The 115,343-nt window shown below is 59.0% G+C and carries 94 protein-coding genes and 1 riboswitch (1 of these 95 cut by a window edge); of the genes, 37 read left to right on the top strand and 57 right to left on the bottom strand.

Going from position 1 to position 115,343, the window contains the following annotated elements:
* The 4 genes in view from ACZ0A4_RS06785 to ACZ0A4_RS06800 are tightly spaced (at most 36 nt apart) and all read right to left on the bottom strand, a layout consistent with a single transcriptional unit that may run on beyond the window.
* On the bottom strand, nucleotides 1-870 hold the 5' portion of the coding sequence (locus ACZ0A4_RS06785; RefSeq protein ID WP_463573715.1) for an IucA/IucC family protein. The gene continues 981 nt to the left of window position 1, outside the view; 870 of the gene's 1,851 nt are visible here — the first part of the coding sequence; it begins with the start codon at nucleotides 868-870; its stop codon lies beyond the left edge, outside the window.
* Between the two features lie 36 nt (nucleotides 871-906).
* A complete protein-coding gene (locus ACZ0A4_RS06790; RefSeq protein ID WP_463573716.1) occupies nucleotides 907-2,067 on the bottom strand; it encodes an NAD/NADP octopine/nopaline dehydrogenase family protein in 1,161 nt (386 codons plus the stop codon).
* Between the two features lie 28 nt (nucleotides 2,068-2,095).
* Complete coding sequence (locus tag ACZ0A4_RS06795; protein WP_463557783.1) at nucleotides 2,096-3,139, bottom strand: PLP-dependent cysteine synthase family protein; 1,044 nt, start codon at nucleotides 3,137-3,139, stop codon at nucleotides 2,096-2,098.
* Nucleotides 3,140-3,153: 14 nt separating this feature from the next.
* Nucleotides 3,154-4,548, bottom strand: coding sequence for a Y4yA family PLP-dependent enzyme (locus ACZ0A4_RS06800; RefSeq protein WP_463573718.1), 1,395 nt, complete (start codon nucleotides 4,546-4,548; stop codon nucleotides 3,154-3,156).
* A 613-nt stretch (nucleotides 4,549-5,161) separates the two neighbouring features.
* Between ACZ0A4_RS06800 and ACZ0A4_RS06805 the strand changes: the two genes are divergently transcribed.
* The 4 genes from ACZ0A4_RS06805 (at nucleotide 5,162) to ACZ0A4_RS06820 (ending at nucleotide 9,371) form a co-directional block, all read left to right on the top strand.
* A complete protein-coding gene (locus ACZ0A4_RS06805; RefSeq protein WP_463557785.1) occupies nucleotides 5,162-6,052 on the top strand; it encodes an HpcH/HpaI aldolase/citrate lyase family protein in 891 nt (296 codons plus the stop codon).
* Entirely contained in the window at nucleotides 6,042-6,479 is a 438-nt protein-coding gene (locus tag ACZ0A4_RS06810) for a transcriptional regulator (RefSeq protein ID WP_463557786.1), read from the top strand. The genes ACZ0A4_RS06805 and ACZ0A4_RS06810 overlap by 11 nt, the downstream gene beginning before the upstream one ends.
* Nucleotides 6,480-6,589: 110 nt before the next feature.
* Nucleotides 6,590-8,806, top strand: a complete 2,217-nt coding sequence (locus tag ACZ0A4_RS06815; protein WP_463573720.1) for a TonB-dependent receptor — start codon at nucleotides 6,590-6,592, stop codon at nucleotides 8,804-8,806.
* A 127-nt stretch (nucleotides 8,807-8,933) separates the two neighbouring features.
* Nucleotides 8,934-9,371 (top strand): fe2+ zn2+ uptake regulation protein, encoded by a 438-nt coding sequence (locus ACZ0A4_RS06820; protein ID WP_463573721.1) that lies wholly within the window; start codon nucleotides 8,934-8,936, stop codon nucleotides 9,369-9,371.
* Here ACZ0A4_RS06820 and ACZ0A4_RS06825 read toward each other — a convergent pair.
* On the bottom strand, nucleotides 9,309-9,914 hold the full coding sequence (locus ACZ0A4_RS06825; RefSeq protein ID WP_463573723.1) for a LuxR C-terminal-related transcriptional regulator: 606 nt from the start codon (nucleotides 9,912-9,914) through the stop codon (nucleotides 9,309-9,311). The genes ACZ0A4_RS06820 and ACZ0A4_RS06825 overlap by 63 nt on opposite strands.
* A gap of 114 nt (nucleotides 9,915-10,028) precedes the next feature.
* Between ACZ0A4_RS06825 and ACZ0A4_RS06830 the strand changes: the two genes are divergently transcribed.
* The gene (locus tag ACZ0A4_RS06830) at nucleotides 10,029-11,645 is read left to right on the top strand and encodes an ATP-binding response regulator (RefSeq protein ID WP_463557790.1); all 1,617 of its coding nucleotides are present in this window, start codon (nucleotides 10,029-10,031) and stop codon (nucleotides 11,643-11,645) included.
* A 99-nt stretch (nucleotides 11,646-11,744) separates the two neighbouring features.
* Here ACZ0A4_RS06830 and yecR read toward each other — a convergent pair whose 3' ends face one another.
* From yecR to ACZ0A4_RS06850, 4 genes are all read right to left on the bottom strand, one after another.
* A complete protein-coding gene (gene yecR / locus ACZ0A4_RS06835; protein WP_242206137.1) occupies nucleotides 11,745-12,053 on the bottom strand; it encodes a YecR family lipoprotein in 309 nt (102 codons plus the stop codon).
* 193 nt (nucleotides 12,054-12,246) lie between these two features.
* Complete coding sequence (locus tag ACZ0A4_RS06840; RefSeq protein WP_463573724.1) at nucleotides 12,247-12,972, bottom strand: hypothetical protein; 726 nt, start codon at nucleotides 12,970-12,972, stop codon at nucleotides 12,247-12,249.
* A gap of 555 nt (nucleotides 12,973-13,527) precedes the next feature.
* Entirely contained in the window at nucleotides 13,528-14,700 is a 1,173-nt protein-coding gene (locus tag ACZ0A4_RS06845) for a cystathionine gamma-synthase (protein WP_463573725.1), read from the bottom strand.
* Nucleotides 14,697-16,073 (bottom strand): pyridoxal-phosphate dependent enzyme, encoded by a 1,377-nt coding sequence (locus ACZ0A4_RS06850; RefSeq protein ID WP_008085127.1) that lies wholly within the window; start codon nucleotides 16,071-16,073, stop codon nucleotides 14,697-14,699. Before ACZ0A4_RS06850 ends, ACZ0A4_RS06845 begins: the two co-directional genes overlap by 4 nt.
* A gap of 413 nt (nucleotides 16,074-16,486) precedes the next feature.
* Between ACZ0A4_RS06850 and metE the strand changes: the two genes are divergently transcribed.
* Complete coding sequence (metE, locus tag ACZ0A4_RS06855; protein ID WP_463573726.1) at nucleotides 16,487-18,775, top strand: 5-methyltetrahydropteroyltriglutamate--homocysteine S-methyltransferase; 2,289 nt, start codon at nucleotides 16,487-16,489, stop codon at nucleotides 18,773-18,775.
* Nucleotides 18,776-18,982: 207 nt separating this feature from the next.
* A complete protein-coding gene (locus ACZ0A4_RS06860; RefSeq protein WP_463573727.1) occupies nucleotides 18,983-19,534 on the top strand; it encodes a GNAT family N-acetyltransferase in 552 nt (183 codons plus the stop codon).
* Here the strand turns inward: ACZ0A4_RS06860 and ACZ0A4_RS06865 are convergent.
* The 11 genes from ACZ0A4_RS06865 to phnD all read right to left on the bottom strand — a co-directional run bounded on the left by ACZ0A4_RS06865 (nucleotide 19,473) and on the right by phnD (nucleotide 30,726).
* Nucleotides 19,473-20,237, bottom strand: coding sequence for an ABC transporter ATP-binding protein (locus ACZ0A4_RS06865; protein ID WP_463573729.1), 765 nt, complete (start codon nucleotides 20,235-20,237; stop codon nucleotides 19,473-19,475). The genes ACZ0A4_RS06860 and ACZ0A4_RS06865 overlap by 62 nt on opposite strands.
* Entirely contained in the window at nucleotides 20,234-21,250 is a 1,017-nt protein-coding gene (locus ACZ0A4_RS06870) for a FecCD family ABC transporter permease (RefSeq protein ID WP_463573730.1), read from the bottom strand. Before ACZ0A4_RS06870 ends, ACZ0A4_RS06865 begins: the two co-directional genes overlap by 4 nt.
* Nucleotides 21,247-22,260: an ABC transporter substrate-binding protein gene (locus ACZ0A4_RS06875; RefSeq protein ID WP_463573731.1), complete on the bottom strand. Its 1,014-nt coding sequence runs from the start codon at nucleotides 22,258-22,260 to the stop codon at nucleotides 21,247-21,249. The genes ACZ0A4_RS06870 and ACZ0A4_RS06875 overlap by 4 nt, the downstream gene beginning before the upstream one ends.
* 144 nt (nucleotides 22,261-22,404) lie before the next feature.
* A riboswitch (cobalamin riboswitch) is annotated at nucleotides 22,405-22,598 on the bottom strand.
* Between the two features lie 42 nt (nucleotides 22,599-22,640).
* Nucleotides 22,641-23,576 (bottom strand): Ppx/GppA phosphatase family protein, encoded by a 936-nt coding sequence (locus ACZ0A4_RS06880; RefSeq protein WP_463573732.1) that lies wholly within the window; start codon nucleotides 23,574-23,576, stop codon nucleotides 22,641-22,643.
* 265 nt (nucleotides 23,577-23,841) lie between these two features.
* Nucleotides 23,842-24,669 (bottom strand): phosphonoacetaldehyde hydrolase, encoded by an 828-nt coding sequence (gene phnX / locus ACZ0A4_RS06885; protein ID WP_463573734.1) that lies wholly within the window; start codon nucleotides 24,667-24,669, stop codon nucleotides 23,842-23,844.
* Nucleotides 24,670-24,743: 74 nt separating this feature from the next.
* Entirely contained in the window at nucleotides 24,744-25,613 is an 870-nt protein-coding gene (locus tag ACZ0A4_RS06890) for a LysR substrate-binding domain-containing protein (protein WP_463573735.1), read from the bottom strand.
* Nucleotides 25,614-25,623: 10 nt separating this feature from the next.
* The gene (locus ACZ0A4_RS06895; RefSeq protein ID WP_463573736.1) at nucleotides 25,624-26,919 is read right to left on the bottom strand and encodes an MFS transporter; all 1,296 of its coding nucleotides are present in this window, start codon (nucleotides 26,917-26,919) and stop codon (nucleotides 25,624-25,626) included.
* Nucleotides 26,920-27,048: 129 nt separating this feature from the next.
* Complete coding sequence (gene psrA, locus ACZ0A4_RS06900; RefSeq protein WP_463573738.1) at nucleotides 27,049-28,140, bottom strand: iron-containing alcohol dehydrogenase PsrA; 1,092 nt, start codon at nucleotides 28,138-28,140, stop codon at nucleotides 27,049-27,051.
* Between the two features lie 110 nt (nucleotides 28,141-28,250).
* On the bottom strand, nucleotides 28,251-29,069 hold the full coding sequence (gene phnE, locus ACZ0A4_RS06905) for a phosphonate ABC transporter, permease protein PhnE (RefSeq protein ID WP_463573740.1): 819 nt from the start codon (nucleotides 29,067-29,069) through the stop codon (nucleotides 28,251-28,253).
* Between the two features lie 2 nt (nucleotides 29,070-29,071).
* Entirely contained in the window at nucleotides 29,072-29,863 is a 792-nt protein-coding gene (phnC, locus tag ACZ0A4_RS06910) for a phosphonate ABC transporter ATP-binding protein (protein WP_397481775.1), read from the bottom strand.
* Nucleotides 29,860-30,726, bottom strand: coding sequence for a phosphonate ABC transporter substrate-binding protein (gene phnD, locus ACZ0A4_RS06915; RefSeq protein ID WP_463573742.1), 867 nt, complete (start codon nucleotides 30,724-30,726; stop codon nucleotides 29,860-29,862). The genes phnC and phnD overlap by 4 nt, the downstream gene beginning before the upstream one ends.
* Nucleotides 30,727-30,835: 109 nt before the next feature.
* Between phnD and ACZ0A4_RS06920 the strand changes: the two genes are divergently transcribed.
* The 3 genes from ACZ0A4_RS06920 (at nucleotide 30,836) to map (ending at nucleotide 32,773) form a co-directional block, all read left to right on the top strand.
* The gene (locus ACZ0A4_RS06920) at nucleotides 30,836-31,693 is read left to right on the top strand and encodes a LysR substrate-binding domain-containing protein (protein WP_463573744.1); all 858 of its coding nucleotides are present in this window, start codon (nucleotides 30,836-30,838) and stop codon (nucleotides 31,691-31,693) included.
* Nucleotides 31,694-31,757: 64 nt separating this feature from the next.
* Entirely contained in the window at nucleotides 31,758-31,985 is a 228-nt protein-coding gene (locus ACZ0A4_RS06925; protein ID WP_007918027.1) for a ParD-like family protein, read from the top strand.
* On the top strand, nucleotides 31,982-32,773 hold the full coding sequence (map, locus tag ACZ0A4_RS06930; protein ID WP_463573745.1) for a type I methionyl aminopeptidase: 792 nt from the start codon (nucleotides 31,982-31,984) through the stop codon (nucleotides 32,771-32,773). The genes ACZ0A4_RS06925 and map overlap by 4 nt, the downstream gene beginning before the upstream one ends.
* A 316-nt stretch (nucleotides 32,774-33,089) precedes the next feature.
* On the opposite strand, the gene ACZ0A4_RS06935 is transcribed toward map, so the two are convergent.
* From ACZ0A4_RS06935 to ribBA, 5 genes are all read right to left on the bottom strand, one after another.
* Nucleotides 33,090-34,244: an ABC transporter ATP-binding protein gene (locus tag ACZ0A4_RS06935; protein WP_463573747.1), complete on the bottom strand. Its 1,155-nt coding sequence runs from the start codon at nucleotides 34,242-34,244 to the stop codon at nucleotides 33,090-33,092.
* A 16-nt stretch (nucleotides 34,245-34,260) separates the two neighbouring features.
* Nucleotides 34,261-35,070, bottom strand: coding sequence for an ABC transporter permease (locus ACZ0A4_RS06940; protein WP_122594265.1), 810 nt, complete (start codon nucleotides 35,068-35,070; stop codon nucleotides 34,261-34,263).
* Between the two features lie 6 nt (nucleotides 35,071-35,076).
* Nucleotides 35,077-36,024, bottom strand: coding sequence for an ABC transporter permease (locus ACZ0A4_RS06945; RefSeq protein ID WP_463577500.1), 948 nt, complete (start codon nucleotides 36,022-36,024; stop codon nucleotides 35,077-35,079).
* Nucleotides 36,021-37,046, bottom strand: coding sequence for an ABC transporter substrate-binding protein (locus ACZ0A4_RS06950; protein WP_463573749.1), 1,026 nt, complete (start codon nucleotides 37,044-37,046; stop codon nucleotides 36,021-36,023). Before ACZ0A4_RS06950 ends, ACZ0A4_RS06945 begins: the two co-directional genes overlap by 4 nt.
* Before the next feature lie 368 nt (nucleotides 37,047-37,414).
* Nucleotides 37,415-38,524, bottom strand: coding sequence for a bifunctional 3,4-dihydroxy-2-butanone-4-phosphate synthase/GTP cyclohydrolase II (gene ribBA, locus ACZ0A4_RS06955; RefSeq protein ID WP_095050094.1), 1,110 nt, complete (start codon nucleotides 38,522-38,524; stop codon nucleotides 37,415-37,417).
* 68 nt (nucleotides 38,525-38,592) lie between these two features.
* Between ribBA and ACZ0A4_RS06960 the strand changes: the two genes are divergently transcribed.
* Complete coding sequence (locus tag ACZ0A4_RS06960; protein ID WP_463573750.1) at nucleotides 38,593-38,889, top strand: DUF1330 domain-containing protein; 297 nt, start codon at nucleotides 38,593-38,595, stop codon at nucleotides 38,887-38,889.
* A gap of 269 nt (nucleotides 38,890-39,158) precedes the next feature.
* Here ACZ0A4_RS06960 and ACZ0A4_RS06965 read toward each other — a convergent pair whose 3' ends face one another.
* From ACZ0A4_RS06965 to ACZ0A4_RS07000, 8 genes are all read right to left on the bottom strand, one after another.
* Entirely contained in the window at nucleotides 39,159-40,187 is a 1,029-nt protein-coding gene (locus ACZ0A4_RS06965) for an IS110 family RNA-guided transposase (RefSeq protein ID WP_463573752.1), read from the bottom strand.
* Between the two features lie 90 nt (nucleotides 40,188-40,277).
* Entirely contained in the window at nucleotides 40,278-40,841 is a 564-nt protein-coding gene (locus tag ACZ0A4_RS06970) for an NUDIX hydrolase (RefSeq protein ID WP_463573753.1), read from the bottom strand.
* Between the two features lies 1 nt (nucleotide 40,842).
* A complete protein-coding gene (locus tag ACZ0A4_RS06975) occupies nucleotides 40,843-41,595 on the bottom strand; it encodes a GntR family transcriptional regulator (RefSeq protein ID WP_007918001.1) in 753 nt (250 codons plus the stop codon).
* Nucleotides 41,596-41,653: 58 nt separating this feature from the next.
* Nucleotides 41,654-42,043, bottom strand: a complete 390-nt coding sequence (locus ACZ0A4_RS06980) for a carboxymuconolactone decarboxylase family protein (RefSeq protein WP_007968634.1) — start codon at nucleotides 42,041-42,043, stop codon at nucleotides 41,654-41,656.
* Between the two features lie 133 nt (nucleotides 42,044-42,176).
* Nucleotides 42,177-42,662: a flavin reductase family protein gene (locus ACZ0A4_RS06985; RefSeq protein WP_463573754.1), complete on the bottom strand. Its 486-nt coding sequence runs from the start codon at nucleotides 42,660-42,662 to the stop codon at nucleotides 42,177-42,179.
* Between the two features lie 12 nt (nucleotides 42,663-42,674).
* Nucleotides 42,675-44,156 carry an aldehyde dehydrogenase gene (locus ACZ0A4_RS06990; RefSeq protein WP_463573756.1) on the bottom strand — a complete coding sequence of 494 codons (1,482 nt, stop codon included), beginning with the start codon at nucleotides 44,154-44,156 and terminating at the stop codon, nucleotides 42,675-42,677.
* The gene (locus tag ACZ0A4_RS06995) at nucleotides 44,153-44,986 is read right to left on the bottom strand and encodes an alpha/beta fold hydrolase (RefSeq protein WP_460372449.1); all 834 of its coding nucleotides are present in this window, start codon (nucleotides 44,984-44,986) and stop codon (nucleotides 44,153-44,155) included. The genes ACZ0A4_RS06990 and ACZ0A4_RS06995 overlap by 4 nt, the downstream gene beginning before the upstream one ends.
* A gap of 31 nt (nucleotides 44,987-45,017) precedes the next feature.
* A complete protein-coding gene (locus tag ACZ0A4_RS07000; protein ID WP_007917992.1) occupies nucleotides 45,018-45,608 on the bottom strand; it encodes an amino acid synthesis family protein in 591 nt (196 codons plus the stop codon).
* A gap of 437 nt (nucleotides 45,609-46,045) precedes the next feature.
* On the opposite strand from ACZ0A4_RS07000, the gene ACZ0A4_RS07005 reads away from it, so the two are divergent.
* Both ACZ0A4_RS07005 and ACZ0A4_RS07010 read left to right on the top strand, forming a co-directional pair.
* Complete coding sequence (locus ACZ0A4_RS07005; RefSeq protein WP_463573757.1) at nucleotides 46,046-47,089, top strand: WD40/YVTN/BNR-like repeat-containing protein; 1,044 nt, start codon at nucleotides 46,046-46,048, stop codon at nucleotides 47,087-47,089.
* Entirely contained in the window at nucleotides 47,086-49,470 is a 2,385-nt protein-coding gene (locus ACZ0A4_RS07010; RefSeq protein WP_463557807.1) for an efflux RND transporter permease subunit, read from the top strand. Before ACZ0A4_RS07005 ends, ACZ0A4_RS07010 begins: the two co-directional genes overlap by 4 nt.
* 263 nt (nucleotides 49,471-49,733) lie before the next feature.
* On the opposite strand, the gene ACZ0A4_RS07015 is transcribed toward ACZ0A4_RS07010, so the two are convergent.
* Nucleotides 49,734-50,453: a FadR/GntR family transcriptional regulator gene (locus ACZ0A4_RS07015; RefSeq protein WP_463573759.1), complete on the bottom strand. Its 720-nt coding sequence runs from the start codon at nucleotides 50,451-50,453 to the stop codon at nucleotides 49,734-49,736.
* A 185-nt stretch (nucleotides 50,454-50,638) separates the two neighbouring features.
* Nucleotides 50,639-52,375: an IlvD/Edd family dehydratase gene (locus tag ACZ0A4_RS07020; RefSeq protein WP_038368108.1), complete on the bottom strand. Its 1,737-nt coding sequence runs from the start codon at nucleotides 52,373-52,375 to the stop codon at nucleotides 50,639-50,641.
* A gap of 193 nt (nucleotides 52,376-52,568) precedes the next feature.
* Here ACZ0A4_RS07020 and ACZ0A4_RS07025 point away from each other — a divergent pair, with 193 nt between their 5' ends.
* The 8 genes from ACZ0A4_RS07025 to ACZ0A4_RS07060 all read left to right on the top strand — a co-directional run bounded on the left by ACZ0A4_RS07025 (nucleotide 52,569) and on the right by ACZ0A4_RS07060 (nucleotide 59,342).
* Nucleotides 52,569-53,891 (top strand): MFS transporter, encoded by a 1,323-nt coding sequence (locus ACZ0A4_RS07025; protein ID WP_008088041.1) that lies wholly within the window; start codon nucleotides 52,569-52,571, stop codon nucleotides 53,889-53,891.
* Between the two features lie 159 nt (nucleotides 53,892-54,050).
* A complete protein-coding gene (gene araD1 / locus ACZ0A4_RS07030; protein ID WP_463573761.1) occupies nucleotides 54,051-55,043 on the top strand; it encodes an AraD1 family protein in 993 nt (330 codons plus the stop codon).
* 9 nt (nucleotides 55,044-55,052) lie between these two features.
* Nucleotides 55,053-56,633, top strand: coding sequence for an aldehyde dehydrogenase (NADP(+)) (locus ACZ0A4_RS07035; protein WP_463573763.1), 1,581 nt, complete (start codon nucleotides 55,053-55,055; stop codon nucleotides 56,631-56,633).
* A 178-nt stretch (nucleotides 56,634-56,811) separates the two neighbouring features.
* Nucleotides 56,812-57,123 carry a DUF5629 family protein gene (locus ACZ0A4_RS07040; protein WP_008088034.1) on the top strand — a complete coding sequence of 104 codons (312 nt, stop codon included), beginning with the start codon at nucleotides 56,812-56,814 and terminating at the stop codon, nucleotides 57,121-57,123.
* Nucleotides 57,110-58,285 (top strand): lactonase family protein, encoded by a 1,176-nt coding sequence (locus tag ACZ0A4_RS07045; protein ID WP_463573765.1) that lies wholly within the window; start codon nucleotides 57,110-57,112, stop codon nucleotides 58,283-58,285. The genes ACZ0A4_RS07040 and ACZ0A4_RS07045 overlap by 14 nt, the downstream gene beginning before the upstream one ends.
* Nucleotides 58,286-58,441: 156 nt before the next feature.
* Nucleotides 58,442-58,621: a hypothetical protein gene (locus ACZ0A4_RS07050; protein WP_007917967.1), complete on the top strand. Its 180-nt coding sequence runs from the start codon at nucleotides 58,442-58,444 to the stop codon at nucleotides 58,619-58,621.
* Nucleotides 58,622-58,875: 254 nt separating this feature from the next.
* Entirely contained in the window at nucleotides 58,876-59,088 is a 213-nt protein-coding gene (locus tag ACZ0A4_RS07055) for a hypothetical protein (protein WP_463573767.1), read from the top strand.
* Nucleotides 59,085-59,342 carry a hypothetical protein gene (locus ACZ0A4_RS07060; RefSeq protein WP_463573769.1) on the top strand — a complete coding sequence of 86 codons (258 nt, stop codon included), beginning with the start codon at nucleotides 59,085-59,087 and terminating at the stop codon, nucleotides 59,340-59,342. Before ACZ0A4_RS07055 ends, ACZ0A4_RS07060 begins: the two co-directional genes overlap by 4 nt.
* Before the next feature lie 7 nt (nucleotides 59,343-59,349).
* Here ACZ0A4_RS07060 and ACZ0A4_RS07065 read toward each other — a convergent pair whose 3' ends face one another.
* Genes ACZ0A4_RS07065 through ACZ0A4_RS07075 form a run of 3 tightly spaced genes read right to left on the bottom strand, consistent with a single transcriptional unit; the run spans nucleotide 59,350 to nucleotide 64,813 of the window.
* On the bottom strand, nucleotides 59,350-59,934 hold the full coding sequence (locus ACZ0A4_RS07065; protein WP_463573770.1) for a glutathione S-transferase: 585 nt from the start codon (nucleotides 59,932-59,934) through the stop codon (nucleotides 59,350-59,352).
* On the bottom strand, nucleotides 59,931-63,572 hold the full coding sequence (locus ACZ0A4_RS07070) for an AAA family ATPase (RefSeq protein ID WP_463573772.1): 3,642 nt from the start codon (nucleotides 63,570-63,572) through the stop codon (nucleotides 59,931-59,933). The genes ACZ0A4_RS07065 and ACZ0A4_RS07070 overlap by 4 nt, the downstream gene beginning before the upstream one ends.
* Nucleotides 63,569-64,813 carry an exonuclease SbcCD subunit D C-terminal domain-containing protein gene (locus ACZ0A4_RS07075; RefSeq protein WP_463573774.1) on the bottom strand — a complete coding sequence of 415 codons (1,245 nt, stop codon included), beginning with the start codon at nucleotides 64,811-64,813 and terminating at the stop codon, nucleotides 63,569-63,571. Before ACZ0A4_RS07075 ends, ACZ0A4_RS07070 begins: the two co-directional genes overlap by 4 nt.
* Before the next feature lie 408 nt (nucleotides 64,814-65,221).
* Here ACZ0A4_RS07075 and ACZ0A4_RS07080 point away from each other — a divergent pair, with 408 nt between their 5' ends.
* Entirely contained in the window at nucleotides 65,222-75,868 is a 10,647-nt protein-coding gene (locus ACZ0A4_RS07080; protein WP_463573776.1) for a hemagglutinin repeat-containing protein, read from the top strand.
* 2 nt (nucleotides 75,869-75,870) lie between these two features.
* Nucleotides 75,871-76,263: a hypothetical protein gene (locus tag ACZ0A4_RS07085; protein ID WP_141128592.1), complete on the top strand. Its 393-nt coding sequence runs from the start codon at nucleotides 75,871-75,873 to the stop codon at nucleotides 76,261-76,263.
* 499 nt (nucleotides 76,264-76,762) lie between these two features.
* Here the strand turns inward: ACZ0A4_RS07085 and ACZ0A4_RS07090 are convergent, their stop codons facing one another.
* From ACZ0A4_RS07090 to ACZ0A4_RS07120, 7 genes are all read right to left on the bottom strand, one after another.
* The gene (locus tag ACZ0A4_RS07090; RefSeq protein ID WP_463573778.1) at nucleotides 76,763-78,400 is read right to left on the bottom strand and encodes a BatD family protein; all 1,638 of its coding nucleotides are present in this window, start codon (nucleotides 78,398-78,400) and stop codon (nucleotides 76,763-76,765) included.
* On the bottom strand, nucleotides 78,397-80,133 hold the full coding sequence (locus ACZ0A4_RS07095; protein ID WP_463573780.1) for a vWA domain-containing protein: 1,737 nt from the start codon (nucleotides 80,131-80,133) through the stop codon (nucleotides 78,397-78,399). Before ACZ0A4_RS07095 ends, ACZ0A4_RS07090 begins: the two co-directional genes overlap by 4 nt.
* Nucleotides 80,130-81,209 (bottom strand): vWA domain-containing protein, encoded by a 1,080-nt coding sequence (locus tag ACZ0A4_RS07100; protein WP_007950106.1) that lies wholly within the window; start codon nucleotides 81,207-81,209, stop codon nucleotides 80,130-80,132. Before ACZ0A4_RS07100 ends, ACZ0A4_RS07095 begins: the two co-directional genes overlap by 4 nt.
* Complete coding sequence (locus ACZ0A4_RS07105; protein ID WP_064119837.1) at nucleotides 81,202-81,699, bottom strand: DUF4381 domain-containing protein; 498 nt, start codon at nucleotides 81,697-81,699, stop codon at nucleotides 81,202-81,204. The genes ACZ0A4_RS07100 and ACZ0A4_RS07105 overlap by 8 nt, the downstream gene beginning before the upstream one ends.
* Nucleotides 81,696-82,640, bottom strand: a complete 945-nt coding sequence (locus ACZ0A4_RS07110) for a DUF58 domain-containing protein (RefSeq protein ID WP_103305775.1) — start codon at nucleotides 82,638-82,640, stop codon at nucleotides 81,696-81,698. The genes ACZ0A4_RS07105 and ACZ0A4_RS07110 overlap by 4 nt, the downstream gene beginning before the upstream one ends.
* A gap of 5 nt (nucleotides 82,641-82,645) precedes the next feature.
* Nucleotides 82,646-83,605: an AAA family ATPase gene (locus ACZ0A4_RS07115; RefSeq protein ID WP_007913915.1), complete on the bottom strand. Its 960-nt coding sequence runs from the start codon at nucleotides 83,603-83,605 to the stop codon at nucleotides 82,646-82,648.
* 291 nt (nucleotides 83,606-83,896) lie between these two features.
* Nucleotides 83,897-84,250, bottom strand: coding sequence for a hypothetical protein (locus ACZ0A4_RS07120; RefSeq protein WP_064392953.1), 354 nt, complete (start codon nucleotides 84,248-84,250; stop codon nucleotides 83,897-83,899).
* Nucleotides 84,251-84,535: 285 nt separating this feature from the next.
* On the opposite strand from ACZ0A4_RS07120, the gene ACZ0A4_RS07125 reads away from it, so the two are divergent.
* Both ACZ0A4_RS07125 and ACZ0A4_RS07130 read left to right on the top strand, forming a co-directional pair.
* Nucleotides 84,536-85,930: a hypothetical protein gene (locus ACZ0A4_RS07125; RefSeq protein WP_463573783.1), complete on the top strand. Its 1,395-nt coding sequence runs from the start codon at nucleotides 84,536-84,538 to the stop codon at nucleotides 85,928-85,930.
* A 480-nt stretch (nucleotides 85,931-86,410) separates the two neighbouring features.
* Nucleotides 86,411-91,306, top strand: coding sequence for an NAD-glutamate dehydrogenase (locus tag ACZ0A4_RS07130; protein WP_463573785.1), 4,896 nt, complete (start codon nucleotides 86,411-86,413; stop codon nucleotides 91,304-91,306).
* Nucleotides 91,307-91,475: 169 nt separating this feature from the next.
* On the opposite strand, the gene ACZ0A4_RS07135 is transcribed toward ACZ0A4_RS07130, so the two are convergent.
* The 4 genes from ACZ0A4_RS07135 to pdxR all read right to left on the bottom strand — a co-directional run bounded on the left by ACZ0A4_RS07135 (nucleotide 91,476) and on the right by pdxR (nucleotide 94,900).
* Entirely contained in the window at nucleotides 91,476-92,189 is a 714-nt protein-coding gene (locus tag ACZ0A4_RS07135) for an ATPase (RefSeq protein WP_463573787.1), read from the bottom strand.
* Between the two features lie 217 nt (nucleotides 92,190-92,406).
* The gene (locus tag ACZ0A4_RS07140; RefSeq protein ID WP_463573788.1) at nucleotides 92,407-92,811 is read right to left on the bottom strand and encodes a cupin domain-containing protein; all 405 of its coding nucleotides are present in this window, start codon (nucleotides 92,809-92,811) and stop codon (nucleotides 92,407-92,409) included.
* A gap of 238 nt (nucleotides 92,812-93,049) precedes the next feature.
* On the bottom strand, nucleotides 93,050-93,343 hold the full coding sequence (locus ACZ0A4_RS07145) for a putative quinol monooxygenase (protein WP_016984406.1): 294 nt from the start codon (nucleotides 93,341-93,343) through the stop codon (nucleotides 93,050-93,052).
* 123 nt (nucleotides 93,344-93,466) lie between these two features.
* Nucleotides 93,467-94,900: a MocR-like pyridoxine biosynthesis transcription factor PdxR gene (gene pdxR / locus ACZ0A4_RS07150; RefSeq protein ID WP_463573790.1), complete on the bottom strand. Its 1,434-nt coding sequence runs from the start codon at nucleotides 94,898-94,900 to the stop codon at nucleotides 93,467-93,469.
* Between the two features lie 311 nt (nucleotides 94,901-95,211).
* Here pdxR and ACZ0A4_RS07155 point away from each other — a divergent pair, with 311 nt between their 5' ends.
* Nucleotides 95,212-95,652 carry a carboxymuconolactone decarboxylase family protein gene (locus ACZ0A4_RS07155; protein WP_463573791.1) on the top strand — a complete coding sequence of 147 codons (441 nt, stop codon included), beginning with the start codon at nucleotides 95,212-95,214 and terminating at the stop codon, nucleotides 95,650-95,652.
* Nucleotides 95,653-95,701: 49 nt separating this feature from the next.
* Here ACZ0A4_RS07155 and ACZ0A4_RS07160 read toward each other — a convergent pair whose 3' ends face one another.
* Nucleotides 95,702-96,016 (bottom strand): hypothetical protein, encoded by a 315-nt coding sequence (locus ACZ0A4_RS07160; protein ID WP_463573793.1) that lies wholly within the window; start codon nucleotides 96,014-96,016, stop codon nucleotides 95,702-95,704.
* 207 nt (nucleotides 96,017-96,223) lie between these two features.
* Here ACZ0A4_RS07160 and ACZ0A4_RS07165 point away from each other — a divergent pair, with 207 nt between their 5' ends.
* The 3 genes from ACZ0A4_RS07165 to ACZ0A4_RS07175 are packed head-to-tail and all read left to right on the top strand — an operon-like array spanning nucleotide 96,224 to nucleotide 98,407.
* Nucleotides 96,224-96,889, top strand: a complete 666-nt coding sequence (locus ACZ0A4_RS07165; RefSeq protein ID WP_122599515.1) for a secretin and TonB N-terminal domain-containing protein — start codon at nucleotides 96,224-96,226, stop codon at nucleotides 96,887-96,889.
* Nucleotides 96,886-97,437, top strand: a complete 552-nt coding sequence (locus ACZ0A4_RS07170; protein WP_463573795.1) for an RNA polymerase sigma factor — start codon at nucleotides 96,886-96,888, stop codon at nucleotides 97,435-97,437. Before ACZ0A4_RS07165 ends, ACZ0A4_RS07170 begins: the two co-directional genes overlap by 4 nt.
* A gap of 31 nt (nucleotides 97,438-97,468) precedes the next feature.
* Nucleotides 97,469-98,407: a FecR family protein gene (locus ACZ0A4_RS07175; RefSeq protein ID WP_463573797.1), complete on the top strand. Its 939-nt coding sequence runs from the start codon at nucleotides 97,469-97,471 to the stop codon at nucleotides 98,405-98,407.
* A gap of 771 nt (nucleotides 98,408-99,178) precedes the next feature.
* Here ACZ0A4_RS07175 and ACZ0A4_RS07180 read toward each other — a convergent pair.
* A complete protein-coding gene (locus ACZ0A4_RS07180) occupies nucleotides 99,179-99,787 on the bottom strand; it encodes a prepilin-type N-terminal cleavage/methylation domain-containing protein (RefSeq protein WP_463573799.1) in 609 nt (202 codons plus the stop codon).
* Nucleotides 99,784-100,230 (bottom strand): type II secretion system minor pseudopilin GspH, encoded by a 447-nt coding sequence (gene gspH, locus ACZ0A4_RS07185; RefSeq protein ID WP_007913940.1) that lies wholly within the window; start codon nucleotides 100,228-100,230, stop codon nucleotides 99,784-99,786. The genes ACZ0A4_RS07180 and gspH overlap by 4 nt, the downstream gene beginning before the upstream one ends.
* Before the next feature lie 120 nt (nucleotides 100,231-100,350).
* Between gspH and ACZ0A4_RS07190 the strand changes: the two genes are divergently transcribed.
* From ACZ0A4_RS07190 to ACZ0A4_RS07210, 5 genes are all read left to right on the top strand, one after another.
* The gene (locus tag ACZ0A4_RS07190; RefSeq protein ID WP_463573801.1) at nucleotides 100,351-100,782 is read left to right on the top strand and encodes a type II secretion system protein N; all 432 of its coding nucleotides are present in this window, start codon (nucleotides 100,351-100,353) and stop codon (nucleotides 100,780-100,782) included.
* 256 nt (nucleotides 100,783-101,038) lie between these two features.
* Nucleotides 101,039-101,632 carry a nucleoside 2-deoxyribosyltransferase gene (locus tag ACZ0A4_RS07195; protein WP_463573802.1) on the top strand — a complete coding sequence of 198 codons (594 nt, stop codon included), beginning with the start codon at nucleotides 101,039-101,041 and terminating at the stop codon, nucleotides 101,630-101,632.
* Between the two features lie 347 nt (nucleotides 101,633-101,979).
* Nucleotides 101,980-105,831 (top strand): RNA-directed DNA polymerase, encoded by a 3,852-nt coding sequence (locus tag ACZ0A4_RS07200; protein WP_463573803.1) that lies wholly within the window; start codon nucleotides 101,980-101,982, stop codon nucleotides 105,829-105,831.
* Between the two features lie 141 nt (nucleotides 105,832-105,972).
* The gene (locus ACZ0A4_RS07205) at nucleotides 105,973-106,950 is read left to right on the top strand and encodes a GIY-YIG nuclease family protein (RefSeq protein WP_463573804.1); all 978 of its coding nucleotides are present in this window, start codon (nucleotides 105,973-105,975) and stop codon (nucleotides 106,948-106,950) included.
* Nucleotides 106,951-107,027: 77 nt separating this feature from the next.
* On the top strand, nucleotides 107,028-107,336 hold the full coding sequence (locus tag ACZ0A4_RS07210; RefSeq protein ID WP_463573805.1) for a hypothetical protein: 309 nt from the start codon (nucleotides 107,028-107,030) through the stop codon (nucleotides 107,334-107,336).
* Nucleotides 107,337-107,403: 67 nt separating this feature from the next.
* Here ACZ0A4_RS07210 and ACZ0A4_RS07215 read toward each other — a convergent pair whose 3' ends face one another.
* The gene (locus ACZ0A4_RS07215; protein WP_463573806.1) at nucleotides 107,404-108,684 is read right to left on the bottom strand and encodes a reverse transcriptase domain-containing protein; all 1,281 of its coding nucleotides are present in this window, start codon (nucleotides 108,682-108,684) and stop codon (nucleotides 107,404-107,406) included.
* A gap of 1,334 nt (nucleotides 108,685-110,018) precedes the next feature.
* Between ACZ0A4_RS07215 and ACZ0A4_RS07220 the strand changes: the two genes are divergently transcribed.
* Nucleotides 110,019-110,378 carry a DUF6124 family protein gene (locus tag ACZ0A4_RS07220; protein WP_034155636.1) on the top strand — a complete coding sequence of 120 codons (360 nt, stop codon included), beginning with the start codon at nucleotides 110,019-110,021 and terminating at the stop codon, nucleotides 110,376-110,378.
* A gap of 180 nt (nucleotides 110,379-110,558) precedes the next feature.
* Here the strand turns inward: ACZ0A4_RS07220 and ACZ0A4_RS07225 are convergent, their stop codons facing one another.
* A complete protein-coding gene (locus tag ACZ0A4_RS07225; protein WP_463573807.1) occupies nucleotides 110,559-111,500 on the bottom strand; it encodes an aromatic alcohol reductase in 942 nt (313 codons plus the stop codon).
* Nucleotides 111,501-111,596: 96 nt separating this feature from the next.
* On the opposite strand from ACZ0A4_RS07225, the gene ACZ0A4_RS07230 reads away from it, so the two are divergent.
* Nucleotides 111,597-112,055, top strand: a complete 459-nt coding sequence (locus ACZ0A4_RS07230; protein ID WP_463573808.1) for a winged helix-turn-helix transcriptional regulator — start codon at nucleotides 111,597-111,599, stop codon at nucleotides 112,053-112,055.
* Nucleotides 112,056-112,166: 111 nt separating this feature from the next.
* Here ACZ0A4_RS07230 and ACZ0A4_RS07235 read toward each other — a convergent pair whose 3' ends face one another.
* From ACZ0A4_RS07235 to gspI, 3 genes are all read right to left on the bottom strand, one after another.
* A complete protein-coding gene (locus ACZ0A4_RS07235) occupies nucleotides 112,167-112,736 on the bottom strand; it encodes a LemA family protein (RefSeq protein ID WP_463573809.1) in 570 nt (189 codons plus the stop codon).
* A 3-nt stretch (nucleotides 112,737-112,739) separates the two neighbouring features.
* A complete protein-coding gene (locus ACZ0A4_RS07240; protein WP_463573810.1) occupies nucleotides 112,740-113,804 on the bottom strand; it encodes a hypothetical protein in 1,065 nt (354 codons plus the stop codon).
* 545 nt (nucleotides 113,805-114,349) lie between these two features.
* Complete coding sequence (gspI, locus tag ACZ0A4_RS07245; RefSeq protein WP_463573812.1) at nucleotides 114,350-114,736, bottom strand: type II secretion system minor pseudopilin GspI; 387 nt, start codon at nucleotides 114,734-114,736, stop codon at nucleotides 114,350-114,352.
* A 147-nt stretch (nucleotides 114,737-114,883) separates the two neighbouring features.
* Between gspI and gspG the strand changes: the two genes are divergently transcribed.
* Nucleotides 114,884-115,342, top strand: coding sequence for a type II secretion system major pseudopilin GspG (gspG, locus tag ACZ0A4_RS07250; RefSeq protein WP_102358218.1), 459 nt, complete (start codon nucleotides 114,884-114,886; stop codon nucleotides 115,340-115,342).
* Nucleotide 115,343: the final 1 nt, after the last annotated feature.

A 115,343-nucleotide genomic window follows, 5' to 3' on the forward strand; every position in this document is an offset into this window, starting at 1 on the left:
GGCAGGAAGATCCGGGCCATCGGTGATCAGGATGCCGTCGGCGATTTCTGCTGCGAAGGTTTTCAGTACGTAGGCTTGTAAATGCCAGCTGTGGATCGGCAAGGGCAACCACTGGTTTTCGTCCAGCCCCTTGCTGTTGAGCGAGGCTTTCCATTGCGTCCATTGCGTCGGGAAGTTTTCAGCGAACCAGGCGCGGTAATCGATCACGTGCGGCATGCTTTCGCTTTTCGCGTTGTCGGCACGCAACGCGGCGATGCGCAGCGGCACTTGTGCGTTGAACTCCGGTGACAGCTGCTCGACTTCCTCATCGGTGAGGCCCGGGCGCGCCTTCCACGTCGGGTAATAAGGATGACCTTCCAGCGAACCCCACTGGTCGAGCAGAATGGCGGCATCCTTGGTTTTGGCGTGCTGGCGCAGATAGTCGGTGAAGCTGTCCAGCCCATGATCCTTGGCCGCTTGCTCCAGTCGGGCGTTCCATTGCTGGCGATGCTGACGGGCGTGGGCGTCGTTGGTCAGGCTGTTTTCCATGTCGGATTTGAGCCCGGCGATACCGTCGTCGGTCGGCGCGAAGTCGAAGCTGTCGCGCAGCACATCGAGCATGTCCTGATGGCTGGTGATGACCTGGCGTACGCCTTCATCGGTCACCAACACCACGTCTCCGTCGTTGACCAAGGTATCGGCCGGGCCTTTGGCGATGTCGGAAAAGGCCAGATGGGCGCGACCGCCCTTGAGCGGGTAAGTCGCCTGGTGGCCCTCGACGGAAAAGCTCAGGGCCGAACGGTCGAGGATGTTTTCCGCAAACAGGCAACGCACCAGACGGCGCATGGCGTTTTTGCGGGAGTAGGCGATCAGTGTCTTGAAGTCATCCATATCAGCGGTCTGCTCGTCGAAAATTGAGAAAGAAGTTCAAGCGGCGGCGCTTGTCGTGTGTGGCCATTGGTGCGGGAAGTAGTCGAGTGCCGAGCCGCGCAGGCCCTCCATGTAGGCCACGCTCCACTGCAGGACTTCCTCGATGTAAGGCACCTTGAGGTCGAAGCGTTTGGCCATTTCCACCAGCAGCACCAGACCGTAGGCGACGTCTTCGTTGAAGGCGCGGCTCTCGCGTTCGATCACATAGCCGGCGCGGTTGTCGGCAGCCGGCACCATCGGTGCGAGGATGTCGTTGTAGGCCTGATTGGTGCGCAGGATCGAGAGCATGCTGCTCTGGTCGCGGATCTGCTCGCCGTAGGCCTCGACGATTTCCTGTTTCAGGGATTTCACCGAAGACAGGTCGATGCCCAGACGCTGGCTGATCACCTCGCACAGTTCCTGGCTTTCCTGATCCATGCGTTCGAGGAAATACGCGCCGAGTTCCGGACACTCGGTCCACCAGCACATGCGCTGCGGGAAAATCTTGCGATGCCACTGGCCGTAAGGGCCGATGAGGCCGTAGATCACCGAGCTGTGCATGATCGGGTTGCCCGGCGTCAGGGTGATTTCCAGAAAGTGGTCGAGCATTGTCACGCACGGGCCATACAGCCGGGTGAGTGTTTTCTCCAATTGGCGGCGCGCGGTTTGCGGCTCTCGGGCATGGGTCGCGACATACAACTGGCTTTTGCCACCACCCATTTTGATCGACCGTCCCGGGGTCAATTCAAACGCCGTGTGCGGCACATCCTTCATGCCCCAGATCACCACATTCGGCCGGTCGGGCAGGGTCGCTTCAGCCAGCCAGTCGAAACCGCAGAAGCCGGGAATTGCGCCGATGAATACCGGTTTGCTGGTGGTCAGATGCGGAGCGATGTCCTTCAGGGTTTGCGGGCGGGCATGGGCCGGCACGGTGATGATGACGATGTCAGCATCTTCCACCGCAGCCCTGGCATCGCTGGTCACTCGATCCAGTCGGGCGCTCAGCGTCGAGCCGTCCGGCAACAAGGCCTGCATCGGCGTCTGGCGGGCGTGCTGTTCGATGACCTCCTGATTGTGGGTGTGCAGCGAAACCTGAACATCGGGCAGTTGCTTGAACAGGATGGCGTTGAGATGGCCAGTCCTGCCGCCACCACAGATGGCGACTTTCAACAGATTCATCGAGAGGCGTTCCTGTGTGAAGGGTGGGTCATGCGACGCTCAGTTGCAGCGGCGCGGAAACAGAGTCCAGCCAGTGGGTCTTGCCCAGCCAGGCATCCAGCTGCGGGGCGATGCTCGGATCGATCAGGTCGCGTTCTTGCAGCCAGTTGTCGTCGAACACGGTGTGCAGGTATTTCTCGCCGCCGTCGGCGATCGGCACCACGACGTTGCCGGTCAGCACGCCTTTGTGGATCAGCTCCAGCGCCTTGAAAATCGCACCGCCAGTCGAGCCGCCGACCAGCAAGGCAAAGTTGCGCGCGATGTAGCGGGCGGTTTCGAACGCCTGCGAGTCGCTGACTTGCACACCGAGATCGATGCAGCTGTAGTCGAGCACCAGACCCACGGTGTCGCCGGCCGGCGTGCCGGTGCCGGATTGGTAATACGGATAGCCAGGGTGACCGAAGACAATCGAGCCGGCCGGTTCCACCGCGACGGTGACGGTGTCCGGGTTGTGCACTTTCAAGCCGCGAGCGATGCCGGTCATCGAACCGCCGGTGCCGACACAACCGACGTAAGCGCCGACAACGCCTTCAGCCTGCACGATGGTTTCGCGGACGAAATCGCTGTAGCCGCCGGCATTGGCGGCGTTGTCGGACTGGTTCATGAACACCGCGCCGGGAATCTCGCTCGCCAGTTCGGCGGCCATCTGCTGGCGCTCGACCACCGCGACTTCATCTTCGCGATAGGTGCCTTTGACGAAACGAATGTCGGCCCCAAGGGCTTTCATCACGGCGATCTTGTCTTGTGCCGCATGGTGGTCGACCACAGCGATGAAATGCAGACCGAATTCGACGGCTGCCATGGCCAGACCAATCCCGGTATTGCCGGACGATGACTCGACCACCACGCCGCCGGGTTTCAAGCGACCGGACTTGAGCGCGGCCAGCACCATGTTGCGCGCCATGCGATCTTTGATACTGCCGCCGGGGTTGTTCTTTTCAATCTTCAACAACAAACGGGCATCAGTATCCGGAACATCAATACCCAACATTGGCGTATTGCCAATAAGGTCAGAGACTTTAGTCAATATCATTGCAATTGTTCTCTTTAGTAGTCAGGTGAAAACGCATAGTTACCTTCCGTACAACAGGTCGCCGTCAACCGCCGGGGCAGGGGATGGCGATGAAACTCGTTTTCCAGCAAGTCCATCTGGTAACCGGCGGTGTTGATATAAATCAATAAGTCACCGGCGTGCGGTGCCGTCGCAAAGTTGATCAGGCGATGGGTGATGATGTCATCGTCCAGGCAACTATGGCCGGCGATATATGCTTGAATCGGCGGGTGTGGCTGTTGTGTGCTGCTGATAAGTATCGGATCTATCAGGTATTCCGAGGCAAACCAGGTTTCGCAGGCGCTGAAACTGCTGCCCTCCACGAAGATGACGGTTTTGTTGTCGGCCAACTGTTTGCTGCGCGTGACGCGAAATATTGAAATGGCTGCCTGGTCGACCAGACTTCGGCCGGGCTCAAGTGCTAGTGTTATTTGCTGGGTCTTCAAGTAATTGGCAATAGACAAGCCGTGAGAATGCTCGGCTTCGAGTAATAACGTCAGCCATTGTGTCGCGGTCAACTCACTGCCGTAAGGGTAATAAGAGGCTGGGACTTTCTGGTTGCAATAGTGGCTGGGGTTATTGTCGTTTTGCAGGAATCGAGCATAGGCCTGCGGTTCGACATAACGAATCGGCAAGCCGCCACCGATGTCGATCATCTGCGGATTCAAGCCCGTTTCCCTGGCAGCCTCGATGAACCCGGTGACCTCGCGAAACGCTTGCGCACGAGATTCGAATCCGTAGCCGCCGAGGTGGAAATGAAAGCCTTCCAGGTGAAAGCACTCAAGTTGTCCGGTCAGCCGTTGCAGGCATTCGAGCAGATCTTCCGCGCCCATTCCGAATCGGCTTTTCTGGCTGCTATTCGGCCTGTAACGCAGTAAGACTCTGGCTTTCGCGCGCAACGCCTGTGCTGTCACCACACTGCGCAGGTGATCGAATTCCTCCAGCGAATCGACACAAATCAATGAGCCGGCACTGATCAATGCCTGATGAAAAACGGCTGTTTTAGCCGGTCCTGTGGCGCAGATTTTTGTGCCCGACACGCCGGCGCGCAGGGCGGCATGCAGTTCGTGAATGCTCGACACATCGACGCCGATTGCCGAATTTGCGGCAGCGCCGAGCATGCTCTGCGACTTGTTGGCCTTGGCGCCATAGAAGAGCGCATGCGCTACGTCGTGCTGCTTCAGTACTGTCAGCAAGGCTTGCGTGTTCAGTTCAAATGCATGGGGCCAGACCACATTCAACGGCGAACCATATTGTTCTGACAAGTTTACAAGTGTGCTCGGGAACTTGTTGATAAGTGTGGAAATAACCGGATCGATCAGCGGTGTTAACATCTCCGGATGATGAACTTTATATGGTTGTTCAGCGGCAGGTTTATTTGCTGTAGACATAGTTAACCCCTGACGTCGAAAAAATACGTCGCCATTGATAGTTCGATCACCGATCTTTATCGGTGTATAGAGTCTTTTTTGCTCGTCAGATACGAGGCTTTAAAAACTCGGGGGCGGATGCCAAGTGAAATCCGCTATTGGATCCGAAGCCCTGATCGTAATAAATGGTTCACAAAACAACCGCATGAGAACCCCTTTCCATAAGGTTTGTACGAGTGTGCTAATTGGCCAATAGTTACTGGCCAATCCCCTGTAATGACCCGTGCCTGATATTCAAGTGACATCAGCGACAGGTACTTACCGAAATAACGAAAACGTGCTTTGAAGCGAGGATAGTTCCTCTTGGCGGCGTGAACAATATTGCGAACAGGAACGATTATCAAGTAAGGTTTTCAAATATTTTTGAATAAAGACCTGCTCAAGGCGAATCCATGAACGTGTATTTACACGCTCAAGGACTCGTTCGCCCCGAGATAAAAAAGTCCGTTAATTCCTTGAACAATAAGGCGTTAAGGGCTGTTGCGATAAGTCCCGGAACGGCAGGTAAAACCGCCGCTCAAGGGGCCTGAAAATTTTCAGAAACCACGACTGGTTCACGCCAAGGAGCAACGCCATGCAATCCGATCGACTCAGCCGCAAAGCGCCACTCGCGATCAGCTACCTGTTCGTGCCGGGCAATCGTCCCGAGCGATTCGCCAAAGCCTGCGAAGCAGGGCCGGACGCGATTATTCTCGATCTTGAGGATGCCGTTCATCCGGACAGCAAGGCCGCCGCCCGTGACGCCATTCGGGCGTGGCAGGAGAAAACGCCGAACGTTGCTTGTGAGCGTTACATTCGCCTCAACAGCGTCAGCAGCGCGTTGTTTGACCAGGACCTGAGCTGGCTCGGCGACATGCGTTACCCCGAGCGCTGCGACGGGATTTTCCTGCCCAAGGCCGAATGTCCCGAAGCCCTGACGCGGGTGGTCGAGGGCCTGCTGGCGTGGCAGCCGGCACTGAAGATCGTTGCGATCATCGAGACCGCCAAAGGCCTGCAGCAGGTTGAGTCAATCGCCGCGATTGCGGGGCTGACGCGGCTGGCGTTCGGCTCGCTGGATTTCTCGCTGGACATCAACTGCAGCCAGACCCCGGAGGCGTTTCTGTTCGCCCGCAACCGCATCGTGCTGGCTTCGCGCACGGCGGATCTGCCGTCGCCGATCGATGGTGTGACGCCGGCCATCAGCGATTTGGCGGTGGTCGGCAAGGACTCGCATTACGCCCGTTCGCTGGGCTTCGGCGCCAAGCTGTGCATCCATCCCGGTCAACTGGCCACGGTGCAACGCGCCTTCCTGCCGGACTCACGCCAGTTGGCCTGGGCCGATCGCGTGATGCGAGCGGTGGCGACGGGCAGTCACGCGGTGCAAGTGGACGGCGAGATGGTCGACTTGCCGCTGATCGAACACGCTCAGCGACTGCTGGATGTGGCCAGCCAGCACGCGTCGGTTGACCACGCCGATGCCTGCTGAATCCCCGGCGAATCAGGAGATCACCATGGAACACGGTTATCAGATTGCGCTGCGACCGCTGTGCGAAGTGTTGCAGTCGGAGCAGGTCGACCCGGCCAACGTGACGATGCTGCGCGAGTCGATTGTCCGTGCCGGGCATTGGCTGGAGCCGATCATCGTCGAGCGTTCGCGTGGCATCGTCATGGACGGCAATCACCGGTTCAACGCCGCGTTGCAGCTGGGCTTGAAACGGGTGCCGTGCATCCAGCTCGATTACACCGATCCGCGAGTCTGCGTGCGGCACTGGCAAACCGGGCAGGCGTTCGAGGTGGCGCGGATTTTCACCACCATCGCTCGCGGCGAGATTTTCCCTTACAAGACCACCCGGCACGCGTTTGACCCAGCGTTGCCGGTGGTCGCGATTCCGCTGGAGCGCCTCTACGCCTGAGCCTCATCGAGCCACGGCAAAAAAACTTTACTGCGGGTGATACTTTTTCGCAGATCGACTGGCAATAGGAGTGATTACCATTTTCCCTCGATGAAAAGGATCCTCACGTCATGCCTGTTGTCAGTCGTCCTTGCGGTGAGCGGGTGTTAACACTCGCCGTGCGTACCGCCATGCTGAATTTCGTTTTGGTCGCAGGAAGCGCCAACGCTTGGGCCGCCAGCCCCGAGCAACCAGGCGTGACCGCCGACCCGATTTCGAACGCCGCGCCGGACGCGCTGACCCTCGACACCACCAACGTCAACGCCCGTTACAACAGCGCGACGGCGTTGCCGGAAACCCTCGCCGGTGGCCAGGTGGCGCGCGGTGCCCGGTTGGGCATGATGGGCAACAAGGATGTGATGGACACGCCGTTCAGCGTCACCAGCTACACCGCCAAAACCCTCGCTGATCTGCAAACCGTGACCGTCGCCGACGCCTTGGAGCGCGATCCTTCGGTGCGCTCGACCGGTCAGACCGGCGGTATCGTCGACTCGTTTTTCATCCGTGGCTTCCCGATTGGCGAAGGCAACCTTGGTGAGCTGGCATTCGACGGCGTCTACGGTGTCGCGCCGAATTATCGGGTGTTCACCGACTACGCCGAGCGCGTCGAAGTGCTCAAGGGGCCGGGCGCGCTGATGTACGGCATATCACCCAACAGCGGCGTCGGCGGTGTGATCAACATCGTGCCCAAGCGGCCGCTGGATGAAGACCTGACCCGATTCACCGGCACCTATGCCTCGGACTCGCAGGTCGGTGGGCATCTGGATCTGAGTCGGCGCTTCGGTTCGGAGAACCAGTTCGGCGTGCGTTTCAACGGCAATCTGCAGGGTGGCGATACCGCTGTCGATGATCAGCATCGCGATCTCGGTATCGGCGCGATCGCTCTGGATTATCGCGGCGAGCGTCTGCGCTTGAACCTCGATTACATCAGCCAGAAAGAAAGCTGGGAGGGCGCTTCGCGGCCCTTCACCATTGCGCCGGGCGTTGATGTGCCGTCTGCGCCGAACGGCCGCACCAACCACTCGCAGCACTGGGGCTGGTCGGACACCAAAGAGCAATCGGCCTTGCTCGGTGGCGAATATGACCTGACGGATAACGTCACCGTGTTCGCCCATGCCGGTGGCGGCAAGTCCGACGTCAAACGCCTGTCCGACCAAGTGCCGAGAATCCTGAATGATGCCGGCGACACCAGCAACATTCCCGGTTACTACAAATTCAACGTAGATCGCTCGACGGCCGACGTCGGTATGCGTGGTGTGTTTGCCACAGGCCCGATCACTCACACCACCACGGTGATGGCGACCCGGTATCAGGATGAGCTGTCACGCGGCATCAACAACGGCACGGCCATCCTGTCGAATATCTATCACCCGATCGACAGGCCGCAGCAGTACATCAATTCGCCAAAGGTGTTGCGCGTTTCCGAATCGGAGCTTTCCGGCGTGGCGTTGACCGACACGATGTCGATGCTCGATGACCGCTTCCAGTTGACCCTCGGCGTACGTCGTCAGGACATCGAATCGCGTAACTACAACGCGGCCGGTGCGGTCAGCTCGAAATACAAGGACAACGCCACGAGCCCGCTGGTTGGCGTGGTGGTCAAGCCTTGGGAAGACGTTTCGCTCTACTACAATTATGTCGAAGGCCTGAGCAAGGGCGACATTGCACCGGGCACGGCGTCCAACGCCGGCGAAACCTTTGCACCGTACGAGTCCAAACAGCACGAGATCGGCGTCAAGTATGAACACGGCACGTTCATGACAACCTTGGCCTTGTTCCAGATCGAGAAGCCGAGCGGCGAAGTCGGTGCCGACAACGTGTTCTCGGTGCAGGCCGAACAACGTAACCGTGGTGTTGAACTGAGCATGTTCGGTGAAGTGGCGCCGGGCACTCGCCTGATGGGCGGCGTCACTGTGCTTGACGGCGAACTGACCGATTCGGCGACGAAGGCCAACCGTGGCAACAAACCGGTCGGCGTGCCGGACGTGCAGGCCAATCTCTGGGCCGAGTGGGATACGCCATGGCTGGAGGGTTTCACCCTCACCGGTGGGGCGATCTACACCGACAGCCAGTACGTCAACCAGGCCAACACCCAGGAACTGGATGCCTGGACCCGCTTCGACGCCGGCGCGCGTTATGCGACAAAAATCGAAGGCCGGCCAACGACGTTCCGCGCCACCGTGCAGAACGTGTTCGATCGTGAGTACTGGTCGGGCGTGGCGTCCTACGGCGCGTTCTCTCCGGGTTACCCGCGGACCTTGCAGCTGTCGGCCACGGTCGATTTCTGACGGGGCGGGAAGGGCGGCGCTGTCGTCACCTTGTCTATAGTCACGATCACGTTGCCTGTTCGACACGTGGTCGGAGGCGGGAAGCAGCTGCAACCCGCCTGAACATTTCAGAAAGGGAGTATTCGCCATGTTTAACCACCCAGGCGTTGGCGCTTTAAACGCACCTTCAGCGTTTCGGACAGCGACCAACCCATTGGCCTTCGAATTCGATCGCAGCGCCAATGAGCATATTCGCGAATTGCTGCGCCACTTCGGGCTGCGCACCAGCCTGATCCGCTTCAAGGTGATCAATGCGCTGGCAGTCGCCAGCCGCGACGGCCACGGGATCGGGGTGAATGGCGTGCATACGTTTGTCGAATCGTCATCGCCCGAGCTGTCGTTTGTCAGCGTGCGTGAAGTGCTCAAGCGTCTGGGGGAAGAGGGGCTGATCGTGCTCGGGAGTGACAAGACCTACCGATTTTCCTCTGAAGCCATGGAATTGCTGCAGCAACACACCGATCATTTACAAAGTGCCCGTGTATTTCACGGCGGCGGCTGCCCGCGAGGGCACGTTCAGCGTGCGTAATAAAGAAGAGACATGAATGCGCACCGTGAACGGTGAGATATCCAGTTCGCGGGCGATTTCCTTGTTGGTCTTGCCTTGAGCGATCAAGCGCAACACATCCTGCTGACGAGGTGTGAGGGCGGCGCCGGTTTCCAGCGGCAGCAGGCCCGACGGCGCAAATTTCACCAGCACTTCACCTTGGCGAATCGCCAGAATCGCCTGGCCGATTTCATCCGGGGCGATGTTCTTGCCGATGAAACCGTCGATCCCGACGGCCATGACTTCGCTGATCAGCGACTGATCATCAACCATCGACACCACAATCAACGTGGTGCGCGGCAGGCGCCGGCGCAGGTCGGCGAGCTGGCTGACACAAGTGAGTCCGGGGAAACGCAGGTCGAGAATCAAGGTGTCTGGCTCATCACCCAAAGGCAGCAGCGCGAGTACGGCGTCGAGATCGCCGGCTTCGTCGAATACGGCTGCGGGCAGCAAACGCTGGACTGTGCGCAGCATCGCTTCGCGAAACAGCGGGTGATCGTCGGCTATGATAATTCGGCATGTCATGGCGTGACCCTCCCTGGGTCAGGCGTTGCTCAAGGCCTGCACATTAGCACCGGGCGCGCCTGTTGCCTGTAGGTTCCTTCTGATTTTGACGAATGCCGCACAAGGACGTTTACCATGAAGTTCGAGAAAAACACCGAACTCGACCAAGCCAATCTGCGCATTATCATCGCCAGTATCGCAGTGGTTTATATGCTCATACTGGGGTTTTTGCCGGGCCAGCGCTTCGATACCTATCTGCCGGTAATCACCTACATCAGCGTGTTTTTGCTGGCCTCGATTGCACTGCGCCAAGCCATTGCACGCTGGCCGGGGCATTACCCGGCGCGGCGGATTTTCGCCATGGTCCACGATTACACCGGCACCTGCTTCGGGCTGGTGGTCGGTGGCGAAGCGGCGTTGCCACTTTATGCGGTGATTATCTGGGTCAACCTTGGCAACGGCATGCGCTACGGCTCGCGCTATCTGGCGATTGCCACGGTGCTGGCCTTGCTGGCGTTGCTGGCTGTTTATCGTCTGACGCCGGTGTGGCAGGCACAGCCGTTTATGGTGTTGATGCTGATGATCACCAGCACGGTGATCCCGTTCTATGCGCACTTGTTGCTGGAACGTACGCGCAAGGCTTCCGAAGAAGCGGTCGCGGCGAATCTGGAAAAGTCGCGGTTTCTCGCCCAGGCCAGTCATGATCTGCGCCAGCCGATTCATTCCATCGGCCTGTTTACTGCGTGTCTGCGTGAGTCACGCTTGGGTGATGAGGAGCGGCGTCTGGTCGATAACATCGACCGATCGCTGCTCAACGTCTCGCAGTTGTTCCGCTCGATTCTCGATCTGTACACCCTCGATAACGGCCGGGTTCTGCCCAAACTGCAAACCGTTGATTTAGGTGAGTGGCTCGCGGAGCTGATTCGTCAGAACGCCGAAGCGGCGCGTTGGGCCGGCGTGGAGTTGCGTTTGCGCCCTTGTGAATATTGGGTGCAAACCGATCCGGCGTTGCTGGCGACCATGGTGCAGAACGTGCTTTCCAACTGTTTCAAATATGGCGCGCATCGGCCGGTGCTGATCGGCGTGCGCCGGCGCGCAGCGGGGCTGGCCATCGTGATCTGCGACCAGGGCAACGGCATTGCCGAAGAGCATCTGGGCAAGGTGTTCGAGGAGTTTTATCGAGTGCGGCAACTGCGCGACAAAGATGTCGAAGGCGTGGGATTGGGGTTGTCGATCGTCAAGCGGTTGGGTGAATTGATCGGAGTCGGCGTTGCCTTGCGCTCGCGGCTCGGGCGGGGAACGGCGGTGACTTTGTACGGCTTGCCGATCACCGCGCCGCCGCAAGTAACGGTCAATCGTGATGACGCACGTCAGGTCGGTTTGCTGACCGGGTTGAAGGTATGTCTGGTGGAGGATGATCGCAACGTATTGCTCGCGACGTCGGCGCTACTGGAGCGTTGGGGCTGCGTGGTTCAAGCGGAACTGAGCGGGCAGGATTTGATGACCGACTGCGACATAATCGTCGCCGACTATGACCTCGGCACCCACGCCACTGGCATCGAATGCATTGACGATGTGCGCCAGCGGAGAGGCTGGGCGGTTCCGGCGATGATCATCACCGGGCACGACGTCGAAAAAATCCAGGCGGCCCTGCAAGACCGTGACATTGCCATTCTGTCCAAACCGGTACGCCCGGCCGAACTGCGCGCAACCCTACGAGCGCTGCGCGACTGTGAAACCCAAACCCTGTAGTAGCTGCGGCACACGGCGATCTTTTGATCTTCATTTTCAGGATCAAAATCAAAAGATCGCAGCCTCGTTGCACTCGACAGCTCCTACAGGGTCAAGCGTCTAGCGCTTGCACAGGTAATCCTGGGTGATGGTGGTTTGCAGACAGTTGTATTGGCCCATGGTGCGACAGTTGTTTTTCTCGGAGCCGGTGACCTCGGCGTTTTTGTAGCCCCAGGTCTTGCAGCGTTGCGCGGCGACGGTCAGGCCTTGTTCGGCGCTGGTCTGGCCGCTTTCGAACTGGCCCAGGTCATAGGAGACCTGAACGATGCCATCGTTTTTGCTGCCGCCAGTGGCTTCCCATTGTTTGGGGGTGGCGCAGCCGGTCAGGAACAGGGCGCTGAGAGTGAGTGTTGCGATCAGGGATTTCATGGTGTTTCTTCCTTGGTGTTGTTCTGATTTCCAGGCACAACGATCCCGCGCATTGCGAACAGGCAACGTTGGGGAACATCGGGGGTTGCGGGGGAATATAACGTCAGGTGAGAGGGCGGTCGATTAGCACAAATGTGCTAGTGCGGTGCTCAACGGGCGGCTCGCTGGAGCCGCCCGTTGGGCCAAGGGAGGATTACTGAGGGCTGTTGAACTGGTCGGAATAACTGCCTGTCATCAGTGCCGAGGCAACACGATCAGAGCCGACACCAACACGAGAATAGGCAACCCGGTTGACGCCCGTACGGTCGGCGCCATCTGCAGCCAATGCACCCGCGCCAACATGATCGGAGCCGTCAGAAGCGACCGCGCCAGCACCGACATGATCGGCGCCGTCAGAAGCGACCGCGCCAGCACCGACATGATCGGCGCCGTCAGAAGCGACCGCGCCCGCGCCAACATGATCGGCGCCGTCAGAAGCGACCGCGCCTGCACCGACATGATCGGCGCCGTCAGAAGCGACCGCGCCTGCACCGACATGATCGGCGCCGTCAGAAGCGACCGCGCCTGCACCGACATGATCGGCGCCGTCAGAAGCGACCGCGCCAGCACCGACATGATCGGCGCCGTCAGAAGCGACCGCGCCAGCACCGACATGATCGGCGCCGTCAGAAGCGACCGCGCCTGCACCGACATGATCGGCGCCGTCAGAAGCGACCGCGCCTGCACCGACATGATCGGCGCCGTCAGAAGCGACCGCGCCTGCACCAACGTGATCGGCGCCATCCGAAGCCACTGCCCCGGCACCCACATGATCCGATCCATCGGACGCCAAAGCCTGCGGCTGCGCCGCCCAGACATTGGGCACTACCACGGTCGCCACGACCGTCAGAAGCACGCCTGACAACAGCTTGTGTTTCATAGTTTTCTCCATGACCCGGCAGCCACAAAGTGATAAGGCATCGTCCGCCGCATTTTCGCTGGCGCTATGACTCATTGGCCTGGGTCAGTCTGGTGGGCGAAAGGCACGGGCACGCCGTCGGGCGCGCGCGGGTGTCGACAGAATCATGATCGAACTGATTGAGTATAGATCGCGATAGCGAGGCGGTACGACGGGGGGATCGACGGCCTTTAGGCGCTTATCTTCCTGCCCGTTTTGAGCAAAGCTCAAATCAGTCTAAAAACTCTGATTCAATTCCACGAGCCTTTGCTAGGCTCAAAGAGGTAGGCGAAGACGCAGACTGATGCGCAATCGGATAGCAAGGGGGCGTGGGGCGCGCTCCGAAAGGTACACGGTTAGAAAGATCTCCGCGCTGAGATCCAGCCCTTATGCCGTGTGAAGCAGCCGAGGCCGTACCTTTTCAATTTGGCCCGGTACTGTGGGAAGCCCGATAAACCTTGTAAGCCAGAGACCAGCACTGGCCGCCTGCTCGAACACCAAAGCCCGCTTCGTGCGGGCTTTGTCGTTCTTGCCAGGTCAGATCGATTGCAGCGCTTGCGCCAGATCGGCGCGCAGGTCTTCGATGTCCTCGACGCCCACCGACAGACGCACCAGCCCATCGCCGATCCCCAGTGTGGCGCGGGTGTCAGCCGGAATGGTCGCATGGGTCATGATCGCCGGATGCTCGATCAGGCTTTCCACGCCACCCAGACTTTCCGCCAGGGCGAAGATCTTCACGTTTTCCAGGAAGCGTCGCGCACCCGCCAGATCACTGTTCAGATCGACGGAAATCATCCCGCCGAAACCGCGCATCTGGCGCTTGGCCAACTCATGCTGCGGGTGCGACTCAAGGCCCGGATAGTAGACGCGTTTGACCTGCGGCTGCTGTTCCAGCCACTGCGCCAGATCCAGTGCGTTGCTGCAATGACGTTCCATGCGCAGCGCCAGAGTCTTCACCCCGCGCAGAGTCAGGAACGCATCGAACGGCCCGGCAATCGCACCGACGGCGTTCTGCAAGAAGCCCAGTTTCTCGGCGAGTTCTTCGTTCTGGCCGACCACGGCGATACCGCCGATCACGTCGGAGTGACCGTTCAGGTATTTGGTGGTCGAGTGCAGCACGATGTCGAAACCCAACTCCAGCGGACGCTGGATGTACGGGCTGGCGAAGGTGTTGTCGGCCACGCAAATGATCCCGCGAGCGCGGCAGATACGGGCGATAGCGGCCAGATCCGAGAGGCTCAGCAGCGGGTTGGTCGGGGTCTCGACCATGACCATGCGCGTGTCGTCCTGCAACGACGCTTCGAAGGCCGATAGATCGGTCAGATCAACGAAGCTGAAACGGTGCCCGGCGCTGCGCTGACGGACCTTGTCGAACAGGCGGAAGGTGCCGCCGTACAAGTCATTGCCGGAGACGATGTGCGAGCCGGCATCGAGCAGTTCCAGCACCGTGGAGATCGCCGCCAGCCCGGAAGCGAAGGCGAACGCGCGCGTACCTCCTTCAAGGTCCGCCACGCAACGCTCCAGGGCAAAACGCGTCGGGTTGTGCGAGCGCCCGTAGTCGAAACCCTTGTGCACGCCGGGGCTGTCTTGCAGGTAGGTGGAGTTGGCGTAGATCGGCGGCATCAGCGCGCCGGTGGTCGGGTCCGGCGTTTGCCCGGCGTGGATCACCCGGGTCGCGAAGCCTTGGGATTTGTCGTCGTGCTGACTCATGCGAGGGATCTCCGTAATTGGTTGAGCATGTCGGTGCGGGTGATCAGGCCATGGAAGCCCGATGCATCGGCAATGATGGCGACGAGGCCACGGCTGAGTACCGACTCGAGCTCGGACAGGCTGGCGCCGGGTGCAAGGGTTTGCAGTTTGTCGGTCATCACGCTGGAGACCGATTGGCTGAAGCGGGCTGCGTCTTCGTGCACCGGCAGGAGGATGTCCGATTCGTCGATTACACCGACCAGTTGCTTGCCTTCCACCAGCACCGGCAACTGCGAGACATCGGCCAGGCGCATGCGCTGGAACGCGGTCAGCAGGGTGTCGTCAGGGCCGACGCTGATCACGCGGCCATCTTCGAAGCGGCGGGCGATCAGGTCGCGCAGATCACCGTAACCCTTTCGCTGCAACAGGCCTTGATCGGTCATCCACTGGTCGTTGTAGACCTTCGACAGATAGCGCGTGCCGGTGTCGCAGACGAAGCTCACTACGCGTTTCGGCTCGGTCTGTTCGCGGCAATAACGCAGCGCGGCGGCGAGCAGGGTGCCGGTCGACGAGCCGCCGAGAATGCCTTCGGCCTTGAGCAACTGACGGGCGTGATCAAAGCTTTCTTCGTCACTGATCGAGTAGGCGTGGCGCACGCTGGAGAGGTCGGTGATCGACGGAATGAAGTCTTCACCAATGCCTTCCACCGCCCATGAACCGGGCGTCGGCATCGTGCCGTCGCGGCTGTATTGCGCCATCACCGAACCGACCGGGTCGGCCAGGACCATTTCCAGATCCGGCTGCACGCGTTTGAAGAAGCGGCTCAGGCCGGTCAGCGTGCCGGCCGAACCGACACCGACGACGATCGCGTCCAGATCATGTTCGGTCTGCGCCCAGATTTCCGGCGCGGTGCTGCATTCGTGGGCCAGCGGGTTGGCCGGGTTGTTGAACTGGTCGGCGAAGAATGCGCCGGGAATGTCTTTCGCCAGACGGGCGGCGACGTCCTGGTAATACTCGGGATGGCCCTTGCCGACATCGGAACGAGTGATGTGCACCTCGGCGCCCATGGCCTTCAAGTGCAGGACTTTCTCGGTGGACATTTTGTCTGGCACCACCAGCACCACGCGATAACCTTTGGCGCGGCCAACCAGTGCCAGGCCCAGACCGGTGTTACCGGCAGTGGCTTCTACGATGGTGCCACCGGGTTGCAGGCGACCATCACGCTCGGCGGCGTCGATCATCGCCAGGCCGATGCGGTCCTTGATCGAACCACCGGGGTTCTGCGATTCGAGTTTGAGAAACAGCGTGCAAGGCCCGGTGTCGAAGCGGGTGACCTGCACAAGTGGAGTATTGCCGATCAGCCCAAGTACGGCAGGGCGTGATTCCTTAGACATTTCTTCACCTCTTGGTGGTGTTGATCGCGTTCCAATCGCGGGGAAAAGACTCGCGTGCAACATAGGCTCAGACATCAGCTGTCGCAACCTTTAACCGGTCGCCAATTCAGCCATTTCGATCTAACGATAGATCGAAAGCAAAGACCTGCCGGGACGGGTTTGAGTGCGTTTACACAGAGGCGTCATCGAGTTTTCAAAGGGCGTCGTCACGCTCACCAATCGCTTGATCTGTGAAGAAATTTCCTGCTGCGAAAACGGTTGGGTGTTTTTGCCAATGCACAAAGTCAGAGGTGTTTTCAGCGATGATTTGATCATGAGGAAAGTTCGTGTTGATCAAGATTAAAATGAGTTTGTCTCACTAGAGGCCGATGCCGACAATGGCCGCCATCAACAAGACATTGGAGTTGTTTGTTATGGCACTCGCCCATTCCCTTGGATTTCCGCGCATCGGTCGCGACCGCGAACTGAAGAAAGCGCAAGAGGCGTTCTGGAAAGGAGAACTGCACGAGGCAGGCCTGCGTGCCGTCGGTCGTGAGCTGCGCAAGGCCCACTGGGACTTGCAGAAAAACGCTGGCATCGAGCTGCTACCGGTCGGCGATTTCGCCTGGTATGACCAGGTCCTGACGCATTCGCTGATGTTCGGCGTCATCCCCGAGCGCTTCCGCCCGCACGATGGCAAAGCCAATCTGCAAACCCTGTTCGCCATGGCCCGTGGCGTCAGCGACAGTTGCTGCGGCGGGGCGCACGCCCAGGAAATGACCAAGTGGTTCGACACCAACTATCACTATCTGGTCCCGGAATTCAGCGCGGATCAGCAGTTCCAGTTGGGCTGGGAGCAGTTGTTCGAAGAAGTCGAAGAAGCCCGTGCGCTGGGCCACAACGTCAAACCGGTGATCATCGGCCCACTGACGTATCTGTGGCTGGGCAAGGCCAAGGGCGCCGAATTCGACAAGCTCGAATTGCTTGATCGCCTGCTGCCGCTGTACGGCCAGATCTTCTCGCGCCTCGCCGCCCAAGGCGTGGAATGGGTGCAGATCGACGAGCCGATTCTGGTGCTGGATCTGCCGCAGGAATGGAAGAACGCGTTCGAGCGGGCCTACAACCAGATCCAGCGTGATCCGCTGAAAAAAATGCTGGCCACGTACTTCGGTGGTCTGGAAGAAAACCTCGGTCTGGCGGCGAACCTGCCGGTCGACGGTCTGCACATCGATCTGGTGCGCGCACCGGAGCAGTACCCGACCATTCTCGATCGTCTGCCGGCTTATAAAGTGTTGTCCCTGGGCGTGGTCAACGGCCGTAACGTCTGGCGCTGCGATCTGGAAAGTGCCTTGGCGACGTTGCAGCATGCCCATGAGCGTCTGGGTGATCGCCTGTGGGTCGCGCCGTCCTGCTCGCTGCTGCACAGCCCGGTGGATCTGGGCCGTGAAGACAAGCTCGATGCCGAGTTGAAAAGCTGGCTGGCCTTCGCTGTGCAGAAGTGCGAAGAAGTGGCTGTTCTGGCTCAAGCGGTCAATGAGCCGGAAGCACCGAAAGTGCTGCGTGCATTGACTGAAAGCCGCTCGGTGCAGGCTGCCCGCGCGGCGTCGCCGCGCATTCACAAACCTGCGGTTCAGGCGCGGGTTGCAGCGATCACGGCCAAGGACAGCCAGCGTCAGTCGCTATTCGCCCAGCGCATCGCCAAGCAGCGCGCCGGACTCGATCTGCCGCTGTTCCCGACCACGACCATCGGTTCGTTCCCGCAAACCGCCTCGATCCGCCTCGCTCGCCAGTCGTTCAAACAAGGCAAGCTGACCGAAGCCGAATACACCGAAGCCATGCACAGCGAAATCCGCCACGCGGTGGAAATTCAGGAGCGTCTGGGCCTCGATGTGCTGGTGCACGGTGAAGCCGAGCGCAACGACATGGTCGAATATTTCGCCGAACAACTGGACGGCTATGTGTTCACCCGTTTCGGCTGGGTACAAAGTTACGGTTCGCGTTGCGTGAAACCGGCAGTGATCTTCGGCGACCTCAGCCGCCCGAAAGCCATGACCGTCGAGTGGATCCGCTACGCTCAAGGCCTCACCGACAAAGTCATGAAAGGCATGCTGACCGGCCCCGTGACCATGCTGATGTGGTCGTTCCCGCGCGAAGACGTCAGCCGTGAACTGCAGGCCCGGCAACTGGCGCTGGCGATTCGTGACGAAGTGGTGGATCTGGAAGCCGCCGGCATCAAGATCGTGCAGATCGACGAGGCGGCGTTCCGTGAAGGTCTGCCGTTGCGTCAGGCGCAGTGGCAGCATTATCTGGACTGGGCGACGGAAGTGTTCCGTCTGTGCGCCTCGGGCGTGCGCGACGAAACGCAGATCCACACGCACATGTGCTACAGCGAGTTCAACGATGTGATCGAATCCATCGCGGCGATGGATGCCGACGTCATCACCATCGAAACCTCACGTTCGGACATGGAATTGCTGGACGCCTTCGAAGCCTTCGCTTATCCGAATGACATCGGCCCGGGCGTCTACGACATCCACTCGCCACGCATACCGGATGCTTCGGAAATGGCTAATCTGCTGCGCAAGGCGGCCAAGCGGATTCCGGCCGAGCGCCTATGGGTCAATCCGGATTGCGGCCTGAAAACCCGTGGCTGGCCGGAGACGGAAGCGGCGCTGGTGCACATGGTCACCGCCGCCCGGCAGCTGCGCAAAGAGCTTGCCTGACACTCTGGCTGCATGAAACACAACACCTGTGGGAGCGAGCTTGCTCGCGAAAGCGTCCTGTCAGTCAACATCAATGCTGGATGATCCGCCGCCTTCGCGAGCAAGCTCGCTCCCACAGGGTGTTGTGTAAGTCAGGCGATTTTGGATGGCCTCACGGGGCCCGCAATTGTTAATGTGTCCAGCCGCAGTCCAGGTGTTCGCCGTTACATGAGTCATCAACCCGTTATCCAGACCGTGTCCGACGCAGACATTCCTGAAGTTCTGAAATTTGTTTTAAACGCCCGTGCCGAGCTTTTCCCCAAGCTCAGCGCGACGGGCATGCCCGACGATCTGGCGCGGTTCACCGAGGTTTATCTGCGTGGGGCAGGGCGCTTTCTGATCGCTCGCCACGAAGGGCAGATTGTTGCGTCCATCGGCTATCTCCCTTACGACCGACGCTTCCTGCACTTGCCCTATCCGGACCTTGAAATGGTGGAAATCGTCCGTCTGTTTGTCCTGCCATCGCAGCGCCGATCAGGGCTGGCCGGTGCGTTGTACCGATCACTCAAAGACTTGGCACTCGCCGACGGAATCGAGGTGATCTACCTGCACACCCATCCGTTTTTACCGGGCGCCATCGAGTTCTGGCAGCGGCAGGGTTTCGAGATTATTGACGTCGACGCTGACCCGATATGGCAGACCACTCACATGCACAGCGTCATGAGTGGAATCGAAGAATCTGCGCCCCATCAAACGGGTCCGTCAGATAGTGCGCCCTGACCCCGAACGTCTCCTGTAACCGCTGCGGTGTCAGCACCTCCAGCGGCTTGCCCAACGCCACCAGCCGCCCGCGCTCCAGCACCGCCAGACGATCACACTTCAACGCCTGATTGAGATCATGCAGCGCAATCAACGTGGTCACCGGCAACGCCTGCACCACGTTGAGAATGGTCAACTGATGCTGAATGTCGAGGTGGTTGGCCGGCTCATCGAGCAACAGAATCTGCGGTCGCTGCGCCAATGCCCGAGCGATATGCACTCGCTGCCGCTCACCGCCTGACAGGCTGCGCCACAGGCGGGTGCGCAGGTGCATAGCGTCAACGTCGGTCAGCGCCTGCTGAACAATCGCGTCGTCCGCCGCCGACCACGGCTGCAGCGCCGACAGCCAGGGCGTGCGCCCCAACGCAACGGCGTCGAACACGCGAATGCCGTCGTCGGTGTCGGCCTGTTGTTCGACCACCGCAAGCTTTTGCGCAATGCTGCGCCGGGCCATTTTGCCCAAGCGCTGGCCTTCGAGCAGGACCTCGCCAGCGCTCGGTTCGCGCAACCCGGCCAGCAACTTCAACAGGGTGGATTTGCCCGAGCCATTCGGCCCGACGATGCCGAGGGTTTCGCCACGCTGAACCTCAAGGGTGACACCGTTGAGCAACTCGGCGCCGCGCACTCTGAAGCTCAGACCAGAACAACTCAAAACACTGCTCATCGTGCGGACCTGCGGCCAACCAGAATCAAGGCGAACACTGGCGCACCGACCAGTGCGGTAATCACCCCGACCGGAATCACCTGGCCCTTGATCAGCGTGCGCGACAATACGTCAGCGGCAATCAGAAACACCGCGCCGCCCAAGGCACTGGCCGGCAGCAGACGTGCATGCCCGGTGCCGAGCAACAGCCGCGCGGCGTGGGGAATCACCAACCCGACAAAACCGATCGAACCGACAATCGACACCATCACCGCCGTCACCAGCGCCGCACAACCAATCAGCAGAATTTGCACGCGTCGCACTGGAATGCCGAGAGATGCCGCCGAATCCGCGCCAAAGGTAAACGCATCCAGCGCCCGCCGATGCCACAAGCACACGACCAACCCCAACAACGCGACCGGCACCGCCAGCCACACCGATGGCCAGCGCACGCCACCGAGATTGCCCAGCAGCCAGAACATGATCCCGCGTGCCTGCTCGGAGCTGGCCGAGCGGGTGATCAGAAACGCCGTCAGCGCGTTGAACAACTGCGAGCCGGCGATCCCCGCGAGAATGATTTGCCCGGTGCCGCTCGCCGAGCCGCTGACCCGCGCCAACAGAATCACCAGCACAAATGCGGTCACTGCCCCGGCAAAGGCTCCGACTGATAACGAGATCATTCCGGCGCCAACCCCGAGCAGCGCCACCATCACCGCTCCGGTCGAGGCGCCGGCAGAAATCCCCAGCAGATACGGATCGGCCAACGGATTTCGCAGCAGCGACTGCAAGATCACCCCGCACGTCGCCAGACCGGCGCCGCATGCGGCCGCGACCAGTGCGCGGGTCAAGCGGTAGTTCCAGACGATGCCTTCATCGATAGGGTCCAGCGCGTACCCGGCGCCCCACAATTTGTTCGCCAGCACTTGCACGACAACGCCCGGTTCAATCGAGGTTTCACCAATGGCCACGCCCGCGACCACGGCAATCAACAGGGTCGCCAAGGCCAGTAACGTGCGGATCAGGCTGGCATTCATTTCGACAGGTCATAGCCGTTGATGGCCGTGGCCAGTTGCTCGATGCCATCGAACATGCGCAGGCTCGCCTGCATGGCCATGGCGTCGAGAATGATGATGCGGTTGTGTTTCACCGCGTCCATGTTGCGCGTCACCGGGTCGCTGTGCAGAAAGGCGAGTTTCTTTTCATAGTCGTCAGCGGGGAAGCGTCGGCGATCCATGCGCGCGATGACGAGGAAGGTCGGGTTGGCCTTGGCGATGGTTTCCCAGCCGACCGTTGGCCACTCCTCATCGGATTCCACCACGTTGCGCACGCCGAGGGTGCTGAGCATGAAATCGGGAATGCCTTTGTGTCCGGCCACGAAGGGCTCGATGTCCATTTGTGCGCTGGAAAACCAGACCAGCGCGCTGGCATCCTTCAGTTGTTTGCCCTGGGCGGTGGCAATCGATTTGGCGAGACTGGCCTTGAGTTCGTCGTTGAGCTGCTGGCCACGCGCCTGCACATCGAAGATCTGCGCCAGTTGGCTCACGCTTTTGTAAATCGTGTCGATGCGAAACGGCGCCAGCCGCGTGCCGTCGGCGCCGACGAGGTTGTCCTTGGCTTCGCAATCGGAGGGCAGCAGATAGGTCGGAATCTTCAGCTCATGAAACTGCTCGCGGGTGCCGACCGCACCTTGCGGGCCGACCATCCATTCCAGCTCCACGGCGACCAGTTCCGGGCGCTTGCTGATCACCGATTCGAAACTCGGTTCGTTGTCGGCCAGGCGCTGGATCTTGTCGTTCTGCGCCATGTATTTGTCCAGCACATTGTTGAACCACAACGAGGTGCCGACGACTTTGTCGCTCAGGCCCATGGCGTAGAGCATTTCCGTGCCGGCCTGGCCGATGGTCACGGTGCGCGTCGGGGCGTGCTGGAAGGTCAGGGTACTGCCGCAGTTTTCCACCGTCAGCGGATAGACAGTCGGTGCCGCCTGCGCCATGGCGCCAAGGGTCAGGCCGGTGATGAGGGTGGCGATGCGGGGCAGCAGCATGGGGCAGTCTCCAGGGGAACCGTACGGGGAGCGGGAGAGTACGGTCTGGAAACACACCATCGAACGCGGTCAGGAAAACAGCGCAAGGCCGGGCATCAAGCGTTGACGCGCACGGCACGATGTCCTTCCCGGACACCCCGCCGGTTAGTAGTCACTGTGCCGGCAGGTCTCCTGACTGATGCGTCATCGCCTCGCTCCGGCCTTCCCGGGATTCACCCAGTGGCAGTTGTGGAGCAGGCTCGGCACCTACAGTTGCGGGGGCAGTTCCGATCAGTACTGAGCAAGCACCTCGGATTCCCTATTAGTCCCGTTCGGGAACCAGCGACGGCATGGTAGTCGATCGAGTCGCTGAAGGGGAGACGAATCTGTCGCGGCAAGGATTAGTGCTGGCTCATCAAACCGTGCAACACGCCTAAACGCAGGCCCGGTTCCGACGGCAGCATTTGCGCAATGCCGAACACTTTGAATGCCGCGAGCATCAACACCAGACCGCCGGGCAGAATGCTCTGGCGGTGTGGTTGCAGGCCGGCCAGTTTCAGTTGCTGGACGTTGTTCACCTTCAGCACAAGCAACGACAGGCGTAGTAGCCCGCCGTAGGTGATGCCGTCCTGATCGTAGTCGTTGAGGCGATTGGCCTTGAGCACTTTGGCCAACATGCGCGCGGTGCCGGAAGAGCCAATGGTTTGCTGCCAGCCCTGAGCACGATAGCGCCGGGCAACCTTTTCAAACTGCAGGATGGCGAAGCGCTCGGCCTCCTGTAGCGCTCCGGCAGACACGTCACCGCCGCGAAAGAAGCGCGTGCTCAAGGTGCCGCTGCCGATGGCGATGCTTTCGGTGAGCAACGGTTGCGAGCCTTGGCCGAGGATCAGCTCGGTTGAGCCGCCGCCGATGTCGACCACCAGGCGCAGATCTTCAGCGCTCGGCAAAGCGTGGGTCACGCCGGCATAGACCAGCCGCGCCTCTTCATGGCCGCAAATGACGTCGATGGGAAAACCCAGATGCCGCTCGGCACTGGCCAGAAACAGTTGCGCATTGTCGGCCTCGCGCACCGCACTGGTCGCCACCGCACGGACTCGACCGGCTTCGAAACCGCGCAACTTTTTACCGAACCGGGCCAATGCCTGCCAGCCGCGATCCAGCGCCAAGGCATCCAGCGCGCCACCGTCAAATCCTTCGGCGAGGCGCACCGGCTCACGCAGGGTTTTCACTTCCTGAATCTGCAAGCCCTTTCGGCTGCGCACAGATTGGCCGATCATCAGGCGAAAGGCATTCGAACCCAGGTCGATCGCGGCAAACAGCGAGGCGTCGTCTTTCATGGGAATCCTTGCAAAGCACCCGTCGGGAGGCGCGAGACGGTTTGCGAGGATTCTGCCGTGATCTTGATGACATCCTGATGACGGGGCAGGGGCGGTTCAATGAATTTGCGGCTGTCATGACACTGTCATTATCCGGCGTCTATGCTGACCTCAATACATCGCGTGTTCTTAAAGTTTCTGCTGCCATTCGTGGCAGCTTTTTTTTGCCTGCGATTTGAGCGAGGCCACTGATCGTTCCCACGCAGAGCGTGGGAACGATCAGGTTTCAGCAGGACTGCGGGGTTTCGCCGCGCGCCAGGCGTGCGTTGATGTCGTCGATGACTTCAGGCAGTTCGGCGATGGTGTCGATCAAATAATGCGGGCGCGAAGGTGCGAACATCTTGCCGATCCGCGCACGTTCCTCCGCCAGTCGATCCGACGGCAACGCCTTGTATTGCTCATAGGTCAGGCCCAGTGCGTTGCCTGAGGAGGTCAGCGCCACCGTCCACATGCCGGCGCTGCGACCTTCGAGAATCCCCGGCCAGGTGTCATCGACCTTGACGCACGCCGCCACGTCATCGATGCCCAAAGCAATCACGTTAGCCAGCGCCTGCGCCGGATGCGGCCGGCCATTCGGCACTTCATCGGTGGCGACCACATGATCGGCGACATAGCCGTTTTCCCGCGCGAGTTCGACAACCTTGGCCATCACCACCGCTGGATATCCGGAGCACGAACCGATTTTCAAACCCTTGTCACGCAACGCGGCAATCGCTGCAAGCGCGCCAGGGATCAGCGCCGAATGCAGGGCGATTTTCTCGATCTGCAGTGGCATGAAACGTTCGTAGATCGCCGTGACATCCTCGTCACTCGGCACGCGGTCAAACGCCGCGCGGTAACGTTCGGCAATCTGCGGCAGGTTGCACAGGGTCCGGATGTGATCCCACTTGCCCATGCCCATTGGCCCGCGCGCTTCTTCCAGCGACACGGCGACGCCGAATTCGGCAAAGGCTTCGACGAAAATCTGCGTTGGCGCAAACGAGCCGAAATCGACAACGGTGCCGGCCCAGTCGAGGATCGCGGCTTGCAGGTGAGTCGGTTGTTGGTACTGCATGGTCATTCTCCGTTTTCGGGTAAGCGTGGGCCGTCCCTCGGCAATGAGGTAGGCGGTTCAAGGGTCAATGCTGATCAGGTCAGCGGTGGATTCGAATCAAACAGTTCGGCAATCACTGGCCGGTTCCTGCGGATGCCGAGGCAGCACAGGTGGTATTCGATAGAGAACGGGTGGTCGACAAAGGTGATCGGCGTGGTACCGGGTGTTTCGGCGTACTCGACCGCCGAGACAAACCCGATGCCGATGCCCTTGACGATGGCGTGGACGATGGCTTCGCGGCTGTTCAGTTGCATGACGCAATCGAGTTCGATGTCGAGGCGCTTGCAGCTTTCTTCCACCAGTTGCCGGGTGCGCGCACTTTTCTCGCGCATCACCCATTTTTCGCCGCTGATTTCACTGATGTGAACCTGCGACTGGCTGGCCCAGGGATGGTCATCGCGGACCACGGCGATGATCGGATAACGGTGATACAGCCGCGTGTGGAAGCGTTCATCGAATTCCGACAAGGCCAGAATCGCCACGTCGATATCGAAGTTGAACAGCCGCGCCAGGGTTTCCTTTTCCGAGGAAAACGACGTTTCCAGTTCGATATCCGGATGGCGCTGCATCAGCTCATAGGTCAGGTTCATGGCAATCGGCGGCGACACCGCGCCAAGGCGCAACATGCCGGTCTTGCGTTGTTTGAAGCTCTGCAACAACTGCACGGCTTCATCCTCCTGACCGAACAGGCCTTGGGTGATGGCGTAGAGCTTGTGCCCGGCTGCGCTCATTTCGATGTAGCGTCCGCGGCGATGGAACAACTCGACCGAGAAGGTGTTCTCCAGTGCGTTGACCTGCTCGCTGACGGTCGGCTGACCGACACTGAGGTACTCTGCCGCAAGGGTAAAACTGCCGGTCTTGGCCACTGCATGAAACGAACGCAACCACTTGTGATACTGGTACATGCAAGCCCCGTTAGCGTCGAATGAACAATGCCACTGCTGCGCTGCACAGGCACGCGCTGGTGACCACTATGAAGATGAGAGACGTGTTTGCCGTGGTGTCAAGCAGACGCCCGATCAGTGGCTCGGCCAGCCCGGCGAACAGGTAGGACGAGAAGTTCATGATCCCGGTCGCGGTGCCGGCACGTTTGGCACCGACCAGATCCGGGCAAAGCGCCCAGAAACTCGAGGCCGGGCCGTAGACGAAGAAGCCGCAAAGGAACAGCGCCACCAGGCCGATCACGCTGTGTGGCGGCAGGCTCCACATCCACAGACTGGTCGCAGCCCCCAGCACCATATAGAGCATGATCGCCAGATAACGCTTGGAACCGAACAGCTTGTCCGACACCCAGCCGTTGCTCAGTGCACCGACCGCCATGCCGACGGGGAGGGCGACGGTGATCCATTTCGGATCGACCATGCTGTCGCCGCTTTTCCAGTTGGCGCCGAGAAAGTGCACCGGCACCCAGACGATCAAGCCGTAGCGCGCCGCGTTCTGAAAGCCCAGTGACAGAGCGGCGATCAGCAGCCGGGGATTCCTCAGCACGGCTTTATAGCGTTGTGCCGAGGACTCGGCTTCGCCATGGGCGGCTTCCTGATGTTTGTCGTCAGCGTTGGCCACGCCGGTATCGCCCACCGGTTCGAAGCCCAGATCCTGCGGCCGTTCGCGGGCGACCAGATAGAAAATGATCCCGCCGGCGAGCATCAGCAGCACCGGCAAGCGGAAGATCCAGCGCCATTCCAGTTGCAACACTTCAAGCACGACGATGGAAGTGACGTACGACAGAATCGACGCGCAACCGGCGGCGAAGGTGTAAAAACCATAGACCTTGCCGCGCTCACCCGCCGCCCACCAATTGGCAATCAGCCGACCGCCCGGCGCCCAGCCCAGAGCCTGAAAGTAGCCGTTGACGCCCCACGGCAGAATCAGGCTGGTGAAACCGCCGGCAAAACTGGTCACCCAGTTGGCACCGCAGGACAGCACCGCACCCAGCGTCATGATCCGCCGGCCACCGAATTTGTCGGCGAGGTTGCCGTTGATCGCCTGGCCAATCGCATAAGCCCAAAGCATCGCAGCGGACGCCCAACCGAGGGTTTCCTTGCTCAAGCCGAATTCGGCCTGAATCCCCGGAATGGCAAAACCGAAGGTCTGCCGCCCGGTGTAGAAAAACAGATAACAGAACATCGCCGCCAGCAGCATGCGCCACTGCGCGACCCGGAACGAGGCGGAACGTACGGCGAGACCAGGCATTGTTTGGGCACGATTCATGATCTTTTCCTTATTGTTGTCGGTTCCCGCCGGGTGTCGTCGGCGGGTGCACTCTTTTTCGGTGCGGCAGGAAATCACCGCGGCGTCACGCCGCTGGCGGTGCTTGGGTTACTGGGTTGTCATCAGGCGTCAGGCGGCTTGCGAACCTATGAAGTTCTTGCCGCGCGCGCCCTGCATCGCGAGCTGGATGATGGCGTCGGCGTCCTTGGCCGAGACGCCGTAATCGGCAAATTCGGTCTTCACCCCGAGGCTGTGCAGGAACTCGCGCAACTGCTGCTGGGCTTTACCCAGGTCATCGCCGAATACCCGTTGCAAGGTGCGGTCGCGCGTGGCGTCGTGGCCCCAGGCCAAGCCCAATACCAGCGGCAAGGTGAAGGAGCAGGCGATGCCGTGGGGCAAGCCGTGGCGCAGGGTCATCTCATAGGAAATCGAATGCGCCAGCGCGGTTTTGGTGTTGGAAAACGCCAACCCGGCCTTGAGCGCGGCGAGCGCCATGCGCGTGCGCAACTCTTGGCTCGACAGATCTTTGTGCAAACGCGGCAGGCATTCGAGAATGTCCTCGATCGCGGAGATCGCGAACGTGTCCGAGACCGGGTTGGCGTTGACATTCCAGATCGCTTCCAGCGCATGGGACAACGCATCGAGCCCGGTAGAGACGGTGACGCTGGCCGGCACAGTGAGCATCAGTTGCGGATCGATGATCGCCACCCGAGGCCAGGTGCAATCCAGATGCAGCGAGTATTTCTTCTGGCTGGCGCTGTCCCAGATCGTCGCCCACGGCGTGACTTCGCTGCCGGTGCCGGCGGTGGTCGGTGCGGCGATCAACTGCTTGCAGTGTGCCGGGGTGAACGGTTTGCCGGTCGCCAGCAACGCCAACAGTTCATCGAAATGGCCGGATTCGGTGCCGACGATCAACGCTTTGGCAGTATCGATGGCGCTGCCGCCCCCGACCGCGAGCACCACGTCGCAAGCCCCTGCATGCTGCCAGAAATGCGCGTAAGTGCTGCGCAGATGGGCGACGTCCGGGTTGGGCTGAACGTCTTCGAACACATAGACCAGACGCTCACCGAGCAAGGCTTGCAGGCGATCGACCAGCCCCAGCCCGCGGGCCTCAGGGAAGGTGACGAGGGCCACGGTTTGCTGTTCGGTAATGGCAGCGAGGTCTTGCAGGCTGCCCCAGCCGAAACGGGTATCAACTGGGTTCTGGAAGCGGGCAGTCATGGTGGATCCTTCTTGTTGTTGTCGTGTGGCGCCATACTCAGCGCCCGTCGACAACGGCTCAAATCGATAATTCGCAGGTTTGAATCGGCTCAGCCGATAGCCGCTCGACGTCAGTGTGCCGAACCGCTCTGGATCGCCGCGCGCAGGCGACTGGAGATGGTGTCGGCGACGATCACCATGAAGGTGATGAGGATGATGCAGGTCGCGGTTTCCGGGTATTTGAACAGTTTCAGGCTGCTCACCAGTTCGAATCCCAAGCCGCCGGCGCCGACCATGCCGAGCACGGTGGCCGAGCGCAGATTGACTTCGAAGCGGTACAGAATCACGGCAATCCACGCGGTGATGACCTGCGGCAAAACACCAAACACGATCACCTGCAACGGTCGCGCACCGGTCGCTTGCAGCGCTTCGATCGGGCCTTGGTCGATCTCTTCGATGCTCTCGGCGAAGAACTTGCCGAGCATGCCCAGGCCATGCAGCGCCAGCGCCAACACACCGGGGAATGGGCCGAGTCCAACCGCTGAGACGAAGATCAGGGCGAGGATCAGTTCGTTGGTGCTGCGGGTGAAATTCAGTGCCTGGCGGGTGGCGTGAAACACCCAGCGGTTGCGGCTCAGATTGCGCGCCGCGAGAAACGACATTGGAATCGCTAGTAAGACGCCAAGCAGGGTTCCCCAAATGGCGATCTGCAAAGTCTCCACCGCTGGCGCGACCAGACGCGGCAGGATGCTCAGGTCCGGCGGAAAGGTGCGCGAGAGAAAATCACCAATCTGCGGCAACCCCGCCGCCAGTTCCCCGAGGCTGAGCTGCGCGCCTTGGGCGCTCCAGTTCAGCGTCCACAGCACGATCAGGACGACGGCGCCGGTGGTCAGCCAACTGCGCGGGCCACGGGGACGATCGCCGACCCACTGATAGTTTTGCGGTTGCATGCTCAGGCCCTCGAGGCAGTACGGTAGGAAAGGGTGGGCGTGGGCACGTCAGCAGTGGATTCCGCCGATTGCCCCGGATAGATTCGCGCCAGATCGGCGTCGGTCATGCTCGACGCTTTGCCATCGAACACCAGACTGCCGTGCGCGAGGCCGACCACGCGGTCGCCGAACTCGCGGGCATATTCGACTTGATGCAGATTGCACAGCACGGTGATGCCCAGTTCGCGGGTGGCATCTCTCAGGTATTGCAACACCAGCCGCGCGGTTTTCGGGTCGAGGCTGGCGATCGGTTCATCGGCCAGAATCACCTGCGGCCGTTGCGCCAAGGCGCGGGCAATACCGACGCGCTGCTTCTGCCCGCCGGACAGTGAATCGGTGCGCTCACCGGCCTTGTGCGCCAGTTCGACGCGCTCCAGACATTGCATCGCCAGCGCCACATCGTCACGACGGAACAGTTGCAGAATAGACGCGAGGGTGCCGACGGAACCTAGGCGACCGGTCAGCACATTCTTCAAAACGCTCAAACGTGGCACGACATTGTGGTGCTGGAAGATCATCGCCACTTCACGGCGCAAAACGCTGGTATCAGGGCAGGCGAGGGCATCGATACCGGCCACGGTCAACGTGCCGCTGTCGGCCTGTGCCAAGCGATTGATGCAGCGCAGCAAGGTCGATTTACCAGCGCCGGACTGACCGAGCACCACGACGAACTCACCGGCAGCGACTTCAAGGTCGATGCCACGTAACACTGGGTTGCTGCCGTAGTGTTTGGTCAGTTGGCGGATGCTGATCATTTCATGCTCCGCAAATCGAGATCGAGCACCTTGGCGGTTTCACGCACCACGTCGTAAGAAGCGTCGGTGGTCGGCTGGAAACCATTGAGCACGCCCTGATCACCCCACGGTACGTCTTTGATCGAGGCCAGCGCGTCGGCGACTTTCTTCTTCAGTTCCGGGTCGAGCGCCTTGCGCCAGACCATTGGCGATTCGGGGATCGGTCTGGAACTCCAGACGATTTCGAAGTCATCCTGCTTCACCACGCCTTTGGCCACGGCACTGGCGAAGATGCGGTCAGCCACGGCGGCGGCGTCGACTTTCTTGTTCTCCACCGCGAGGATGCTGGCGTCGTGGGAACCAGAGAAAATCACGCGTTTGAACAAAGTGTCCGGCACAAACCCGGCCTGCTCCAGTCCTGCCTTTGGGAACAAATGACCGGACGCCGAGCTTGGGTCGACGAACGCGAACGTATGGCCCTTGAGGTCGGCCAATGTGTGAATGCCGCTGTCCTTGCGCGCCAGAATCACGCTTTTGTAGGCGCTCTGACCGGTCTTCTTGGTTACCGCTACGGAGAACGCTTCAACGTCCGCCACCGAGGTCGCCAGCACATACGAGAACGGCCCCAGATAAGCCACATCGAGCTTGCCCGAGCGCAGTGCTTCGATGATGCCGTTGTAGTCGGTGGCGACGAAGGGCACCACCGGCATGCCGATTTTGGCTTGCAGATCGTCGAGCACTTGCTTGCTCGATTCGATCATGGCCTGGGAGTCTTCGGAGGGAATCAGGCCAATGGTCAGTTTGTCCTTGGCCCAGACCTGGCCGGTACTCAGGGCAAGTAAGGCCAGGCTGGCGACACGCAGAAACTGTTTGATTGTTTTCATGGCATTCCACGGTGTGGTTGGGAGTTGCCACAGGCTAGGGCTGTCACGTGACAGTCATTCAATCAATTCAATATGCGAAACCGCAGCTAACTATTGATGGAGTCTATGGATGTCCAGCGCCAAACTTCGGGCCTTTCTCGCCGTTGCCCGTCACGGCAGTTTCAGTGCCGGGGCGCGGGCGTCGGGGCTCAGCCAAGCGACATTGACCACGCAGGTGCAGAGCCTTGAGCGTCAGCACAATGTCGAGTTGTTCCATCGCCGTGGGCGGCGCATCGAATTGTCGGATGTGGGGCGGCAACTGCTGCCTATCGCGCAGCGTATCGCCTTGCTGGAGCTGGAGGCGCACAACCTGTTGCGCGACTCCGGGCGGCTCGACAGCGGCCAGCTCAAGGTCGGTGCGGTGGGGCCGTTTCATGTGATCGAAATGGTCGACAGCTATTTGCAACAGCATCCGAATATTGACGTGTCGATCCGCGTGGGTAACTCGGCGCAAGTGTTGTCTGATCTGGAAAACTACGTGACCGACATCGCGGTGCTGGCCGGGCGTCAGGATGATTCGGCGTTGTGTTCGGTGCGTTATGCGCGGCACGCGATCATCTTGTTTGCCCATCATGAGCACCCGTTGGCCAATCGCGGCAGCGTGCGGCTGGAGGAATTGGAAGGGCAGCGTTTGTTGCAACGCGAACCCGGTTCAACTACCCGATTGGTATTGGAGCAGGCATTGAGTGCAGTGCAGGTCAAACCACGCATCGCCATGGAAATCGGCAGTCGCGAGGCGTTGCGTGAGGCGGTGGTGCGCGGGTTGGGCTTGGGTGTGGTGTCGGAAGCGGAGTTCATTGCCGACCCGAACATCCGCACGATCAGAATCGAAGGCGAAGAGCTGTTTACCGAGACCTATCTGTACTGTCTGGCCGAGCGGCGTTCCAGCCGTCTCATCTCATCGTTTTTCGATGCGGCGCTGAGTTGATTTGCAATTCTGCGTAAGGCTTGGCTAATATACGATCCATATACACATCGTATCGGATCCATATATGGGCATCGTAAAAATTTCAGAGGACATGCACGAGAATCTGCGTATCTCCAGCAACGCCCTCAGCCGCTCGATCAACGCGCAGGCCGAGCACTGGATGCGCATCGGCATGCTCGCCGAACTGCACCCCAACCTTGACCACAGCGCCATTTGCCGCTTGCTGATCCGCGCCGAACAGAACGGTGGGCTGGATCTGCAACAACTGACTCAGGAAGCCGTCAGCGCATGAGAAACCAGATCAAGATCAACACCCCGGCCGACATCGCGCAATCGCGCGCTGCCGGCAAACTCGCCGCTGAAGTGCTGGCCATGCTGGTGCCGCACGTCAAGGCTGGCGTCACTACGGATCAGCTCGATCAACTGTGCAACGACTACATCGTCAATGTGCAAAAAGCAGTGCCGGCCAACGTCGGTTATCACGGCTTTCCGAAAACCGTCTGCGCCTCGGTCAACGATGTGGTGTGCCACGGCATTCCGTCGGGCACGCCGCTGAAGGATGGCGATATCGTCAACCTCGACATCGCGGTGATCAAGGATGGCTGGTTCGGTGATACCAGCCGCATGTACGTGGTCGGCGAGGCAACACCTGAAGCGCAGCATCTGATCAGGACCACTTATGACGCCATGTGCGCGGGTATTCGTGTGGTGAAACCAGGTGCGACGCTGGGTGATATCGGCCATGCGATCCAGAGCCTGGCGGAGAAGGAAGGTTTCAGCGTGGTGCGCGAGTATTGCGGGCACGGGATTGGCAAGGTCTATCACGATGAGCCGCAGATTCTGCATTACGGCTTTCCCAATCAAGGGATGAAGCTCAAGGCCGGGATGATTTTTACCGTGGAACCGATGCTTAATGCCGGCAAGCGTCATGTGAAGAACATGCCGGATGGCTGGACGGTGCTGACCAGGGATGGCTCGTTGTCGGCGCAATGGGAGCATATGGTTGCGGTGACGGAGACGGGGTTTGAGATTCTTACGGCGTGGCCGGATGAGATTGAAGGCTACCGGCCCATTACTTGATACCGCGTCGTCTGTTTCCCTCACCCTAACCCTCTCCCAGAGGGAGAGGGGACTGACCGAGGTGGTCTTTCGAGGTACGCCGACTTGAGATACCGAGTCGATCTCGGGTTTGAACGGCACGGAGATTGGCTCCCTCACCCTAGCCCTCTCCCGGAGGGAGAGGGGACTGACCGAGTTGTTTGGACGAGGTACGCCGACTTGGGATACCGAGTCGAACTGGGGTTTTGAACAGCATGAAGATCGGCTCCCTTTCCCCCTCGCCCCCACTGGGGGAGAGGGCTGGGGTGAGGGGGTAAATCTCACAGACAAAACGCTATCAGTGAGAACCAGCAGCCTTGTTCAGATCGCTTTCAGTCCATTCGGTATACACGCAAGCATCAGCCGTAGCCCAGCGCACCTGCACCGGATCCCCGGCCTTGAGCGGCATGCCGGCGGCGGACAACGCTTTCACCGTCATCGAAGTCCCGCCCGAAGTGACCACGCTGCAAGTCTGGCTCTCACCCAGAAACAGCACTTCCACAACCTTCGCTGAAACCTCATTCCACCCCGACGGCAACGGTTCGCTGATCGCTTGCGCCACGCTCAACGCCAGTGCCTTTTCCGGCCGCACCATCAGCAGCACATCCTGATCGGTGTGCAACCCAGCGGTCAGTCGAATCGACAATGACTGTCCTTCAAACGAAGCCGCCGCATTGCCCTGCGCCTTGAGCTTGAGGAAATTCGAGTTACCCAGGAACGACGCGACAAACGCATTCGGCGGATTCTGATAAAGGTCATAACCGCTGCCCAATCCAACAATCTTGCCATGGCTGAAAATCGCGATGCGCTGCGACAAGCGCATGGCTTCTTCCTGGTCGTGGGTCACGTAAACGATGGTGATGCCCAGACGGCGATGCAATTGGCGCAATTCATCCTGCAGATCCTCGCGCAGCTTTTTATCCAGCGCACCGAGCGGTTCGTCCATCAGCAAAATGCGTGGTTCGTAGACCAAGGCGCGGGCGATGGCGACACGTTGTTGCTGGCCGCCAGACAGTTGCGAAGGGCGGCGATGGGCGAACTGTTCCAGTTGCACCAGTTTCAGCATCGCATCGACGCGCTTTTCACGTTCGGCGGCCGCGAGTTTGCGAATCGCCAAAGGAAAGGCAATGTTGTCGCGCACCGACAAATGCGGGAACAGCGAATAGCGTTGAAACACCATGCCGATGTCACGCTTGTGCGGCGGCACGTTCACCAATGATTCACCGTTGACAAGAATCTCGCCGTTGCTCGGCGTTTCAAACCCGGCGAGCATCGACAGCGTGGTGCTTTTACCCGAGCCGCTGGAACCAAGAAAGGTGAGGAATTCACCGTCCTTGATGTCCAGCGAGATGTTGTCGACGGCAGCAAAGTCGCCGTAGTGCTTGTTCAGGTTGCGCAGGCTGACCAGGGGTTTGTCATTCTGCTGGGAGGCGTCTTTGATCACGGCACTCATGTCGTACTCCTGGCGCTCAGGCGCTGATTTCGTTGCGCCGGCGCAGCGCGGCGGCGATGACCATGACCAACACCGACAAGCCGATCAGCAACGTCGAAGCGACGGCGATCACTGGCGTCAGGTCCTGGCGCAGGGTGGTCCACATTTTTACGGGAAGGGTTTGCAGGGTCGGGCTGGCCATCATCACGCTGAGCACCACTTCGTCCCACGAAACGAGGAAGGCGAAGAGGGCGCCGGCGACCATGCCCGGACGAATCGCCGGGAACGTCACTTTGAACACCGCTTGCAGGCGCGAGGCACCGCAGATCACCGCCGCGTCTTCGATCGACTGATCGAACAGCTTCAGCGAGTTGATGATCGAGATGATGGTGAACGGCAACGCGACGATCACATGGCTGACGACAAACGCGAACATCGTCCCGGTGTAACCGAGCTTGAGGAACAGCGCATACACCGCGACAGCGATGATCACCAACGGCACAATCATCGGCAGGGTGAACAGACCGTAGAGCATTTCCCGGCCAGGAAAACGTCCGCGCACCAGCGCAAACGCAGTCGGCAAACCGAGGGCCACGGCGAAGATTGTCGTCAGCACGGCGACCTTGAGGCTGGCAGCCGCAGCGTTCATCCAGTCAGGGTTGGAGAAGAACTGGCCGTACCATTTCAACGTCCAGCCCGGCGGTGGAAACACCAGCCACTGGGATGAGCCGAACGACAGCAGCACGATGAACACGATCGGCAACAACAGGAACAGACCGATCAGCCCGGTGGTGGCGTAGAGGCCGAAGCGCATGCGCCGGCTCATCGCATTGGGGGTCAGGAGCATGTCGGCTTACCTCGCGTTACTGGCGCCAACCGGGGATTCCGGCTGAAGCTTCAGGTAGAAGTAGAACAGCACCAAAGTGATCGCGATCAGCAACGCGGCGCCGGCACTGGCCAGGCCCCAGTTGAGGAACGATTGCACCTGCTGAATGATGAACTCCGGCAGCATCATGTTCTGCGCCCCGCCGAGCAGCGCCGGGGTGACGTAGTAACCGAGCGACATGACGAACACCATCAAGCCACCGGAGGCCAGACCCGGCCGGCACAGCGGCAGGAACACCCGGAAGAAGTTGGTCCACGGACTCGCGCCGCAGATCGAGCCGGCCTGCAGAATCATCGGGTCGATGGCCTGCATGGTCGCCTGCAACGGCAGGACGATGAACGGAATCATGATGTAGCTCATGCCGATCACCACGCCGGTCAGGTTGTGGACCATCTCCAGCGGCTGATCGATGATGCCCATCGCCATCAAGGCCTTGTTGATCACACCGGATGCTTGCAGCAGCACCAGCCATGAATAGGTGCGGGCGAGCAGGCTGGTCCACATCGACAGCAGCACGATGTTGAGAATCCAGCGACCCCAGCCACGCGGCACCAGAGTGATCGCCCAGGCCAGCGGAAAGCCCAGCAGCAGGCTGAACAGGGTCACCAGCCCTGCCACCGAAAAGGTATTGAGCAGCACCCGGGCATACGCCGAGTTGGCGAACAGTTGTTCATAGTTGCCAAGACCCGGTGTTGGTTCGAGCACGCCGCGCAACAGCAGGCCAATCAACGGCGCGAGAAAGAACAGGCCGATGAACAGCAGCGCTGGCGCGAGGTTGCCGGCGCCGCGCCAGCGTTGTCTGAGGGTCGGGGCTTGCTGCATCGCAACCGCCTGTGTTCCGTGGGCCGAACCGGCAGCGCCATTGGCGCTCCCGGTGGCAGTGGAGGGACGGGACGCGGTGGCCGCCATTTTCATTTGACCAGCCATTCGTTCCACCGTGTCGCGATGGACTGGCCGTTTTTGGCCCAGTACGCGAAATCAAGAGTGATCTGATCCTTAGCGTAGGCAGTCGGCAGGTTGGGGGCCAGCGTCGAATCCAGACGCTCCACACTGTCGAGGTTGACCGGGGCGTAGGCGGTCAGGTTGGAGAAGTCGGCCTGGCCTTTGGCGCTGCTGGCGCTGGCCAGAAACTTCATCGCCGCGTCCTTGTTTTTCGAGCCTTTCGGGATGACCAGTATGTCGGCCATGACCAGGTTCTGTTTCCAGCTCACGCCGACCGGTGCGCCGTCTTCTTGCAGGGCGTGAATGCGACCGTTCCAGAACTGGCCCATGCTCGCTTCACCGGACGCCAGCAGTTGCTGCGACTGCGCGCCGCCGCCCCACCAGACGATGTCTTTCTTGATGGTGTCGAGTTTCTTGAAGGCGCGATCCAGGTCCAGCGGGTAGAGCTTGTCAGCCGCTACGCCGTCGGCCAGCAGCGCCAGTTCGAGCACACCGGGGCTAGGCCATTTATAAAGCGCGCGTTTGCCAGGGTAGGTCTTGGTGTCGAACAGGGCGCTCCAGTCCTGCGGCTTGTTGGCGCCGAGTTTGCCCTCGTTGTAACCGAGGACGAAGGAGAAGAAGAATGAGCCGACGCCATAATCGCTGACGAAACGCGGGTCGATCTTGTCGCGTTGAATGACTTTGAAATCGAGGGGCTCGAGCAGGCCTTCAGCGGCGGCGCGCAGGGCGAAATCGGCTTCGACATCGACCACGTCCCACTGCACGTTGCCGCTCTCGACCATGGCTTTGAGTTTGCCGTAGTCGGTCGGGCCGTCCTGCACGACGGTGATGCCGCTGGCCTTGCTGAACGGATCGGCCCAGGCCTGTTTCTGCGCATCCTGGGTGCTTCCGCCCCAGCTGACGAAGTTCACGCTGTCGGCAGCCATTGCAGCCTGGCCGGTGACGCTGAGCAGTCCCGCAAAAAAGATCGCGGTTGCAGCTTTGTTCAACACCATGTTCACGCCCTCATTGTTGTGTTTTTGAGCGGGCTTGCGTTGTTGCCCGCCTGTCGGGAGCAGTAGCCGGACGGTTCGTTGGAGTGGTCCGGTCTATGGAATATCATATTATGGTATTCCAAACTTTGTGCAAGCACTTTGCCTTACCGGTTATCTGGCGGCTGATGGTTTTTCACTTGAGAGATGTGGAGAAATTTTAGATCCAGCCCCTCACCCCAGCCCTCTCCCAGTGGGAGAGGGGGAAAGGGAGCAGATCTTCATGCTGTTCAAAACTCGAGTTCGACTCGGTATTTCAGGTCGGCGTATAGCGGGCAAACACCGCGGTCGGCTCCCTCTCCCTCGGGGAGAGGGCTGGGGTGAGGGCAGCTTTATTCGGTGAAGGGAATGCTCTCGACTACTTCGAGGTCATAGCCAGTCAAGCCGGCATATTTAAGGGGAGGCCCAAGATGCCGCAGCTTGCCCACCCCAAGATTCTGCAGAATCTGCGCCCCAGTCCCCACCTCCGAATAAATCCGCGATTGCGAGCGGCTGAACTGTCTGGGCGGCTGAGTCAACTGCGGCACGCGCTCCAGCAACGCCTGCGAAGACTCATGATTAGCCAGCACCACCACAACCCCATGCCCCTCCGCCGCGACCCGTTGCAGCGCCGCCCACAACGTCCAGTTGGTCGGCCCGCTGTACTCGGCGCCGACCAGATCCCGCAGCGGATCGATCACATGCACACGCACCAGCGTCGGTTCTTCACGGCGCAAATCCCCCATGACCATCGCCATGTGCACGCCGCCCTCGATGCGATCCTCAAAGGTGATCAAACGGAAGGTGCCATGCACCGTCGGCAGTTCGCGCTCGCCAATCCGTTCGATGGTGTGCTCGGTGCTCAGGCGATAGTGGATCAGGTCGGCGATGGTGCCGATCTTGATCCCGTGCTTGCGCGCGAACACTTCCAGATCCGGGCGACGGGCCATGGTGCCGTCATCGTTCATCACCTCGACGATCACCGAGGCCGGGGTAAAACCGGCGAGTCGCGCCAGATCGCAACCCGCTTCGGTATGCCCGGCGCGGGTCAGCACGCCACCTTCCTTGGCGCGCAGCGGGAAGATGTGGCCCGGCTGCACCAGATCTTCAGCGCGAGCATTCGGCGCGACAGCGGCGGCAACGGTGCAGGCGCGATCCGCTGCCGAAATACCGGTGGTCACGCCGACCGCCGCTTCAATCGACACGGTAAACGCGGTGCTGAACACGCTGCCATTGGCCGGCACCATTTGCTCAAGGCCCAAACGCTGGCAATGCTCGTCGGTCAGTGTCAGGCAAATCAGCCCGCGTGCTTCACGGGCCATGAAGCTGATCGCTTCTGGCGTGCAACGGTCGGCGGCCAGCAACAGGTCGCCTTCATTTTCGCGGTCTTCGTCATCGACCAGCAAAACCATTTTGCCGAGACGATAATCTTCGATGATTTCTTCGATGCTGTTGAAGGCCATGCTGGACTCTCAGGGTTCGTTGGAAATATATTGGTATACCATAATACAAAATCAACAAAGAGGTCACTATGAAGGCGTACTGGATTGCTCATGTGGATATAGCCGATGCCGATCACTACAGCCAATACACCCAGCGCGCGCCGGCAGCCTTCGCTGCGTTCGGCGCGAAGTTTCTGGCCAGAGGCGGGCGCAGCGAGGCGATGGAAGGGCGCAAGACGCCGCAGCGCAGCGTGGTGATTGAGTTTGAGAGCTACGAAAAAGCCGTGGCGTGCTACCACTCGGCGGCGTACCAGGAAGCGAAAAGTTATCGCGAGGAATGGGCGAGGGCGGAGATCATCATCGTTGAAGGCGTGCCATTAACTTAGGCAACACCACCGCTCCCACATCTATGGTTACCCCCTTTTCTGCAATACTGTTTTTTGATGTCGTGTTTGGCTTGCTTTCATCTATCCGGCGTCTGAGTGGGGGTGCAACCCCGCGCCTCGATGAGAATCGATGCCCAACGATCCTGATTAGTTGAGCGGCCTTTCAGCCGTGTGGGAGCCCAGGGTTGTCGTCAGGCCGGTTGGCCGTTTACGTCATCAGTTATCCAGCATCGCAAAACCAGGTGGGTGGTGCTCGGGTGACAGCGGAGTCAAGCGTTCATCGCGCTTGGCCCCGCATCGAATTCAGTGTGGTGAGCCGCAATTGCCCAAGCGATCCTCGCAAACTTGTTGGCCAGCGCGCAGACCACGTGATTGGAGTGATGGTGGGTTGCAATCAAATGGCGGACCCATTCCGCCAGCACGCCTTTTTGTCGATCCAGGTGCATTAAATAAACCCGGGCGCACTGGATCAGCAGGCGTCTCTGGTTTCTGTCGCCACGCTTGCTGATGCCTAAAAGCACAGTTTTTCCGCCCGTTGAATGCTGTTTGGGTACTAGGCCGATCGACGCTGAATAGCCGCGGCCACATTTGAACTGCTTGCCATCACCCAGCTCGGCAGCCAAGGCGCTGGAGGTGATCGGCCCGACACACGGAATTGTCATCAAACGAGCAGCCAGATCATCTTCAGCGGCTTGGCATTCCAGCTCCTTGTCCAAGGATCTGATCTGTTCGTGCAAGTAGTCAAAGTGGTCATGCATGCGTTTCAGCAGCTTTCTGATCGGATCGGGAAGTGAACTCGCCTCAAGCTGCGCTGTAAGCTCGTTGATCGACTTGAACCCAGCAGGCAAGCTGATTCCGAACTCCAGAAGCGCTGCGTGAATCCGATTGACTGTCGCGGTACGGTCTTTGATGAACGAATCACGCGTCGAATTGAGCATGGCCAGCGCCTGTTGAGCCTGTGTTTTAACAGGCACGAAACGCATCGTTGGCCGGGTTGCGGCCTCGCAGATCGCCTCGGCATCGGCGAAATCATTTTTGTTGCTTTTGACATAAGGACGCACCAAGTGCGGCGCAATCAACTTTGCGGTGTGCCCAAACTTTGCAGCTTGCTGCGCCATAAAGTGAGCGCCACCACAGGCTTCCATTACAACCGTGCAAGGCTCGAGATTGGCTAAGTGCTGGACAAGTGCCGCTCGAGTGAGTTTTTTGCGGTAGAGCTCATGACCCCGGTCATCTTGAGTGTGCAGATGAAAGGATTTTTTACCCAGGTCGATGGCGGCAATAGCTACTTTGTTCATGACAATGGTCTCCGGTGGGCCCCTGCAAAAGCTTAGTGAGCTATCGCAGGGGCGGCGGGGGTAACCATTTCATTAGGAGATGGGCAATCTTCAGCGGATAAAGTGGATCTTCCCGCTGTCGTCATTACCCATGTAAATCCCATACACCCCAGCCTGGCGCTCTTCGATATAGCGCTCGAGAATCTGCCGGATCGCCGGGTAATAGATCTGCTCCCACGGAATGTCCTCAGGGGCGAAGAACTTGTAATCCATGGTCTCCGGGCCGTACTGCCCGGTGATCTCCAGCGCAATCGCGCGGAAGATGATGTACACCTCGCTGATCTTCGGCACGCTGAAAATCGAATACGGCGAGACGATTTCCGCGCGTACGCCGCTTTCTTCCCAGACTTCGCGGACCGCCGCTTGCTCGGTGGTCTCGCCGCTCTCCATGAAACCAGCGGGCAGCGTCCAGGTGCCTGGGCGCGGAGGAATCGCCCGCTGGCACAAGAGGTATTTGCCGTCCTGCTCGATGATGCAGCCGGCGATGATCTTCGGATTGACGTAATGGATGTAGCCGCAGCCACGGCACATCAGGCGCTCGTGCGTATCGCCCACTGGTACCTGCTGACCGAGGTCAGGGCCACCGCATTTCGGGCAATAGCTCGGGCTGAACATATCAGTGACCTATACGCGGTTCTTTCAGCGCGATGGGCAGGGTCATGGCCGGGGTTGCGCCGGTCTCTTCCTGCTTGCGCTTGAGATAGTCGAGCGCTACCGCAGCGGCAGCGCGAACGTGATCGACACAGGCCTGATGCGCCACCAGCGGATCGCCGCTCTTGATCGCTTCGACCATTTTTTCCATTTCCTGATTACTCGCGCCGCGACGGTTCTCCTGGGAGACCGAGGTCGCGCGCAGGTAGCTGATGCGTGCCTGCAACTGACGCAACTGAGTCGCCGCCACATGGTTGCCCGAGCCTTCGAGCAGCACATCGTAGAAGCCTTGCACTGAGTCGATCACCTGCTGCAACTCGCCGTCCTTGAGCGCCTTGCGGTTTTCGTCGAGGGCCTTTTCCAGGGCTTTGATGTCCTTGGCCTTGGCACGCAGAGTGAACAGCTGGACGATCAGACCCTCAAGCACGCAGCGCAATTCGTAGATATCGACGGCATCGGCAAGGGTGATGATCGCCACGCGCGGGCCTTTGGCATCGGCGAACTCGACCAGGCCTTCGGATTCCAGGTGACGCAAGGCTTCACGCACCGACGTACGGCTTACACCGAGGCGATCGCACAGATCGCGCTCGACCAGACGATCACCGGGCATGAGCTGGAAATTCATGATCGCGCTACGCAGTTTATCCAGCACGATTTCGCGCAGGGTAACGGGGTTGCGATTGACCTTGAAGCTGTCGTCGAGTGGCTGGCGTTTCATGGGGTCCGCTCTTTAAGTTGGCTGTCCATGCCAGACGGGCATCTAAACAGCCGAGGGGTTAACTGGAGGCCTCGGCGTCGGCTTCGGCAAAGGCTTCACGGGCCAGCCGGAAACTGTCCACGGCTGCCGGAACGCCGCAATAAATGCCGACCTGAAGCAGAATTTCGCGTATTTGCTCACGACTCAGGCCGTTACGCAAGGCGCCGCGCACATGCAGCTTGAGTTCATGCGGACGGTTGAGCGCCGAGATCATCGCCAGGTTGATCATGCTGCGCTCCTTGAGCGACAAACCTTCGCGGCCCCAGACGTGGCCCCAGCAGTATTCGGTGACCATTTCCTGCAGCGGGCGGGTGAAGTCGTCGGCGTTCTCTATCGAACGCTGCACGTAGGCTTCGCCCAGTACCTGAGTGCGGATCTTCAGGCCTTTTTCGTACTTTTCGTTACTCATCATTCCTCCTCACTCCACTATCCCCTGTGGGAGCGAGCTTGCTCGCGAAAGCGTCACTAGGTTCAACATTGATGTCGAGTGACACTACGCCTTCGCGAGCAAGCTCGCTCCCACAGGGTTTCGCGTTGTCGCCTCAGGCCAGGTTCGGCAACGGCCCGAGCTTGCCCTTGTGATAAATCATCGGCGTCACCGGTTGCTCGGGCAGGATCAGGTTCTTCACCGCGCCAACGATGATCGCGTGATCACCACCATCGTATTCACGCCACAACTCGCACTCGATGATCGCCGTGGCCTTGGCCAGAATAGGGTTACCGAGTTCGCTGAGATGCCACTCGATGTCCTTGGCCTTGTCCTTGCCTTTACCGGCAAAGGCGTAGGCCTCAGCCGTCTGGTCAGCCGACAGCAAATGAATTGCGAATTTCTTGCTGTCACGCAACACCGGATACGTGTCGGAAGCATAGTTGGGACAGAACAGCACCAGCGCCGGGTCAATCGACAGCGCGCTGAAAGCGCTGGCGGTGATGCCGACAATTCCGCCATCCGGGTCGAGGGTGGTGACCACCGTGACGCCGGACGGGAACGAGCTCATGACGTCTTTGTAAATGCCGGGTTCGATCATTTCGCAGGACTCCTAGCGCATCACAAACGGATCAGGCATCGGTGCCTGGGAAAGGTTGATCCACACCGTTTTCAGTTCGGTGTAGGCCAGCACCGAATCGATGCCGCTTTCGCGTCCGTAGCCACTGTTCTTGAAGCCGCCGATCGGTGCCATCGCCGATACCGCGCGGTAAGTGTTGACCCAGATAATCCCCGAACGCACATCGCGAGCGAGGCGGTGAGCACGGCCCAGGTCGCGGGTCCAGATGCCAGCGGCGAGGCCGAACTGCGAGTCGTTGGCGATCGCCAGCGCTTCGGCTTCGTCTTTAAAGCGAATCACCGAAGCCACCGGGCCAAAGACTTCTTCCTGCATGATCTTCATCGAATTGCGGTCGCATTCGAACAGCGTCGGCTCGTAGAACCAGCCTTCGCCGAGACCGGTCGGACGCTTGCCGCCGGTACGCAAATGCGCGCCTTCAGCGATGGCATCAGCGACCAGACCTTCGACCACCGCCAGTTGCTGTGCAGTGGCCATCGGGCCCATTTCGCTGTTGTCTTCCTGCGGGTTACCGATGCGAATGCGCTGTGCGCGCTCGACCAGGCGGCTGACGAACTCGTCGTAAATTTCGTCCTGCACCAACAGCCGCGAACCGGACACGCAACTCTGCCCGGAGGCCGCGTAGATCCCGGCAATCGCGCCGTTGATCGCGCTGTCCAGATCGGCGTCGGCGAAAATGATGTTCGGCGACTTGCCGCCGAGTTCCAGCGACAGTTTGGCGAAGTTCTCGGCGCTGCTGCGCACCACATGCCGCGCCGTGGCTGCGCCGCCGGTGAAGGCGATCTTGCGGATCAACGGATGGCGGGTGAGGGCGGCGCCGGTGCTCGGGCCGTAACCGGTGACGACGTTGACCACGCCCGGCGGAATCCCGGCTTTGAGGGCCAGACGCGCCAGTTCAATGATGGTCGCCGAAGCGTGCTCGGACGGCTTGATCACAATCGTGTTGCCGGCGGCGAGCGCCGGGGCAAGTTTGATTGCCGTCAGGTACAGCGGGCTGTTCCACGGAATGATCGCTGCGACCACACCCATGGCTTCGTGCACGGTGTAGGCAAACAGGTCGGGCTTATCCAGCGGCAGCGTGCCGCCTTCGAGCTTGTCGGCAAGGCCTGCGGTGTAATGGAAAAACTCCGGCAGATAACTGACTTGGCCACGGGTCTCGCGGATCAGCTTGCCGTTGTCGCGGCTTTCCAGCTGCGCCAGTTGTTCTTTATTTTCGGCGATCAAATCACCGAGACGGCGCAGCAATTTGCCGCGAGCGGTGGCGGTCAGGCCACGCCAGGCCGGGCTGTCGAAAGCAGTCTGTGCCGATTGCACGGCGCGTTCGACGTCCGCTTCATCGGCGTCAGGCAGCTCGGCCCAGGCTTGTGCCGTGGCCGGGTTAAGGCTTTCGAAGGTCTTGCCGGAGAGGGCATCGACCCATTCTCCGCCGATGCACATCTGGAAGCGTGCGAGTGTCATGCAACGATCCCCTTTATATGGTTTTGTCGGGAGTGTGCGAATTGGAGAAATTCCAGCAGCGTCTGATTGACCAGACGCGGCGACTCTACGGGCATCATATGCCGTTGCTCGGGCAGCACGGCAACCTTCGCACCGGGGATGCGTCGGGCCAGTTGCTCGGCCATTTCCGGGGTCGAACCGGGATCGAGTTCACCGGTGGCGATCAGCGTTGGTGCCTGAATGCTGCCGAGGTCGTCGGCGCGGTACATGTCTTGGGTGGCGAACAATTCGTAGGTGGTCAGGTAACCCTGCGGATCATTATTGGCCAGGGTCTGGCGCAATGCGGCGATCTGCGCCGGGTTGGCCGCCTGATATTCGCGGCTGAACCAGCGTGAGAGTGCCGCTTCGGCGTTGGCGTCCGGGCCGTGCTCGGCTGCTTGCGCGGTGCGAGCGATGACGCCGGCTCGCTGTTCTTCGCTGCGGTTGAACACGCTGTTCAACACCACCAGGCTTTGCAAGCGCTCCGGATAATGCAGGGCAAAGGCCCGCGCAACCAGACCGCCCATGGAGAAGCCGATCACCGCTGCCTGCGGCAGATTCAGGTGATCGAGCAGCTCGAGCAACTGATCGGCGTAACCGAGCAGGGCGGTGCCGCTGGCCGGTCGCGGGCTCGCGCCATGACCGAGCATGTCGTAGGCGATCACTTGGTACTGGCTGGACAGGCCGACAATCTGCCCGCCCCACATTTCTTTGTTCAGGCCCACGCCGTGGATCAAAACCACGGGCTGGCCTTGGCCGGTCGCCAGGTAACTGGTGCCAGCCGGGGTGAGTTCAGCGGTGAGCCGAATCATGGAGCGCTCCTGCAATGCCTTTTTATTGTGGTTACTGGGCTTTTTCGGCGGCCAGTTCTTCCAGATCGATGTAGCGGTTGCCGATGCGCGGGTGCAGGCGACCACCGTCGGCGCAACCCAGCACGACGACGATTTCGTCGGCACGCGGCGCGTCTTCGATCTGCATTTCCAGAGTGATGTAGTGCGAACGCTGACCTTCGTCGTCCTTGTGCATCATCGGGATCTGAATCGAGGTGCCCGGGCCACCGCGCTTGTTGGTGAAGCTCAGGTAGCTCTTGGCATTGACGGCTTCGCGGTAGTGGTTGCCGAAGCGCAGGGTGTGGATCACGGCGGAGGCGTGTTCGATCTCGCCGTCAGCGCCGACCACAGCGGCTTTGCCGTAGGCCTCGATTTTTTCCGCACCGCCGATGATGCCGACCAGACGCTCAACCATCAGCGCACCGAGGTCAGAGCAGTTGGCGCGGATCTGCGGCTTGAGGTCTTCAACGAAACCGTTGCCCACCCAAGGGTTTTTCATGACCACGGCGAGGCCAACCATGGTCACGGGTTTGTCAGTGGCCTTGCCGCCTTCGATGAAGGTTTCTTCGACATAGCTGACGATCTTGCGAATTTCGAAACTCATGAGCTGCTCCGTAGGGGGATTGAGAGTGTCTGTGCGTCTGATGGTATACCATAATACCGATCGTGCAAGTCCCCTCGATGACTTTTGCTGCATCACCCCGGCGAATGGTCATGCATTCAAATCCCAAAGCCCCCACAACCTCTGTAGGAGTGAGCCTGCTCGCGATAGCGGTGTGTCAGTCAGTGAATTCTTACCTGATACACCGCTATCGCGAGCAGGCTCACTCCTACAGGGGGAATCCGTCGGCAATGTGGTTAACAAAAGATAACGTGGCGCCGATTGTCAGACGTTTCGAAAGCCCGATAGGATGAGCCAGCTTCCGAAGTGGCTCTGGATTGCGGGTTTCAGGACTATGCTCCTGAGCAGCCATCAGCGGAGCACACTTGCGGCGCCCTTGAAGGCCTGATGGCCTAACAATAATAAATAGGGGAAGGTCTATGAGTCGTTGCCGCCCGCCGGCGTTACGCAACACCGCGTTGCTGGCCACAGCACTCTCTCTGCTGGGCTTTGCCACGTTATCGGCACCTGTGATCGCCGCCGAGGCGCCCGCCGACGTGGTCTATGCCACCGAATCCGCCAAAGCCACGAAAAGCCTGATACTTGATGTCGTCCACGCTGGCACGCGTTTGGTCGCGGTCGGGGATCGCGGGCACATTCTCTATTCCGATGACCAGGGCAAGACCTGGACCCAAGCCAAAGTGCCGACCCGGCAACTGCTGACCGCGGTGTACTTTGTCGACGACAGGCACGGCTGGGCGGTCGGCCACGACGCACAAATCCTCGCCAGCGCAGACGGCGGTCTGACCTGGACCAAACAATTCGAAGACCTCAAACGTGAATCGCCGCTGCTCGACGTCTGGTTCAAGGACGTCAACAGCGGCCTCGCCGTGGGCGCGTACGGCGCGCTGCTGGAAACCACCGATGGCGGCAAAAACTGGGAAGACGTCAGCGATCGCCTCGACAACGAAGATCAATTCCACCTCAACGCCATCGCGGCGGTGAAGGACGCCGGGCTGTTTATCGTCGGCGAGTCGGGCAGCATGTTCCGCTCCGCCGACGAGGGCCAGACCTGGGAAAAACTCGAAGGCCCGTACGAAGGTTCGCTGTTCGGCGTGATCGGCACGGCGCAGCCGCAGACCCTGCTGGCCTACGGCTTGCGCGGCAATCTTTATCGCTCAACGGATTTTGGCAGCACCTGGGAACAGGTTGAATTGAAAGCCGCGCGCGGTGCACTGGAGTTCGGCCTGTCCGGCGCCACCCTGCTCGAGGACGGCTCGATCGTTATCGTCGGCAACGGCGGTTCGGTGATCAGCAGCAGTGACAATGGCGAGACCTTCAGCGTGTTCAACCGTCCGGACCGCATTTCGCTGTCATCGGTCACCGCGGCCGGCGAAGGCAACCTGATTCTGAGCGGGCAGGGTGGTCTTCACACCACACAGCCGAACGGTGCCGAGATCAATAACAAGAAGGCGGGGCTATGACTTCCTTGATCACTCCTCAGCAGGACAAGGCGACGTTTCTTGAACGCCTGATTTTCAACAACCGCCCGGCAGTGATCCTGATCTGTCTGGTGGTGAGTATTTTCCTGTTCTGGCAGGCCACGCTGATCCGGCCGTCGACCAGTTTCGAAAAAATGATCCCGCTCAAGCATCCGTTCATCGAGAAGATGATGGAGCACCGCAACGATCTGGCGAACCTCGGTAACACCGTGCGTATTTCGGTGGAGGCCAAGGACGGTGACATCTTCTCCAAGGAGTACATGGAGACCCTGCGGCAGATCAACGACGAGGTGTTCTACATCTCCGGCGTTGATCGCTCCGGGTTGAAGTCGCTGTGGAGCCCGAGCGTACGCTGGACCGAAGTGACCGAAGAGGGTTTCGCCGGCGGTGAAGTGATCCCGCAGAGCTACAACGGCTCGCAGGACAGCCTCGATCTGCTGCGCAACAACGTGCTCAAGTCCGGACAGGTCGGGCGTCTGGTGGCCAACGACTTCAAGTCGAGCATCGTTGACATCCCGCTGCTGGAGTCCTACCCGGACCCGGAAGACCAGGGCAAGTTGTTGGCGCTGGACTATCGCAAGTTCTCCCATGAACTCGAAGACAAGATCCGCAACAAGTTCGAAGCACAGAACCCCAACGTCAAAATCCACATCGTCGGTTTCGCCAAGAAAGTCGGCGATTTGATCGACGGCCTGGTGATGGTGGTGCTGTTCTTCGGCATCGCTTTCGTCATCACCCTGATCCTGCTGCTGTGGTTCACCAACTGCGTACGCAGCACCATTGCGGTGTTGAGTACCACGCTGGTGGCGGTGGTCTGGCAGCTCGGCTTGATGCACTTCTTCGGCTTCGGACTCGATCCGTATTCGATGCTGGTGCCGTTCCTGATCTTCGCCATTGGTATTTCCCACGGCGTGCAGAAGATCAACGGCATCGCCCTGCAATCCAGCGAGGCCGACAACGCCCTGACCGCAGCGCGGCGCACCTTCCGGCAACTGTTCCTGCCGGGGATGATCGCGATTCTGGCGGATGCGGTGGGTTTCATCACGCTGCTGATCATCGACATCGGCGTGATCCGGGAACTGGCCATCGGCGCGTCGATCGGCGTGGCGGTGATCGTGTTCACCAACCTGATTCTGCTGCCGGTGGCCATTTCCTACGTCGGCATCAGCAAGCGCGCGATCGCCAAGAGCAAGAAGGACGCGAACCGCGAACACCCGTTCTGGCGCTTGCTGTCGAACTTCGCCAACCCGAAAGTCGCACGCATCTCGGTGTTGCTGGCGCTGATCGCCTTCGGTGGCGGTCTCTGGTACAGCCAGAACCTGAAAATCGGTGACCTCGACCAAGGAGCGCCAGAACTGCGACCGGACTCGCGCTACAACAAGGACAACAACTTCATCATCAGCAATTACTCGACCAGTTCTGACGTGCTGGTGGTGATGGTCAAGACCAAGGCTGAAGGCTGCTCACGCTACGAAGCCATGGCGCCGATCGATCAGTTGATGTGGAAGATGCAGAACACCGAGGGCGTGCAGTCGGCGATCTCGCTGGTGACCGTGTCCAAGCAGATGATCAAGGGCATGAACGAGGGCAACCTGAAATGGGAAACCCTGTCGCGCAACCCGGACGTGCTGAACAACTCGATCGCCCGCGCCGACGGTCTCTATAACAACAGTTGCTCGCTGGCGCCGGTGCTGGTGTTCCTCAACGATCACAAGGCCGAAACCCTGGATCGTGCAGTGGCTGCCGTGCAGGAATTCGCCAAGGAGAATAACAAGGACGGTCTGGAATTCATCCTCGCCGCCGGTAACGCCGGGATCGAAGCGGCCACCAACGAAGTTATCAAACAGGCCGAACTGACCATCCTGATTCTGGTGTACATCTGCGTGGCGGTGATGTGCATGATCACCTTCCGTTCGTGGGCGGCGACCCTGTGCATCGTCCTGCCGCTCGTGCTGACGTCGGTACTCGGCAACGCGCTGATGGCGTTCATGGGCATCGGCGTGAAGGTTGCGACACTGCCAGTGGTGGCGCTGGGTGTGGGGATTGGTGTCGACTACGGCATCTACATCTACAGCCGTCTGGAAAGTTTCCTGCGTGCCGGGTTGCCCTTGCAGGAAGCCTATTACCAGACGCTGAAATCCACCGGCAAAGCGGTGCTGTTCACCGGTCTGTGCCTGGCGATTGGTGTGTGCACCTGGATCTTTTCGGCGATCAAGTTCCAGGCCGATATGGGGCTGATGCTGACCTTCATGCTGCTGTGGAACATGTTCGGTGCGCTGTGGCTGCTGCCGGCACTGGCGAAGTTCCTGATCAAGCCGGAGAAACTGGCGGGGCAGAAGGGTAACTCGCTGTTTGCACATTGATCTGAAGGGCTGAAACGACAAAGCCGCAACCTTAGGGTTGCGGCTTTTTTTTGTAGCTAAAGATCAAGAGCCCCTCACCCTGGCCCTCTCCCCGAGGGAGAGGGGACTGACCGAGGTGTGCAACTTGATACATCGACCTGAAATAAAGAGTCGATTATGGATTCACTGCAAATCGTTCAAGTCGGCGTAGTTCTTGAATATCCCCCAATCGGTCCCCTCTACCCCTGGGAGAGGGCTAGGGTGAGGGCAAGCAGTCTCGCGCGTTAAGTAAGTTCAGCGCCAAGCACAACACTCAACGCACTACGCGCATCATCCAGCTGCACCAACGTCGCATGCCGAGCCCCCAGGGCATCACGATTTTCGATGGCGGTCAAAATCGCCTTATGCCGCGGCAACGCCAATTCATGCAGATTCGGCCGCTGATTCGAGTGCTTCAACGCCTCGGCAATCGCCACCGACAACATATTGCACAGGTTTGCCAGCAAATCATTGTGCGTCGCATCAGCGATCCGGCTATGAAAGTCCAGATCCGGCTGCAGCAATGCTTCCGGTGTCGGCGCGGCTTCCATACGCTGGTAGGCCTCACCGATAGACGCAATTTCAGCCTCGGTCGCATGTTGAGCTGCGAGGGCGGCAGCGGCGGGTTCGATAATGCTGCGCACACTGGTCAGCACATTGAAAAATTCATTCTGCGGGCTGCTTTGCATCAGCCAGTGCAGCACGTCCGGGTCGAGCATGTGCCATTCACGGCGGGCCTTGACCACCGTGCCGACGCGTGGCTTCGAATACACCAACCCCTTGGCCACCAACACCCGCGTGGCTTCGCGCAACACCGGACGGCTGACCGCATACTCCTCGCAGAGCAGGGCTTCGGCGGGCAGTTTGTCGTCGGGCTTGAAGCGTCCGGAGACGATCTGCATGCCCAGTTCCTGGACGATGCGCGAGTGCATGCTTTTACGGTCGGAGGGTTTGCGGTAATCCATGGGGAACGGCGCGATCCTGAGCGATGGAGATGCCGCGCATCATAGCAGGCACGGCACAATCTTGAGGCGGGTAAAGAACAACTGTGGGAGCGAGCTTGCTCGCGAAAGCGGTGGGTCAAACAACATTACAGTTGAATGTACCGCCGTCTTCGCGAGCAAGCTCGCTCCCACAGGGATTTGTGTGATCAGTGAGAGTGGCGCGGCACTTCAGCCCCGCGACAGCCAACGAGGAAGTCAAAGTCGCAACCCTGATCCGCCTGCAGCACATGGTCGATGTACAGCTGGCGATAGCCGCCCACCAGCAACTGCTGCGGTGGCTGCAGATCCGCCATGCGCGCTGCCAGTTCGGCATCCGGAATATCCAGGTGCAAACGCCCGGTGGCGCAGTCCAGCTCGATCCAGTCGCCTTCCTTCACGGTCGCCAAAGGCCCGCCAGCCGCCGCTTCCGGCGCCACGTGCAAAACCACCGTGCCGTACGCCGTGCCGCTCATCCGCGCATCAGAAATTCGCACCATGTCGGTCACACCCTGCGCCAACAGCTTGGCCGGCAGCCCCATGTTGCCGACTTCGGCCATGCCCGGATAACCCTTTGGCCCGCAATTTTTCATCACCAGAATCGAATCCTTGTCGACGTCCAGTTCCGGATCGTTGATCCGCGCCTTGTACATGTCGAAGTTCTCGAACACCACCGCACGCCCACGGTGCTGCATCAATTCCGGCGTGGCGGCAGAAGGCTTGAGCACCGCACCCAGTGGTGCCAGATTGCCGCGCAACACACAAATCCCGCCATCGGCGCGAATCGGATTGTCGAGCGTGCGGATCACTTCGTCTTCGCCATAGATCGGCGCGTCCTTGGTGTTCTCGCCGATGGACTTGCCGTTCACTGTCAGCGCATTCGGATTGGGAATCAGATTGGCTTCACCGAGACGACGCAACACCGCTGGCAAACCACCGGCGTAATAGAACTCCTCCATCAGGAAACGCCCGGACGGTTGCAGGTCGACGATGGTCGGCATGCCGCGACCGATGCGCGTCCAGTCATCCAGATCCAGTTCAACGCCGATGCGCCCGGCGATGGCTTTCAGGTGAATCACCGCGTTGGTCGAACCGCCGATGGCCGCGTTAACCCGAATAGCGTTTTCGAAGGCTTCCTTGGTGAGGATCTTCGATAGACGAAGGTCTTCGCGAACCATCTCAACCGCGCGCATGCCGGACATGTGCGCCAACACATAACGTCGCGCATCCACCGCGGGAATCGCCGCGTTGTGGGGCAGGGAAGTGCCGAGTGCTTCAGCCATGCAGGCCATGGTCGACGCGGTGCCCATGGTGTTGCAGGTGCCAGCCGAACGCGACATGCCGCCCTCGGCCGCGAGGAAATCGTCGATGGTGATGGTGCCAGCCTTGACCTGTTCGCTGAGCTGCCAGACCACGGTGCCGGAACCGATATCTTTGCCTTTGTGTTTGCCATTAAGCATTGGCCCACCAGTGACGACGATGGCCGGGACGTCGCAACTGGCCGCGCCCATCAACAGCGCAGGGGTGGTTTTGTCGCAACCGGTCAGCAGCACCACGCCATCGATCGGGTTGCCGCGAATGGCCTCTTCAACGTCCATGCTCGCCAGGTTGCGCGTGAGCATGGCGGTCGGGCGCAGGTTCGATTCGCCGTTGGAGAACACCGGGAATTCCACTGGAAAACCACCGGCCTCGATCACCCCGCGTTTGACGTGCTCCGCGATCTGGCGGAAGTGCGCGTTGCACGGGGTCAGTTCCGACCAGGTGTTGCAGATGCCGATGATCGGCTTGCCATGGAACTGGTGGTCGGCGATGCCCTGATTCTTCATCCAGCTGCGGTACATGAAGCCGTTCTTGTCGGCCGTGCCAAACCATTGGGCGGAGCGCAGGGTGGGTTTCTTATCAGACATGATCGATTCTCTTATTGTATGACTATAGTGTTCCAGCTACGGCCTAATCTAAGCGCAAAATCCTAGGTTTGGAAGTGTTGTTGGTGAATTAGTAATACTATATAGTCGTTTTCGACGGAGGGATGGCCCTGACGGTTTTTCGTGAGAGGCGTCCCCCGAGGTTCTATAAAAACAACAATCGGAGACCGATCTCATGAGCCAGGAACTGCGGCTGATACGGCGCATCACGCTGAAACTGATTCCCTTCCTGATCCTGCTGTACCTGATCGCCTATGTGGATCGCTCCGCCGTCGGCTTCGCCAAGCTGCACATGGGCGCCGACATTGGCATTGGCGATGCCGCTTACGGCCTCGGTGCCGGGCTGTTTTTCATTGGTTACTTTCTCCTCGAGATTCCCAGCAACCTGATGCTCGAACGCTTCGGCGCACGCCGCTGGTTCGCGCGGATCATGATCACTTGGGGCGCGATCACCATCGGCATGGCTTTCGTTCAGGGCCCGCACAGTTTTTACGTGATGCGCTTTCTGCTCGGCGCGGCCGAGGCGGGCTTCTTTCCCGGCGTTCTCTACTACATCACCCAATGGTTTCCGGTGCGCCATCGCGGCAAGATCCTCGGGCTGTTCATTCTTTCCCAACCGATCGCGATGATGATCACCGGCCCGGTGTCCGGCGGTTTGCTCGGCATGGACGGCGTTCTGGGTCTGCATGGCTGGCAATGGCTGTTCATTGTCATCGGCACCCCGGCGATCCTGCTGACCTGGCCGGTGCTGCGCTGGTTGCCGGACGGCCCGCAGCAAGTGAAATGGATGGATCAGGCTGAGAAAGACTGGCTGACCGGCGAGCTGAAAAAGGATCTGCAGGAATACGGCCAGACCCGTCATGGCAACCCGCTGCATGCGTTGAAAGACAAACGTGTGTTGCTGCTGGCGCTGTTCTATCTGCCGGTGACGTTGAGCATTTATGGCCTCGGTCTATGGTTACCGACGTTGATCAAACAGTTTGGCGGCAGCGATCTGGTCACCGGTTTCGTGTCGTCGGTGCCGTACATCTTCGGGATCATCGGCTTGCTGATCGTGCCCCGCAGTTCCGATCGTTTGAATGATCGTTACGGGCATCTGGCGGTGCTGTATGTGCTGGGTGCGATTGGCTTGTTCATGAGTGCATGGCTGTCGTTGCCGGTGGCACAACTGGCGGCCCTGTGTCTGGTGGCGTTTGCGCTGTTTTCCTGCACGGCGGTGTTCTGGACCTTGCCGGGACGGTTCTTTGCCGGCGCGAGTGCGGCGGCGGGGATTGCGTTGATCAACTCGGTTGGGAATTTGGGTGGGTATATCGGGCCGTTCGTGATTGGCGCGTTGAAGGAGTACACCGGCAATCTGGCTTCAGGTCTGTACTTCCTCTCGGGTGTGATGGTGTTTGGCTTGATTCTGACCGGCATCGTCTACCGCGTGCTGGAGCGCAAACACGTCCTGCCGGTTGACCAGTTCGCCGCCAGCGCACGCGGCGCCACCCGCACCTGAACCCAATTGACTCATCACCACCGATCCTGTGGGAGCTGGCTTGCCAGCGATAGCAATCTGTCAGACACATCAATGGTGAATGTGCCGTCGTTATCGCTGGCAAGCCAGCTCCCACAGGGTTTTGCAGTGTTTCGAAGTTTTGTAGAAAGGAGAGGACATATGCATCTGGTTCAATTCGAATTAAGCAACCGCGAACGCCGCGTGGGCGTGGTCGACAACGGTCTGGTGCGTGAAGTCCAGGATGCGCGCAGCGTGCGCGATCTGGCCCTGGCCGCGATCGAGGCCGGCAGCACCCTGGAACAGCAAGTGCAAAGCCTCGGCCTCGGCATCAGCCATGACTACGCCGAGCTGCTGTCGCAGCTGCGCATCCTGCCACCGCTTGATCACCCGGATCCGGCGCACATGCTGATTAGCGGTACTGGCCTGACGCATCTGGGCAGCGCCTCGGCGCGGGACAAAATGCACCAGCAGGCCGGTGACGAAGCGACGATGACCGACACCATGCGCATCTTCAAATGGGGCGTGGAGGGCGGTAAACCGGCGGCGGGGCAGGCCGGTGTACAACCAGAATGGTTCTACAAAGGCGACGGCAGCATCGTCGTTCGTCCAGGCCAACCCTTCCCGGTGCCACCGTTTGCCGAAGATGCCGGTGAAGAGCCGGAAATGGCCGGCTTGTACATCATCGGCAATGACGGCAAGCCCTATCGCCTGGGCTTTGCGGTCGGCAACGAGTTCTCCGATCACGTCATGGAACGCAAGAATTACCTGTACCTCGCGCACTCGAAATTGCGCAGTTGCAGTTACGGCCCGGAACTTCGCACCGGTGAATTGCCTCAACATCTGGCAGGCAGCAGTCGCATCCTGCGTGACGGCGAAGTGCTCTGGCAGAACGAGTTTCTCAGCGGCGAGGCGAACATGTGCCATAGCCTCGCCAACCTCGAATACCACCACTTCAAGTACAGCCAGTTCCTCCGTCCAGGCGACGTACACATTCACTTTTTCGGCACCGCGACCCTGTCGTTCGCCGATGGCATCCGCACCCAACCGGGTGACGTGTTTGAAATCAGCCAGGCCGAATTCGGCGCGCCGCTGGTCAATGGCATCGTCCCGGTCCCAGCGGCATTTGAACCGGACAGCATCGGCACCCTTTAAGGAGATCCCATGACTCAGATTCTCGGTCACAACTACATCGGCGGTCAGCGCAGCGCCGCTGGCAATGTAAAACTGCAATCGGTCGATGCAACGACGGGCGAACAGCTGCCGCACGATTTCATCCAGGCCACGGCTGAAGAAGTCGACGCCGCCGCCAAAGCCGCCGCTGCCGCGTACCCGGCCTATCGCTGCCTCAGCGCCGAACGTCGCGCACAGTTTCTCGACGCGATCGCCGATGAGCTGGATGCCCTCGGTGATGACTTCGTTGCTGTGGTCTGCCGCGAGACCGCATTGCCGGCCGGACGGATTCAGGGCGAGCGCGGGCGTACCAGCGGGCAGATGCGTCTGTTCGCCAAGGTTCTGCGTCGAGGCGATTTCTATGGTGCGCGAATCGATTTGCCGCTGCCGGATCGTCAACCGCTGCCACGTCCGGATCTGCGTCAATACCGCATCGGCCTCGGCCCTGTCGCGGTGTTTGGCGCAAGCAACTTTCCACTGGCATTTTCCACCGCTGGCGGCGACACCGCGTCTGCGCTGGCCGCCGGTTGTCCGGTGGTGTTCAAGGCTCACAGCGGTCACATGGCCACGGCTGAGCTGGTCGCTGACGCGGTGATTCGCGCCGCCGAAAAAACCGCCATGCCCGCCGGTGTGTTCAACATGATCTACGGCGGTGGCGTCGGCGAATGGCTGGTCAAGCATCCGGCGATCCAGGCAGTGGGTTTTACCGGTTCGCTCAAGGGCGGTCGCTCGCTGTGCGACATGGCCGCTGCACGCCCGCAACCGATTCCGGTGTTTGCCGAGATGTCGAGCATCAACCCGGTGATCATCCTGCCGCAGGCCCTTGCCGAGCGTTCGGAAACGGTTGCCCGCGACCTGACCGCTTCGGTGGTGCAGGGTTGTGGCCAGTTCTGTACCAATCCCGGTCTGGTGATCGGCATTCGTTCGCCGCAGTTCAACGCGTTCGTGCAGCAGGTCGCTGGTTTGATCGGCGATCAACCGGCACAAACCATGCTCAACGCCGGCACCCTCGGCAGTTACGGCAAAGGTTTGCAGAAACTGTTGGCGCATCCCGGCATCGAGCATCTGGCCGGCAATCCGCAGCAGGGCAATCAGGCGCAGCCGCAGTTGTTCAAGGCCGATGCGAGCCTGTTGATCGATGGCGATGAAGTGCTGCAGGAAGAAGTGTTCGGCCCGACCACGGTGATTGTCGAAGTGACGGATCAGGCGCAACTCAGTGCGGCATTGCATGGCCTGCACGGGCAACTCACCGCGACGATTATTGGTGAGCTGACGGACTTCGAACAGTTTGCTGAACTGACACCGTTGCTGGAACAGAAGGTCGGACGGATTCTGCTCAACGGTTATCCGACCGGTGTTGAAGTGTGCGATTCGATGGTGCACGGCGGGCCTTATCCGGCAACGTCCGATGCGCGCGGCACCTCCGTCGGGACGCTGGCCATCGATCGCTTCCTGCGTCCGGTGTGCTTCCAGAATTATCCGGACAGCTTGCTGCCGGAGCCGTTGAAGAACGCCAACCCGCTGCGCATCCAGCGCCTCGTCGACGGCAAACCCAGCCGCGATGCGTTGTAACTGACAGCCAATATCCCTTGTGGGAGCGAGCTTGCTCGCGAATGCATTCTTTCAGTCAATTATTCATTGGCTGACACAGCGCTTTCGCGAGCAAGCTCGCTCCCACAGGGTTAGTGCCAAGGCCTCAGGTTAACAATGAGCTATCATTGCCGGTTCCCCCCTGAAAGACTTTACTGCCATGACTGCCCAAACCCTTCTCAACGCCCTCGAACACTGCGGAATGGTCGAAATCGACGGCCTTCACGCTTTCGAATTCGCCCTCGATGAAGACGACAACCTGCACATCGAATGCATCGATGGCCGAGCGGCCAAGCATTGGGAATTCACTCCGGCTCAGGTTGCAGCGGCAACATTTGATGACTCCCTGCAAAGCTGGCTGATCGTCGGTTATTTCAATGAAACCAAAGCGATCGGCGAACACCGCCTGGTCTGCCACGGTGACGTAGTCAGCAGCAGCGACGATGAGGACGACACTGATGAAAATGCGTAAATTCTGGCCGCTGCTGATGGCCGGCAGCGTCGGTGCCATGGGGCTTTCCAGCGCATCCGCCGAGAACTTCCAGCTGCTGGTCGGTTCCTACACCGCCAACACCAGCCAGGGCCTCTATCGAATGAACTTCGACAGCGCCACCGGCCAGATCGCCGCCAAACCTCTGCAAGTGGTCAAAAGCGAAAACCCGTCATGGCTGACCCTGTCCAAAGACCAGCGTCGCCTGTTCGTGGTCAATGAAAACGGCCCGGGCCAGAAAGACCCGGTCGGCCGTGTCAGCAGCTATTCGATTGATCCGAAAACCCACACGCTGACCCTGATCAATCAAGTGCAAAGCCTGGGTAACGAGCCGACCCATTCGAGCCTCAGCGGTGATGCCAGCCACTTGTTCGTCAGCAACTATTCGGTGATGGAAGATCCGGGCGGAACGCTGGCGGTATTGCCGATCGGTGCCGACGGCAAGCTCAAACCCGTCGTGCAGATGAGCGCGCACCCGGCGAGCCGGGTCAATCCTGAGCGCCAGGCCTCCAACCACGTGCACTCGACGGTTTCTTCGCCTGACGGCCGCTACGTGTTCTCCAATGATCTGGGCGCGGACAAGGTCTTCGTCTACCTGTTCGATCCGAAGGCCAACCCGGACTTGCCGCTGACGCCGGCGATGACCGCCGCAGTGAGCTTGCCAGCCGGTAGCGGCCCGCGTCATCTGCTGTTCAGCGCTGACGGCAAACACGCCTGGCTGACCATGGAAATGAGCGCGCAGGTCGCGGTGTTCGATTACCACGATGGCGTGCTGACCCAGACGCAACTGGTCGATCTGGCCGCTGGTCAGCCAACGTCGGACAAGGCCGGCGCCGCGCTGCATGCCTCGGCCGATGGCAAGTTCCTCTACGTCAGCAACCGTGGTACCGCCAATCAGTTGGTGGTGTTCGCGATCGATCCGGCGACTGGCCAGCTCAAAGAGCTGCAAAAGCGTTCGGTGGAAGGTGATCACCCGCGCGAGTTCAGCCTCGACCCGAGTGGCAAATTCCTGCTGATCGCCAACCAGAAGAGCAACGAAATTGTCGTCGTCGAGCGCGACGGCAAGACCGGTCTGCTCGGCAAAACCGTGCAGAAACTGGCGATGGACGCCCCCAGCGACCTCAAGTTCATAGTGCGACAATAAGCCACAGGCCTCGGTTTACGGGGCCTGTCTCGTTGTATTAATCGCGCTGATATCCGGTAATGCTACAAAGCATTTCAAGCGATCAACCCTCGAGCGTTAAGTTTGCTTCACAGCCCAACCGGGCAAGCAAGCCAACCGAACACGAGGGTTACCGCCATGAACTTCAATCTCTTCTCCGTGATTGCCGCTTCCGCCATCTCCGCCACCGTTGTACTGCCAGCCAGCGCCAACGTCGAAATCAACAGCAAAAAATCCCACACTCAGAGCTACACCCAGAAATACCTGCAACAGAGCGCCAACTTCTACGCCGCCCTGGATCACAAAGCCCAACACTGAAATTCTTGCCACTGCCAGAGCTGCCGAAGGCTGCGATCTTTTGATCTTGTTTTTAAAAAGCAAAATCAAAAGATCGCAGCCTTCGGCAGCTCCTACCCGTGTGTTTTTCGCAGCACGATAGGATTCTTCAAATCCGCAAATAGACTGGCTAAATAATCAACGAAGCTGATGTTCACTATGGCAAACCCTGAGTGGTTACCCCGGCTTTTTTGATCGATCCTGTGGTCATCGAAACATGCCCACGGGAGAACACCATGGCCAGCGCAATCATTCATTCAGCCAAACGCGGCGCCTACCTGGCCATCGGTCTTTACCTGGCCGTGGTGCTGTTTGTCAGCATCGCCTCGCAGATGGAGCACAGCTTCGAAGCCCCGATTGACGTCGCCCATCCCGGTATCCAGTTCGAAGTCCGCTCGCACAGCGTGATGGTTGATCGGGCTGAACTCGCAGGAGTCGGCGGCGCATGAAAGGCTACAGACTCTGGGTGATTGCAGGTTTGGCGTTCTTCACCAACGGCGCTTCATTGTTGGGCATCGGCCAAGGCTCGGTGGGAGCACTTGCACGGGCCATAGAGGCCAATCACAGCATCGCGCACAACATCGAACGGGCGAATACGCTGGGGCTGATGGCCGGCAACCCACCGGCGAAAGTCTCGGCGGATTTTCTCGGCCCGTTCGAAGTGGATTGCATGGCACTCGGCATGTGCAATGCATTGGCTTGACCCTGAGTTACTTCTTCATGATCGAAGTGAAGAGCTCGGAGTCGAGGAAGCGCTGCAACCAAGCTTGTAAGCGAACATAAGGCGTCTTCGCAAACCACTCGCGATCCACATGGGCAAACTGCCGAACGAAGGGCAGCAGGGCGATATCTGCCAGGCTCGGATGGTCGGCTAACAGGTATTCGCGATCGTTGAGCAACGCTTCCAGTTTCTGCAAATACACCGCGCCTTCAGCCCGATAAACCTCCATCGGCTGCTCGGGATAACGCTCGGCATACTTGTAGCGATTCAACTGCACCTTGAACCCCTGATCATTCGCCTCGATCAATTCAGCAATCCGCGAGTCGCCATCAAGCAACCAATCCTGCGGGTCATTCTGCGCCAAGGCCCAGCGCATGATCTCCAGACTTTCATCAATCACCCGCCCACCGGCATCCAGCACCGGCACCGTGCCCTTGGGCGAGATCGCCAGCATCTCGGCCGGTTTGGCCTTGAGGCTGACTTCGACGATGTCCACCGCCACACCCGCATAACGCAGCGCCATTCGCGCACGCATCGCGTACGGGCAGCGGCGGAAGGAATACAGCGTGTTCATTTCACCTCCAGCGTGCTCAAACCATTGCCCTGGCGCTGCACCTGAATCTGCACCGGAATTCGCTCGTGCATTTCCTGTACATGGGAAATCACCGCGACCTTGCGGCCCTGCGCCTGCAAGCCATCGAGCGCATCCATCGCCAGTTGCAGCGACTCCGGGTCGAGGCTCCCGAAGCCTTCATCGATAAACAGCGATTCGATTTTCAACGTGCTCGACGCCATCGACGCCAAGCCCAGTGCGAGGGCCAGCGACACCAGGAACGTCTCGCCACCGGACAACGAATGCACCGAGCGCAGTTCGTCGCCCATTTCGGTGTCCATCACCAGCAGGCCGAGCATGCTGCCGCCGCGTTTCAAGCGATAGCGTTTGACCAGTTGGCGCAGTTGCACGTTAGCGTGATGCACCAGCAAATCGAGGTTGTAAGCCTGGGCAATCTTGCGGAAGGCGTCGCCGGTGGCCGAGCCGATCAAGGCACTGAGTCGCGCCCAGCGTTGATACTCGGCATACGCCGAGGCGATCTGCTGCGCCAGTGCCTGATTGGCGTTTTGCCGGCGCTGGTCTTCGACCTGTTCGGCGCGCAATTCGGCGCACTGCTGTTCGCTGACGGTGAACTGGTTTTGCACATCTGTGAGGGCGCTGGCCAGTTGTTCTGCATCAAGATTGCCGTTGTGCTGCGCCTGATGATCGAGCAGGCGCTGGTCACGCTCCTGCAACAAAACCTTGGCCTGTTCGATGGCTTTTTCGTGGTGCTGCAAGCGCTGGCGCAGCTCGGCAACTTGCCCGTCATCGACCCGCAACAGGTCTTCGAGGCCGCCGTCATCCAGCTCCGGATGGCGGGCGCGCCAGTCGGCAATCTTGCTGGCCAGATCCTGCTCTTCGCTTTCCAGCGCCTGCAAACGCTCCTGCTGCGCCTTGAGTTCGGCGGCGATCTGCACAAGTTGTGTGCGCACGTTCTGCAGTTCCTGAGCGGTGCCGGATTCGGCATTGCGCGCCTGCTCAACCGCTTGCTCAAGCTGCTGCTGCCAATGTTCGGCGCTGCTGTGCTCGCCGAGCAGTTGCGCCAGTTTCTGCTGGCAGGTGAGCTGCTGCTCGGTCAGCGTCGTGAATTGCTGTTCTACGCTGAGCAACTGCTGAGCACGGGTCTGCTGGCGATCCTGCTCTTTCTCCAGCGTCTGTTGCCGCTGTTGCTGCTCGGCCTGTTCTTCCTTCTGCTGATCGACTTGCGCCAGGCGCTCGGCGATCTGTCGGTCTAGCTGCATGAATGTCGCCGCCGGTTCCTGGCGCAAGGCTTCAAGGGTGTCGGCCGGCAGCAGATTGCCGAACGCGGTGAGTTCTTCGTCGAGGCGCTGACGGTCGCTGCTCAATTCGCGTTGCTGATTGTTGAGGTTCTGCGCTGCTTGTTGATGCGCAGTTTCTGCCTGACGCAATTGCTGGGTCAGACGCGCGGCATCCTGTTGCAAGGTGAGCAGGGCGCTCTGGCGTTGTTCGTCCTGAGTGATGCTCTGGTTCAGTTGCTCGTTTTGCCGGGCGAGCCAGGCATCGCGCTTGTCGGCGTCCTGATTGAACAACTGCGCGGCCAGCGGATGCGCGTCGAGGCTCGGCGCCAATGCCTGCTGCTGGGTCGCCAGTTGTTCTTGCTGTTGCAGCAGTTCTTTCTGTTGTGCAATCACGCCACCGACTTCGGCGCGCAGCTCGATGAGCTTTTCCTTGAGCTGATCGACCACCTGCTGGGCGTTGGCCTGTTCGCTTTCATCGTGGCGACCAAGGCTTTGTAGCAACGCTTCGGGTTGATGATACGGATGCTCGTTGCTGCCGCAGACCGGGCACGGCTGATCGTCCTGCAACTGCGCGCGCAACTCCTCGACGCTGGCACTGCGCGCCACGCGCTGACGTTCAAGCAGCTCGCGGGTGACGTTGAGGGTTTGCTCGGCGACGGTCAGTTCGGCTTTGGTTTTTACGCCGTCCTGGGTCAGGCGCTCGCGTTCCTGCTGGGCGTTGAGTTGACGCTGTTGCAACTCGGCGTTGCGCTGATCCAGATCCTGTTGCGAGGCCCACAGGCGCGACAGATCCTCGAACAGCCGCAGTTGTTTACGGTTGTCCTGCAGGAGCGTGCCGAGGATACCGATCTGCTCGGCGACAGCGTCAGGTTCGGCGCCGGCCTCTTTGAACAGCACTTCCAGTTGCTGTTTCTGTGTTGTCAGCTCTGTGGAGCTACGCGTGGCGTTTTCTTCGAGGCTCGCCAGTTCTGCTTGGCCTTTGTTCAAGCGGTTGCCGATCAGCATCAGCTGTTGCAGGCGATCGCGGTAGGCATTCCATGCATCGCTCAGCGGCGCCAGATGGGCACTTTGCTCAAGTTCGGCGGCGATGCGTTGCAGGCGTTCGGCGACTTGGGTCTGTTTATCCAGCAAGGCTTGAATGGCGTTTTGGCCATCAGTGCAAGCCTGCTGCGCGTTGAGCCTGGCTTCGGCGCTTTGGGCGACCTCGTTGGCCAGACGGGCGAGGGTGCTTTGCTCCTCAAAGGCCTGACGCAACAGCGGCGCGTTTTCGCTCTGTCGCTGTAGCGCGACGCTCAGGGCGACTTTCGCCGTTTCGAGGTTGTGCTCCAGCTGCGTCTGGCGCTCGGTCAGCTCGGTGTGTTGCTGTGTGTGCGCAGCAATCTGTGCGGCCAACGGCGTCAGCAGCGCATCGAGTTCGGTTTTGCGCGCGAACTGGTGCCGCTGCGGGCCGAGCTGCTCCAGTCGCGTCAGTTTCACCCGCTCGCCGGCCAGACTTTCCGATTGCTGCTGCGCACTGTGCAACTGCTCAGTGGCGGCTTGCTGCGCGTCTTGCAACACACGCAAATCCTTGAGCCAGCTGTGCTGTTGCTCAAGTTGTTTGAGCTGCGCCTGCTGCAACTTCATTTGCTGTTGCGCAGCGTTGAAACGCTCATCCAGTTCGGCCCGGGCTTCGGGCGCCAGCGGGGTCACGCCGGTGGCTTGATCCTGCAACAGCTTGTGCGCTTCGCGGGCCTCTTTGGTCTTGTCGAAGGCGCGGCGGCCGAGGCGGGTGTACAGCGCGGTGTCGGTGAGCTTTTCCAGCAGTTCGCTGCGGTCGTTGTCGTCAGCCTTGAGGAACGCACTGAACTCGCTTTGCGCCAGCAACACAGCGCGGGTGAACTGTTCGAAGTTCAGTCCCAGTGCGGCTTCCAGCTGAGTTTTGTATTCGCCTTTCTGACTGGCGAGCAGTTGATCCTGATCGATATCGCGCAGGCTCTGACGGCTGGCCTGCAACTTGCCGCCGGCTTTCTCGCGGGCGCGGTTGGCTTCCCAGCGCGCCCGATAGCGGCGGCCATCAACGCCGACGAAATCCACTTCGGCATAACCTTCGCCGGTGCCGCGACGCAGCAGAGTGCGCGGGTCGCCGGTGGCGATTTCACCGTCGGCATCCGGGACTTTCGCATCACGACCGGTGTTGTTCAGACGCGGTACGGCGCCGAATAGCGCCAGGCACAGCGCGTCGAGCAGGGTGCTTTTACCGGCGCCGGTCGGGCCGGTGATGGCGAATAAACCGGCGCTGGCCAACGGCTCAGCGGTGAAATCGATCTCGAACGGGCCGGCGAGCGAGGCAAGGTTTTTCAAGCGTATGGCGAGAATCTTCATGGCTGCTCGCCCTCCAGTTGTACGTCCTGCAGCAGTTCGGCGAAGTCCTTCAGCGTCTGTTCATCGACATCGCTGCCATAGTTGTCCAGCCAGGCGCGGCTGAACAGTTCTTGCGGAGTGAGCTGGTCGAGTTCGATCAGCGCGGTGCCATCTTCGACGCCGTCAGCGCCACGGTTACCGGCGTATTCAGCGGCAATGCGCACCAACCGCACGGCTTTGCCTTGCAGGGCGCTCTCCACTTGATGGCGCAGATCCGGTTGCGGCTCGTCGAGGGTTACGCGCACTTCCAGCCACGGCTGACGCTGGGTTTCGGCGAGCAGATCGATGTTCGGCAGATCGGCCAGTTGCAGCAGGATTTCCGCCAGCGGTGCCGGGCCGATGCGTTGCAGGTTGACCGAACGCGGGATCAGTTTCGGCTCGACACTGACCAGGGTTTCGCCATCGAGAGTGACGTCGAGAATCTGGTGCTGATAGCTGATTTCCGAAAACGACAGCGGTATCGGCGAGCCGCTGTAGCGGATGCGCTCTTCACCGTTGACCTTCTGCGGCTTGTGCAAATGGCCGAGGGCGACATAGCTGATGCTCGGCCCGAACAGACTGGCGGGCAGGGCTTCGGCGTTGCCGATGATCAGGCTGCGCTCGGAGTCTTCCGACACCGAACCGCCAGCCATGTGCGCGTGGCTGATGGCGATCAGCGCCTGACCGGGTTGGCGCTTGGCGTTGGCCGCTTCGATCAGCCATTCATGCACCTGACCGATGCCGCGCAGATAGTTGTCGCCCAGGTGCGCGCCAGTCACCTCCGCCGGGCGCAGAAACGGCAGCGCCAGGCACCACGCGGCGATTTCGCCTTGGGCATTTGGCAGTGGCAACAGCAAGCGTTCGGCATCGAGTTGGCCGTCATCCAGCCACAACACCCGGCCCAACGCGTGCGTGCGCAAACGGCGCATCAACGGCGCGGGCAACTCGATCCGCGAGCCGGAGTCGTGGTTGCCGGCAATCATCACGATGGTCAGCAACGGCTGCTGTTCGTGGGCGCTGACGATGAAATCGTAGAGACGTTCCTGGGCTCTGACCGGCGGATTGACCGTGTCAAAGATGTCCCCGGCAATCAGCAGCACATCCGGCTGCGCCAGTTGCAGTTGGCGCAGCAGCCATTCGAGGAAGCACGCATGCTCGAAATCGCGCTCCTGGCCGTGCAGGTTTTGCCCAAGGTGCCAGTCGGAGGTGTGGAACAGACGCAAGGCGGACTCCGCAACAATTAAAGAGGTGATGGCCGCGAGGAAATGAAGGGCGGCGAAAGAGGGGAGAGTTTACAGATTATTGCGGCGGGGGGGCTTGTTGTGCAGGCCAAGGACTATTCGCACAGGTACGGTTTGCCTGATTGCGCTGATCGAATCCACGGTTCGGCGCATCTAATAATTGACGCCAAAATAGTGGCCATCTAATATCGCGCCACTATTTTGATACTAGTGCGCAACTGTAAAGGTGCGATCGGACCTTCCACAGTCTGGTCCGTGATCGACTGTCATTACGTCATTTCCCTTTCTTCTCATCATTGCACTGACCGCCACCCGAGTGCGTGCCTGTCAGCAAGTAGTGCGCCTGCCGTCAATCCAACTATTACTGCCCGTTGCAAAGAGATCTTCAACATGGACGTTCGCCAGTACGCCTTCCTCGCGCATCAGCCTTCTGCTGCCGTAAAAAAACGCGAGTCTTTCCTCGGCATGCCCAAGCGCGGGCTGGCGTTTCTCTTGGCGAACGTCATGTTCTGGCAACCGATGTGGGCGCAGGCCGACGGCATTGTCGTGGCCACCCCCAATACCTCGCTGGATCGCGCCGGCAATGGCGTGCCGATCATCAATATCGCCACGCCCAATGCCAGCGGTCTGTCGCACAACCAGTTCCACGACTACAACGTCGGTGCGCAGGGGCTGATCCTCAACAACGGCTCGACGCAGAATAATCTGACCCAGCTGGGCGGGCACATCATCGACAACCCGAACCTGAAAAACAGCGGTTCGGCACAGGCGATTCTCAACGAAGTCATCAGCGGCAACCCGAGCCAGTTGCGCGGTTACACCGAAGTGGCGGGGCAGTCGGCGCGGGTGATTGTCGCCAACCCGTATGGCATCACCTGCAACGGTTGCGGTTTTATCAACTCGCCACGGGTGACCTTGACCACCGGCAAACCGGTGCTCGACAACGGTCGGCTGGACCGTTTTCAGGTTGATCAGGGTTCGGTGGCCATCGAGGGCGCGGGCCTTAACGCCACCAACGTTGACCGCTTTGAAATCATCACCCGCAGCGCAAAGATCAACGCCGAGATTCAGGCGCAGAACCTGACGATTGTCGCCGGGCGCAACGACGTCAATGCACAGACTTTGAACGCCACTGCACGCGCCGATGACGGCAGCGGCAAACCGCAACTGGCCATCGACTCTTCGGCGCTTGGTGGTATGTACGCTGGCGCGATCAAACTGGTCGGCACCGAGGCCGGGGTCGGGGTGAAACTGGCGGGCAATCTGGCCGCCAGTGGCGGTGATATCCAGATCGACGCCAAAGGCCAACTGACGATGGCGCAAGCTTCGGCGGCCAACGCGATCAACGTCAAAGCCGCCAGCCTCGATGCACAAGGCCCTGTCTACGCTGGCACCGAACTGAACGTGCAGACCCAGGGCAATCTTGCAAACCGCCAGACCTTGGCAGCTCGCGATGGCATCAGCCTCAGTGCCGGCGGCGAGTTGATCAACGCCGGCATCATCGAAGCCGGGGTCAATGTCGATAACAGTCGCAACAACGCAGGCGATGTGAGCATCAATGCGCAAAGTGTCGGCAACACCGGCAAAAGCGTCATCGCCAGCCGCAACCTGACAGTCACCGCGGCGCAATCCCTGAGCAATCAGGGCGGCACGCTGAGCGGGCAGGCAACGCGCGTCACCACGGCGACGCTGGATAACCGCAACAATGGCCGGGTGCTGAGCAGCGGCACGCTCGATCTGAACGCAAGCCAAGTGCTCAACAACAAGGGATTGATCAACGCCAGTGGATCGCTCAAAGCGACTGTCGGTCAGATGAACAACAACAGTGGCGAGCTGTCGGGCCTGGCCGATGTCACCCTGCGTATGGCGTCGCTGGACAACGTCGCAGGGCTGGTGAACGCCGGCACTTCCCTGAACATCGATGCCACAGGCGCGGTGAACAATCAGGGCGGCAAACTGACCTCGCCCGGCAGCCTTACGCTCAAGGCCGGCAACGTCGACAACAGTAACAAGGGCCGGATCGCCAGCAACAAGGCGTTGACGGCCAGTGTCACGCGCCTCGATCAAAACAATGGCGGCGAACTTACCAGCGACACTTCGCTGTCTCTGGATCTGAATCACGGCGCGCTGAACAACCAGAGTGGATTGATCAACGCTCCACTGCTGGTGCTGAAAAAACTGCAAAAGGTCGACAACCGCGAAGGCGAAATTTCCAGCGCCCAGGCGTTTACATTCGCTGCCACCAGCCTGGACAACAGCAACGGAAAACTGCTGAGCAATCAGGTGCTGACCCTGCGCGTGCAGCAGGCTTTGGTCAACCTCAAAGGCACGATTGCCGCCGCCAGCATCGATGCCAGGGCCGGCAGCCTGAACAACAATGGCGGCACGCTTACCAGCCAGACCAATCTGCGGCTGGGCGTTGACGGGCAACTCGACAATCAGGACGCCGGCCTGATCAATGCGACCGGCAAACTCGACATCGGCGCCGCCAATCTGAATAACCAGAACGGCGGCTCGCTGCTCGGCAGCGCCATTGCCATAGACTTTGGCAGTGCACTTGGCGACCTCAATAACGCCAAAGGTCTGATCACCACCAAAGGCTTGTTGACCCTCGATAACCTGCGCGATCTTAACAACCAGAATGGTGAACTCTCCAGCAACCTGAGCTATGCGCTCACAGCGCGCAATCTGGACAACAGCGACGGCAAGCTCTTCAGTCGTGAGGGACTGGATCTGACGGCGACCAGTACCCGCAACCTCAACGGTCTGATCTCCGGCTGGCAGCACCTCAGCTTGCGCGGTGGCAGCCTCGACAACCGTAACCACGGTACTTTGTCGAGCCGCGACGGCGACCTGCTGGTGGATCTCACCGGTGACATCCAGAACAGCAACACCGGTGCGCTGGTCAGCAAAGGCACCTTGAACGTCACGGCGGCCAGTCTCGATAACTCTGACAAAGGCGTGCTCTCCAGCGAAGGTGGCCAGACGCTGGTCATCGCTGGCAGCCTGAACAACGCGCAGGGTGGTTTGATCGACAGTGGTGTCAGTCTGGATATCCAGGCCGGTTCCCTGAACAACACCAACGCTACCGTCAATGCAAAACAGGACATTCGCTTCACCGGGACGGATCTGGACAACAGCGAAGGCGTGCTGGCGGCCGATGCAGCCATCACCCTCAACCTGCTCGGCACGCTGACCAACACCCGAGGCCAGTTGGTTAGCGCCGGCCCGCTGGTTATCGAACGCGCTGCGCAGATCAACAACCAGGGCGGCAAACTGCTCAGTCAAGCGCTGCTGACCTTGTCCACCGTTGGTCTCGACAACCGCAACGGTGGTCGTGTCGCCGCCAATGACACGTTGACGCTGACCGCCAATGGCGCTGTGCAAAACGGCAATGACGGCCTGATCTACAGCGATACCGCTGATCTGACGTTGACGGCCGCCAGCCTCGACAACCAACAAGGCTCGCTGCAAAGCGAGGGTGCGCTGACGGCCAGCGTTGGCGGCGCCATTGATAACCGGGGCGGTCGTGTGGTCGCCAAGTCTGGCGTTCTCGCTATCACGGCGGCCAGCCTCGACAGTCGTGGCGGTGTGCTGTCCAGCCTGAAAAAAACCTTCAGCGCGCAAGTCTCCGGGGTACTGCGCAACGGGCAGGGCGGGGTGATTCAAGCGCAAGGCCTGACCCTCAAAGCCTTGGCCGGCCTCTATAACGACGGTGGCCGCATCACCGCGCAGAACGGCGATGCGATCATCGATAGCGGTCCGTCCGGCAACGTCGATAACCGCAATGGCAGCCTCATTGCGCTGGAGCGTGTCAGCGTTACCGGTAACGACTTCTACAACAATGGCAGCGCCGACAGCCTCGTCGGTGGCAAACAGGTCGACCTCAGCCTGCGCGGCCTTCTCAATAACCGCAAAGGCATTATCGAAAGCGCCAGCACGCTGGGCGTCACCGCTGGCAGCGTCGACAACCAGACCGGGCAACTGCGTGCATTGGGCAGCACTGGTAAAACCGCGTTCAGCATGGGTGGCGCATTCGATAACCGGAGCGGCACCGTCGAAAGTGCCAACAGCGATTTCATCCTTGGCGCGGGTGCCTTGCTCAATGCTGGCGGCAACATTCTGCATGTCGGCAGCGGGATTTTCGATATTGCCACCGGGCAACTCGGCAGCGCGGGCGGCAGCTTCGTTACCCGTGGCGGGCTCACCTTGGCGGCGGATAGCTGGACCAACAGCAGCCTGATTCAGGCGGATCGCCTGACGGTCAATATCAACAGTCTGAATCAAACAGCGAGCGGGCAACTGCTGGCGGTGAACAAGCTGACCGGCAATGGCGGCAACTGGAACAATGACGGGTTGATTGCCAGTGATGGCAGCCTCGATCTCACGCTGGGCGGCACCTACTCTGGCGCTGGTCGGGTCAGCAGTCTCGGTGACCTCGGTCTGAGTGCCGCGCAGCTTATTCTGGGCACTGCATCCAGTGTCGGTGGTGGTGGCAATACCACGATCAACGTCGGTGGACTGCTCAGCAATGGCGGTCGCCTGACCTCGGCTGGTGATATGACGCTGGCGGCCGGCAACATCGCCAACAGCGGCACCCTGGGGGCTGCGAAGAACCTGACATTGACGGCGGGTGCGCTTCGCAACGAGCGTGGATTGATCTTCAGCGGCGAAGCCATGCAACTGCTGACGCCCACCTTCACCAACAGTTATGGCCAGGTCTACAGCCTCGGCAGCCTGTTGATCGCCAGGGACAAAAACAAGACGTTGGCCGATCTGCTGGACAACCGTTCCGGCTCGATTGAAAGCTCCGGCGAAATGACGTTGGCCGCTGCCACAGTCAACAATGTGATGGACGTCCTGAAGTATTCCGATCATGAGAAGAGCGGGGCAACCATTACCGAATTGTCTTGCGCGCTGATTGCTGGACCTGGCTGTGATTTTCGTAGTGGCGGCCGCAGAAACGGCCTGTGGATCGTCGATGAAGTCGATCGCCTGAAAGTCGGTGAGCACTCTGAAGCCGCATCGATCAACAGCGGCGCCGGCCTGACGATCAATGGCGGTCAGGTGAACAACACCAGCAGCTTGATCACGGCTTCCGGTGACATCAGGATCACGGCGTCGTCGATCACCAATCAGGGGGTCCAGGAACAGGAAATCAAGACGACCCGCAAGTTCGTCAGTTGGGTCGACCAGACCGCTTCGGCGATCAGACTGGCCGCGATATTCCGAGCCAATAACCCGACACCGTCGGCCACCTATGAACAGGATTTGAGTAACTTCCTGGGGTTGATGGGGGAGAAATTTCAGCCCGTGACCACGGTCACCAACGGGCAGTCGCTGGACGCCATTATCCAGGCGGGTGGCAACATCACCCTCGATGCGACGAACAAAATCGATAACAGCGTCGTACGCCCTTACTACGCTTATGTTACCGGCGGTAAGACCACCACCAATACCGGCGTTGGCAGTGGTTATTCAACACAAGTGCGGATCAATCCGCAGCTGCCGCCGGATCTGGCACAACAACAGGTAGACCCGATCGATTTGCCAGGCTTCAGCCTGCCCACCGGCCAGAATGGGTTGTTCCGTCTGAGTGGCGTGGGCAGCAGCGATCCGGTTGCAACCGGTCCGCAAAGCTGGACCCTCAGCGGCGGTAAAGTCACCGCCGGGGCAACGTCCACTGCGCTGACCATCAATCGTGTTCAGGGCTTGCCCAGCAATGCCGGAAAATCCCAGCCGCACAAATACCTGATCGAAACCAACCCTGTGCTCACCGACCTCAAGCAATTCATGAGTTCGGACTATTTGCTGCAGAACCTCGGTTACGACCCTGACCAGAGCGCCAAGCGTCTGGGCGATGGCCTGTTCGAACAAAAACTGGTCCAACAAGCCGTCGTTGCGCGTACGGGCCAGCGTTTCATTGACGGGCAGACCTCCGACGAAGCCGTCTACAAACGCCTGATGGACAACGCCATCGCCAGCAAAACTGCGCTGAATCTCAGCGTCGGCGTCAACCTGACGGCGCAACAAGTCGCTGCACTGACCCATGACATCGTCTGGCTCGAAGAGCGCGTAGTGAATGGCGAAAAAGTGCTGGTACCGGTGCTGTACCTGGCCAACGCCAACAATCGCCTCGCCGCCAATGGTTCCCTGATCCAGGGCAATGACGTTACGTTGATCGCCGGGGAAAACCTGGAGAACTCCGGGACGTTGCGCGCAAGCCAGAACCTCGATGCCACGGCGAAAAAGGATCTGGTCAGCAGTGGTCTGGTCGAGGCAGGCAACCTGTTGAAACTGACCGCTACCAATGACCTGACGAACAAGGCCGGCGGGATCATTTCCGGTCGTGATGTCACGCTGGAAAGCAAAAACGGGGACGTCATCAACGAGCGCACCGTGACGACCCACACCAGCAGCGGTGCGCGTCATGAGGAACGTGCAGATTTCGTCGACAGCGCTTCACGCATCGAAGCCGCTAATGCTTTGGTCATCAACGCCGGACGCGACATCGACAACACCGGCAGCGTACTGAAAAGCGGCGGCGATATCACGTTGACCGCCAAACGCGATGTGCTGATCGATTCAGCCGAGCAGAAATCGGCTTACAACGACGCCAATCACATCAATACCTCGGTGACACAGTATGGATCTGAGGTGAATGCCGGCGGCGCATTGAAGGTCACGGCGCAGCGCGACATCAACGTTGTTGCGAGTCAGGTCGAGGCCAAAGGCGATGTCGATCTCAATGCCAAACGTGATCTGACGATCTCTTCCGCGGCCAACGAAACCCATGCCAGCGGCTGGAACAAGAAGTTCCGCGCCGAAGAGGATCATGTCAGTCAGCAGTCGAGCGTCATCAAGTCTGGAGGCAACCTGACCCTCAATGCCGACAAGGACCTGAATCTGGTCGCCAGCCACGTCAAATCGGCGGGTGAAGCTTACATCTATGCCGGTGATGACCTGAATCTGGTGACGGCCGATAACATCGATCACTCGTTCTATACCAAGACCAAAAAAGGTGACTTCGGCAAGAAAAAATCGACCATGACCGAAAGCGAAAGCATCGCGTCAGTCAGCTCGAGCATTGAGGCCGGTAGCAAACTGGTGATGTCGGCCGGGCAGGACATTAATGCCGAAGGCGCCAAGGTCAAATCTGACGGTTCGTTGCTGGCAACTGCCGGCCGCGACATCAACCTGATGGCGGCCGAGGACTACGCCAGTCAATCCAGCGCCTCGTCGAAGAAAGGCTGGTCGTCGAGCAAATCGAGCAGCGCTGAAGTCACCCAGACCCACCTGAACAGTACCGAGTGGGTGGCCAAGAGCATGGAGCTCAAGTCCGACAACGACATCACGCTGAGCGCGGCGTCCTTGCGTGCCGAGGATGAAATCAAGCTGACGGCGGCCAATAACGTATTCATCGGTGCAGCCCAGGAAACGCAGACCTCCAGCCAGTCGCAAAGCTCAAGCAAGACCGGGGCGAATCTGACGGGTTACTTGTCGAACACGCAGAAGTCGCAGAGCGGCCAGCAAAGCTCCACACAAAGCATCGGCAGCGACATCAGCGCCGGTAGCCTGCAAATCAAGAGTGGCCAGGACACCGTCATTGAAGGCAGCACTCTGGTGGCCGACAAGAACATCACGATCAATGCCGGGCGCAATCTGGAGGTCATCAGCGCTGAAAGTACGTCCACTGCCGGATCGTCGTCCGGCAGCAAAAAGGTCGGTGAAATCGGTACCTGGTGGCAGGGCGCGACGGGGATCGTCAAAACCAAGGAAGGTGAGCAAAGCACCGTCACACGCCAGTCGGGTAGCCAGATCGCTTCGTTGGGCGGCAACATTTCGTTGACTGCCGGGGATCATTACACCCAGACCGCCAGCCAGTTGGTGGCGCCGGTCGGCGACATCGATATTGCGGCCAGGCACGTTGATATCGGTGAAGGTTACGACACCCTCAGCGCCACCAAAACCGCCAGCACCAACCGTACGGCGGTGGGTGGCACGGTGAGCATTCCGTTGCTTGATGCCTTGCGTGGCATCCAGCAAATGGGTGAAGCGGCCGAGAAGACGACTGATGGCCGGATGCTTGCACTGGCTGCCGTCAACGCGGCAATGAGTGCCGACCAGGCACTGGACGCCGGCCAGTCGATGATGCAAAACCCTCTGGGTGGGGTGAAAGTCAGCGTCAATCTGAGCAACAGCCAAAGCCAGATGAACAGCAGCCAGAGCGGCAGTAACGTCGTCGGCAGCGGCGTGATGGCGGGCGGCAACATCAATATCGTCGCCAAAGGTGCGGGGGCGGACAGCAACATCAATGTGGTCGGCAGTCGTATCGAAGGCGGCGGTAATGTTTCGCTTGATGCCACTGGAGCGATCAATCTGCTGTCGGCGCAAAACACAGCGCATCAGGAAAGCAGCAACAGCAACAGCGGCTGGAGTGTCGGGGTCGGCTTCGGCTTTGGTGAACAGAACGGTTTCACCCTCGATCTGGCAGCCAACAAAGGTCGCGGCAATAGCGATGGTGATGACGTCACGCACACCAACACCTCGGTCAAGTCCGGTGGCACGCTAAGCCTGAAAAGCGGTGGTGACACCAACATCAAAGGCGCGACCGCCAGCGGTGAAACGGTCAAGGTCAAGGTCGGCGGCGACCTCAACATCGAGAGCCTGCAGGACACCAGCACCTACACCTCGAAACAGTCGAGCGCCAACGTCGGCGTCAGCGTCTGCGTACCGCCATTCTGTGTCGGCAACAGCAGTGTCAGCGGTGGTGTTTCCCAGCAGAACATGAACAGCGAATACGCCAGTGTCTCCGAGCAGTCGGGCATCAAAGCGGGCAATGGCGGCTTCCAGGTTGAAGTGGCGGGCAATACCGATCTGGTCGGTGCTGTCATTGCCAGCACTGACAAGGCCGTGGCTGACGGCAAGAACACCTTGAGCACCGGCACACTCACCACGTCGGATGTGAAAAACAAGGCTGAGTACGACGCCAGCAGTATCAATCTGAGTGGTGGTTATGGCTTCGACGCTGGCAAGGGTGGCACTTCGAACGGTGCGAACTCGAACACTCGGGGCGGGCCTGTCAACTCGGTCAAAGAAGGGGCGAACGCTTCAACGCCGATCGTCCTGTTTGCCAGTGGCAGCTCCAGCAGCACAACCTACAGCGGTATCAGTGGGGCTGCCGTCACTATTACCAACGAGGCCAAGCAGCAAGAGCTGACCGGGAAAACCGTTGAGCAAACCATCGCGGCAATCAACACCGATGTGTCCAGCGATCGTGATGGCAGCAACAAGCTCAAGCCGATTTTCGATGCGCAAGAAATCGGTGTGAATTTTGAAATCGTCGGCAAGTTCGTTCAGAACGTTTCGCAGTTTATTGAGAACCGGGCGAAAGAGGCTGACGACAAAAAGAAACAGGCTGATAACGAGCTACTGGCCGCGCACGACCCACGATTGACCAAGGAGCAGCAGGATGCTCACAAAGTCAGGTACCAGGAGCTTAAGCAAGAGATAAAGGACATTGGTGAAAACTGGGGGCCTGAAGGCACCTATCGCCAGATCGCGACCGCACTGGTCGCTGGCGTGAGCGGCGGCGTAACGGGCAGCAGCGCCCAGTTCGCGCAGAACATGGTGGTCAATTACGTTCAGCAGCAAGGCTCGGCTTACATCGGCAAACTGGTCTTGAAGGGCTTGAAAGAAGGCAGTCCGGTTCACGCGGGTCTGCACGCAATTCTAGGATGTGCCGGTGCTGCTGCCAGCAACCAGAGTTGCTCGGCGGGCGCGCTCGGTGGGGCGGCGTCCAGTGTATTGACGGCATTGTTTGCCGACCCCGACCCTGATGAAACAGCGACGGATAGAGAAAACAAGCGCAACCTTTTGACGGCATTGGTCGCGGGTATTGCCGCGATGACCAATCCGAACGGCGCGGCAACGGCGACCAACGCCGCGATTGCCAACGTCGATAACAATTGGTTGGCCACCCAGCAGGAAGTCCAGCGGGATAAGGAGCTTGCTGCCGAGACTGACCTGTACAAGAAAATGATGATCTCGATGAACTGGGAGCTCATTTCGTTACGTCAGGACGGGTTGACAGGGGTCGGAATTGTTGACGGCTTCAAGGATGGCATGGCGGGAGCTGGGCGCGATGCACTGGATGGTGCTGCACAGTTCATGCGACATCCAAAGGAAGGCGTGGATGCCATGATCGAATTCGCGTCTTCAACCGAGGGGATATCCATCCTCGGCGATGAACTGTCGAAGTCGTTCTCTGCGCAGCTCAAAGAAATGAACAAGGCGCTTGAGGAAGGCGGTGATGCCAACGCCTTTAATCTCGGCAGACAGATGGGGCAGGCTGTTGCACTGGTGGTCAGCACTGTGGCAGGCGGTGGTACGAGTGCAGCGAAGAGCGCGGCTGTCCTGTCCAGGATGGGGTTTGATCTTTCAGTTAGAGCCATCAAAAAAATAGGGTCATCGTTTGATATCGGTACCGTCAAGGATTGGGTTAAGAATTCGAAGAAGAAGACTGTGCCGGATGGCACTCATGATGGTGCAGGGGGAGGCGGGGGCGCTGGTACTCCAGATGCAACTATTCCATATGCGCCACCAGGGACACAGATTTTCCAAGGCCAGGCCCCGGTATGTGGGCCGGCTTGCGCCGCAATGGTAATAACTGATAAAACAGGGAAGTCAGTTAGTCTGGAAAGCGCTATTGGTAGTTTCGTAAATGGTATAAGGGAGTCTGGTGTTAATACCTTGGAGCTGGCGGATGTAATATCCAATGCGGGGGTTAAAAATACAGTCAATTTGTCAATGTTTCCAGAGCAGCTTAATAAGGCGTTGCAGGAAGGTTTGAGTGTCATCATACAAGTTCCTGCTGGTGCGCAAAGGCACTTCCTTATTGTTGATGGTGTTAAAACTGTAGAAGGTGTTAGTTATTATATGACGCGCGATTCAGTTGCTGGGCCTCGCGGTGTTCTTCAAAGGATTTTGGAAGGTGCCATGACAGGTGGTGTTAACGCTATTGTGATTGGGAAATGATAATGAATATTGGTGATTTTGTTGACTTGCAAGGGTGGTTGGTAATTATAGATTATAGGTTGTTCCTTATTCCGGAGAACTACTCGGAAAATTATGAGGAAGGTGACCGGTATGAGATTTCAAAGCCGGAGATAATATTTGCTGTTGCAGAGCTGATTCTCCCGCTTGCTGGGGGGAAGAGCTTTATATTCCATAAGTCAAAATTATCGGGGGTCGTGGTGGGCAGCTCTCCGATAAGAATAGATCCAGTAACTCTGTCTGTTGAAGAGAGAGGGCGCGGGTTTTTGTCCATAAACGTTGCAAATGACTCTTTAGATAAATACAGGGAGCAATATAAGACGTTTCTTGAAAAGGGGCGTTCTGTTAATTCTGATGACTGGTTGGACTATTTTTAGGAAACCAGGAAACAGAAAAAACACCTGGCAAAACAGATCCGTCTCTAGGGGTTCATTTCGGTTTTCCAAGCCTGAGTTTCGAGAGCGCTCATGTACCTGAAGCATACTTTGCCAGAAATAGGGCAGTGGTTCCACGCAGTTAGTGATGTCGGTTCTGGTGGGCGGATAATGAGGTGGATCACTTTTGAATAAAGCGTGTTTTGTCTCGTGTTCTCCAGAAACGAAATTCGACTAAAGTTTCGAAGTGTCGAGTTTTCGTGATAAATGGGGCTGTTTCAGGAGTCGGTGATTGACGATGACGATTTGACGTTGAAGAATTTGGCATTAGCTTCTACGTTCCGGACATTGCTGATGACGAGCAAGTGTTAGTCAGTACGTTGTACATCAACTTGCGTGCCGCCAATGGTCCCAGCCTTTTTTGCCTAAAGCAAAAGATCGCAGCCTTCGGCAGCTCCTACACATACCCCTTGGAGTTGCCGAAGGCTGCGATCTTTTGCTTTTACTTCGGATAAAGCGGCGGCAACCCACTGTCACCCACCGGATCCTGCACCCGTTCCGCCGCCGGAATAGTCCGTATCGCCCGCCACAAATCCTCACCCTGCCAATGCTGCCCCGTCTCGCTGTACAGCGCACCATTCAACCCATCCAGCGCATCCGACAACGGCACAAACCGCGCCGCCATGTCCGCCAGCGTCTCCGGCTGCTGCCGCGCCCACGCATCCAGTGCCTGCCGCGTGGCCTGCGGATCATTCGCCTGACTCGCCCGCTTGATGTCATCCATCAACGTGCGCGGGCTCGGCCCGGTTTGTGCTGCGCGATGCACCGCCGGTTGCCAGCGTGCGCGCCACCACAGGCCGAAGCCGAGGAGGGTGGTGCAGGCGAGGATCAGGGTGCTGAGTTTCCACCACCACAACACATCGTTATCGACGATGCTCGGCTGCAGGTTGCCGGTCGGGGTGTCGACTTGCAGGCTGGGGTTGTTGGCCACTTGCAGCGTGCGTGCCGGCAGGCTGCTGTGTTCAAGGTGATCTTCGAAGGTGTTCCACCAGACCACGTCCACGGTCGGCAATTCGATGGCGCCGCTGCGACTCGGCACCAAGGCTTCGCGCTCTTCGCGGCTGCCGACAATGCCCCGGTCAGTGCTCTGGTTGCTCAGCACCGGTTGATCGGGGTAGCGGCGCAGGCCGTTGACGTCGGTAGCGGGCAGCGCCGGCAGTTGCGAGGCGGCCAGGCCTTCGACTTTAAGCGTCAGGCTGCGGGTCAGGGAGTCGCCGACCTGACTGTGTTCCGGTTCCGGGTTCCAGCTTTCGCTCAGGCTCAGGCTGCGCGCGGGCAGCCAGGGCGCGTCGATCGGGTAGGTCAGGGGTTTGGGTTTGACCGTCAGCGGGATTTCGGAGGAACTCACGCGCATCAGTTTGCCCGGTTTCGGCCCCTGCGCATTGGCGTCCTGAGACGGCTGCGTATCGACCAGTGTTGCGCTGAAGGTCTGCGGCGTAATGGTCAGCAAACCGCTGTGCTGCGGGTAGATTGCGTAGCGCATTTCGATCACGCCATGGCGCACACCGTTGAGGTCCTTTTCGTAGGTGCGCGTGTCGCCGAGCTGCTCGATGCGCGCATCGGCAATTTGCAGGGGCGTCAGGCTGCTGTCGTCGTACAGTGACACCGAATGGTAGATGCGCAACGTCAGGATCACCTGCGCCTGCACGTAGACGCTCGACTGGTCGAGGCTGGCCTCGATGAACACCGGATCAAGGCTGTTCTTGTTTTCGCGGGTGTCGCTTTCGACCACTTGCACGGTGATCGGCTGGCTCTGCGCGTCGCCCAGTTGCAGCGGCGGGATCACCACGCTGCCGTTCTCTTTCGGCAGCAGGGTGATGATCCAGCGCGTGGTCGCGCGGTTGTCGCCATTGAGGGTGTTGAGCTGGTTGACCTGCCGCGTGCCGCGCACTTCGAACAACGCTTCCAGTGCGGTAAGGTCGGGTTTGCCGAACTGGGTGACGTCGCTGGTTTCGAGGGTGAGTTCGACCGTCTCGCCGGAGTTCAGGCGACTGCGATCCACGCTGGCCGTCAACTCGGCCGCCTGGGCGGGGGCCGTGCAGAGCAGCAGGGGCAGCAAGAGAGCGGTGAAGCGGGTCATCGAGTGTTTTCCTGATCCTGATGTTGTTGCTGTTCGTACCAGAATTTGCGTCGCAGCAGTTCGCCCGGGTTATCCGGGATCTTGCCCAGCCATTGCTCCAGTGCCTGACGTTGCTCGCCTTGGAGGTTGTCTTCACTCGGGCGCAGGGTCGGCACGGTGTCCGTCTGTTCTTCCTCGTCGCTGCCCGGCACTTCATTGGGGCCCGGCTGCGGCGGCGTGGTCGGTGGCGGTTCGCTGGCCGATTCGGTCGGTTGCGCGTCGCTCTGGGTTTCACTTTTTACCGCCGGTGGCGGTGTGGTCGCGGGCGGTGGTTCGTCGCCGGGCAGACTCTGTTCGGCCGGTTTGTTTTCCGGTTCGGCGGGCGGCGGCGTGGTTTTCTGCTTGAGCAGATTTTCCACCAGCGTTTTGTTGGTCTGCGCCGGACGTAAATCCGGTTGCTGTTCCAGCGCCTGCTCATAGGCATCGATTGCCGCTTCCAGCTCACCGCTTTTCGCCAGCGCGTTGCCACGATTGTAGTGGGCGCGGGCATCGCTGCCCTCGGCGAAACGCTGAGCGGCGCCACTGTAGTCGCCGGCCTCGTACAACGCCACCCCTTGCCACTGGTGATCTTCGAAATGCTGCGCGGCCTCGGCCGGGCGCTTCTGTTTGAGCAGGTGCAGGCCCTGTTGATCGGGGCGCAGCCACAAATCCTCAAAGTCAAAAGCGTAGCTCGGCTGTGGCAGGCAAAACAGCAACGGCAGGCAGAACAACCAGCCGCGGCGCCCGGCGCAGGCAGCGAGCAACAACAGCGGCAACAGCAGCCAGTAACCCTGATCGGCCCAGGTATCGAGGCGTACGGTCTGGCCGTCGTCGCGCAGGCTGCGTGGACCGTTGAGCAGGCCGAGCGCGCCGAGATCAGCCTCGTCGAGACGGGCAGGGTGGTATTCGCCAGCGACGCTGTTGAGGAAAGCCGCGAGGCCCGGACTGTCGAGTTGCGGCACGCGAATCGCGCCTTGTTCGTCCTTGAGGAAACTGCCGTCCTCCTGAGCGATTGGTGCGCCTTCAGCGGTGCCGATGCCGAGCATCAACAGTTGCGTCGATTGCCCGTTGAGGGCGCGGCGAATGCCTTGGCGTTCTTCTTCATCAAGCGACGAGCCGATCAGCAGAATCCGCCCCTGACCGAGCGCACCCTGTTTCAGCAGGGCCAGCGCTTTACTCACGGCCAGATCGGCGCGATGACCGCTTTCTGGCATTAACGAAGGCTTGAGCGCATCAAGCAAATTGCGACTGGTCGCTAGATCATCCGACAGCGGCACCAGCGTGTGGGCGCTGCCGGCGTAAACGACGATGGCGGTCTGCGCATCGCTGCGCGCCTGCAGCAGGTCGAACAGCTTGCGCCGCGCCTGTTCCAGTCGCGTCGGCGGCGAATCGGTGGCGAGCATTTCCGGGGTCAGTTCCAGCACCACCACCAAGGGATCAGCGGGTTTCTGGCTGGTCTGTTCGACGCGCTCCCAACTCGGCCCGAGCAGCGCCAGAATCGTTAGCAACCACGCAACACCGAGGGCGATCCATGGCAGTTTGCTGTCGCGACCATTGCCGCCGCTGAGCAGGGTGGCATGAAACGCCGGCGGCAGAATCATCTGCCAGCGCCCGGCGCGTTTCTGCCGGTGCCAGAGTTGCCAGATCAGCCAGCCCAGCAGCGGCAGCAACAGCAACCACCACGGACGGAACCAGTGCGGCCAGAGCGCAATCATCGGCGCCTCCGCAGACGCAGGCGCTTGAGACGCTCGCGCCAGTCAGGCAGCGGACTTTGCAGATACAGCTCCTTGGTGAACAGCCGTTGCAGCGGGTTGTCCGGCCACAATTCACGGGCGACCAGCAACAGACTCAACCACAGCGCCAGCGCCAAAGGCCAGTGATACAAAGCCTGTGCCGGGCGCGCCTGAGTCGGTTGCTGGGTGACCGGCTCGAGCTGGTCGAGTGTGTCTTTGATCGCTTGCAGTTCTTTGCCGTCGTGAGCACGGAAATATTGCCCACCAGTGACTTCGGCGATGGCTTTGAGCGCTGGCTCGTCGAGGTCCAGGCTCGGATTGACGCCGAGCAGGCCGGTTGAGCCGCTGTCCTCGGGATTGGCGCCAATCCCGATCGGATAGATTTTTACGCCTTCGCTGGCGGCCAGTTTTGCCGCTGTCAGCGGATCGATTTCGCCGCCGTTGTTGGCACCGTCGGTGACCAGAATCAGCACACGACTTTGCGCCGGGCGCATGCGCAGGCGTTTTAGCGCCAGACCGATGGCATCGCCAATCGCGGTGTTCTTGCCGGCAATGCCGATGCGCGCTTCGTCGAGCCAGACGCGCACGGTGTGGCGATCAAAGGTCAGCGGCGCTTGCAGATAGGCCTGACTGCCAAACAGGATCAGGCCGACACGGTCGCCATCGCGGCTTTCGAGGAAATCACCGAGCAGATGCTGAACCAAGGTGAGACGACTGACCTCTTCGTCCTGCCATTGCATATCAGGGAAATCCATCGAGCCGGACACGTCTACCGCGACCAGCAGATCACGCCCACTGGCGGCAATCGGCAGTGGTTCGCCGAGCCATTGCGGGCGCGCGGCGGCGGTCAGCAGCAACAGCCACAAGAGCATGAACGGCGCTTGTTGACGCCAGGCGGGCAGGTTGGCGCGGGCGCGACGGCGGGCGAGGCCTTCCAGATCGGCGAGAAAGCTGACTTTCAACGCGGGTTCGCCGCTGTCCGCCACCGGCAAGACCAGACGCATCAGCCACGGCAGTGGCACCAGCACGAAGATCCACGGCCAGGCGAATTCAAACATGTTTGCGAATCCACGTGTCGACCGCTTGGGTCAGGCCGGCGATGGCTTTGTCGTCGAGTTTGCATTCCGGTTTGTAGGCGCCTTCAACCAGCACCATCCAGCGCGTCAGGCCCGCCGCCGGGCAACGATTATCGAGAAAGGCCAGCCATTTACGCCCGTTGAGGGTGTGGCTCTGGCTGTAGGGATAGTGGTTGCGGCACAGGCGTTTGAGCAGGCCGTTGAGTTGCTGCAGCCAGGCGCCGGCCGGCGCGCCGTCGTAGGGTTTGGGCATTTGTGCGAGTTCAGCGAGGGCGGCGATGCGCACCGGGTCGAGCGGCTGTTCGGCGCGCACGATCGGGCGTTTCTTCATGGGAATGAAGCGGCGCAGCTTCCACGCCGCGAAACCTAGCAGAGGCAATAACAACAGCAACAGCCACCAGCCCGGCGCCGGTGGCCAGAAGGCAATCGGTGGCGGCGAGATCAGCGGTTGCAGTTGTTCGAGGCCGTTCATCGACCTTTCCCCGGACGCTGCGGATTGAGGAACTCGCGCATCTGCTCGACCATTTCACTTTGCGTACTCAGCGGCATCAGCAATACCCGCAGCTTCTGCGCAAGCAATTCCCAGCGCGCGATGCGTGCTTCGGCCTGGGCGCGATAGGTCTGGCGCAGATCGAAGTTGAGCGTGTCGAGTTCAAGCTGCGCGCCACGTTCGGCGAACCGTAGAAGGCCGGCGGCGGGCAGTGCGTGATCAAGGGGATCGGACAGCGGCAGCATCAGCAGATCGCAATGGCGTGACAGCAGACTCAGTTGCTGCTCGGCGCTGTCGGACAGTGCGCGCTCATCGCAGATGACAATCACCAGACTCCCCGGGCGCAGTACCTCGCGGGCACGGCGCAAGGCCACGCCAAACGCATCGCGATCCGGCTCACGCTCGCTGTGCAGCGACTGATTGACCTTGACCAGACGATTGAGCAATTGCAGCAGGCTCTGTTTGCTGCGCCGTGGCTTGATTTCGTAGTGCTCGTTGTCGCCGAACACCAGGCCGCCAACCCGGTCGTTGTGACCGAGCGCGGCCCAACCGATCAACGCCGCCGCTTGCGCCGCCAGCACCGATTTGAACATCAGCCCCGAACCGAAGAACAGCCGCGTGCTTTGCTCGACCATGATGAAAATCGGCCGCTCACGTTCTTCATGGAACAGCTTGGTGTGCGGCTCTTGCGTACGTGCGGTCACACGCCAGTCGATGGTGCGCACATCGTCGCCGGCCTGATAAACCCGCACTTGATCGAAGTCGACGCCACGGCCACGGAATTTCGAGTGATGCAGGCCGATCAGCGGGCTGCGCTGGCTCGGCGTGGAAAACAGCTGCACTTCACGCACGCGGTGGCGCATCTCGATCAGCTCGGCGAGGCTGACGCGGATGCCCGGTTCGGACGGCAGGGGGGCGTTCATGGGGGTCAAGCGACGGCTACGACGTCGAGAATCCGCTGCACCACCCGATCCTGATCGATGCCGGCGGCTTCGGCTTCAAACGACAGAATGATGCGGTGACGCAACACATCGAACAGCACCGCTTGAATGTCTTCCGGGCTGACGAAATCACGACCGGCCAGCCAGGCGTGGGCGCGGGCGCAACGGTCGAGGGCAATCGAACCGCGCGGGCTGGCGCCGTAGGCGATCCACTCGGCCATTTCCGGGTCGAACTTGGCCGGGTTGCGCGTGGCCATGACCAGTTGCACGAGGTATTCCTCCACGGCGTCGGCCATGTACAGACCGAGGATTTCCTTGCGTGCGGCGAAGATTGCCTGCTGGCTGACGCGGCGCTCGGGTTTGGTTTCGCCGTTCAACGCTTCGCCACGGGCCTGCTGGAGGATTCGGCGTTCGACAGCGGCGTCCGGGAAACCGATTTTCACGTGCATCAGGAAACGGTCGAGCTGCGCTTCCGGCAGCGGGTAAGTGCCTTCCTGCTCGATCGGGTTCTGCGTGGCCATCACCAGAAACAGCGGCGACAGCTCATAGGTGCTGCGCCCGACACTGACCTGACGTTCGGCCATGGCTTCGAGCAGCGCCGATTGCACCTTGGCCGGGGCGCGGTTGATTTCGTCCGCCAGCACCAGGTTGTGGAAGATCGGCCCTTGCTGGAACACGAAACTGCCGGTTTCCGGGCGATAGATCTCGGTGCCGGTGATGTCGGCCGGCAGCAGGTCGGGGGTGAACTGGATGCGATGGAACTGGGCTTCGATGCCCTCGGCGAGTTCTTTGATCGCTTTGGTCTTGGCCAGACCCGGAGCGCCCTCGACCAGCATGTGGCCGTCGGCGAGCAGGGCGATGAGCAAACGCTCGATGAGTTTTTCCTGGCCGAGAATCTGCGTTGAAAGAAAGGTTCGCAGCGCGAGCAGCGCTTCACGATGTTCCATCGGTGACTGTTCCTGGAAAGGGGTGGCCACAGGCGTTCGGATAACGTCGGGGCTGGGGGCGTTACTTTAATCCATCGCGGGGGGTGGCGACTAACGGCATTTTGCGCAAAGTGCGGGAAATGACTGGGGGATTTGTTGGATTTTTGTAGCCAGGGAGTATTGAGGTGGCAGTTCTGGCCTCATCGCTGGCAAGCCAGCTCCCACAGTGATTGATGTGTTGCACAAATCGCATGCACACCGCCGATACCTGTGGGAGCTGGCTTGCCAGCGATGGGGCCAGAACGGACGCCATCAAATCTCGTTGATGAAGGTTCCAGTCCCGTCAAGGATGTTCGTCAAGGTCTCGACAACCTCATCCATATCCACCATATCCGGGTTAAAGCTGATCTCCAGCACATCATCCCCATTCAACGCATCGGCATCCGCCGCCGCGATCTCGATCTTCAGCAAAGTCGAAGTCAGCGTGACTTTCACGCCATCGAGGGTCGACGGCTCGCCATCCAGCGTAATCTCCAGCTCATCCTCGTCCGGGTAGCGGCTCATCAGGAACATGTCGCCCTTGTCGCTGTGGCAGCAGAGCATGGCCATGTTGTCTTCTTCGTCATCGCATGGGTTGACGATCAGTAGGGCGGTGGTCATTTGCATGAGGGGATTCCTGGTTGAGCGGGCGCGGCAGGCGGGACGCAAAAAAGGCGATTTTGCCAGCCTGAAGAAAATTCTGCTGCACATCATTGAGCCAAGGCGTGCTCTTAAGGACATTTCCTCACGGCGGGTACGAATTGTCCGGCGGCCTCGTAGGGTTCTGGAAAAGGCGATGGATGGCGCGAGTTAGACGTGTTTTCGCTTGTTTTGGCAGCTTTTTGCCGGCAGATTTTGCTGCTCAAGCGCAAGGGAGTGCGATGGACGACATGATAAAAAGGATCTCTTTTGATGAAGCAGTATTTCGAATGGGCACAAGAAATCCGGCATCTGTCCGATGAACAGGTTGAAGCGCTTTACCAGCGCTACCTCAATGGCGAAAAAACCGCTGACTTGATCGCCGAGTACAAGCTCGCGGACACAGTGCGCAGTGTGCTGAAAGTGCTGCCACCGATTGTCAGCGCCGACCTGAGATGCCCATATTGCGATTTGCCGATGTGGATGCGCCGGCCTGCGCGCGGCACCCCGGTTTCCCTGCGCAGCGCTTACAAATGTGTGAATTGCGAGCATCAATACTTCACCGCCGGTTTTGGCTCGCGACGCAACGTGTGTGGTTGTGATGCCTGTGTCCGGCTGCGCAAACAGCAAATCGCCGATCAGGCCGAACGTGACCGCAGCGATTTAGCCATGCGCTACGGCACGCCAAGCCCACCGGTGCCCTTCACCAGTCTTGGATTCCAGCAAAAACTTGCTCTGCTGGCGTTACTGGATGACGGCGGCCAAGGCGCAGGAGAACGCATTGCCGCGCTTGATGCTGAACTCAGAGGAGAAAAGCTCACGTCCACTGACACTTTCAGTGAAGAGCTGGTGAAAGGCCTGAACGAGGCGGGCGCCTTGCAGGTCGATACGACATCGGACATTCGAGCGTTCAATCGGGCCGACGATTTCAGCATCAGCACTTATTCGACCATTTACTGGCGAGCCAACGTCGCGCTGGACGAAGGCGTGCGCTGCACGCGCGATACGCTCTACCTGGCGCTGTACGAAGAGTTGTCCGGGCCTGTGCTGCCAGGATGGAAACGTGAGTTGTACGCATTGATCTTCAGGCTCGCGCGGGAGGAATCGATTCAATACGTTCACTTGCTGGCCAATCAGGTCGGTATGGCGTTCACCGCCGAAGCCCGCGCCGACTCGGTGATCGGCACTTTGCTGCAGAACTTCTCGGTCAGCCAGATCTACTACTTCGCCAGAGTGGCGGTGAAAAGTGCCGCGCACTTCTATGCTACCGGTAACTCCAAGGGCCGCACCCACGCCTCCAACACGATTCCGCGCAACATGCAAAGCACCGCACAACTCGCCTTGGCGGAGAACTGGCGCAAGGACAGCTACCGCGATTCGCGCGTGCCGCAGCCGGCCATGACCCGTCTGCTTTACGACGTCGTGCTCAAGAACAGTGGTGCCGGTTTTTCCAAGTCGCCGGGGCTGTTCTGGCGAGACGAGTTTGTGCCTCGGTTTCTCACGGGTTCGCCGATCGCCGCGCCGCAATTCGACCATCCGCAACTGTTCTGTCGAGAGTGCGACTCCAGCAATATTGACGCCAGCATGGATAAGTTGACCCTGCAAATGCAGTGTTACGACTGCGCCACCGTGAGCAAATTTCGCGCTTATGAAGAGTTGCCCGACTGATCCGCGTCAACCGTTGGCGCTGAACCCGATGCCACGCTCAAGGTCGATAGAACGGCCTTGGGCGTTTTCGTTTCTGGATATGTAAGGGCAAAAGGTCTGCATCTGGGACGGATGTCCCGTAAATACGGGCATGCAACCCGGCGTTTTGCGCCACGAGTGCTAGTGTTTATCGTTGCCAAAGCCTTGGTTTACGTGCCAATGACCGAATATGTCGCAGCACCGCAAGCAGACACATTGTCGCACCCTTTAAGCTGCGCAACGGATGAGCACCCGTAAAGGCATTGTCGGCACCTTCGGCAGTCGCTTTTGCAGATGCTCATTCTATGGAAGGTGAATGTGACCTGAGTGTCCCGTCCAGCTTCACCCACCTGTCCCCCTGTTTCCTCTGCCCGAGAATCAGGAACAGGGCGACACAAGCCCCGAAAGGGGTGTTGCACGCGACGCTTTCCATCAATAACAAGCTTAAGCGGAGTACCACAGATGGCGTTCTTCACCGCAGCCAGCAAAGCCGACTTCCAGCACCAACTGCAAGCGGCACTGGCGCAGCACATCAGTGAACAGGCACTGCCACAAGTGGCGCTGTTCGCTGAACAATTCTTCGGCATCATTTCTCTGGACGAGCTGACTCAACGTCGCCTCTCCGACCTCGCTGGCTGTACTCTTTCTGCGTGGCGCCTGCTTGAGCGCTTCGATCACGCGCAACCGCAAGTGCGCGTCTACAACCCTGATTACGAGCGTCATGGCTGGCAGTCGACCCACACCGCGGTCGAAGTCCTGCACCATGACCTGCCATTCCTCGTCGACTCGGTCCGCACCGAGCTGAACCGTCGCGGCTACAGCATCCACACCCTGCAAACCACCGTGCTCAGCGTGCGTCGTGGCAGCAAGGGCGAGTTGCTGGAAATCCTGCCAAAAGGCAGCACCGGCGAAGGCGTTCTGCATGAATCGCTGATGTACCTGGAAATCGACCGCTGCGCCAACGCGGCCGAATTGAATGTGCTGAGCAAAGAGCTGGAGCAGGTTCTCGGTGAAGTCCGCGTCGCGGTCGCCGATTTCGAGCCGATGAAAGCTAAGGTGCAGGACATCCTCACCCAGCTCGACAACAGCGCGTTCGCCGTCGATGCCGACGAAAAGAACGAAATCAAAAGTTTCCTGGAATGGCTGGTGGGCAACCACTTCACCTTCCTCGGCTACGAAGAATTCGTGGTCACCGATCAGGCCGATGGCGGCCACATCGAGTACGACCAGAACTCCTTCCTCGGCCTGACCAAACTGCTGCGCACCGGCCTGACCTACGATGACCTGCGCATCGAAGACTACGCCGTCAACTACCTGCGCGAACCGACCCTGCTGTCGTTCGCCAAGGCTGCGCACCCGAGCCGTGTCCACCGTCCGGCTTACCCGGACTACGTGTCGATCCGTGAAATCGACGCTGACGGCAAAGTCATCAAGGAACACCGTTTCATGGGCCTGTACACCTCGTCGGTGTATGGCGAAAGCGTGCGGGTCATCCCGTTCATCCGTCGCAAGGTCGAAGAAATCGAGCGTCGCTCCGGCTTCCAGTCCAAGGCTCACTTGGGCAAGGAACTGGCGCAGGTGCTTGAAGTGCTGCCGCGTGATGACCTGTTCCAGACCCCGGTCGACGAACTGTTCACCACGGTGATGTCGATCGTGCAGATCCAGGAACGCAACAAGATCCGCGTCTTCCTGCGCAAAGACCCGTACGGTCGTTTCTGCTACTGCCTGGCCTACGTGCCGCGCGACATCTACTCCACTGAAGTGCGCCAGAAAATCCAGCAAGTGCTGATGGAACGCCTGAAGGCTTCCGATTGCGAATTCTGGACGTTCTTCTCCGAATCCGTGCTGGCACGCGTGCAGTTGATCCTGCGTGTCGATCCGAAAAACCGTCTCGACATCGACCCGGTGCTGCTGGAAAAAGAAGTCGTGCAAGCCTGCCGCAGCTGGCAGGACGACTACGCCGCACTGACCGTCGAAAGCTTCGGCGAAGCCCACGGCACCAACGTGCTGGCCGACTTCCCGAAAGGCTTCCCGGCCGGTTACCGCGAGCGTTTTGCAGCGCATTCGGCCGTGGTCGACATGCAGCACCTGCTGAGCCTCAACGAAAAAAATCCGCTGGTGATGAGCTTCTATCAGCCGCTCGGTCAGGTCTCCGGCCAACGCGAGCTGCATTGCAAGCTTTACCACGCCGACACCCCGCTGGCGCTGTCCGACGTCTTGCCGATTCTGGAAAACCTCGGCCTGCGCGTACTGGGTGAATTCCCGTACCGCCTGCGTCACACCAATGGCCGCGAGTTCTGGATTCACGACTTCGCGTTCACCGCCGCTGAAGGCCTGGACCTCGACATCCAGCAACTCAACGACACCCTGCAGGACGCCTTCGTCCACATCGTTCGCGGCGACGCCGAAAACGATGCGTTCAACCGTCTGGTACTGACCGCCGGCCTGCCATGGCGCGACGTGGCGCTGCTGCGTGCTTACGCGCGTTACCTGAAGCAGATTCGTCTGGGCTTCGATCTGGGTTACATCGCCAGCACCCTGAACAACCACACCGACATCGCTCGCGAGCTGACCCGGTTGTTCAAGACCCGCTTCTATCTGGCGCGCAAGCTCAGCGACGACGATCTGGAAGACAAGCAACAGCGTCTAGAACAAGCGATTCTGACCGCACTGGACGACGTTCAGGTGCTCAACGAAGACCGCATCCTGCGTCGTTACCTCGACCTGATCAAAGCCACCCTGCGGACCAACTTCTATCAGACTGATGCCAACGGCCAGAACAAGTCGTACTTCAGCTTCAAGTTCAACCCGCACGCGATCCCTGAACTGCCGAAGCCAGTACCGAAGTTCGAAATCTTCGTTTACTCGCCACGCGTCGAAGGCGTGCACCTGCGCTTCGGTAACGTTGCCCGTGGTGGTCTGCGCTGGTCCGATCGTGAAGAAGACTTCCGCACCGAAGTCCTCGGCCTGGTAAAAGCCCAGCAAGTGAAGAACTCGGTCATCGTGCCAGTGGGCGCGAAGGGCGGCTTCCTGCCGCGTCGTCTGCCTCTGGGCGGCAGCCGTGACGAGATCGCGGCCGAGGGCATCGCCTGCTACCGCATCTTCATTTCCGGTCTGTTGGACATCACCGACAACCTGAAAGACGGCGCACTGGTACCGCCATTGAACGTGGTTCGCCACGACGATGACGACCCGTACCTGGTAGTGGCCGCGGACAAGGGCACTGCAACCTTCTCCGATATCGCCAACGGCATCGCCATCGACTACGGCTTCTGGCTGGGTGACGCGTTTGCGTCCGGTGGTTCGGCCGGTTACGACCACAAGAAAATGGGCATTACCGCCAAAGGCGCGTGGGTCGGCGTACAACGTCACTTCCGTGAGCGCGGTATCAATGTTCAGGAAGACAGCATCACCGTAGTGGGCGTCGGCGACATGGCCGGTGACGTGTTCGGTAACGGCCTGTTGATGTCCGACAAGCTGCAACTGGTCGCGGCCTTCAACCACATGCACATCTTCATCGACCCGAACCCGAACCCGGCGACCAGCTTCGTCGAGCGTCAGCGCATGTTCGACCTGCCGCGTTCGGCCTGGACCGACTACGACACCAGCATCATGTCCGAAGGTGGCGGTATCTTCTCGCGCAGCGCGAAGAGCATCGCGATCTCCCCGCAGATGCAGGAACGCTTCGACATCAAGGCTGACAAGCTGACCCCGACCGAACTGCTGAACGCCTTGCTCAAGGCGCCGGTGGATCTGCTGTGGAACGGCGGTATCGGTACTTACGTCAAGGCCAGCACTGAAAGCCACGCCGATGTCGGCGACAAGGCCAACGATGCGCTGCGCGTGAACGGTAACGAGCTGCGCTGCAAAGTCGTGGGCGAGGGCGGTAACCTCGGCATGACCCAACTGGGTCGTGTCGAATTCGGTCTGAATGGCGGCGGTTCCAACACCGACTTCATCGACAACGCCGGTGGTGTGGACTGCTCCGACCACGAAGTAAACATCAAGATCCTGCTGAACGAAGTGGTTCAGGCCGGTGACATGACCGACAAGCAACGCAACCAGTTGCTGGCGAGCATGACCGACGAAGTCGGCAATCTGGTGCTGGGCAACAACTACAAGCAGACTCAGGCCCTGTCCCTGGCGGCGCGTCGTGCTTATGCGCGCATCGCTGAGTACAAGCGTCTGATGGGTGATCTGGAAGGCCGTGGCAAGCTGGACCGTGCCATCGAGTTCCTGCCGACCGAAGAGCAACTGGCTGAGCGCATTGCCGAAGGCCACGGTCTGACCCGTCCTGAGCTGTCGGTACTGATCTCCTACAGCAAAATCGACCTCAAAGAGCAGCTGTTGGGCTCCTTGGTGCCTGACGACGACTACCTGACCCGCGACATGGAAACGGCGTTCCCGCCGACCCTGGTCAGCAAGTTCTCCGAAGCCATGCGTCGTCACCGTCTGAAGCGCGAGATCGTCAGCACCCAGATCGCCAACGATCTGGTCAACCACATGGGCATCACCTTCGTTCAACGACTCAAAGAGTCGACCGGCATGAGCCCGGCGAACGTGGCCGGTGCTTACGTGATCGTGCGCGACATCTTCCACCTCCCGCACTGGTTCCGTCAGATCGAAGCGCTGGACTACCAGGTCAGCGCTGACGTACAGCTGGAACTGATGGACGAGCTGATGCGTCTGGGCCGTCGCGCTACGCGCTGGTTCCTGCGTGCCCGTCGCAACGAGCAGAACGCTGCCCGTGATACGGCGCACTTCGGTCCACACCTGAAAGAGCTGGGCCTGAAACTCGACGAACTGCTGAGCGGCGAAATCCGTGAAAACTGGCAGGCTCGTTATCAGGCTTACGTCGAAGCCGGTGTCCCGGAATTGCTGGCGCGTATGGTTGCGGGCACCTCGCACCTGTACACCCTGCTGCCGATCATCGAGGCCTCCGACGTAACTGGCCAGAACCCGGCCGAAGTAGCCAAGGCTTACTTCGCCGTGGGCAGTGCGCTGGACATCACCTGGTACCTGCAACAGATCAGCGCGCTGCCGGTTGAAAACAACTGGCAGGCCCTGGCCCGTGAAGCGTTCCGTGACGATGTCGACTGGCAGCAACGTGCAATCACCATCTCCGTCCTGCAACAGGGCGACGGCACACTGGACGTGGAAGCACGTCTGGCGCTGTGGATGGAACAGCACGAAAGCATGATCTCGCGCTGGCGCGCCATGCTGGTGGAAATCCGTGCGGCAAGCGGCACGGACTACGCCATGTATGCGGTGGCCAACCGTGAGTTGCTGGATTTGGCGTTGAGCGGGCAAGCGGTCGTGCCTGCGGTTGCTGCGAATGCCGAGCTTGAATTGGCGTAAATAGTGGCTGAATGAAAAAGCCCCGGTATCGTGAGATGCCGGGGCTTTTTTATGTCTGAAGTTTTTTGCTGGCTGTTATGGCCTCATCGCTGGCAAGCCAGCTCCCACAAGGATCGGGTGCACCACGATACCTGTGGGAGCTGGCTTGCCAGCGATGAGGCCCTTACATTCAATACAACTTCTGAACTTGCTTACTATCAAGCATCGACACTTTATCCGCAGGCCGTGCGACTAAATTGTTGAGCGACTGGTCAAACTTCTGCAGCGCCCGAACTTGCACATCCTGCTGCTGATTAATATCCGCAATAATCTCTTCCGACCGTTTGAAGTCCGCCCACACTGGCGTCAATTCCCGTGCGTCCGAACCTTTCGCCGTACCGATGTAGTTCAACCGCGCATCATAAAAGTCGGCACTGACATCGGCTTTGATATCGGAACTGCGCGAGGTGATCAATTGGCTGTGGGTGTCGACGATTGCGGCTACATCCGGTCTGGCCGCACGCAGGCTCTGCATGTCCGGATACACCGTCACCGAACCGAACTGACGCTGCAAAGACGCGTTAACCCAATCCAACGCCATGTCCGGTTTGGAGCTGGCGACATAGGCATCGTGGATCGGCTGGACCAGCAGGCTCTGGCCGAAACCGGTGCCTGCGTTGGCCTGATAGTCGCGCAAGTATTCGCGATTGGTCTGGGTGCTCGGGCTATAGACCACGCCGAGCGACACGCCGGGACCGCTTTTTACTTGGGTGGCGCTGCTGCGAACGGTGGGGTGGGGGAGCATTGTGTCGAGTGAGGAAACTGCTTGAGGCGCGGTAGGGACTGAACAGGCTGACAGAGCTAAAACCGATATCGCCAAGACACTGGTGAGCGCAAGTTTCATGGTGTTTCTCCCGTGAAACAACATCAGTCGGAAAGTGTGAAATGCCGTCTGAGACGACAGTTAATTCAGACTAAACCCGCCAAGCTGACAATTTGCTGTAATAAAAGCTGAGCAATAGTCTGATTCGCTTTAACCCTTCATCACTAATTGCGTCGGGAAATAAAAAGGCGCCAATCGTCGATTTGCGCCCGTTTATTTATGGCTGGTTAAACAGCCATCAGTTTTTCAGCGGGATCAACACTTGCTCATCCGGGGAAAGCACCATGAAGACCAGCAACTTGGCAGGCTTGGTCTGGCTGGCATTTTTCGACACCAGATGCTCGGAGCCGGCCGGTTCGTACCAGAACTGGCCCTTCTTGTAGGTGATCGGTTGCTCACCTTTGACCTGGGAAATCACTTCACCTTCAAGCACGTAAGCCATCGCCGTGCCGTCGTGTTTGTGCGCGATGGAGGATTGGCCGGGTTTGTAGTCGACCTCAATCATCATGGCTTTTTTGCCGGGGGCGTTTTTCAGCATCTGGTCTTGGAGGACGGTGACCTTTTCCGACGGGTCGTGGGCGAAAGCGGCGGAGGTGCAGAGGCTCAGGGTGAGGGCGGCAGCGAAGAAGGGCAGGGTTTTCATGGCGGGTTACCTGTGATGATCGGGGTGTTGCTGATCACAGTAGTCCGCAGGGCTAAGCATTCAAACGGCCAATATTCGGGAAGATCAGGTGACCAATTGCCGATGTTTCAGAAAGGTCTTCGGTGCGGCCGAATACGCCTTCGCGAGCAAGCTCGCTCCCACAGGGTTCAGCGTCGTTCGATAATTAATGTACGACACAAAAACCTGTGGGAGCGAGCTTGCTCGCGAAGGCGTCAGATCAGACGATAGGGAAGCTATTGAAATCAACGCTATTGGCCAATCGACTATCGATCAAGTCAATAAACCCCTGCGCTTCGGGCCGGTTGAAATGCGCCTGCATCGCCGCTTCCGACTGCCAGCGGGCACTGACCGTCCAGCGGTGGCTGTCCTCGGGGCAGCGGTCGACCAGGTAGGAATCGCAGCCCGGCGTTTCGCGCAGGGTTTCGACGATCTTCTGCAGTTGCCTGCCCAGTTCATCCGAGCGGCCGGCCGCAGCCTGCACCTGGACCGTATTGATCACTTCGTTGGACATTGCTCACACTCCTGAATCAGGCCGGACGAATCCTGCTCATTGAGGGATAACGCCTGTGCAGAATAGGCCTGCCCCCTCGGAACACCAATAACCAATCGGCGGTTAAATCTTTAGGCCAATCATTCAGGCAACTTGTTGCAGGATGTCGCGCAGACGATCCAGCGCGATATCAATGTCGAGGGTTTCGATGGCGCCGAAGCCGAAGTACAGGCCGTTTTTCGGCGGTTGCTGATGATAGAAACCATTGATCGAGTACAGCCCGACTTCGACTTTTTTTGCCAGTTCGATCACCAGCGGCAAATCGATGGGCACCTTGCAGAACACCGCCATATGAAACCCGGCGCTGGCCGGCACCGCGTCCAGCCATGGCGCCAAGTCGGTCGCCATGCGCGCCAGAATCCGCTCGCGGCGCTGGGCGTAGATCGCATGACAGCGGCGGATATGTTTGAGCAGACAACCCTCGGCGATAAATTTAGCCAGCGCCCATTGCGGCAGGGTCGAGGCGTGCAAATCGGTCAATTGCTTGGCACGGATCACCGCTTCAAGAATGGCCGGCGGCAGAATCGCATAACCCAGGCGCAACTCCGGCAGCAGGGTTTTCGAGAACGTCCCGACGTAGGCGACGATGCCGCGCTGGTCGAGATTGAACAGCGAATCGGTCGGCCGGCCTTCGTAGCGAAACTCGCTGTCATAGTCGTCCTCGATGATGATCGCCCCCAACTCATGGGCGCGAGCCAGCAAGGCTTCACGCCGCGCCTGACTCATCGGCATGCCCAGCGGGAACTGGTGCGACGGCGTGACGTAGATGAGGCGCGTGCCATCGGGAATGTGTTCGACCTGAATGCCCTCGGCATCCACTGGAATCCCGACCACCTCCGCGCCATGGGTGCCGAACAGCAGGCGTGCCGGCGGATAACCGGGGTCTTCCATCGCCACCCGACTGCCGGGGCTGATCAATACGCGGGTGATCAAATCCAGCGCCTGCTGGGCGCCGTTGCACACGACGATGTCTTCATCCTGGCAGTTGATGCCCCGGGAAAACGCAATGTGCCGGGCAATCGCGTTGCGCAGCGCCGGCAGGCCTTCGGCGACACTGTAGAAACCCTTGGACTGGCCCATCTGGCGCATCGCATGGGCGACGCAGCGGCGCCAGTCATCCTGCGGAAACTGGCCCTTGCTCGTCGCGCCGCCGATGAAGTCGTAGCGCAGCGAGCCTTCCAGCGTCGGATGACGCAGGAACACCGGCAGATTGCGCCAGCTCTCGATCACTTCGGCACTGGCCAGTTCGCTGTGGCTTTGCTTGCGCTGGATCTGCGCCGGGCGCGCGTTGACGTAAGTGCCTTTGCCGATCACCCCGGTGAGGAAGTTTTCGTAGGTCAGTTGCGCGTAGGTGTCGGAAATGGTCTTGCGCGAAATGCCCAGTTGCTCGGCGAGCAGACGGCTGGGCGGCAATTGCGTGCCAGCGGCCAGGCGCCCGGATTCGATGGCCCCGCGCAACTGCTGATACAACTGACCGGCAAGATCCTTGCGGCCGTTGATCACGACGTGAAGTTCCATACCGACGAGGCTCCCTAGGCTATTTGGCGTGCCCGCCAGATTACCGCTGTTGCGGGATCGGCAATAGTTGCCTACCCGAAAAACCCCAAATTGGCCTGGATCCCCTGTAGGAGTGAGCCTGCTCGCGATCGCGGTGGCACATCCGACATCAATGTTGCCTGACACACCGCTATCGCGAGCAGGCTCACTCCTACAGGGATTTGTGTTTGGCGGGGAGGCAGTGGTGTAGCGGTTTTCCGTGCAATTGGGGCTGTAACGCATCGCTGTCGGCGTTTACGGTGAAGTCATTATTCCGTCTACCGAGAACCGCCATGTCCCCGCGCCTGGATTACTACAACGCTTCGCCCAAGGCGATGAAAGCGATGATTGCCATGGAGGCGCTGACCGCCAACCTCAGTATCGAGCAGCCGCTACTGCAATTGATCCGGATCCGCGCTTCTCAGCTCAATGGCTGCGCATTCTGCACTGACATGCACTCGGTAGATGCGCGGCGGGCCGGGGAGAGTGATCGGCGCTTGTATGCGGTTGCGGTGTGGCGCGACAGCAACTTCTTCAACCCGCGCGAGCGTGCGGCGCTGGCCTGGGCCGAGGCGGTGACGTTGTTGGCGGAAAGCCGTGTGCCGGATGAGGTGTATCAGCTGGCGCGCGAGCAATTCAATGAAGGGGAACTGGTTGACCTGACCATGGCCGTCACCACCATCAACAGCTGGAATCGCCTCGCAGTAAGCTTCCGCCAAACCCCTAGCGATTGATCCCCCCATGATCGTTCCCACGCGGAGCGAGGGAACGATTAGTGGGGTGTCATTGCGGTGGGCGTTGTGGTTTCACGGAAGTGCCGAAGGTATTGCCCATCCGCGTACTGGTCGCCGCCGGTGTCGCGAGCCCGACCTGATTCGGCGGCCGCTTGTTCACCGGCACATTCAGCGCCTCCTGATTCTTCTCCGCCGCCGCAGCGCCTTCCGGGTTGTTGCCCATCTGCTGGCTCAAACAGTCGTAATTCGGCGCCTTGTAGCCGCCGACCGTCACTTCCACGCAGCCCAACGGCTGCTCGGCATAAGTGCTCGACAGCGCCATCAACAACAGCCCGCCAAGGGTGAATTGCCACAGTGTTTTCATGCTCGCCTCCTGGCCGGCCCGACGGGGCCGCGCTTTGGCTTGAGTCTAGTGCAAGCCTTGCGCAATTCCCGTGATGGTTTTTTTGCACCGCCCGTCACACCAGATTCATAAACAGCCCTCAGGATGACGATTTCCAAGGATTCGTCAGCCGTGCAGCGAGGCAATTCCACGGACGGTTTTCAGCGTTCAACGAGGCTTGTGCGCCGGATGTGTCTGGGGTGGCTGCTTGGCTGTGCGGCGGGCCACGCCATGGCCGACGCGGTGCCGGCGGACCTGCGCATGACGCTGCACATTCCGGCACAGGATCTGGCCCGCGCGCTGGATCAGTACAGCCACGCCACTGGCGTTGCGGTGCTGGTCGACAGCCAGTTGAGTCGCGGTCGTCGCTCGCTGGCGGTGGACGGTGAATACACCGCTGCCGATGCCCTGCGTCGCTTGCTCGGCGGCAGTGGTTTGATGGCGCGTTATGCCCGCGACGATGCGTTTACGTTGCAAGTGGCGCAGGTCGAAGACGTCCCGGCGCCGCCACAAAAACAGACGCCGGAGAGCGTCGCGGTCAACCGCAGTTACGCCACGGCGGTGCAAGCGGCGATCGAGCGCAATCTGTGCCGCTCGCCGCTGACCCGGCCGGGCAGTTATCGCGCGGTGTTGCAGGTCTGGGTCGGCCGCGACGGCTTGGTGCAGCACAACCGGTTGGTCACGTCGACCGGAGATGTACGGCGCGACAACGCGCTGGTGGAAAGTTTTCGCAACCTCAAAATCGACCGGCCGACGCCCAGCGCCTTGCGTCAGCCGGTCACGTTGCTGTTGTTACCGGAGTCGTCAGGGAAACGCATGGAATGCACCAAATGGGAAGGAGTTTCCGGGGGATGAAAGACACCGGACAAGGTTCGATGGTCCAACTGTTCCTGACGTCCTACGAGGACTTTCGGGTGCGCCTGCGCAGGCGTCTCGGTTCGGAAGATCTGGCCAACGACGTGCTGCACGAAACCTATCTGCGCGTCGACCGCATGGAGATGCCGCCGAACGTCCTGCGGCCCAATGCCTACCTCTATCGCATGGCCCTGAACATCGCCGCCGACCGCCGCCAGGCCGACGCGCGCCTGCTCACTGGCGAGGAAGTCGAAGAGTTGCTGCAAATCGGCGATGAAGCTCTCGATCCCGCGCGAGTAGTGGGCGGGCAAAAGGAAATCCAGACACTGCTCAGTGCGTTGTACGAGCTGCCGGCACGGCGCCGGAAGATCTTTATCGCGGCGCGTCTGGAAGAGGCGCCGCATCTGGAAATCTCGCAGCGCTTCGGCATTTCCACGCGCATGGTCGAGAAGGAAATCAAAGCCGCATTGGGCTTCTGCGCCGCGAAACTGGAAAGAAAAGTGTTTCAGCGGTTCGGTCGCGGGGCCGGAAAACCGTCTTCTGAATAGTGCCCGATCAATTCGTTGAGAATCTGCGCGTTTGAACATCTTTCGACTGACATCTGCCGAGCCATCGGCGGCCGACCATCTGCACAGCGAAGCCCGCGACTGGCTGGTCCTGCTGACCTCCGGCCGCGCCACCGTTGCCGACGCCCGTGCTCTGCGCGAATGGTGCGCGCAGAGTGCCGAGCATGCCCGCGCATTCGAAGAGGCCAAGCGGTTGTGGCAGCAACTGCAACCGGCCGTGGAGCAAATGCAGGCGCCGCGTGGGTTTGGCCGTCGTGCCTTTCTCGGCGGGGCGATTGCGGCGTCGGCGGGGTTTTTGCTGGTGCGCGGGACGATTCCTGGTGGTTTTGAAGGGTTGGGCGCTGACTACATTACTGAAGTCGGCCAGCAGCGCCGCTTTGAACCGGCGCAGGGTGTGAGCCTGGAGCTGAATACTCAGACGCGGATTAATCAGCGTGCCGTGTCTGACGGTGTGCAGGGGTTTGAACTGGTCAGTGGTGAGGTTGAAGTGCAGACGGCGCGGTTGCCGCTGGCGATGCAGGCTGGAGGAGGGTGGTTGCGCGCCAGTCAGGCGCGTTTCAACCTGCGCAACACTGATCAGCAAGTTTGCGTGACTTGCCTTGATGGCGCGGTTGAAGTGGATGTTGAGGGGCGTAGCCTGCGTCTTGAACCGGGGCAGCAGGTGACCTATGACGCGCGGCAGGTTGGCAGTGTGCAAAGCGTCGACACAGCCGTCGTGATGAACTGGCGCCAACAAGTGCTGGTCTTCAACGGCGCGACCCTCAGCCAGATGATCGACGAGATCAACCGCTACCGCCCCGGCATGTTGCTGCTGCTCAACCGCGAACTCGGCCAACGCCGCGTCCAGGCCCGCTTCAGCCTCGACCAACTCGCCGGCGTCGCACTGCTCATCCGCGACGCCTATGGCGTCAAATGCACCGAACTCCCCGGCGGCGTTGTCGTTTTGAGTTAGTGGGTTTTATTGGGTACATATCCGTTGCTGCGGTAACGGCGGCTTAGGGTTTCGCCCTTACGGCGACTCACTTTTTTTACAAACGCCTAAAAAAAGTAAGCAAAAAAACGCTTGCTCCTACGTCCGGCCCGCTCGCTGGGGCTCGGGGTTCCTTCGCTCCGGGATCCATCCGGGCGCATCGCCTACGGTTTGCTTCGCTGCACCTCCTCTCGATGCATTTGGCTGCGCCAAACGGTCGCTGCGCTCCCACCCCCGGATGAATCCCTCCACTCAGCCTTCCGACGTCGCCCGTGGATCAAGATCAAAAGCTGCAGCCGAGCTAACGCTCATCCTGTTGAGTGGGGCGGCTTTGCCGCAGGGTGTACGCAAATTAAAAACGGTGGGAGCGAGCCTGCTCGCGAAGACGGCCCTCCAGCCAACCCATCCCCAGCTGACTCCACCCAATCCCTGTGGGAGCTGGCTTGCCAGCGATGACGGCCTCACAGCCAACCAATCCCCAACTGACTACCCCCAATCGAATTGTAGGAGTGAGCCTGCTCGCGATAACGACCTCACAGCCAACCAACCTCCAACTGACTACCCCCAATCCCTGTGGGAGCTGGCTTGCCAGCGATGACGGCCTACCAGCCAACCAACCTCCAACTGACTACCCCCAATCCAATTGTGGGAGCGAGCCTGCTCGCGAAAGCGGACCATCAGCAACAACAATATCGCCTGACCCACCACATTCGGTCGCAAACCCCCTTCCACATTTAATTCATGGCCAGCAAATTACTCCAACGGCCCAATCACCTGCCGATACTTCTCCACCCCCTGCGCCGTCCCCCGACTCAACCGAATCTCCAACCCCAACGGATCCTCCCGCCGATTCCCGCTCAACTGCCGCCACCCCTTATCCACCTCCCAAACCCGCACCTGCACATCGCTGACATCACTCAAAACAGCAACCCCATTCCCAGGCGCCGGCAACGGATACCGACTCCGCGCCTCAGCCACCGCCCGATACAACGTGTCACCCTTGACCCACCACCGCACCCGCTGCAACGCCCCCGGCTGATCCGCCGCCGTACGAATAATGTCCAGCCGAAACCCCTTACTGTCGCTACTGCGCACAGTCAGAGCGGCCGGCGCCGTCACCGGCTCATCATCCACCCCAACCTTCTTCGGCTCGGTCAACTCAATCCCCGCCCGCATCTCCACATCCCGCTGCAACTGATTCAGCGCCCGCAACAAACCGTCACTCTGCTCACTGCTCGCCTGCAAATGACTGTCCGCCCGCGTGACACTGTCCAGCCCCCGCCAGGCAATCAAACTCACCACCGCCATCAACAAAATCGCGACCATCACCTCAATCAACGTAAACCCTTGCTGGCGCTTCATTGCAGGCTGATCCTTCCGCTGCCATCGCGCAGCACACTCAAGCGATTCAAGCCATCCGACAACGTCAGTTGCAGCGGCGGATTGATCCACTCAGCGTTCAGCACAACCTTCTGTTTCGGCTCCACCCGCACCTCCATCTTCGGACTCTGCCAGGCACGCGGCCGCAACTGCGGATCCTGCGCGAAATGATCAAACCCCTTGCCACTGTCACTGCGCCGACTAAAGCGAAACCCCTTGGCATCACTCACCCACACAATCGGTCGCCCATCCGCACGAGCCTCCGCCTGCGCCACCTGCAGCAACTGCGCCACACGCTCGGCATCCTTGCGCAGCAACTGCAGCGGATCGGGCTTGATACTCAGGCTGATCGCCGCACTGGCGATGCCGATGATCACCAGCACCACCATCAACTCGATCAGCGTAAAACCCTGTTGCCTGTTCATCGCGCGCGCGCTCCTTTGCGTCCTGCGCCATCGTGCACGGCCAACATGTAAGGCGTGTGAAATAAAACGGAGAGAATTGCCGCGTAGGCTGACAGCAGGGATAAAAAGGAGATTCAACCCATGACCTTCACCGCACGCGTTTCCCCACCCCAAATGGTTCAGGCCCTCGCACTGCTCGCCGCGCTGGTCGGCGTGGCGACATGGTCGTCGCTGCTGCTGACCTCCGCCGAATCACACACCCCGGCAGCGGCCCCGCAGTTGTTGGCGGCACGCAGTGATAGCCCGGCGTTGCAGTGGTTTTCCAATCAAACGGCGCCGATGGATATCAAGGTGAGCGGGGTGATGGCGGGGAGTCGGGGGGCGGTGGCGATACTGAGTCTGAACGATGGGCCGCCGAGGAGTTTTTTGCAGGGGGAGAACGTGGGGCCTGGGGTGAAGTTGGTGGCGGTGGAGCGGGATGGGGTGGTGATTGAGCAGGGTGGGGAGAGGGTGAGGTTGGGGGTGGAGAGGTTGGTGGAGGGGGTGGTGTTGCCGAAACTGACTCGGCCCTGATTTGCTGGTAAAGAGTACTTGCGTCTGTTTTCGGCCAGAAACGCATCGTTATGAGTGAACAATATCGGCCACTTCGTATCCTTGGAGATCGATGTAATACGACGGGTGGGGCGACCAGAAGAAAGCATAGCTTACGGCTTCAATCACTAATCAGAAGGCCCTGTATAGCGTATGAGATATTAAATGGCCATGATACTCTCGCGGCTCTATGTGCACTTCTGCTGAAATGCAGCAGACTAGGAATGGAATCAATCGAATGTCCCGGAAACCGGTAGTTTGGTATGCAGCAGGTCGAATTGAACGAGATCGAAATCGTTTCGGATTGGTTGAGTGCTCTCTTCTCGGTTTTGAGCAGGAGGCATGGAGTGCAACCCCAAAAGTTGTGGAGGAAACTGTTGAAGGAGTTACTTTCGCGTACTCGGGTCCTTGGACTGTAGGGTGCGATCACGGATGCGCCCATGTCGCAGGTGATCAGAACCCGTGGGCAAGCTCCAAATCGTCCGGAACATATGGCACCGGCACTCATGGAGCGGCGGAAAACTTTTGCTCATCGAATACAGGATCTGCTAATGCGGGGAGCGTCGTGTTCGAACGATCCCTGGCAGGCATCGCCAAAGCGGACGCAGTATTCGTGTGGCTGGAAGATGCGGAGTGTTATGGAACATTGCTTGAGATCGGGTATGCCTTTGCGCTGAAAAAGCCCATCTATCTCGCGCATGCTCCATGTGTATTATCTAACGGAGAGATGTGGTTCGCATTCAAGGCTGCCCGAAAGACTATGCAATCTCCGAATGCTCGAGACGCATTCCTCGCGGCCATCAAATATGTTGATGGTCTTAGTCAGGATTGATCCATCGCTCGCTATTCTGCCCCTGGATGAGCGCTCAGAGGTAGCAGGGAAATGAGACATTTCGACGTGTTCAAGGTTCGCGGCCACCGGCCCTTGCTGCTTAACTAACAACCCCAACATGCGCGCAGTCTGGAAAAATCACGATGTGGATCTCGGCGCGGAAGTCAGAGCGTGAACGATATCGTCCATTTTTGGAGCCGCTGTGAATCCCCAAAACGATGGCGTCTTTGTCAGGCTATCGGTAGCAGGCGGGGCTAAGAATGCAAGCGCACGGTGGAGCATCGCTTCGGTTAAGCCTTTAGATCCAATAACCAATAATTTGATGTATTTGTCATGGAGACAGCCGCGTGAGTGTCGTTGCAAGTCGTTATGAGCGTTTGGGACCTTTGCTCTCCCTCCTTTCTGATGAGGTCGTGCTTGCGCAAGCATGGAAAAAATCTGACTCGTATATTCGGCGACATAATTGGTATGCCGATATTCTGGAGTTGGAGCAGGTATCTCTCCTACTTCCTCAGACTCTAAGCATTTGGCAGCAGCAGATATCCTCAGGCGACCACGCTCTCGCTAATCCCTTACGCTTGGTCCCAGCACCTAAGAACGGGAAGTGGCATTTTCCGCCTAAAGCGGAAGGTGGAGACTGGAAGTTCAAGCCGACCCCCAAGGCGGACAACTCCGTTCAGGTAGAACCAGAGTTGCGACCGTTGGCCCACGTCAGTATTCGCGAGCAAGTTATGGCATCCGCCGTAATGCTCTGCATAGCTGACGCTGTAGAGACCTTGCAGGGCAATACCGACCCAGCCGCGTATGTCAGCAAAGCACATGCTAGGCAGCAAGTCTGCAGCTACGGTAATCGGCTATTTTGTGACTGGCAAAGTGATTCGGATGGGCGTCAACAGGCGAGGTTTCGCTGGGGAAATGGAACCACCTACTCGCAGTTTTTTGTCGACTATCAGCGCTTCCTAGAGCGTCCAGCCGAAGTATGCCGTGAAGCGCTTCCGACCCTACTGGATGAGCGACTTTTTGTAGTAAAACTTGATCTCGCGAAATTTTATGACTGTGTACATCAGCCTGCCGTAGTCACCCGCTTGCGCAGTATGTTCCAAAGTTATGCCTCGAAATTCGCTATTCCATATACGGCGTCAGTATCCGAACCGTTCTGGCTAGCCGCAGAGAATATTCTCCGCTGGGAGTGGCATGAAAAAGACATCGCCGATCGGGAGGAGTTGAAATTAGGGCTGCCCCAGGGATTGGTAGCTAGTGGTTTTTTTGCCAACGCCTATATGCATGATTTCGATCAAATGATTGTCGGTGGGTTACCCCTGCGCTCAGCTATTCCTATCAAAGTGAATGGCAGCACTGTGTCGGCGAGATTGATCGATTACTGTCGCTACGTAGACGACATGCGCTTGGTTGTGGCAATTCCTAACGAAGCCGCGAATAGCCTAGCGCTCGAGACCATCGCGAATGACTTAAGTGATTGGGCTAATCTTCAGCTTGATTGGTGCTTCAAGAATGCGCGAAATGGTCTGGAAGTAAAAAGGGAGAAGTCCGAGGTCATTGCATGGGAGGATTTCGCGGTTCAGGGGAGCACTTCCCGATTCATGCGCGGTGTAAACGGACAAATCAGTACAGCTCCAGACCCGGCCACGTTGTTGCAGGCTACTGGAAGTTTGGATCATCTTCTCTGGCTGGCAGATGCGCTAGAGGATGTTGGTGACGTCGATGAAAATCCGCTGGCTTTGGCTAGAATTTCACTCCCTAGAGCGGATGTTAGGGACGACACGGTAAAACGTTTCGCAGCCAATCGTCTGCGCCAGGTTTTAAGGATGCGCCGCAGCATGGCGGATCCAGAGTTGCCTGCCGAGGATGTGCTTGCCAACAGTGAAGTGAGTGAACGCCAAGCGCTTGATCATGAGATGGAGACAATCGCGCGAAAGCTTGTTGCGTGCTGGTCACGTAATCCTGCCTTGGCAAGCGTTCTCCGCTGTGGCCTAGACATTTTTCCTTCAGCGGAACTTTTACGGCCAGTACTGCAAGCCTTGCAACTGAAACTTAAGCGAGACGCCAATCCAGCCGAACGTGAGGTTTCGTTATTCGTATTATCGGATCTGCTCAGGGCGGGCGCGGTGGAAACTGGTATGCATCGCCCAGAAAGTTACCCGTCCTCGGCTGATATTAGTGGATACCGAAAAGAGCTATTGCAAGCGGCGCTAGAGATAGTCGCAGATGCTCAGTTGCCGTGGTATCTACACCAGCAAGCTGCTCTTTTCCTTGCGGTCATGCAGTACCCAGTTCTACTGCCGCCAGTGAAAGAGCTTGTCGCCTATAACGCTCTCCATGCTGCGTTGCGCTTTACACCCCCTTTAACGGCAGATATCTCGACCTCGCTCACGGCCGGGCTGCTGGTTTTGCGTATTACCGGCCAGCGCGACAAGTTTGTTATTTGGCTTGGTACATGGCTACAGACACTCCCCATCAAGGATGCCAACAAACTTATTGATGACATCGCAATGATCGAGCCGAAAGTCTTGGGTGAGCTTCATGCAGCATGGATTGGCAGAGGTAAAGTTGGCTGGGTGAAACATGCCGATCGATATCTTTATCCTCCCCAGCCCCAAGATTACTCCGTTCGAGTTCAAGATTGGCGTGGCGGTAAGCGGTCGTTGCTTGCGATAGTTTCACACCCTGATAACCCGTTCGTTCAAGAAAATGCGTTGCTTAAGTTAACAGCAGAGCTTCTGAAAGCTACGCCCCTTGGGGTTCTTGATAATGATGGAGTAAGTTTGGAATGGCTATCGGTCGAGTGCGCGGACTGGAGTAGAATTCAAGACCCGGCTACTCCAATCACATTGTCATTCAAGGCACCGAACAAGATAGTGCAACCTTGGAACGAGAAACCTTCATGGTGCTCGGATGAACTGGCTTGGGCCTACCGCCTAGGGCGTCTAATGCGCTCCGCCATCGTCGGAGAAAATGACTTTACCACTCGTTTCTTCCCGCTGCGTGAGGAGCAATTTGATCGCTATCGCGGCATTCAAAGCAGTTGGTACAAACGCCGCTTGGGCTTGATGCCGCTTAACCGTGGTTTGGGCGAAGAACCTACACCCATTTCGCCTTGGCTCAACGAATTGGTCATGCGACTTCTGCAGTGGCCCGGGCTGGAGATCAATCGGAACGTCGTTGTCGGGTTTTATGAAGTCGTTGCCCCGGCCGATTTGCTCATATTGGTCAAGGCGCGGCTGGCAGAGCAAGGACGTCTATTCGGGAGGCAATCCAATCTTCCGGCTTATTTGTTGCCTATCGAGTGCGTTACCACAACTAGTTTGTCCGCTTTCAAGGTCGCGTTGGTTCAGTCTCTGATGCCTAGGGACGTAGATTTTTCAGAAGCTGATCCACTACATTGGACAGAACCTTATCGAGCTAGACACAGAGCGCACTTGGCTTCGATGTGCCGCTTGATCGGTCAACAACTAGCTGCCGCGCGCTTTGCTAACCGAAAAGCTTCCTCACAGCGTAAAGCTCAATTGGACTTGATTGTGTTCCCTGAGCTTTCCATCCATCCCGACGACATGTGGCTGTTACATCGACTTTCAGACAGCACGGGTGCAGTGATATTTGCGGGCCAGACCTTTGTCCATCACTCCTATCTCAAAAAGCCTATCAACCGAGGTGTATGGCTACTGCGTCAAGAGAGTGCTGCAGGCCGACAGATTGTTTGCGCTTATCAAGGAAAAGAGTATGGAATTCCATGGGAAAAGAGAGCTGGGGTGGCCGGGCACCGACCATATCAAGTGATCGTCGAGTTTAAGGATGCCCGGGGCATAACAGCGAGGCTAACTGGCGCTATTTGCTATGACGCGACTGATCTGAAACTCGCGGCCGATATGCGTGACATCACTGACGGCTTTGTGATCGCGGCCCTTAATAAGGACATCGGAACGTTCGACACTATGGCCACCGCCCTGCAGTTTCATATGTACCAACCTGTGATGCTTACCAATACAGGGCAGTACGGTGGGTCTAACGCTCAGGCACCGTTCAAAGCGCATCATGAGCGGCAGATTGCACATGTGCATGGGAACAATCAGGCAGTTGTCAGCATATTTGAGGTAGACCTACTAGCATTTCAAAACAGTGTAAATGCGGAACTGGCGAAAGAGAGGAAGGCTGCACCTGCTGGGTTCAGAGGAAGAAACTAAGCAAGGATGGCCTTTCACGAGTGTTAGGTCTTGGGCGAAAGCTGCTATTCGCGCCCAGCTCCTTTTGGACGAAAGCGGTCTCTAAAGCGGCTGCTTTCGGCCAAAAGCGGATGGTGAAAATCTAGTCTTGAGGATCAGCACTTGACGTCCCACGTTTACATTCTGCATGACCTAAAACACCCTAGATTCAAGATTGGCAAAGCGAACAAAATACTCGCTAGAGCTCGGAGTTTTCGGTGGGAGTCGATTGATTTTCATCAGTCACTAGGCGTTCGCCTAACGTCAGAAACCGATGCGTATACCTTAGAAAAAATCTTACACCGCACCTTCCGCCTCGCTAGCATTAATCCTCTCGAGGTGGTCGCGAATGGAGGAAGCGTAGACGGCGCAAGTGAATGGTTCAACACCAGTTGCTTGCCGCGCTTGCTGCAATATTTGAAGGACAACCAGGACCTCCATCCTCACGTAATGGTCAGTGGAGGGGAGCTTGTTGCGCTGCTCGAAAGGCAGCTTCAGCCTTCACAAGCTAATATCGCTCGCGAGCAGCTTAAAAAAGAAAAGGAAGCGCGTCGTATTGAGCGCGAGGCGGAACTCATTGCGTTCCGACGCACGCAACTGGATGGCCTCCGGGCAAGTCTAAAGATAGTTCATCCGAAGGTGGCCCAAGAGCTGGAGCGCCAAAAACAGAACGGCAATATCGTTGGAATCTGCGATACAAGCTTGGGATCGTACTTGGTGCTTGCTAATAAAGCGCCACTGCCATCAGGCGCTTCGTTGTGGGGACTGGAGCCACTATCGACGCACTACGAGTACCCACGTGGTGGTGGTTCGATAATGAGTAGCTTCAGCCAAATGACTTGGCCGGAGGGAACAATCTCTAAAGTCGGACTGCCCCGGGGTTGCATGCGTGAAGATTTAATCTCTGAAACAGATGAAATTATCTATCAGGTTTTCCGAGAAGAGTTCGAATGGTTAAATCAGCTACAGCGCATTCCTGAAGAATGGGTGAGCGCAATTTTTCCCCGCGGCCTTTTCTTGACCCCATCATCAGACAATCACCAAAGCAAGCGTGCTATGGAAAATGTAATGGCAGCCTTATTGAAGGCCAAGTGCTGGTAGCGGAGTCCATTGTAGGTCTCTTGATTTGGTATCTGGAACCTTAATCTGAATGTGTGAACCACGCAGGGAAGGGGCTGATGCACACACGCAGCAGTATTCAAAAGCACATAGTTCAGAATGGTGAGAAGGTCAGTAGGTGGCGAACTTGGGCAGAGTTAAAGGAGAGGCAGGAAACTCCCTTACTGCAAGAGAATATTCCTTCTGGTTACTCGAATTGGTTTGCTGTGGTGAGAGGCTATTCGATATGGTGGATCTACGCAGACACATCTGACTGTGGCGTCTGGAGCAGTCAGGGAATGGCCATTACCGGATTTAGAATCGACTACGACGAATCCCTTGCGCAGAAGCTCTATGAACTGGTTTATGAGCGCATAGTGGAGAAGTAATGACGCCGCTTTCGTTACTGAAGGAGAAACCCAGCATAATAATAGAGACGCATTGAGAAAAAAGCGGTTACTCCGCTTGTCTGCGCTCCGAGTGGACCGCTGCAAGCAGCCTTACCCCCAACATCCTACGCTGGGCCGTGCCATTTGCTCTTTGGAAGAGATTCGCTTTCTCAATTTCATATTGAGCCAATGTGCTTGTGATGTAGTCATCCAAGCTCTTAATCCACTGGCCATCGCTGCAAAAGGAAAAGGCTTTTCCCCAACCCAAGATTACTCGGTCGAGATTCTGTAGTGCGCCAGAATAGGATCCCTTTGGGGATAAAGCTCCAGCTTCGACACTGAATTTCATCATGCGTATCGATGCGTCTAAATCGGATCTGATCCGTTTCTTGAATCGCTCCCTAGTAGCAGTAGAAGGTTGGACCAATCCCGCCGAAACGAAGCAGCCTAAGAAATCGAATCCTTTAGCTGTATGGCCCCTTGAAGCTTTGCCGCTTGTTGCTGTTGGCAGGTATGCTTCAAGTGAGAGCTTTTTGAGTTCAGCCTGTGCCTTTCTAAAAGCACGATCCACACAGCCCATGTCCTTGCCAAGGATCAGGAAATCATCGATGTACCGAAGACAAGTGACTTCACCATCGTTCATGGCTCTGTCAAAGTCATGAAGGTACAAATTGGCTATGAGTGGGGATAAAGGGGATCCCTGAGCTACACCTTCCACCCCGATAGGGAAAATCTCATACAGACCCTGTCGTCGAAGTACGTCAATGTTCGCGAGGTCTGTGGTAATCGCTGCTTGGAATAATGCAATCGTGTCAGGGCATATGATGTGAGGTGCCACGAGTCTCATCACACGAGCCTTGTCAATCCTAGTGAAGAACTCAGCAATATCTGACCTGATATGGAAAGCTGCTCCTTTGGCAATTGCGTCTTTGGTGTCGGCTATTGCCATCGAGACCCGTTTATTTTTTATGCCTCCGTAGCTCGTGGGGGTAGACATCGCCTCTTTCACCAACTTAATACGGGATAAGGCGTCAAGTAGGGCCCGCTGGACAATTCGGTTGGGTATGGGTGAAAGCACAATCGGGCGAGAATTTCCGTTGGCTTTAGTTTTCGCCACGCCGGTCTGCTTCTGGAATCTAAAAGTCTTCTTGGATAGCGCACGTTGGATTTCTGAAAGCGACCGGGGGAGTTGGCTCTCGAAATCCTTGGCTTCGTTTCGGATAGTTTCGGATGATGAGGCAAGGGCGCTTTCTTTGACCTTCCTCCAAGCCGAATACAACGAATCCCCACTATAGATCCTACGGTAAAGCGACGAGGCCACAAAAACTCCTTGTTTGTCGGGAGACACCAGTGAACTCTCACCCAACTGCTACAGGGGACCTTCAACCTTCGGGAGACCGCGAAGCCTTAACGGCGATCTTGGTCGCGACCCGGACAGCAACCTCCGAAGAGAGAAGGCTGGCGTCTGTCAAACTTGGTTCAGTGCTGTGAGGCGGCTGCACCAGCAAGCAGGCGAGGCTGATCGCAGTCACGAAACTCCGTGATGCGGTGAGCGCCAAGCTGGCACGTTTTTGCATAAACGCATGATTACCTCCAAAGATTCCGTCAAAACACGATAAATCGTAGCTTTTTGGGCCTCGCGGTTGAACTCGCGCCATGCGCCAGGTTGGCACGTTTTTGCACAATCGCACATTGTCCTCCGAAGGCCCCGCAAAGGTGAAAATCGTACCTTTTTGGACTTCGCGGTCAAGCGCACGCCGTGCGGCTGAACATCGAACACCGCGCTGAAAGTAAAGCTGCTAACCGTCTGGTGACCCCAACGTACAGACAGAGTTACGGTTATTGACGCAGCAGTCGAGCGATGCCCTTTACCTTCGGGAGACCGCGAAGCCTTAACGGCGATCTTGGTCGCGACCCGGACAGCAACCTCCGAAGAGAGATGGCTGGCGTCTGTCAAACTTGGTTCAGTGCTGTGAGGCGGCTGCACCAGCAAGCAGGCGAGGCATCCCGATGTTAATCAGCGGCGAGGCCAAAAGCCATCTATTTGGTGGCTTGTTTATTGAAAAGCGATAGATGAGGATTAGGTTCACAAGACTGCTCGCAAAAAATATAGCGAATGCAAATGCCCCAATCAGGCGCCAAACCCTAAGGCCAGCGATAGCCGCTTACAGCACGAGCTCTAATGCGATACGGATCGGTCAATACCAGAGCAGCATCAACTACCTGAGTCTGGCTGATACGACTGGCAATCTCAGCCATTTTTTTTGCGTGTTCGAATAAAGGGACAGGTCCGCTGAGGGATCCGAGACGCAATGAGGGTCCCTATAAACGCAAATGTTTAAAAAGACATCTCTACACACTCTCTCAGGCTACATATCCTTGCGCCTTTGCCTACAGCTACGCCAGAATCCGCCGGCTTGTGCGCTTTGTACCTGGTCTTTATCGTCTACGTGTCGCTGGCAACCCAGCGACCGGGTTTAGCGACCCGACCAGGTATAAGTACAACGACGCTCCAGCTTGTCGCAGACGTTTGCGACGACGATATGGTGGCTGTGCGTGGGAGACCTTCGGGTCTGCCGGGTCTTATACCTCTCGGTTCGCTAACCCGCGTACAGCTGCCACCCTTACTTGTTTAGCGACAGGTGTTGGTGGTTCCACCAGGTATAAATTTGGAGCTTCACCATGATCAAACCAACACCCAATCCGCCCGAAACTGCCTCGGTTTCCCCCTACGAATCCATCGATTCCAGAAAACTCCACGAAGCCGCCGACCGCGCGCTCGACCATTACCTCTGTCCGCCCGGTTCCACGCCGCCCCCACGTAAAAACCGTGGGATGTACGCCGTGACGGCGGACAACAAAACCGAAGAACTGCTGGTCGATGCCAGTGCAACACTCGCTTCGGCCAAAACCATAGCCCAGAACGTCTCCAGTCTGTTGCCGGCATCGCAGCGCCATGCGCTGGCGGGGATTGCGCAGTTGATCATGCTCGGGGAGTTGGCGGTGAATCGGGCGCTGGATAACTTACAGTTGCCGGAGTGATGCGGGTGTCGGGATCACTTGGTGAATAATCGGGTGTTCATTCTGGCGCCTTCGCGAGCAGGCTCGCTCCCACCTTTGAGCGTGTTCCAAGGTGGGAGCGGGCTGGCTCTTCAGCCGCGATAAATGTCGAGACGATGTACGCGTATCTGTACCGGCGAATGGCGGGGTTTTTTCTTTGCGTCAGTCGACTGCCAGGTTGTCCCGCGCCCACTGTTCAGCCGTAGTGACCTGAATCGACTGCTGTTCGTTGAACGTCCCCGCTTTAGGCCACGCCACACCTCTGCCTTGGGCAAATACGGCGCGGTATTTTTTGATGTGGTGAGTGGGGTCTTTTTCCAGTTCCTGCATCAGGTACGGAACCGTCCAGACGTTACGCTTGAACGGACGCCCCAGCACACGTTCAAGCAGGCTCGCCACTTGTCCATACGTCACCGTGTCGCCAGACAGGTAGACGATCTCATTGCGAAATCGCGGTTCGAAGAAAACGATGTCCGCTGTCAGCTTGCCGATGTCCTCCGGTGTCGTGAGCGTCACGCTGGTTTCCAGGCTGCCCAAGGCGTTGACGGTGTCGCTCTCAAAATCGACGACCTCAAAGACCGGCTCGAACAGAAAACTGGTGAACATGCCGGTCGAGATGATCACCCATTCGGTTTTATCCTGAGCGCGGAGCAACTCGCGCACGTCGAGTTGCGCATCGAACAAGTCCTGCGGGCTGCCCCGGCCAATCACTTCGAAATCGACGCCAAACTGCCAGGGGAAGTAGCGCTTCACGCCGGACCTGAGCGCTGCTGTTGCCAGTTTCATCGGTGTTTCGCGGCCCGCGACCATGCCGGCGCAGCCTATGACGGTGTCGAATGCTGCGAACACTTCGGCCAGTTGATCGATGGAATCGTTAACCAGGTCTGCAGCGACTAGCTGGATGCCCAGACTGCGCAGTTCATCGATTTCCCGCTTTTTCTCGGGGGCTTGCGTGTTGATGGTCGAGTCCCTGAGCATGACGCTGATGGTGCTGCCGGGCGAGAGTTTTGCTACCCGCGCAAGATTGCGCAGCACCGGCAGGCCGAGTTCGCCGGCGCCGAGTACGAGAATGGATTGTGGGGAAGGGTGAGTCGCTGGGGTCATGATGTTTCCTGAGATTCGTCGTCTGTATGATCTGCCGATGCTGGCACGATTGCGCAGCGCTCAGAAGAAGGCACACGCGTGATACCAGGGGGACACATGACCGATGAGGAAATCATTAGCCAGGCAGAAGCGATCTGCCAGACGCTAAGACGAGACGAAGATGGCGTGCGGCGCGAAGTCCTGGCGCACGCCGGTAGCCGCTGGTCACTGGGTATCCTGCATACCCTGGGTGTGTACGGCACGATGCGTCATACCGAGATCAAACGGCAAATGACGGGCGTGACTCAGCGCATGTTGACCAAGACGCTGCGCGCGCTGGAACGCGATGGTCTGCTGATACGGCGGGAGTTGGATCAAGTGCCGCCCCATGTTGAGTACGAGTTGACGGCGTTGGGGATGGAGCTGTTGGTTCGTATGTCGCCGATTTGGACTTGGGTTGTGCAGCACGTGGATGATTTTCGCGAGGCGCGTCGGGTGTTTGATGGTCAGAGTGGGAAAAAGCCTTCGTGGCAGGTTCCGGTGGTGGGGCTGGTTGATTCAGAAGGGGCTGATTGAACGCTCGTGTCATTGAATGGTTCGCGCCCCAGAAATCAGCGGCGGATCTATTCAAGAAGGCAGGTGATAGACCACCACCCTCACGGGTGATGGTTGATTGCTTAACGCAGGTTAGATATTCGGGGTGTAAGAGAAACTCTGCGAAGCTTCGGTATCGGTGAATGGCGTAACGCGAGTTTTCTTGTTGAACAGGCCATTGACGACCGAGCCGGGGAACATTTCCACGGTGTTGTTGAACAGTTCGACGTTGCGGTTGTAGATGGTGATGGCTGCGCCGACGTTCTCTTGTTGTTCGGCAATTTCACGCATCATGTTGTTCGCCGCTTCTGATGCTTTCAGGTCAGGGTAGGCCTCGAAAGCGATGCGCAAGCCACCCATCAGCTCTCTCGAGGCGGTTTCAACTTTTGTGAGGGCATGGCCGTCTGCTCCAGCAGGCAGGGCGTGGACCGCGCTGCGCAGGCCGGTGATCTTTTCGAGGAGGCTGGCCTCAAAGACCATGAAGTCGGCGAGCACCTTTTGAAGCTGATCGAGCACCTTGGTCTTTTGGCGTTCGTAAACGAGGACGTCCGACCATGCACGTTGTACTGCGTTGTGTCCCCCGATGATGTCGTTGTAGATGCCCACGCCCACTAAGATGATGACGACGGCGATCACAGCGGAGAGGATGAGTGCAATGTCCATGGCTTACTTCTCTTTGCGTTTTTTTGGGGGAGTGGCGGTCAAGGTAAAGTTGTCATCGTGCAGTTCAGTGAGTGCATGGCTCCATTGGAGCACAGACATCAGGCGCGGCAGATCGACACCTGCATCAATCTCTGCGTAAAACTCGTTGGGTGAAGCCAGCGAATACTCGCTACCGAACGCGAGCAGATCGCTGCTCGCGAAGCTGAGGCAGAGCTTGCCCTTGTCGGAGAACTCCAGGTTCGGACGATGGAGGATGTCGAACAGCTTCAGCAAGTGGAGCACTGTCGAAGGTTTGATGAATTTCGCGCAGAGTATCTCGCTCTGCCCAGTCAAACAGAACGCTTTATTAAAGTCCGGAGATGCCGTGTCCATCGGCCATGAGTAGTCGTTCTCTGATTGGTCATCAGATCTGACCGATATCCCTGTGACCCAGGGAAAGTCGATGACCAAACTGTACCGGTCGTAGTGGTCATACACTACTCGCGTCTCCGTTTTGGTTTTGCCGTCTTTGTCGGTCACCGTGACTTGCACCGTTCGTTTGTTGACGTAGTGCAGTTGGCGGTAATTGTAAGGAAGCTCACGCAGTGTGCCGGTAAATACTCCCTCTATCGATTCGACAAACTCTCGGCTGTAGTTGCCTCGAGTGTAGTCACCAAATTGCGCATCCAGTTCGTCGAGGGTCCAGTCCGAGTCTTCTTCCAGGAACATCAACCCGTTGTGGAAGTAGGAGGACAGTTCAGCAATTCTTCGGCTGAGCGATGGCAAGCGATCAGCTTTGGATGTCATCCAATTGATGCTCCCAACGGCGAACCCGATGCCTAGCACACCAGTGACTGCGCCGACCAAGCCAGGCTCAATGTGCAGACGTTGAAAAAAAGAAACGACGGAATAGGTATTCATATACCCAAAAAGGACTACAGCGCCCGCAATCAATAGCAGGCCAGTACCGAAAAAACACCATGCGCGTGTGCAATTGAATTTGAGCGGGCCATCGTAGGAGGCGAACTCGTGGATCACCTTCAATAGGTCGGCTGTGGATTCAGCACTGTCAATATTGGCTTCGCTCACAGTCAGCAACTCATTCAGTCGCGCGTTCTGCGATGTGTTGGGCCTGTAGACATCCATCAACGAGAGCACGGGAGAATACTCACGACAGCGTAGGGCGGCTCGAAGCAAGCGGGTCGAAGGTTTGCAGACTCAATTGGAAGAGCGGGTGATTCAGGGATGCCTGGTGCGGGAGCAATGGCCCAGATTGTGGATTTGGTTCTATTCATAATCTGTCAGAAATTTGGAAAAGGAGGGGACGATACCATTGTCATGGCAATGATGGCTTCTGGCCGGTCTCAGTTTCTGTAGATGATTCTTCCGGGATGGGGGGCAAAAGCTACCCTCACCCCAGCCCTCTTCCGGGGGGAGAGGGGGCCGACCGAGGTATCTTGCGGGGTACATCGACCTGAAAGATCTTGGCGATTATGGTTTGGTGAAGGGCCTTCGATTTGGCTTTGTGAGCTTGGCCATTTTGGATTCAATGAATGGCTTTCAAGTCGGTGTAGCTCTCGAATTTCCCCGAACCGGTCCCCTCTACCTATGGGCGGTCCGACGTTTCGGGAGGGCTAGGGTGAGGGGCTTTCGGTTCGCGACAACAAGGTCTCCAGCCTGGCCAACGGCGGCGCATCCTGGTTGCGGTCAAACACCTGAATCCCAACCTTGAGCAACCGCCCATTTTCCGCCGCACCAATCACCTGCTCACATCGCAACAACAACCGCCCCTGATCACACTCCTGCGCCTTCATACCCATCGGCAACTTGCCTTCCAGGCGCAGCTCGGCCATGCGGCTTTGCGCCGCCAACATTGCAACCGACCGATCCCTTAAAACCCCGCTACTCTGCGTCATCAACCCCGCCACGCGCACAGCCGCCGACATCGCCACGGCAATAATCGCCAGCGCCACCAGCACCTCAATCAGGGTGAAACCCTCTTCCCGCGAACGCGCACGCATACATGGCCCAAAGCCAAAACCCAGCCCTCGACGCTAACCCGCGTGCTTGACGGCTTGACGACGAAAACACCCGAGGATTTTCAACATCACTGACATATCTTCTTGCAACACTGCGCGTCGAATCGAATCAAGCTAGGGATTGTCGAGATGGATATCGCACCTTTCAAATCGCTTCAGCAACCGATGCGCAGGCCGCGTGGGCAGCAGGGTTTTACCCTGATCGAGATCATGGTGGTCGTGGTGATTTTGGGGATTCTGGCGGCGATGGTGGTGCCCAAGGTGCTGGACCGGCCGGATCAGGCGCGGGCGACGGCGGCGAAGCAGGATATTGGTGGGTTGATGCAGGCGTTGAAGTTGTATCGCCTCGATCACGGCACTTATCCGAGCATGAATCAGGGGCTGAAGGTGTTGGTGGAGCGGCCGGCGGATGCGAAGAACAGCAATTGGCGCTCGTACCTGGAGCGCTTGCCGAACGATCCGTGGGGACGTCCTTATCAGTACCTCAACCCCGGCGCCAATGGCGAGATCGACATCTTTTCCCTCGGTGCCGACGGTCAGCCTGACGGCGACGGCGTGAATGCCGATATCGGTTCCTGGCAGTTGTAAG

The organism is Pseudomonas sp. AC172 (assembly GCF_979258595.1).

Bases quoted from the DNA above. Each gene is read 5' to 3' on its own strand.
- ACZ0A4_RS07105 (WP_064119837.1), bottom strand. From the start codon at position 81,699: ATGAACGGCCTCGAACAACTGCAACCGCTGATCTCGCCGCCACCGATT.
- ACZ0A4_RS06845 (WP_463573725.1), bottom strand. From the start codon at position 14,700: ATGAGTCAGCACGACGACAAATCCCAAGGCTTCGCGACCCGGGTGATC.
- ACZ0A4_RS06810 (WP_463557786.1), top strand. From the start codon at position 6,042: ATGCCTGCTGAATCCCCGGCGAATCAGGAGATCACCATGGAACACGGT.
- ACZ0A4_RS07025 (WP_008088041.1), top strand. From the start codon at position 52,569: ATGAGCCAGGAACTGCGGCTGATACGGCGCATCACGCTGAAACTGATT.
- ACZ0A4_RS07040 (WP_008088034.1), top strand. From the start codon at position 56,812: ATGACTGCCCAAACCCTTCTCAACGCCCTCGAACACTGCGGAATGGTC.
- ACZ0A4_RS07160 (WP_463573793.1), bottom strand. From the start codon at position 96,016: ATGAAAACACTGTGGCAATTCACCCTTGGCGGGCTGTTGTTGATGGCG.
- ACZ0A4_RS07140 (WP_463573788.1), bottom strand. From the start codon at position 92,811: ATGAAAACCCTGCCCTTCTTCGCTGCCGCCCTCACCCTGAGCCTCTGC.
- ACZ0A4_RS06825 (WP_463573723.1), bottom strand. From the start codon at position 9,914: ATGACATGCCGAATTATCATAGCCGACGATCACCCGCTGTTTCGCGAA.
- ACZ0A4_RS07120 (WP_064392953.1), bottom strand. From the start codon at position 84,250: ATGCAAATGACCACCGCCCTACTGATCGTCAACCCATGCGATGACGAA.
- ACZ0A4_RS06805 (WP_463557785.1), top strand. From the start codon at position 5,162: ATGCAATCCGATCGACTCAGCCGCAAAGCGCCACTCGCGATCAGCTAC.
- ACZ0A4_RS07055 (WP_463573767.1), top strand. From the start codon at position 58,876: ATGGCCAGCGCAATCATTCATTCAGCCAAACGCGGCGCCTACCTGGCC.
- gspG (WP_102358218.1), top strand. From the start codon at position 114,884: ATGGATATCGCACCTTTCAAATCGCTTCAGCAACCGATGCGCAGGCCG.
- ACZ0A4_RS06875 (WP_463573731.1), bottom strand. From the start codon at position 22,260: ATGCTGCTGCCCCGCATCGCCACCCTCATCACCGGCCTGACCCTTGGC.
- ACZ0A4_RS06970 (WP_463573753.1), bottom strand. From the start codon at position 40,841: ATGTTCAGCCCGAGCTATTGCCCGAAATGCGGTGGCCCTGACCTCGGT.
- phnC (WP_397481775.1), bottom strand. From the start codon at position 29,863: ATGATCAGCATCCGCCAACTGACCAAACACTACGGCAGCAACCCAGTG.
- ACZ0A4_RS07235 (WP_463573809.1), bottom strand. From the start codon at position 112,736: ATGGACATTGCACTCATCCTCTCCGCTGTGATCGCCGTCGTCATCATC.
- gspI (WP_463573812.1), bottom strand. From the start codon at position 114,736: ATGCGTGCGCGTTCGCGGGAAGAGGGTTTCACCCTGATTGAGGTGCTG.
- map (WP_463573745.1), top strand. From the start codon at position 31,982: ATGAGAAACCAGATCAAGATCAACACCCCGGCCGACATCGCGCAATCG.
- ACZ0A4_RS07085 (WP_141128592.1), top strand. From the start codon at position 75,871: ATGAATATTGGTGATTTTGTTGACTTGCAAGGGTGGTTGGTAATTATA.
- ACZ0A4_RS07015 (WP_463573759.1), bottom strand. From the start codon at position 50,453: ATGGATTACCGCAAACCCTCCGACCGTAAAAGCATGCACTCGCGCATC.
- ACZ0A4_RS07050 (WP_007917967.1), top strand. From the start codon at position 58,442: ATGAACTTCAATCTCTTCTCCGTGATTGCCGCTTCCGCCATCTCCGCC.
- ACZ0A4_RS06945 (WP_463577500.1), bottom strand. From the start codon at position 36,024: ATGAAAATGGCGGCCACCGCGTCCCGTCCCTCCACTGCCACCGGGAGC.
- ACZ0A4_RS06850 (WP_008085127.1), bottom strand. From the start codon at position 16,073: ATGTCTAAGGAATCACGCCCTGCCGTACTTGGGCTGATCGGCAATACT.
- ribBA (WP_095050094.1), bottom strand. From the start codon at position 38,524: ATGGCCTTCAACAGCATCGAAGAAATCATCGAAGATTATCGTCTCGGC.
- ACZ0A4_RS06895 (WP_463573736.1), bottom strand. From the start codon at position 26,919: ATGAATCGTGCCCAAACAATGCCTGGTCTCGCCGTACGTTCCGCCTCG.
- psrA (WP_463573738.1), bottom strand. From the start codon at position 28,140: ATGACTGCCCGCTTCCAGAACCCAGTTGATACCCGTTTCGGCTGGGGC.
- phnX (WP_463573734.1), bottom strand. From the start codon at position 24,669: ATGCAGTACCAACAACCGACTCACCTGCAAGCCGCGATCCTCGACTGG.
- ACZ0A4_RS07020 (WP_038368108.1), bottom strand. From the start codon at position 52,375: ATGTCTGATAAGAAACCCACCCTGCGCTCCGCCCAATGGTTTGGCACG.
- metE (WP_463573726.1), top strand. From the start codon at position 16,487: ATGGCACTCGCCCATTCCCTTGGATTTCCGCGCATCGGTCGCGACCGC.
- yecR (WP_242206137.1), bottom strand. From the start codon at position 12,053: ATGAAATCCCTGATCGCAACACTCACTCTCAGCGCCCTGTTCCTGACC.
- gspH (WP_007913940.1), bottom strand. From the start codon at position 100,230: ATGAACAGGCAACAGGGTTTTACGCTGATCGAGTTGATGGTGGTGCTG.
- ACZ0A4_RS06940 (WP_122594265.1), bottom strand. From the start codon at position 35,070: ATGCTCCTGACCCCCAATGCGATGAGCCGGCGCATGCGCTTCGGCCTC.
- ACZ0A4_RS07115 (WP_007913915.1), bottom strand. From the start codon at position 83,605: ATGGAACATCGTGAAGCGCTGCTCGCGCTGCGAACCTTTCTTTCAACG.
- ACZ0A4_RS06995 (WP_460372449.1), bottom strand. From the start codon at position 44,986: ATGATTCGGCTCACCGCTGAACTCACCCCGGCTGGCACCAGTTACCTG.
- ACZ0A4_RS07080 (WP_463573776.1), top strand. From the start codon at position 65,222: ATGGACGTTCGCCAGTACGCCTTCCTCGCGCATCAGCCTTCTGCTGCC.
- ACZ0A4_RS07195 (WP_463573802.1), top strand. From the start codon at position 101,039: ATGTCCCGGAAACCGGTAGTTTGGTATGCAGCAGGTCGAATTGAACGA.
- araD1 (WP_463573761.1), top strand. From the start codon at position 54,051: ATGCATCTGGTTCAATTCGAATTAAGCAACCGCGAACGCCGCGTGGGC.
- ACZ0A4_RS07170 (WP_463573795.1), top strand. From the start codon at position 96,886: ATGAAAGACACCGGACAAGGTTCGATGGTCCAACTGTTCCTGACGTCC.
- ACZ0A4_RS06980 (WP_007968634.1), bottom strand. From the start codon at position 42,043: ATGAGTAACGAAAAGTACGAAAAAGGCCTGAAGATCCGCACTCAGGTA.
- ACZ0A4_RS06925 (WP_007918027.1), top strand. From the start codon at position 31,758: ATGGGCATCGTAAAAATTTCAGAGGACATGCACGAGAATCTGCGTATC.
- ACZ0A4_RS06860 (WP_463573727.1), top strand. From the start codon at position 18,983: ATGAGTCATCAACCCGTTATCCAGACCGTGTCCGACGCAGACATTCCT.
- ACZ0A4_RS07165 (WP_122599515.1), top strand. From the start codon at position 96,224: ATGTGTCTGGGGTGGCTGCTTGGCTGTGCGGCGGGCCACGCCATGGCC.
- phnD (WP_463573742.1), bottom strand. From the start codon at position 30,726: ATGAAAACAATCAAACAGTTTCTGCGTGTCGCCAGCCTGGCCTTACTT.
- ACZ0A4_RS07125 (WP_463573783.1), top strand. From the start codon at position 84,536: ATGAAGCAGTATTTCGAATGGGCACAAGAAATCCGGCATCTGTCCGAT.
- ACZ0A4_RS07155 (WP_463573791.1), top strand. From the start codon at position 95,212: ATGTCCCCGCGCCTGGATTACTACAACGCTTCGCCCAAGGCGATGAAA.
- ACZ0A4_RS07060 (WP_463573769.1), top strand. From the start codon at position 59,085: ATGAAAGGCTACAGACTCTGGGTGATTGCAGGTTTGGCGTTCTTCACC.
- ACZ0A4_RS07130 (WP_463573785.1), top strand. From the start codon at position 86,411: ATGGCGTTCTTCACCGCAGCCAGCAAAGCCGACTTCCAGCACCAACTG.
- ACZ0A4_RS06950 (WP_463573749.1), bottom strand. From the start codon at position 37,046: ATGGTGTTGAACAAAGCTGCAACCGCGATCTTTTTTGCGGGACTGCTC.
- ACZ0A4_RS07100 (WP_007950106.1), bottom strand. From the start codon at position 81,209: ATGTTTGAATTCGCCTGGCCGTGGATCTTCGTGCTGGTGCCACTGCCG.
- ACZ0A4_RS06990 (WP_463573756.1), bottom strand. From the start codon at position 44,156: ATGACACTCGCACGCTTCCAGATGTGCATCGGCGGAGAATGGGTCGAT.
- ACZ0A4_RS07070 (WP_463573772.1), bottom strand. From the start codon at position 63,572: ATGAAGATTCTCGCCATACGCTTGAAAAACCTTGCCTCGCTCGCCGGC.
- ACZ0A4_RS06880 (WP_463573732.1), bottom strand. From the start codon at position 23,576: ATGAAAGACGACGCCTCGCTGTTTGCCGCGATCGACCTGGGTTCGAAT.
- ACZ0A4_RS07095 (WP_463573780.1), bottom strand. From the start codon at position 80,133: ATGATTGCGCTCTGGCCGCACTGGTTCCGTCCGTGGTGGTTGCTGTTG.
- ACZ0A4_RS07065 (WP_463573770.1), bottom strand. From the start codon at position 59,934: ATGAACACGCTGTATTCCTTCCGCCGCTGCCCGTACGCGATGCGTGCG.
- ACZ0A4_RS07110 (WP_103305775.1), bottom strand. From the start codon at position 82,640: ATGAACGCCCCCCTGCCGTCCGAACCGGGCATCCGCGTCAGCCTCGCC.
- ACZ0A4_RS07145 (WP_016984406.1), bottom strand. From the start codon at position 93,343: ATGTCCAACGAAGTGATCAATACGGTCCAGGTGCAGGCTGCGGCCGGC.
- ACZ0A4_RS07180 (WP_463573799.1), bottom strand. From the start codon at position 99,787: ATGAAGCGCCAGCAAGGGTTTACGTTGATTGAGGTGATGGTCGCGATT.
- ACZ0A4_RS06985 (WP_463573754.1), bottom strand. From the start codon at position 42,662: ATGATCGAACCCGGCATTTACAAAGACGTCATGAGCTCGTTCCCGTCC.
- ACZ0A4_RS06840 (WP_463573724.1), bottom strand. From the start codon at position 12,972: ATGAAACACAAGCTGTTGTCAGGCGTGCTTCTGACGGTCGTGGCGACC.
- ACZ0A4_RS06975 (WP_007918001.1), bottom strand. From the start codon at position 41,595: ATGAAACGCCAGCCACTCGACGACAGCTTCAAGGTCAATCGCAACCCC.
- ACZ0A4_RS07090 (WP_463573778.1), bottom strand. From the start codon at position 78,400: ATGACCCGCTTCACCGCTCTCTTGCTGCCCCTGCTGCTCTGCACGGCC.
- ACZ0A4_RS07010 (WP_463557807.1), top strand. From the start codon at position 47,086: ATGACTTCCTTGATCACTCCTCAGCAGGACAAGGCGACGTTTCTTGAA.
- ACZ0A4_RS06960 (WP_463573750.1), top strand. From the start codon at position 38,593: ATGAAGGCGTACTGGATTGCTCATGTGGATATAGCCGATGCCGATCAC.
- ACZ0A4_RS06890 (WP_463573735.1), bottom strand. From the start codon at position 25,613: ATGTACCAGTATCACAAGTGGTTGCGTTCGTTTCATGCAGTGGCCAAG.
- ACZ0A4_RS06870 (WP_463573730.1), bottom strand. From the start codon at position 21,250: ATGAATGCCAGCCTGATCCGCACGTTACTGGCCTTGGCGACCCTGTTG.
- ACZ0A4_RS06965 (WP_463573752.1), bottom strand. From the start codon at position 40,187: ATGAACAAAGTAGCTATTGCCGCCATCGACCTGGGTAAAAAATCCTTT.
- ACZ0A4_RS06795 (WP_463557783.1), bottom strand. From the start codon at position 3,139: ATGATATTGACTAAAGTCTCTGACCTTATTGGCAATACGCCAATGTTG.
- ACZ0A4_RS07220 (WP_034155636.1), top strand. From the start codon at position 110,019: ATGATCAAACCAACACCCAATCCGCCCGAAACTGCCTCGGTTTCCCCC.
- ACZ0A4_RS07190 (WP_463573801.1), top strand. From the start codon at position 100,351: ATGACCTTCACCGCACGCGTTTCCCCACCCCAAATGGTTCAGGCCCTC.
- ACZ0A4_RS07005 (WP_463573757.1), top strand. From the start codon at position 46,046: ATGAGTCGTTGCCGCCCGCCGGCGTTACGCAACACCGCGTTGCTGGCC.
- ACZ0A4_RS06865 (WP_463573729.1), bottom strand. From the start codon at position 20,237: ATGAGCAGTGTTTTGAGTTGTTCTGGTCTGAGCTTCAGAGTGCGCGGC.
- pdxR (WP_463573790.1), bottom strand. From the start codon at position 94,900: ATGGAACTTCACGTCGTGATCAACGGCCGCAAGGATCTTGCCGGTCAG.
- ACZ0A4_RS07045 (WP_463573765.1), top strand. From the start codon at position 57,110: ATGAAAATGCGTAAATTCTGGCCGCTGCTGATGGCCGGCAGCGTCGGT.
- ACZ0A4_RS07230 (WP_463573808.1), top strand. From the start codon at position 111,597: ATGACCGATGAGGAAATCATTAGCCAGGCAGAAGCGATCTGCCAGACG.
- ACZ0A4_RS06935 (WP_463573747.1), bottom strand. From the start codon at position 34,244: ATGAGTGCCGTGATCAAAGACGCCTCCCAGCAGAATGACAAACCCCTG.
- ACZ0A4_RS06820 (WP_463573721.1), top strand. From the start codon at position 8,934: ATGTTTAACCACCCAGGCGTTGGCGCTTTAAACGCACCTTCAGCGTTT.
- ACZ0A4_RS06830 (WP_463557790.1), top strand. From the start codon at position 10,029: ATGAAGTTCGAGAAAAACACCGAACTCGACCAAGCCAATCTGCGCATT.
- ACZ0A4_RS06815 (WP_463573720.1), top strand. From the start codon at position 6,590: ATGCCTGTTGTCAGTCGTCCTTGCGGTGAGCGGGTGTTAACACTCGCC.
- ACZ0A4_RS07210 (WP_463573805.1), top strand. From the start codon at position 107,028: ATGCACACACGCAGCAGTATTCAAAAGCACATAGTTCAGAATGGTGAG.
- ACZ0A4_RS06920 (WP_463573744.1), top strand. From the start codon at position 30,836: ATGTCCAGCGCCAAACTTCGGGCCTTTCTCGCCGTTGCCCGTCACGGC.
- ACZ0A4_RS06790 (WP_463573716.1), bottom strand. From the start codon at position 2,067: ATGAATCTGTTGAAAGTCGCCATCTGTGGTGGCGGCAGGACTGGCCAT.
- ACZ0A4_RS07225 (WP_463573807.1), bottom strand. From the start codon at position 111,500: ATGACCCCAGCGACTCACCCTTCCCCACAATCCATTCTCGTACTCGGC.
- ACZ0A4_RS06800 (WP_463573718.1), bottom strand. From the start codon at position 4,548: ATGTCTACAGCAAATAAACCTGCCGCTGAACAACCATATAAAGTTCAT.
- ACZ0A4_RS07135 (WP_463573787.1), bottom strand. From the start codon at position 92,189: ATGAAACTTGCGCTCACCAGTGTCTTGGCGATATCGGTTTTAGCTCTG.
- ACZ0A4_RS07035 (WP_463573763.1), top strand. From the start codon at position 55,053: ATGACTCAGATTCTCGGTCACAACTACATCGGCGGTCAGCGCAGCGCC.
- phnE (WP_463573740.1), bottom strand. From the start codon at position 29,069: ATGCAACCGCAAAACTATCAGTGGGTCGGCGATCGTCCCCGTGGCCCG.
- ACZ0A4_RS07000 (WP_007917992.1), bottom strand. From the start codon at position 45,608: ATGAGTTTCGAAATTCGCAAGATCGTCAGCTATGTCGAAGAAACCTTC.